Source organism: Saccharopolyspora erythraea, from assembly GCF_018141105.1.
In the GTDB taxonomy this organism is placed as follows: Bacteria; Actinomycetota; Actinomycetes; order Mycobacteriales; family Pseudonocardiaceae; genus Saccharopolyspora_D; species Saccharopolyspora_D erythraea_A.
The window spans coordinates 6,801,766-6,917,108 of the sequence record NZ_CP054839.1 but is presented as its reverse complement, the minus strand read 5'-3'; the positions used below and the strand labels follow the sequence as shown (position 1 = coordinate 6,917,108).

Here is a 115,343-nt window from a genome sequence, read left to right as displayed (position 1 = left end):
CGTCGACCTGCTGACCGAGCTGACGCACCGGGGGATCAACGGCGGAGCCGCCTGACCGCATCCGGCAGGAGTGCTCAGTCCTTGCCCGCCGTGCCACCGGTCGGCGGCTCGATGCGCACCACCCGGTCGTCGCTGGGCACGGGCTGACCGCCCACCTTGTTCGCGGTGCCCGCCCAGAGCAGGCCGTCCGGACCGAGAGCGGTCGCCGAGAACCGGCCGTAGGTGTTCTCCAGGACCTTCGTCGGCTGACCGGTGAACGCGCCCTCCGGCGTCGGGTTGAGGCTGAACATCGCCTTGGCGTCGCTGAGCGCCACGACCACGATCGCAGGCGAGGCGACGCAACCCGCCACGCCAGGTCGGTCCGGCCACGTCCAGGCCGGTGAGCCGAGCGGCCTGCCCGGACTGACCTGGTAGAGCGCGTCCTGCGGGCCGCCGCGGTCGGTCACCCAGTACGTGCCGGTCTGGGCCGCGGCGCACAGCCCGCCCGGCGCGGAGAGCCCGGAGGCCAGCACCGGGGAGGCCGGGTCGGGGTTGCCCGGTGCCGGCTTGCCGAAGCCGTCGATGCGCAGGACCTTCCCGGCCAGCGACGCCGGATCGGCCGCGTTGGCCGGGTTGCCCGCGTTGCCGGTCGCCACCAGCAGCGCGCCCCTGCCGTCGTCGACCAGGGCGCCCCCGTTGCCGCTGCCACCGCGGGGGATGCCGGTGAGCACCGGCTTCGGCCGGTCTCCTGGCGCCACCCGCACGACCTGGTTGTCGCTGCCGGTGGTCACGTAGGCGTAGAAAAGCTCGTCCTCGTGGTAGGTGGGGGAAAGCGCCAGGCCGGTGAGTCCGCCGCCGCCGGCGGTGTTCACCGGGATCCGCGCCAGTTCGACCGGGGGCGCGCCGCGCTGCACGCGCAGCACGCGGCCGGTGGCGCGCTCACCGACCAGCGCGCTCTGGCCGTCCGGGAGCACGACGACCGCGCCGATCGGGTCGAGGCAGGTCGCCACGACGGCGGGATCGGGATCGTGGCAGCCGTTGGCCGGCGGTTGCTGCTGCGGAGGCACGTTCTCGGCGGGCGGTTCCTCGCCCTCGATGGACGGCTGCGGGCCGGTCTGCGGCTCCAGCGACGGCTGTTCCTTCCACGCGCCGGTGTGCTCGTCCGGGAACTGCGCGCAGCCGGTCAGCAGGGCGCCGACCGCCGCGAACGCGCCCACCAGAACCCGACTCCTGCGCATCGAACCTGCCACGACGCCCGAGCCTAATCCGAGCCCCGTGAACGCCCGGTGAGCCGGGTGCGGTGCGTCAGCCGGACCGCACGTCACCACGCAGAAGCTCCCGCAGGGACGGGTCGAGTTCGCACCGCTGGAAGTGCCGCCGTCCAGCGCGGGCGCGAACGCTCAGCGGGGGTAGGGGATGGGGTGGCGCGGGGTGCCGACTTCGGGGACCTTCCAGCGGACGCGCCTGCGGCGCGGGGCGGGTGGGTCGATGCCCAGCCGCGCGCACTCGACGGTCTGCACGCGGTGCAGCAGCAGACCGAGTTCGTCGCGCAGCGCGTCCGGTGCCTCGAACGGCACGAAGTGCGAGGTGTCCAGCACCCGCAGCCGGGCCTGCGGCAGCGGCGCTACCGCCCGGCCCAGCGCGCGCAGGTCCGACAGCACGTCGTAGCGCCCGGCGAGCACGGTCACCGGGCAGTCCAGGCCCTCCAGCGACCACTCCCGAGCCGGGTCCGCCAGCAGTGGCAGGTACCAGCGCCACTCCTGGGCCAGGAACCCGCGAACCGCCTCCGACACCGCGGCGGTCTCGCCGCCGGGCAGCATGAAACCGCTGTGCTGCAACAGGATCGTGGACAGCTCCGGTGTCGGGATGCGGGGTAGCACGGACTCCAGCAGTGGGGCCGACATCCGCAGCGAGCTGGTGCCGGCGAGCTTCGCGAGCCGCCGCAGGACCTCCGGAACACCGAGCGCCGCGGCGAGGGAATCGACGCTGCTGCCGGGAATTCCGCCGACGAGCAGCAGACCGCGCACGCGGTCGGGGTGGCGCCGTGCGAACTCCGCGGCGACGCCCGTCTCGGCGGAGAAGGCCGCGAGCGTGCAGGTCTTGACGCCCAGGGCGTCCAGCACGGCGAGCCCGTCGTCGACGTGGCGTTCGATCGGCGTGCCGAAACCGCCGCGGTGGTGCCAGCTCATGGCGTGGGCGAGGGGACCGGGGCGCAGCAGGTCCTCGCGGATTCCCGGAATCGCGCCGAGTCCGGGGCACAGCAGCAGCGCCGGTTGGTCGTCGGCGGCTTCGGTGTGCCACGCGCGCAGCGGGTCGTCAGCCGCACCGATGCCGAATTCCACGTGGTCGGCCATCGCAGCATTCTGCCGCAACCGCTGATCCGGTGGGAACCCGTTGCACTCCGGGGAATCCGGGGCGGAATCCGAGTGTTGATCACGCTGCGCGTTCGTCCGTCCACTCCAGGGCGCGATCTCCTCCAGTGCCCGGACATCGGGCCAGTTCAGCGACCTGCGGCGGGATCGGCGGTATAAACCCGCGGTCACAATGTTGGACAGGATTGCCTGTCGAGGGTCGCCCAGCGGGGTGACATGCCCTAGCCTTTGCCCGCGTGAGGATCCACGACGATCGCCCCGGTAGCGAGGGCGGCTACCCCGACGATCGCACGCAAGGCACGAACGCCCCGGCCGGGGCCGCGTCCCAGGGTCCCGCGGGAACCCAGGGCCTCGGCGTCCAGAGCTACAACTACTACGACGACGATTACGGCTACAGCGAGGCCGATGCGACGTCGGTCGTCGGCGGCTCCGACGACTACTACGACGACCTCGGCAACGAGCGCAAGCCGTTGCGCTGGCACGCCGGCGCCGACCTCGGCCTGCTCGTCATGCGGCTGGTGCTGGGCGGCATCTTCGCAGCCCACGGTGCCCAGAAGCTCTTCGGCGCGTTCGGGGGCCCCGGTCCCGAAGGGTTCGCGCAGGCGCTGACCGGTATGGGCTTCCAGCAGGCGGCCACGCTGTCGCTCGTCACCGGCGGCACCGAGCTCGGTGCGGGCGCACTGCTGGTTCTCGGGCTGTTCACCCCGCTTGCCGCGGCCGGAATCGTCGGCGTCATGGCCAACGCCGTGGCGCTGAACTTCGGCTCCGGTTTCTTCGCCAGCGGGGGCGGCGTCGAGTTCGAGGTCACCCTCGGCGCGATGGCGCTGGGCCTGATGTTCACCGGCCCGGGACGGGTGGCGCTGGACTACGGGCGCGTGTGGTTCCGCCGCCCGGTCATCTTCGGCTTCATCAGCCTGGTCATCGCGGCGGGCGCGTCGGCGGCGGTCCTGTTGCTGCTGCGCTGACGACCGCGTCGCCGCGGTCCGGCGCCCGCGAGGCGCCGTGACGAGCAAGGCGGACACCAAGCGAAGGGGCCCCGCACTCGCCGAGTGCGGGGCCCCAGTCGTTCCAAGGACCAGCGGTCGTCACGACCTCACTTGCTGACGTCGCGGACGGCGCCGTAGGAGGCGGAGGTCGCCAGCCGCGCGTACGCGCGCAGCGCGGCGGTCACCGGACGCTCGCGTCCGACCGGCTGCCAGGGGTGCTCGCAGGCATCCATCTTCGCCCGCCGTTCGGCCAGGACCTGCTCGTCGACCAGCAGCTCCAGCCTGCGCTCGCGGACGTCGATGCGGATCTGGTCGCCGTTCTCCACCAGCCCGATCGTGCCGCCGTTGGCCGCCTCCGGCGAGATGTGCCCGATCGACAGGCCCGACGACCCGCCCGAGAACCGGCCGTCGGTGATCAGCGCGCACTTCTTGCCCAGCCCGGAACCCTTGAGGAACGCGGTCGGGTGCAGCATCTCCTGCATTCCCGGGCCGCCCGCCGGCCCCTCGTAGCGGATCACCAGCACCTCACCGGGCTGGATCTCGCGGTTGAGGATCGCCGAGACCGCCTGCTCCTGGCTCTCCAGCACGCGGGCGGGACCCTGGAAGGCCCACAGCTCCTCCTCGACCCCGGCGGTCTTGACGACCGCGCCGTCCTCGGCCAGGTTCCCGCGCAGCACCGCCAGACCGCCGTCGGCGGTGTAGGCGTGCGCGACGTCGCGGATGCAGCCGCCCGCGGCGTCGGTGTCCAAAGAGGACCAGCGGTTGTCGGTCGAGAACGCCTTCGTGGTGCGCACCCCGCCCGGCGCGGCGTGGAACAGCTCGATCGCCTCCTGCGACGGCGATGCGCCGCGGATGTCCCACCGGTCCAGCCACTCGGTCAGGTTCGCGCTGTGCACCGAGGGGACGTCGCGGTGCAGCATGCCCGCGCGGTCCAGCTCGCCGAGGATGGCGGTGATCCCGCCCGCGCGGTGCACGTCCTCCATGTGGTAGTCGGAGTTCGGGCTGACCTTCGACAGGCAGGGCACCCGGCGGCTGATGTCCTCGATGTCCTGCAGCGTGAAGTCGATCTCGCCCTCGCGCGCGGCGGCGAGCGTGTGCAGCACCGTGTTCGTCGAGCCGCCCATGGCCATGTCCAGCGCCATGGCGTTCTCGAACGCCTCCTTGCTCGCGACCGACCGCGGCAGCACCGACTCGTCGTCGTCGGCGTACCAGCGCTTGGCGATGCGCACGACGGTGCGGCCGGCCTCCTGGAACAGGGCGCGGCGCGCGGCGTGGGTCGCCAGCGTCGAGCCGTTGCCCGGCAGTGCCAGCCCCAGCGCCTCGGTGAGGCAGTTCATCGAGTTGGCGGTGAACATGCCCGAGCACGACCCGCAGGTCGGGCACGCCGAACGCTCGACCTCGCTGAGCCCGTCGTCGTCGACCGCGGCGTTGGCCGAGGCCGCGATGGTGGTGATCAGGTCGGTCGGGGCCTGGGCGACGCCTTCGACCACGACCGCCTTGCCCGCCTCCATCGGACCACCGGAGACGAACACGGCCGGGACGTTGAGCCGCATCGCGGCGTTGAGCATCCCCGGGGTGATCTTGTCGCAGTTGGAGATGCAGACCAGGGCGTCCGCCTGGTGGGCGTTGACCATGTACTCGACGGAGTCGGCGATCAGCTCGCGCGACGGCAGCGAGTAGAGCATGCCGCCGTGGCCCATGGCGATGCCGTCGTCCACGGCGATGGTGTGGAACTCGCGCGGCACACCGCCCGCCTCGCGGATCGTCTCCGCCACGACGTCGCCGAGGTCCCTGAGGTGGACGTGCCCGGGGACGAACTGGGTGTAGGAGTTGGCGATCGCCACGATCGGCTTGCCGAAGTCGTCGTCGGTCATACCGGTGGCCCGCCACAGCGACCGGGCGCCTGCGGCATTCCGGCCGTGGGTGGTGGTGCGAGAACGCAGCTGGGGCATGGTGAGTCTCTGTTCCTGTCGACAGGCGGCCGCCCGCGGGCGGCGGGGTGGTGCGGCGGATTGCCGACTCGTCGGCGATGGGCCGGGCGGTGCCGGCCCGTGAGTCCTCGCTCCTCGGCCGAGCTGTTCACTCGTGGCGCCGGGCGCAGGGCGAGCCCTGGTCGGCGAGGGAAGTCGCGGTGGACGCGAGATTACTCCGTCTTCTCGCGGGAGGTCGTCCCGGATTCCGATGACGGCCGCTGCTGGCCCGGCTCCGCCGGGGCCTCGCCGCCCTCCGCCTTCGGCTCCGCCGCGGACGCCGGCGCCGCCTGCGGCGACGCCGCGGCCTCCGCGCCCGACGGCGTTCCCGCCTCCCGGCTCGCCTCCGGCTCCCCGGTCGCCTCGGCGGTCTCCGCCTCCGGCGACGCTGCCGCGTCGGCCTGCGGCTCCGCCGCCTCCGGCGACGCCTCGGCGTCGGCGTCCCCGGCCGTCCGCTCCGTGAGATCCGGGATCCGGCCGCCGCTGACCGCGGCGAGCCTGGGCAGGTCGCGCACCCGCACGGCGGGCAGCACGACCTCCTTGCCCGAGTTCAGCACCGCGCGCAGCCACCGGCGCTCGTCGAGCCGGAAGGACGCGATCTCGTCCCAGCCGATCCGGGTGCTGCCCAGCACACGGCGGGCGGTGATGTGCGTCGCGTCGATCGTGGTGCGGGTGCGCAGCACCCAGACGACCAGCGCAAGCGGGATGAGGTAGAGCGACAGCGCCCACGGGCCGGCCGTCCACGCCACCGGAGTCACGCCGATCAGGACGGTCAGCGCGGCCAGCAGGGAGACCGGTGTGATGCGGTAGGTCAACGACGAAGGACCGTCCTGTGACCGAGCTCTCTCGTCTTCGTTCGTGGGGTTCCCGGGCTCCTGCCCGGCTGCGGAATCGCTCACGATCGGATCGTCTCACCTGCGGTTTCGGCCCCGGCCCCGGGACCCGTCAGGAGGAACGCGCGTCCAGGATCTGGGAGAAGTGTCCCGCATGGTTTGACGCGGCTACGTCGTTGCCGTTAACGTCCAGGACATGCAGCGACTGATCGACCTTCTCGTAATTTCCTGGCGCGTCGACGCCTAGGAAGTTCACACCGTCGACGCGCCGACCCTCGTAAGACCAACGTCTGGTCTGCGGGGGTTTTTTCGTGCCCGGCCCCATCTCCGACCCGTCCTGTCGACCAAGAGGCAGATCCGATGACCAGCGCCAACACCAGGCAGAGCCCGGTCCCGGCTCCCCCGCCCGGACAACGTCCCAAACCCGCCCCGCCCAGCGGTGCTCCGGTGAAGCTCACCGGCGCGCAGGCGCTGGTCCGCTCGCTCGAGGCCGTGGGCTGCGAGGTGGTCTTCGGAATTCCCGGCGGCACGATCCTCCCGTCCTACGACCCGCTGCTCGACTCGACCAAGGTCCGCCACGTGCTGGTCCGCCACGAGCAGGGCGCGGGCCACGCCGCCACCGGGTACGCCCAGGCCACCGGCAAGGTCGGCGTCTGCATGGCGACCTCCGGCCCCGGCGCGACCAACCTGGTCACCCCGCTCGCCGACGCGCACATGGACTCGGTCCCGGTCGTGGCGATCACCGGCCAGCAGAGCACCTCGCTGATCGGTACCGACGCCTTCCAGGAAGCCGACATCTGCGGCATCACGCTGCCGATCACCAAGCACAACTTCCTGGTCACCTCGCCCGAGGACATCCCGCGCACCATCGCCGAGGCGTTCTACATCGCCAACAGCGGCCGCCCCGGCCCGGTTCTGGTGGACATCCCCAAGGACGTCCAGCAGAGCACGACGTCGTTCACCTGGCCGCCGGAGATGAAGCTGCCCGGCTACCGCCCGACCAGCAAGCCGCACGGCAAGCAGGTCCGCGAGGCGGCCAAGCTGATCACCGCGGCCCGCAGGCCGGTGCTCTACGTCGGTGGCGGCGTGCTCAAGGCCGAGGCCACCGCCGAGCTGCGCAGCCTCGCCGAGCGCACCGGCATCCCGGTCGTGACCACGCTGATGGCCCGCGGCGCGTTCCCCGACTCGCACCCGCAGCACCTGGGCATGCCGGGCATGCACGGCACGGTCGCCGCCGTGGCCGCGATGCAGCGCGCCGACCTGCTGATCGCGCTCGGCACCCGGTTCGACGACCGGGTCACCGGCCAGCTCTCGTCCTTCGCCCCCGAGGCCAAGGTCGTGCACGCCGACATCGACCCGGCCGAGATCTCCAAGAACCGCAACGCCGACGTGCCGATCGTCGGCGACTGCAAGGACGTCATCACCGAGCTGATCGACGCCGTGGGGGCAGCGACCGAGGAGCACGGCACCGCCGACCTCGACCCGTGGTGGGAGCAGCTGCGGCACTGGCGCGACACCTTCGCGCTGGGTTACGAGGAGCCCGCCGACGGCAGCCTCTCGCCGGAGTACGTCATCGAGCGGCTGGGCAAGATCGCCGGCCCGGAGGCGGTCTACACCGCGGGCGTCGGCCAGCACCAGATGTGGGCGGCGCAGTTCATCGGCTACGAGAACCCGCGCACCTGGCTCAACTCGGGCGGCCTGGGCACCATGGGCTACGCGGTGCCCGCCGCGATGGGCGCCAAGGCGGGCATGCCCGACCGGACGGTCTGGGCCATCGACGGCGACGGCTGCTTCCAGATGACCAACCAGGAGCTGGCGACCTGCGCCATCGAGGACCTGCCCATCAAGGTGGCGGTCATCAACAACGGCAACCTGGGTATGGTCCGTCAGTGGCAGAACCTGTTCTACGCCGAGCGCTACTCACACAGTGACCTCGGCACCCACAAGCACCGCATCCCGGACTTTAAGCTGCTGGCCGAGGCGCTCGGCGGCGCCGGGCTGCGATGCGAGTCCAAAGAGGACGTCGACAGCGTCATCCAGCGGGCGATGGAGATCAACGACCGACCCGTCGTGATCGACTTCGTGGTGGGCAAGGACGCGCAGGTGTGGCCGATGGTGGCGGCCGGAACCGGCAACGACGAGATCATGGCGGCGCGCGGCATCCGCCCGCTGTTCGACGAGGACGAGGGGTGAGGCGCCGATGAGCCGACACACGCTCAGCGTCTTGGTGGAGAACGTCCCCGGCGTGCTGGCCAGGGTCTCCGGGCTGTTCTCCCGGCGCAGCTTCAACATCGAGTCCCTGGCCGTGGGACCGACCGAGCACCCCGACATCTCCCGGATGACGATCGTGGTCTCGGTCGAGGACCAGCCGCTGGAGCAGGTCACCAAGCAGCTCAACAAGCTGATCAACGTGATCAAGATCGTGGAGCTGGAGCCGGGGGCCTCGGTGCAGCGGGAGCTCCTGCTGGTCAAGGTGCGCGCCGACGCGTCGGTGCGCAGCCAGGTCCTGGAGACGGTGCAGCTGTTCCGGGCCAAGGTGGTCGACGTCTCACCGGAGGCGCTGACCATCGAGGCCACCGGGGACGCCGACAAGCTCGACGCGCTGCTGCGCATGCTGGAGCCCTACGGGATCCGGGAGATGGTGCAGTCCGGGTCGATCGCCATCGGCCGCGGTCCGCGCTCCATCACCGCCACCGCCGCGCGCTGAGGCGCGCGCAACTACCTCCTATCCGTACTGTCCGCGTCCGCGCTGCCAGCGCGGACACCCGTGAACGGGCGTTCTTGGCGCCCGAAAGGAACACTGAACCAACATGGCAACTGAGATCTTCTACGACGCCGACGCGGACCTGGGGATCGTCCAGGGCCGCAAGGTCGCGGTCATCGGCTACGGCAGCCAGGGCCACGCCCACGCGCTGAGCCTGCGGGACTCCGGGGTGGACGTGCGGATCGGCCTGCCGGAGGGCTCCAAGTCGCGCGCCAAGGCCGAGGAGGAGGGCCTGCGGGTGCTCACCCCGGCCGAGGCGTCGGCCGAGGCCGACCTGATCATGATCCTGGCGCCCGACACCAAGCAGCGCCAGATCTACGCCGACGACATCGCGCCGAACCTGAAGAGCGGTGACGCGCTGTTCTTCGGCCACGGGTTCAACATCCGCTACGGCCTGATCAAGCCCCCGTCCGATGTGGATGTCGCGATGGTCGCCCCGAAGGGGCCGGGCCACCTGGTGCGCCGCCAGTTCGTCGACGGCAAGGGCGTGCCGTGCCTGATCGCGGTCGAGCAGGACGCCTCGGGCGGCGCCCAGGCGCTGGCGCTCTCCTACGCCGCGGGCATCGGCGGTGCGCGGGCGGGCGTCATCAGGACGACCTTCACCGAGGAGACCGAGACCGACCTGTTCGGTGAGCAGGCGGTGCTCTGCGGCGGTGCCAGCGCCCTGGTGCAGACCGGCTTCGAGGTGCTGGTCGAGGCCGGCTACCAGCCGGAGATCGCCTACTTCGAGGTGCTGCACGAGCTCAAGCTGATCGTGGACCTGATGTGGGAGGGCGGCATCGCGGGCCAGCGCTACTCCATCAGCGACACCGCAGAGTACGGCGACCTCACCCGCGGTCCGCGCGTGATCGACGCCCACGTCAAGGAGTCGATGCGCAAGATCCTCGCCGAGGTCCAGGACGGCACCTTCGCCAAGGAGTGGGTGGCCGAGGACGAGGCGGGCCGCCCGAACTTCAACAAGCTCCAGGACCAGGGCAACGCCCACCAGATCGAAGAGGTCGGCAAGAAGCTGCGGTCCCTGATGTCCTGGACTCAGCAGGGAGCCTGATCCGAGGCGCCAGACGGCGCTTCAGACGGTGCGAAGCACCATCCGGCCTCCGGCCGGATGACGGCTCCGGCACTGCCACATCGGTGCCGACCGAGGTTTCGTGCCGTCCGTCGACGCCGCGCACAGCCCCGCACGAGTCCGCCCGTGCGGGGCTGTTGCCTTCTCCGCGCTCCATACCGTTGAAAGCGCAACCTGTCGCGTCGAATCACGCAAAACTTTCATAAAAATTGCCCCGCAAACGCCCGATCGCGATGCGTTGGGTCAGCGATAGAGTGCGCGCTGTGAACGAACAGAACGAGATCGTCGACGACAAGGCGCACATCAGGCACAAGCTGGACTTCGGCAATGCCGAGTGGATCACCAGCACCGAAGAGGACGACGAGCCCGGCGTCGAGGTTGCCTTCGTGGACGGCTACGTCGGAATGCGCAACGGCGCGGATCCGGAAGGGCCGGTGCTGGTGTTCACTCCCGAGGAGTGGGACGCCTTCGTCGAGGGTGCCAAGGACGGCGAATTCGACGAGCCGTGAGCGATTCACCCGGCGGTGGCGGACAATTCGTGGCAATCTCGGCGAGCGGGCCCGGGCCGGGACGCTTCCGGTCCGGTGATCCGGGCTACACCCTTGTGAACGGATTCTCAAACTCCCGTTAAACTTCCCGACCGTCCGGGCACAACGTCGTGCCCTGCTTCGACCGTGATCTTTTTTTGGAGCGCGCCCGTGACCAACGCAAGCCGTCCTGTCGTCCTGATCGCCGAGAAGCTGGCCCCGTCCGTGCTCGACGCACTGGGAGACGAGGTCGAGATCCGCCACGTCGACGGCACCGACCGTCCGGCGCTGCTCGATGCCGTCCGCGACGCCGACGCGCTCCTGGTCCGCTCGGCCACCAAGGTCGACGCGGAGGTGTTCGCCGCGACCACCCAGCTCAAGGTCGTGGCCCGCGCCGGTGTCGGGCTGGACAACGTCGAGGTGCCCGCCGCGACCGAGCGCGGCGTGATGGTGGTCAACGCCCCCACCTCCAACATCGTCTCCGCCGCCGAGCACGCCGTCGCCCTGCTGCTCGCCGTCGCGCGCAACGTGGCCGCCGCCGACGCGAGCCTGCGCGCCGGCGAGTGGAAGCGCAGCTCCTTCAGCGGCGTCGAGCTCAACGGCAAGACCGTCGGTGTGGTCGGGCTCGGCAAGATCGGCCAGCTCTTCGCCCAGCGGGTCGCCGCCTTCGGCACCGAGCTGATCGCCTACGACCCCTACGTGTCGCCCGCCAGGGCCGCCCAGCTCGGCATCGAGCTGGTCAGCCTGGAGGAGCTGCTGGAGCGCGCCGACGCGATCTCCATCCACCTGCCCAAGACGGCCGAGACGCTCGGCCTGATCGGCGCCGAGGAGCTCAAGCGCGCCAAGAAGGGCATGCTCGTCGTCAACGCCGCGCGCGGCGGCCTGATCGACGAGGAGGCGCTCGCCGACGCCATCCGCAGCGGCCACATCGGCGGCGCGGGCATCGACGTGTACAAGACCGAGCCGACGACCTCCAGCCCGCTGTTCGAGCTGAGCAAGGTCGTGGCCACCCCGCACCTGGGCGCCTCCACGGCCGAGGCGCAGGACCGCGCGGGCACCGACGTCGCCCGCTCGGTGCTGCTGGCGCTGCGCGGCGACTTCGTGCCGGACGCGGTCAACGTCCAGGGCGGTGCCGTCGGCGAGGAGGTGCGCCCGTACCTGCCGCTGACCCAGAAGCTGGGACAGGTGCTGTCGGCGGTGCTGGGCGCCACGCCCAGCTCGGTGACCGTGGAGGCCCGCGGCGAGCTCGCCGACGAGGACGTCTCGGTGCTCCAGCTCGCCGCGCTGCGCGGGGTGTTCTCCGGTGCGGTCGAGAACCAGGTCACCTTCGTCAACGCGCCGCAGCTCGCCGAGGAGCTCGGGGTCAACGTCGAGCTCCAGACCTCGCCGGAGAGCCCGAACCACCGCAGCGTCGTCTCGGTGCGCGCGGGCCTGCCCGACGGCCGCTTCGCGGTCGTCTCCGGCGCGCTGACCGGCCGCAACCTGGTCGAGAAGATCGTCGAGGTCAACGGCAGGCACTTCGACCTGCGCGCCGAGGGCAACCTGCTGCTGCTGGAGTACCCGGACCGCCCGGGCGTGATGGGCAAGGTCGGCACCCTGCTCGGCGAGGTCGGGGTGAACATCGAGGCCGCGACCGTCAGCCAGACCACCGAGCGCTCCGACGCCGTCATGCTGCTGCGCGTGGACCGGCCGGTCGACGCGGGGGTGCTGGAGCCGATCGGCGCCGCCGTCGGCGCTCGCGTGGTCCGCGCCGTCACCTTCGAGTGACCGCCGCACCGGCCGGAGCCGCCGCACCCGCGGCGGCCGGCCGGGCGCCCCGGCGGGGCGGTCGTCCCGGCATCCGGACCCGCCGTCGCGTCCCTTCGGCCGGTGGAAAACGACCCGAAGGGGCCAACGAGGGCTGCGGGGGCCGTCGCATTCGGTGCGGCGGCCCCCCGCTTTTCGCTGGACACGGGCTCGCGCCTGGACGTTGCACCCTTCCGGGTGTCCCGCCAATCGGGAGAGATCAACCACTTGGTGGGTCCGGCGTGCCTGGGGTCGCGATGATGCCGGTAGCCTTCGGCGCAATGGTTAAAGCCCCGCGGGTCGGGGTGGTACTCGGGAGGTGTGTACATGCGGCTCGCTGTGATCCCAGGTGACGGGATCGGGCCGGAGGTGGTGGCCGAGGCGCTCAAGGTCCTCGGTGAGGTCGTCCCCGACACCGAGATCACTCGATACGACCTCGGAGCCGCTCGCTGGCACGCCACCGGGGAACTCCTGCCGGAGTCGGTGCTGGGTGAGCTCCGCCAGCACGACGCGATCCTGCTCGGCGCGGTAGGCGACCCGTCGGTGCCCAGCGGCATCCTGGAGCGCGGCCTGCTGCTGCGCCTGCGCTTCGAGCTGGACCACCACGTCAACCTCCGCCCCGCGCGGCTGTACCCGGGCGTGAAGAGCCCGGTTTCGGACCCGGGTGAGATCGACATGGTCGTGGTCCGCGAGGGCACCGAGGGCCCGTACGCGGGCAACGGCGGCCTGCTGCGCAAGGACACCACGCACGAGATCGCCACCGAGGTCAGCATCAACACCGCCTTCGGCGTGGAGCGCGTCGTGCGGGACGCGTTCGCGCGGGCGGCGTCCCGGCCGCGCAAGCACCTCACGCTGGTGCACAAGACCAACGTGCTGACCCACGCCGGGTCGCTGTGGTCGCGCGTGGTCGAGGAGGTGTCGCTGCAGCACCCGGACGTCACCGTCGCCTACCAGCACGTGGACGCCACCACGATCCACATGGTCACCGACCCGTCGCGGTTCGACGTCATCGTCACCGACAACCTCTTCGGCGACATCATCACCGACCTCGCCGGGGCGGTCACCGGCGGCATCGGGCTGGCGGCCAGCGGCAACATCGACGCCACCCGCCGCAACCCGAGCATGTTCGAGCCGGTGCACGGCAGCGCGCCCGACATCGCGGGCCAGGGCACGGCCGACCCGACCGCCGCGGTGCTGTCGGTCGCGCTGCTGCTGGACCACGTCGGCCAGTCCGAGGCGGCCCGCAGGGTCGAGGCCGCGGTCGCGTTCGACCTCGCGACCCGCGACCACTCGGCTCCGGGCGCGACGTTCGCCATCGGCGACCGGCTCGCGGCGCTGGTCTCCTCCCGCGAGGTCGCTCAGCAGGCGTGAGGCCCGGCGTCCGGCACGCCGAAACGACAGGAGAGCGCCTTCCCCGGCATGGGGGAGGCGCTTTTCTCCGCAACGAGGTGCAACCGGTGGGTTGCGCCACCTCCGGGCACGTGCAACCCTGGGGTTGCGTCTGGAGTCGAGGAGTAAGGAGCCGGCCATGGTCGCCGACAGGATCGAACGCGAGGTCGTGATCGCCGCACCGGTCGAGCGGGTGTGGCAGGAGCTGGTCGAGCCCTCGTTCTGGCTGGGGGAGGCGGACCCGGCGGGCGCCCGGGTGGAGGAGGGCGCGCTGCTGGTGTCCGAGCACCACGAGTACGGCAGCTTCCCGCAGCGCGTCGAGAAGGTCGACCCGCGCCGACGCCTCTCCTACCGGTGGGCCAGCGCCTTCCCGGGTGAGGAGCCGGTGGAGGGCAACTCGACGCTGGTCGAGTTCACCCTGACCGAGGAAGCGCACGGCACCCGGCTGCGGGTGGTGGAGAGCGGCTTCGCCGCGCTCGAGCTGGACGAGCAGAAGCGGCGCGGCGCCTGGGACGACAACACCGGTGGGTGGGCGCAGGTCATCGACGAGGTCAAGCAGAACGCGGAGAAGCGGCGAGGGTGAGCGAGCGCGGCGGCGGGGTCGACGAGGTCCTGGTGGCGCTGTCGGACCGCACCCGGCGGCGGCTGCTGGACCTCCTCGGCGAGCGGGGCGAGGCGAGCGCGACGGAGCTGGCGGCCGAGTTGCCGGTGTCGCGGCAGGCGGTCGTCAAGCACCTCGGCGTGCTGGAGGCGGCCGGGCTGGTGGTCTCCCGCAGGCACGGCAGGGAGGTCCGCTACGCGGTGCGGCCGGAGCCGCTGGACCTCACCGCGCGCTGGATGGCCGCGCTGGCCGCCAGCTGGGACCGGAAGCTGGACGCCGTCAAACGCCGCGCGGAGTCCGATTAGCACGGTTCCGCACGTTCGCCGGGACTATCCGGGAATTCACTGGAGAATCGAAACGGCGAATTCGATCGATTCGTGAACCGAAGTCCATCGCGGCCGTGTGAGCCGTACTCAGAGCCGCGTGCGAGTACCGCAGTCGTTCCACGAAGTGGGATTCCTGGCCCAGGGCTTGGTTCGAATTCCGGATGTGGCAGCATACGGGCGTGGCTTTCCACAGCACGATCATTATCGGCCAGCGCGCCGGGTGACGACTCCGCACCCCCGGCGCGCAGACCTCTCGCATTCGCGGGGGGTCTTTTTTGTGCCTCGAAACGCCTCCACCCCAAGCCGACGGGAGACCCCAGTGACTCGCACGACTCCGGCAGGAACCCCCCTGGGCGACGAGTTCCACGTCTACGACACCAGCCTGCGCGACGGCGCCCAGCGGGAAGGCATCTCCTACTCGGTCACCGACAAGATCGCCGTGGCCAGGCTGCTGGACTCGCTGGGGGTCGGCTTCATCGAAGGCGGGTGGCCCGGTGCCCTGCCGAAGGACACCGAGTTCTTCCAGCGCGCCGCCGCGGGCGAGCTCGAGCTGCGCCACGCCGCGCTCGTGGCCTTCGGCTCGACCCGCCGCGCGGGCGCCCAGGCGCACGAGGACCCGCAGGTGCGCGCGCTGCTCGACTCCCAGGCACCGGTCGTGACGCTGGTCGCCAAGTCCGACCGCAGGCACATCGAGCGGGCGTTGCGCACCGACGTGGCCGAGAACTGCGCGATGGTCGCCGACACCGTCCGCTTCCTGGTCGGCGAGGGGCGCCGGGTCTTCCTCGACGCCGAGCACTTCTTCGACGGCTACGCCTTCGACCCGGACACGTCGCTGCGGGTCCTGGAAGCCGCGGCCGGTGCGGGCGCCGACGTCGTGGTCCTGTGCGACACCAACGGCGGGCAGCTCCCGACGCAGCTCGCGGAGACGGTCACCGAGGTCGTGGCGCGCACCGGTTTCCGGGCCGGCATCCACTGCCAGGACGACACCGGCTGCGCCGTCGCCAACACCGTCGCCGCCGCGCAGGCCGGCGCCACCCACGTGCAATGCACCGCCAACGGCTATGGAGAGCGGGCGGGCAACGCCGACCTGTTCCCGGTGATCGGCAACCTCGCGACCAAGCTCGACATGCCGGTGCTGCCGGAGGGCAGGCTCGCCGAGCTCAGCAGGGTCTCGCACGCGATCGCCGAGATCGCCAACCTCGCGCCGGACACCCATCAGGCCTACGTGGGCACGTCCACGTTCGCGCACAAGGCCGGTCTGCACGCCAGCGCGATCAAGGTGGACCCGGAGCTCTACAACCACATCGACCCCGCCCGGGTGGGCAACGGGATGCGGGTGCTGGTCACCGAGATGGCCGGCCGGGCCAGCCTGGAGCTCAAGGGCGCCGAGTTCGGCATGGACCTCAGCGACTCGCCGGAGGCGGTCACCGGCGCGGTGCGGCGGGTGAAGGAGCTGGAGGCGCGCGGGTGGTCGTTCGAGGCCGCCGACGCCTCACTGGAACTGCTGCTGCGCCGCGAGGTCGCGGCCGCCGAGGGCGAGCAGGCCCCGCCCGACGCGCCGTTCGAGCTGGAGTCCTACCGGGTCCTGCTCGACCACGCCCAGGACGGTTCGGTGGTGTCGGAGGCGACGGTCAAGGTCCACGTCGGGGAGGAACGCGTCATCGCCACCGCTGAGGGCAACGGCCCGGTGAACGCGCTCGACGCCGCTCTGCGCAAGGCGCTGGTGCCGCACCTGCCGTGGGTGGAGTCGGTCGAGCTGGCCGACTACAAGGTCCGCATCCTCACCGACACCCACGGCACCGAGGCCGTGACCCGGGTGCTCATCGAGTCCCGCGACGGCGACCAGGAGTGGACCACGGTCGGCGTGCACGGCAGCATCGTCGAGGCGAGCTGGCTGGCGCTGTGCGACGCGCTGGCGTTCAAGGCCATGCGGCGCGACGCGGTCGCCTCGCACAACTCCTGACCGGGGCAGCGGCTTCCGCCACGGCCCGCCGTCGCGTGGCACGGCTACCGCTCCGCCCCGCGTCAGCGGTGCCAGGACGGGCGGCCGCGTGCGGGGCCGGGAGGTCCACATCGGTCGCATGGGACCCTTGAGGGGTCCGTGCGCCGCGGTTCTACTGACTGACTACGGAGGTCCTGCCTTGCGCCTGGCACGTGTCGCCCACTCCGACGGGGTGTCGTTCGTCGCGCTCGAACCGGATCCGGCCGCCCCGAAGGAGAAGGTGCTCGCCGTCGAGATCGACCAGCACCCGTTCGGCGACCCGACCTTCACCGGGCGCAGGTGGCCGATGGCCGACGTCCGGCTGCTGGCCCCGATCCTGCCGTCGAAGGTGATCTGCGTGGGCAAGAACTACGCCGACCACGCCAAGGAGATGGGCGGTGAGGCGCCGGAGACGCCGGTGATCTTCATGAAGCCCTCCACCTCGGTGATCGGGCCCAACGTCCCGATCAAGCTGCCCGCCAACTCCGAGCGGGTGGACTTCGAGGGCGAGCTGGCGGCCGTGATCGGCCAGCCGTGCAAGGACGTCCCAGAGGCGCGCGGCACCGACGTCGTGCTCGGCTACACGATCGCCAACGACGTGACCGCGCGCGACCAGCAGAAGGCCGACGGGCAGTGGACGCGGGCCAAGGGCTACGACACGTTCTGCCCGCTGGGACCGTGGATCGACACCACCGTCGACCCCGCCGACCTCGCGCTGCGCACCGAGCTCGACGGCGAGGTCAGGCAGGACGCCCGCACCTCGCTGCTGCTGCACGACGTCGGCGCGCTGGTCTCGTGGATCTCCCGGATCATGACGCTGCTGCCCGGTGACGTCATCCTCACCGGCACCCCGGCCGGTGTCGGCCCGATGCAGCCGGGCCAGAAGGTCTCGGTCTCCATCGACGGCCTCGGCACCCTGACCAACCCCGTGCAGCAGGGCTGAACCAGGCGGGCCGCGGCTCCGCATCGGAGCCGCGGCCCGGACTCCGCGTTCTCAGCGCAGCGACGCCCGCGGCGGCCGCTCCCGCATCGCCCCGTACGCGAGCAGGTAGGCGGGCACCCTGCGCAGCCAGGGCAGCCTGTTCGCCACGCGCAGCGGCAGCGGCGGGTGGATGCTGTCGGTGAAGTCGATCTCCCCGCGCAGGGCCGGTTCCACGACGTTGTCGTGGATCGCGCGCTGGAGGCGCTGGACCAGCGCGGTGGTGAGCCAGCGCCTGCGCTGGACGGCCACCACGTGCCCGCGCCGCAGGCGCCGCTCGCGCAGCGGTACGGCGAGGTGGCGGGCCGCCGCGACGGCGTCCTGCACGGCCAGGTTGATGCCGATGCCGCCCACCGGTGACATCGCGTGTGCGGCGTCGCCGATGGCGAGCAGGCCCGGCAGGTGCCACTTGCGCAACCGGTCCAGCGTGACGTGCAGCAGTTTCACGTCGTCCCAGTCGCGCACCAGATCCCGGTCCCCGAGCCACGGGATGTTCGCGCGCAGCCGCTCGTTGAACGCCTCGACCGGCCCGGCCCGGTCCTCGGGGTCGGTGTCCTTGGCGATGATGTTGGCGACCTGGAAGTAGTCGCCGCGGTCGATCATCGCGGTGAACGAGCCCCGGCGGATCATGCCGATCGCCCCCGCGGGGTCGTCGGTGTGGCGCGGGACCCGGAACCACCGCACGTCCATCGGGGTGGGGAAGTCGTGCAGCCCCAGCTCCGGCAGGTCGCGCACGAGCGACCTGCGGCCGTCGCAGGCGACGGTGATGGTGGCGCGCAGCTCCCCGGTCGAGCCGTCGCTGGTGCGGTAGCGCACGCCGTTGACCCGGCCGCCCTCCCGGACCAGGTCGGTGACCTCGGTGTTCATCCGGAGCTGGAAGGTGGGTTCCTGCTTGGCCGCGTCGGCCAGCATGTCCAGGAAGTCCCACTGCGGCACCAGGGCGATGTAGTTGTACTTGATCGGCAGCGTCCGGAAGTCGCCGAGCGTCAGGAACCGTCCCTGGGGGCCGGTGGGCACGCGCACGGTCTGGAGCCTGCGCTGGGGCAGCTCGGCGAACCGCTCGGCGAGCCCGAGGTCGTCCATGAGCTGCAGGGTGGTCGGGTGCACCGTGTCACCGCGGAAGTCGCGCAGGAAGTCGTTGTGCTTCTCCAGGACGGTGACCTCGACGCCCGCCCTGGCCAGCAGCAGTCCGAGGACCATGCCGGCGGGTCCGCCGCCGATGATGCAACACGTCGTTCGCTCCATCGCGATCCTCCAAGATTTCAACGGTTGTTGAATAACCTCAGGGTGCCCTGCCGGGACTCGCCGGTCAAGGGCGGAAGCCGACTGGATACGCTGAACGCGTTATGAGCACGCCAGAAGCCACCGCAGAAGCAGTCTCGGGCCGCGAGCCGAACCGTGCCGTGCGGGCGAGGTTCTGCCCCTCGCCGACGGGTACCCCGCACGTCGGCCTCATCCGCACCGCCCTCTACAACTGGGCCTTCGCCCGGCACAACCAGGGCAAGCTGGTGTTCCGCATCGAGGACACCGACGCGAGCCGGGACAGCGAGGAGTCCTACCAGGCGCTGCTCGACGCGCTGCGCTGGCTCGGGCTCGACTGGGACGAAGGCCCCGAGGTCGGCGGCGAGCACGGCCCCTACCGGCAGAGCGAACGGCGCGACATCTACGCCGACGTCGCGCGGCGGCTGCTGGAGGCGGGCGAGCTCTACGAGTCCTTCTCCACCCCGGACGAGGTCGAGGCCCGGCACAAGGCGGCCGGCCGCGACCCCAAGCTCGGCTACGACAACGCCGATCGCGACCTCACCGGCGAGCAGAAGGACGCCTTCCGCGCCGAGGGCCGCAACGCGGTGCTGCGGCTGCGGATGCCCGAGCACGACATCACCTTCGACGACCTGGTCCGCGGGGAGATCACCTTCCCGGCGGGTTCGGTGCCGGACCCGGTGCTGGTGCGGGGCAACGGCGACGCCCTCTACACCCTGACCAACCCGGTCGACGACGCGCTCATGCGCATCACGCACGTGCTGCGCGGCGAGGACCTGCTCTCCTCCACCCCGCGCCAGATCGCGCTCTACGACGCGCTGCGCCGCATCGGCGTCACCGACTTCACCCCCGAGTTCGGCCACCTGCCGTTCGTCATGGGGGAGGGCAACAAGAAGCTCTCCAAGCGCGACCCGCAGTCCAACCTGTTCCACCACCGGGACCGGGGTTTCCTGCCGGAGGGGCTGCTGAACTACCTCGCGCTGCTCGGCTGGTCGATCTCCGAGGACCGCGACGTCTTCACCCTGGACGAGATGGTCGAGGCCTTCGAGATCGGCCGCGTCAGCTCCAACCCCGCCCGCTTCGACCAGAAGAAGGCCGACGCCATCAACTCCGCGCACCTGCGCGCGCTGGCGCCGGACGACTTCCTCGAGCGCGTGGTGCCCTACCTCGTCTCCGGCGGCGTGCTCCCGGCCGAGCCGACCGAGGAGCAGCTCGCCACGGTCCGCGCCGCGGCACCGCTGGTGCAGGAGCGGCTGATCGTGCTCTCCGACGCGGTGGGCATGATGCGCTTCCTCTTCGACGGCGACGACTTCGCCCCGGACCCGGCCTCGGCCGAGAAGGCCCTGGGCGAGGACGCCAGGCCGGTGCTGGAAGCCGCCGTCTCGGCGCTGGACGCGCTGCCGGAGTGGACCACGGAGGCGATCGAGGCCGCCCTCAAGGAGTCGGTCGTCGACGGCCTCGGCATCAAGCCGCGCAAGGCCTTCGCGCCGGTGCGGGTGGCCGTCACCGGACGCACCGTCTCGCCGCCGCTGTACGAGTCGATGGAGCTGCTGGGGCGCGAGGTGTCGCTACGACGTCTGCGCGCGCCGCTGAGCTGATCAGCCTCGCGGGGGCCTACTTTCGCACTCAACCGAATCAGCGCCTCCACTATCACCGTCTTGGGCGAGTCGAATACGGCATGTGAACGCCTAGCCTCTCGGAGTGACATCCGCGCTTGAGATATCGGCAGCTCGCCCACCCGTACAGACCAAGGTCGGCCGCGTTCGGGCGGTGTGCCTGGACATCGACGACACACTGCTGGACAACGAGTCCTCCTCCCGGCAAGGACTGCACGCTCTGGTCGGCAACGACGGTGCGTGGCCGGTGTGGCGGCGGACGACGGAGGAGCACTACGCGCGGTTCGTCGCCGGCGAGATCGGCTTCGACTCGATGTGCACCGAACGCACCCGCGCGTTCTTCGCCGCATTCGGGGAGGAGCTCAGCAACGCCGAGGCGGCGCGCCGCGAATCGGTGCGCATGGCGGCGATGCAGCGCGCCTGGGCGCTCTTCGACGACGCCGCACCATGCCTGGAGTGGCTGCGCGCCGCCGGTCTGAAGCTGGCGGTCATCACCAACGCGCCCAGCGCGTACCAGCGCAAGAAGATCGCCTCGGTCGGGCTCGCCGACACCTTCGACGCGCTGCTGATCTCCGGCGAGGTCGGCATCGCCAAACCCGAGGCCGGGATCTTCCAGGCCGCGTGCGCGGCGCTGGACATGCGCCCCGAGGAGGTCGTGCACGTCGGCGACCGGCTCGACACCGACGCGCAGGGCGCGTCGGCGGCCGGCATGCACGGCGTCTGGCTCAACCGCGGCCCGCAGCGGGTGGACCCGCCCGCAGGGGTGCGCGTGATCAACAGCCTGAGCGAGCTCCCCGAACTGCTCGTGTGCGACTTGCACCCGGACCTCGTCCAGACGCAGGGCTGGATGCCCGCCCAGGACCACCGCATGCCCTCCCCGGACTGCCGCGAGGTCTTCGGGCCGGCCCGCTGACCGCGCCCGGCTCCCGGGCCGCCACTGCCTTGCTCACCTGCGAAAATCCCTCCAGGAGGGGGGTGTTTTCCGGGGCCTTCCGGCGATGGTCTAATATTCTCTGCAGCAAGGCGGACAGCGGCCCGGGAGCCGGACTTCCCTCCAAGAAGCCCGGAAACGAGTGGCTGGACGCCGAAGCCGATGGGGTATGGTGTAATCGGCAGCACGACTGATTCTGGTTCAGTTAGTCTAGGTTCGAGTCCTGGTACCCCAGCGAGAAGATCCGAAGTCGGCATCGCCAGCCGATATCGACTCGGTGATCTCACGCGGTCCCGTCGTCTAGCGGCCTAGGACGCCGCCCTCTCAAGGCGGTAGCGCGGGTTCAAATCCCGTCGGGACTACACGGATGGGCGGACCCTACTCGCGTAGAGCGCGAGTGGGGTCCGTTTCGTTTTGTTGTCGGGGGGCCGAGCCCCCCGGGACCCCCCACGGTGCGGTGGTTGCTTTTCGTTGGCTCCTTGCTTTATTGGGCGTTCCCGGCCTGGGTTGGGACCAGCGGAACCGAACTTCGCCCCTGGCTTTACTTCGCCCCTGGCTTTGGGGGCGGGGCCCGACTTCACCCTGGCTTTCCGGGCGGCCCCGGCATCACCCTGGCGTTGGAACGGTCCTTGCTTCATCCCTGGCTTTTCCGACGGTCCCGGCATCGCTCTGGCTTTCCGGCGGTTCCGGCTTCGCCGCGGCTTTCCGGCGGTCGCAGCATCACCGCGGCTTTCCGGCGGTCCCGGGTTCGTCGCGGCTTTCCGGGGTCTTTAGTTCGCTCTGGGCTTTGGAGGCGTCGTTACTTCGGCACCGGGCTTTTGGGCGGGTCTTTGCTTCGCTGGTGGGTATTGGGGCCGTCTATTGCTCTGCTTGAGTGCGGTTCGGCTCGGATATAAGGGCGCGAGTCGTCCGATCGTGGTCGTGCAATGGGGGCAGCGGTGGCATCCGTCCAGCGGCGATCCAATGGCTGAGTGCGGTGAGCGTGCTTGGGGTTGTGGGCGCGCTTTCGGTTGGAATGCCGATGCCGCCGTGTGGGTGTGGGCGTTGCTACACCGGGCGTCCAGGGCGTGGCTTCGGCGGGTTTGGGGTGGTGCTTGGGGCGTGTATGGCCTTCTGCCTGCGGTGATGGCTTGGGGGAGGGGGGTGTGCGAGGGACGTGAAAGGGTGTTGTAGTCTTTTACCCGTAGCGCGGTCCCGTCGTCTAGCGGCCTAGGACGCCGCCCTCTCAAGGCGGTAGCGCGGGTTCAAATCCCGTCGGGACTACGGAAGAAGCGGCGGGGCCGGTGTGTCGAGGACATACCGGCCCCGCCGCTTTTGCTTGCCTGGACGTCGGTCCTGGCGTCGGAGGGTGTGCGCTGTGGGTGGGGCGGCAGGAACTGGCGTCACCGTGCTGGCACTGCTTCGGCCGGCTGGCAGAGCGGGCCGCTCTCGGCGGCTGAGACGTTCTCCGCCGCGTCGGGTCGTGGGGCGAGGGCAAGAAGCCGCCACGACCCGTTCGCGGCGCCTCAGAGGCGGTTCTGCAGGCCGTCCGCGGCCGCCAGCAGGTCCGCCGCCCAGCGGGCGCCCGGGCGACGCCCCATCCGGTCGATCGGCCCGGACACCGATATGGCCGCCACCACGCTGCCGCCGGAGTCCCGGACCGGCGCCGACACGCTCGCCACCCCGGACTCGCGCTCGGCGACGCTCTGGGCCCAGCCGCGGCGCTTGACCTCCATCAGGGTCCGCTCGCCGAAGACCGCCTCGGCCAGCACGGCCCGCTGCGTCGCCGGGTCGGCCCACGCGGCGAGCACCTTGGCACCGGAACCCGCGGCCATCGGCAGCGCGCTGCCGACCGGCACCGTGTCGCGCAGGCCGCTCGGCGGCTCCGCCGCCGCGATGCACAGCCGCTGCATCCCGTCCCGGCGGTAGAGCTGCACGCTCTCCCCGGTGACGTCCCGCAGTTTGGGCAGCACCTGGGCGGCCGCCTCCAGCAGCGGGTCGACCGCCCCGCCGGCCAGCTCGGCCAGCGCGGCGCCCGGCCGCCAGCGGCCGTCGGAGCCGCGCCGCAGCAGGCGGTGCACCTCCAGGCCCACGGCCAGCCGGTGCGCGGTCGCTCTGGGCAGCCCGGTCCGGCTGCACAGCTCGGCGAGGCCGCACGGTTCGCTGGCGACGGCCTGCATGACGGCCACCGCCTTGTCCAGTACTCCGATACCGCTATGCTGTCCCACGTACCGATACTAACTTCTCGTCATCTGGGAAGTCCACTTCATGGGATGTGACCCCGGCGGGGTCACCACTGCTCGACGCGGAGGAGCGATGGGCAAGACGCTCGCGGAGAAGGTCTGGGAAGCGCACATCGTGCGCCGCGGCGAGGGCTACGAGCCCGACCTGCTCTACATCGACCTCCACCTCGTGCACGAGGTCACCAGCCCGCAGGCATTCGAGGGGCTGCGCCTGGCGGGGCGGCCGGTGCGCCGTCCCGACCTGACGCTGGCCACCGAGGACCACAACGTGCCCACCACGGGCATCGACCTGCCGATCGCGGACCCGGTTTCGCGGACCCAGGTCGACACCCTGCGGCGCAACTGCGAGGAGTTCGGCATCCGCCTGCACCCGATGGGCGACGCCGAGCAGGGCATCGTGCACGTGGTGGGGCCCCAGCTCGGCCTCACCCAGCCCGGCACGACTGTCGTCTGCGGCGACAGCCACACCTCGACCCACGGCGCGTTCGGCGCGCTGGCCTTCGGCATCGGCACCTCCGAGGTCGAGCACGTGCTGGCGACCCAGACGCTTCCGTTGCGTCCCTTCAAGACCATGGCCATCAACATCGAGGGCACGCTGCGCCCGGGGGTCACGAGCAAGGACGTGATCCTGGCCGTCATCGCCAAGATCGGCACCGGCGGCGGGCAGGGCTACGTGCTGGAGTACCGGGGCAGCGCCGTCGAGAAGATGTCGATGGAAGCCCGCATGACGATGTGCAACATGTCGATCGAGGCGGGCGCGCGGGCCGGCATGATCGCCCCCGACGAGACCACTTTCGCCTACCTGCAGGGCCGTCCGCACGCCCCGGAGGGCGCGGAGTGGGACGCCGCGGTCGAGTACTGGAAGACGCTGCGCACCGACGAGGGCGCCGAGTTCGACGCCGAGGTCACCCTCGACGCGGACGAGCTGACCCCGTTCGTCACGTGGGGCACCAATCCCGGTCAGGGCCTGCCGCTGGGCGAGCGGGTCCCGGATCCCGCCGCCATCGCCGACGAGAGCGAGCGCTTCGCGACCGAGAAGGCGTTGGACTACATGGGCCTGGAAGCGGGCACTCCGCTGCGCGAGGTGGCCGTGGACACGGTGTTCCTCGGGTCCTGCACCAACGGCCGGATCGAAGATCTTCGGGCCGCAGCGGACGTTCTGAAGGGCCGCAAGGTGGCTTCGGACGTGCGCATGCTGGTCGTGCCGGGCTCGATGAAGGTCCGCAAGCAGGCCGAGGCCGAGGGGCTCAACGAGGTTTTCACCGCCGCCGGGGCGGAATGGCGTTCGGCCGGTTGTTCGATGTGCCTGGGCATGAACCCCGACCAGCTCACCCCGGGGGAGCGCAGCGCCTCGACCTCCAACCGCAACTTCGAGGGCAGGCAAGGAAAGGGCGGCCGCACCCACCTGGTCTCGCCGCTGGTGGCCGCCGCGACCGCGGTGCGCGGCACCCTCTCCTCGCCCGAAGACCTCGACTGACCACCCCTACCCACCAGGAGCAGCGACGATGGAACCGTTCAAGACGCACACCGGGGTCGGCGTGCCCCTGCGCCGGTCCAACGTGGACACCGACCAGATCATCCCGGCGGTCTACCTCAAGCGGGTCTCCCGGACCGGGTTCGAGGACGCCCTGTTCGCCGCCTGGCGGGCGGACGAGGACTTCGTGCTCAACAACCCGGACTTCCGCAACGGCAGCGTTCTGGTCGCCGGGCCCGACTTCGGCACCGGCTCCTCCCGGGAGCACGCCGTCTGGGCGCTGAAGGACTACGGCTTCCGGGTGGTCATCTCCTCCCGCTTCGCCGACATCTTCCACGGCAACTCCGGCAAGCAGGGGCTGCTGGCGGCCCGCTGCGAGCAGTCCGATGTGGAACTGCTCTGGAAGCTGCTGGAGACCGAGCCGGGCACCGCGGTGACCGTCGACCTGGAGGCCCGGACGGTGCACGCCAAGGACCTCACGGTGCCCTTCGAGATCGACGACTACACCCGCTGGCGGTTGCTGGAAGGTCTCGACGACATCGGTCTGACCCTCCGGCAGGCCGAGACGATCGACACTTTTGAGAAGACCCGGCCGAGCTTCAAACCGGCCACCCTGCCCGCCCGCGCGGGCTGACCAGAGGGCCTCTCCGGGGCGCGTTTTTCCCCTCGTGAAAGGAAAAACGCGCCACCGGGAACTCAACAGAACAGTCCTCCGGCCAGGCACGGGGACCGCTCCGGACAGACACGATTGCCCATGCGCCAACGAAAAAATGGGGCGTGGCGAATGGCATTTGTTTGTTCGGGGCTTTACCGTGGGCATGAGTCGGCCCGACGGGGCCGTTGTTGTCCTGGGAGGGACTGAAGTGAACAAGGCCCAACTCATTGAGGCTCTGGCGGAACGCCTCGGAGACAAGAAGACCGCGAGCAAGGCGGTGGAGGACGTGGTGGACATCATCGTCCGCCAGGTCAACAAGGGCGAAAAGGTCAACATCACCGGCTTCGGTGTTTTCGAGAAGCGCGCCCGCGCCGCTCGCACCGCTCGCAACCCGCGCACCGGCGAGGCCGTCAAGGTGAAGAAGACCAACGTCCCCGCCTTCCGCGCAGGCACCCAGTTCAAGGAAGTCATCGGCGGCACCCGGAAACTGCCGCGCGCCACCGCGGCCAAGTCGGGCACCCGTGCCTCGACCACCAAGGCCGCTGGCACGCGGGCCGCCGCCGCCAAGACCTCCACGACCCGTGCCGCCGCGCCGAAGTCCGCCGCCACCAAGACGGCGGGCACCCGCGCCACCAAGTCGACCACCGCCAAGGCCGGCACGACCAAGGCGCGGACCACCACCAAGGCCGCCACCACCAGCAGGTCGACCGCCTCCAAGGCGGCGCCGAAGAAGGCGACCACCGCCAAGGCGGCCCCGAAGACCGCGGCCAAGAGCACGGCCAAGTCGACGACCGCCAAGACGACGCGTCCGGCGACCCGCAAGGCGACCACGACGCGCAAGACCACCAAGAAGTGAGAACTCGCTTCCCAGGCGAGTCGATTCTCGGGCCTGAACGGGTGGCGTCCTGACCCCACGCGGGTAGGACGCCGCCCGTTTACGGCGTTCGGGGCGGTGCGGGCGGGCCGCAAGGCCCGCCTCGCGCGTCAGGTGACCGGGTCGTCCAGGTAGTCGGCCGCCGCCAGGCGCAGGTTCGGTCCCGTGCCGTCCGACCCGTCGTGGATGCTCCGGAACGCCAGCGTCCACACGCTGCCCTTGCGGCTGTGCACCTCGCCGAGGGAGAGCCCGCCCCGGTCGGCCAGCCGGCTCACCAGGTCCGGAATCACCCCGCCCTGGCTGCACACCACCGTCATGCCCGGCCGGGCGGCGATCCGCAGCAGGCGCCGCAGACCGGCCTCGGGATCGGCCACGTAGCCCTCTTCGGACAGGAGGGGCTCCGATTCCACCACCACGTCCAGCTCCGCCGCGAGCGGCTCCAGAGTCTGCTCGCAGCGGGTTCGAGGCGCCGAATGAACGCGTTCCGGGCCGAACAACCGCAACAGCGAATGCAATGCGTCGCGCTGGCGGATACCGGGTTCGGTGAGCGGGCGGAGCACGTCGTCACCGGTCCACTCCGAGCGCTTTCCCGCTTTGGCGTGGCGCACCAGAAGCACGGTCGGCGCATCCGGCGGCAGAGCGTCGAATGCGTCGAGCACGCGCGCGTCGTGTGGATAAGTGACCAGTCGCCGCGCGCATTCGGTGCTCGTCCACCGCAGTTCGTCGACTTCACTGTTGGGCGTGAATCGGCCCTTTCCCGCGCGGGCGGCGAAGTAGTCGACGACCTTCTCGTCCTTCCCGCCATCGCGGGCGGGCACCGGATAGCTCACGCGCGTCAGCAACCGCGAGAGCACGCACGGAAAGCCGGTTTCCTCCTCGACCTCCCGCACCGCCGCGTGCGCGGCGAGCTCGCCCGGATCCAGCTTGCCCTTCGGCAGCGACCAGTCGTCGTAGCGGGGCCGGTGCACGACGGCGACCTCGATCCCGCCGTCCGGGCCGGGACGCCACAGCACCGCGCCCGCCGCGCGGACGACCGCTGCCACGGCCGGTCCGGGTTCGACTTCCTCGAATACCGGCTGGTTCTGGATGGCCCCCATCGTCAGGACACCTTCGCGCCGTGCTGGCGCAGCATCTCGTCCTGGTGGTCCTTGACCCGCTCGCCGCTGCGCGGCGACGCCTCCCAGTCGCCCTTGGCGTTGAGGACCCAGCAGCGGGTGTCGGGGTTCAGCGCGGAGTCCATCATGCCGTCGAGCTGGGCGGTGAGCTTGGGATCGGTGACCCGCACCTGGGTCTCGATCCGGCGGTCGAGGTTGCGGTGCATCATGTCGGCGCTGCCGATCCAGTGCTCGTCGATGCCGACGAAGTGGAAGACCCTCGAGTGCTCCAGGAAGCGCCCGAGGATCGAGCGCACCTCGATGTTCTCGCTCAGCCCCGGCACGCCCGCCTTGAGCGCGCAGATCCCGCGCACCACGATGCTGACGGGCACGCCGGCCAGCGACGCGCGGTAGATGGCGTCGATGATCTGCTCGTCGACCAGCGAGTTGACCTTCATCCGGATCCCGCACGGCAGGCCCTGGGCGGCCAGCGCCGCCTCGGCCTCGATGCGCTTCTTGATGCCGTTGCGGATGCCCTGCGGCGACACCAGGATCCGCCGGTACTCGCCGTGGCGGGCGTAGCCGGTGAGGACGTTGAACAGGTCGGTGAGGTCGGCGCCGATCTCGGCGGACGCGGTCAGCAGCCCCAGGTCCTCGTAGATGCGGGCCGTCTTGGGGTTGTAGTTGCCGGTGCCGAGGTGGCAGTAGCGGCGGATGGTGGAACCCTCCTGCCGCACCACGAGCGCGGTCTTGCAGTGCGTCTTGAGCCCCACGAGCCCGTAGACCACGTGCACGCCCGAGCGCTCCAGGGTCCGCGCCCACTGGATGTTGGCCTGCTCGTCGAAGCGGGCCTTGAGCTCCACCAGCGCCACGACCTGTTTGCCGGCCTCCGCGGCGTCGATGAGCGCGTTGACGATCGGCGAGTCACCGGAGGTGCGGTACAGGGTCTGCTTGATGGCCAGCACGTGCGGATCGGCGGCGGCCTGCTCGATGAAGCGCTGGACCGACGTGGAGAACGCGTCGTAGGGGTGGTGCACCAGCACGTCGCCCTCGCGCAGCGTCGAGAAGATGCTCTTGGGCGTCTGCCCCTCGGCGAAGGCCGGGTGGGTCGCCGGGACGAAGGGTGGCTCCTTCAGGTCCGGCCGCTGCAGCTTGTCGAGCTGGAACAGGCACGACAGGTCGAGCAGCCCGGGCACCTCCACCACGTCGTGCTGGTCGACCTCCAGCTCCCGCAGCAGCAGCTCGAGCATGTTCTCGCTCATGGTCTCGGTGACTTCCAGCCGCACCGGCGGCCCGAAGCGCCGCCGCGCGAGCTCCCGCTCCATCGCCTGCAGCAGGTCCTCGTCGCGGTCCTCCTCGACCTCCAGGTCGGCGTTGCGGGTGACCCGGAAGATGTGGTGCTCGGTGACGACCATGCCGGGGAAGAGCTTGTCCAGGTGCGCCGCGATGAGCTCTTCCAGCGGCAGGAAGGTCGCGCGCTCACTCTCCCGGTCGGACTCCACCCGGATCAGCCGCGGGACGTTGTCGGGAACTTTGACCCTGGCGAAGCGCCGGATGCCCGCGTCGGGGTCGGCCACGGTGACCGCGAGGTTGAGCGAGAGCCCCGAGATGTAGGGGAACGGGTGGGCGGGGTCGACCGCCAGCGGAGTCAGCACCGGGAAGATGTGGTCCTCGAAGTAGGTGCTCAGCTTCTGCTGGTCGGGCTCGTCGAGCTTGTCCCACGCGAGGATCCGGATGCCGTTGGCGGCCAGCTCGGGCAGCAGCTCGTCGAGGAAGATGCGGCCCTGCTTCTCGGTGAGGTCCTGGTTGCGGGCCGCGATCCGGGCGAGCTGCTCGTGCGGTGTCAGGCCGTCGGCGCTGCGCACCGAGAGCCCCGTCTCCTCGCGGCGCTTCAGCCCGGCCACCCGGACCATGTAGAACTCGTCCAGGTTGGACGCGAAGATCGCAAGGAACTTGGCCCGCTCCAGCACCGGCTGCGACGAGTCCTCGGCTACCGCCAGCACCCGGGCGTTGAAGTCCAGCCAGGACAGCTCGCGGTTGAGGTAGCGCTCCTCGGGCAGGTCGGTGATGATCGCCGCGCGGGTCGCCGCGGGTGGGGCTGCCGGTACGCGGGAGTCGCGGGGTTCGGCCGTCGCGGGGCCCGTCAGGACGTCCGGCGCGGTGGTGCCGCGCTGGGCCGAACGGGGGGCGCGGCGGCTGGTGGGCGTCCTGCCTTCGGTCGCCGCCCGGGTCCTGCGCGGCGGCTTCGCTTCCCGATCGCTGCTGTCCGTACTCACAGCGCCCATTGTCACTCATCAGGGCGGCTTCGCTCGACCTTTGAGGGCTGCACCACCTCGGGCGGCTCACGGCGATCGCCGTCGGTCACCCAGTGCCGCCCGGACGGTTACCACCGGGCTCGGACGAGGCGGGCGGTGCGGGGGCCGAGGCCGAGCCGGTTCGCGGCGCGGAGGTCGTCGGAGGTGTCGACGTCGCAGCGCAGCGAGTCCCACGGGCCGTGCAGCGTCTTGGCGCCGGAACGCTCGTGGGCGGCCGACGATCCGACGCCGAAGCGGGGCTCCAGCGGGCGGCAGGGTTCGGCGAGCAGCAGCGTCGTGCCGGTGCCCTGGCGGTCCGGGCAGTACGAGCGGTCGTCACCGGCCGCGCCCAGCGCGTCGGCGAGATCTTCCGGCCGCAGCGCGGGCAGGTCGGCCTGCAGCGCGCCGACGCGGCGCACGGCGGCCCTCGCGCGCAGCAGCGCGTCGGCGTGGCGCAGTGCCTCGTTCAGGCCCGCCGAGGGGGTGTCGGGCAGGACCTCCACGCCCATCGCGGCGAACTCGCCGGTCAGCCGCGCGTCGGAGGTCACCACCACGACCTCGGCGACACCACGCGCGGCGCGTGCCGCCTCGACGGTGTCCAACGCCACCGAAGTGACCAGCGCCGCATGCGCGGCTGGTGCGGACCCCGCGGCGCGCAGCCGCGTCTTTGCCAGGTGCAACGGCTTGATCGGGACGATGAGGTGCGAACCGGTGGTCACGACCGACATCTTCCGCCCGGCGGCGCGCGGGCGGCAGGGCCGCCCGCTGTGCGAGCTTCACCCGGCCGGGAAGGTACGTTGACAGCCGCTCGTGACGCGGAAGGAGTCGGGCGTGACCGAACCGAGGAGTCTCCGGCGCAGGCGGAGGGCCACCAACGAGAAAGCACGCGGGCTCGGCAAGTTCTGGCTGGGGCTGGCCCGGTCGGTCTGCTACCCCCTGACCGGCCTGCTGGCCCGGACCAGGGTCACGGGCCTGGAGAACATCCCCGCCGAAGGCCCGGTCCTGCTGGTCTACAACCACGTCTCGCACCTGGACCCGGTCTTCGACGCGGTCACCGTGCACCGGGCGGGGCGCATCCCGCGGTTCCTCGCCAAGAGCTCGCTGTGGAAAGTGCCCGTGCTGCGCAACGTCCTGAACGGGGTCGAGCAGATCCCCGTCTACCGGGGCACCGCCGACGCGCAGAAGAGCCTGCGGGCGGCGCACGAGGCGATGGAGAAGTCCAAGGTCCTCATCATCTACCCCGACGGCACCATCACCAAGGACCCCGAGGGCTGGCCGATGACGCCCAAGTTCGGCGTCGCGCGGCTGGCGCTGGGCCACGAGGTGCCGGTGGTGCCCGTGGCGCGGTGGGGCACCCGCGACGTCTACGACCACTACCGGAAGAAGTTCCGCCCGTTCCCGCGCAAGACCGTCCACGTCCGGCTCGGCGAGCCGCTGGACCTGTCGGCGTACCGCGGGCGGGAACTGGACAACCAGCTGCTGCGCGAGGTCACCGACGTCGCGATGCACCGGGTCCGCGACCTGCTCGGCGAGATCCGCGGCGAGGAGCCGCCCGCGGAGTACTACTCCGCGGCCCGCAAGCGCGGCCGGAGCGAAGATGGCGATGCCTGAGCAGGCGGATCGGGCCGGGCGCGTCCCGGCGAAGATCGCCGTGCTCGGCGCGGGATCGTGGGGCACCACCTTCGCGAAGGTGCTCGCCGACGCGGGGACCGACGTGACGCTGTGGGCGCGGCGGGCCGAGGTCGCGGAGGAGATCAACTCCACCCGGGTCAACACCGGTTACCTGCCGGAGATCGTGCTGCCGCAGCGGCTTCGGGCCACCGACGACGCGGCCGAGGCGATGCACGGCACCGACGCCGTGGTGCTGGCCGTACCGAGCCAGACGCTGCGGGAGAACCTCGCGGGCTGGCAACCGCTGCTGCCTGAGCGCGCGACCCTGGTCAGCCTCGCCAAGGGCGTGGAGCTGAGCACGCTCAAGCGGATGAGCGAGGTCGTCAGCGAGGTGGCCGACGTCGCGATGGACCAGGTCGCCGTGGTGTCCGGGCCGAACCTGGCCCGCGAGATCGCCGCCGAGCAGCCGACCGCGACCGTGGTCGCGTGCAACGACCACGACCGGGCCGTCGCGTTGCAGCAGGCGTGCTCGACGCCGTACTTCCGGCCCTACACCAACACCGACCTGGTCGGCATCGAGCTCGCCGGGGCGTGCAAGAACGTGATCGCGCTGGCCTGCGGGATGGCCGTCGGGCTCGGCTACGGCCACAACACGATGTCGTCGCTGATCACCCGCGGACTCGCCGAGACCACCCGGCTCGGGGTGGCGCTCGGCGCGGAGGCGATGACCTTCGCCGGGCTGGCCGGTCTCGGCGACCTGGTCGCCACCTGCATGTCGCCGTTGTCGCGCAACCGGACCTTCGGCGAGCGCCTCGGCCGTGGTGAGACGCTGGCGCAGGCCCAGGACGCCGCGCACGGTCAGGTCGCCGAGGGCGTGAAGTCGTGCTCGTCGATCCGCCAGCTCGCCGCGCGCACCGGCGTCGAGATGCCGATCACCGATGTGGTGCACCGGGTTTGCCACGAGGGGCTCGAGCCCGGGCCCGCGGCGGCCGAGCTGCTGGGCCGCGAACGCAAGGCGGAATAGGAGGAACGGCTGTGGGAACGCCGATGGCGGACTTCGGGGACGGCACGCGCTGCGTCCATGGTGGCCAGGCCGCGCCGGAACCGGGGGCACCGCTGTCGCACGGGCCGGTGTTCGCCGCGCCGTACCACCTCGGCGGCGGCGACTTCTACGGCCGCGCGGGCAATCCGGGGTGGCGGGCGCTGGAAGAGGCGATCGGGGAGCTCGACGGGGGCCGCTGCGTGCTGCTGCCGTCGGGGATGGCCGCGATCAGCACGCTGCTGCGTTCGGTGCTTCGCGCCGGCGACTCGCTCATCCTGCCGTCGGACGGCTACTACGCAACCAGGCAGCTGGTGCGCGACGAGTTCGCCGAGCTGTCGCTCGACGTGCGCGAGATCCCCACCGCCGGACCGTGGGACGACGGCGTCTTCGACGGAGTGCGGCTGGTGCTGCTGGAAACGCCGTCGAACCCCGGCCTCGACGTCTGCGACATCGCCGCGCTCGCCGAGCGCGCGCACGCGGCGGGCGCGCTGGTGGCGGTCGACAACACCACCGCCACACCGCTCGGGCAGCGTCCGCTGGAGCTCGGCGCCGACATCGTCGTCGCCAGCGACACCAAGGCGCTGGCCGGGCACAGCGACCTGCTGATGGGCCACGTCTCGGTGCGCGACGAGGACCTCGCCGAGCGGCTGGTCCGGGCGCGCACGCTGTCCGGGGCGATCCCGGGGCCGTTCGAGACGTGGCTGGTGCACCGCAGCATGGCGACGCTGGACCTGCGGCTGGCGCGGCAGGCCGAGAACGCGGCGGCGCTGTCGGAGGCCCTGCGCGAGCACCCGGCGGTTTCCGGCCTGCGCTGGCCCGGGATGGCCGCCGACCCCGCGCACGAGCTCGCGCGGCGGCAGATGCGCCGCTGGGGCGGAGTGCTGCGCTTCGAGCTGGCCGGCGCCGGTGCGGTCGAGGAGTTCGTCCGGCGCAGCCGGCTGGTCGTGGCGGCGACGAGCTTCGGCGGCCTGCACACCACGGCGGACCGGCGGTCGCAGTGGGGCGACCCGGTGCCGGAGGGCTTCGTGCGGCTCTCGGCGGGTTGCGAGGACACCGCCGACCTCGTCGCCGACGTCGTGCAGGCCCTCGGCTGAGTCTTCGCTGCGGCGCCCCGAAACACTCACGGGCCTCTGGTCTTCGGTCATGGCCAACGTGGTCGAACCGCCGCCCGAGCCCTCGGTGACGCTGAGCAACCCCGCCGAGCTGCTCGCCGGATACCTGGATTTCTACCGGTACGCCGTGCTGTGCAAGCTCGACGGCCTCTCCGATGACGAGGCCCGCCGCAGCCGCGTGCCCTCCGGCTGGGTGCCGCTGGGGCTGCTCAAACACCTCGCCCACGTCGAGCGCCGGTGGTTGCAGTGGGGGTTCGCGGCCGAGGGTCGACCGGCCGTGGGCCGACCACGAACCCGGCGGCGACGACCGGTGGCTGCTCGAACCGGACGACACCCTGGAGAGCGTCCGCGAGTTCTTCCTCGCCCAGTGCGAACGTTCCCGCGCGATCGTTGCGGGCGCGCGCCTGGAGGACCGCTCGGCCGTCGGCGGCCGCTTCGGGCCCGGCGACGAACCGCCCACCCTGGCGTGGATTCTGTTCCACCTGCTCCAGGAGTACGCCCGCCACGTGGGCCACCTCGACATCGCGCGGGAGCTCGGCGACGGCGTCACCGGCGAGTAGCCGCGCGGCGGGAGCGCTCCACAGTGTGAGATGTGCCTGGTCGGTTTGACGCCGGGACGCCGCTGCTGGTTCAGTGAGCGGCGTGTACATGCGTGCCTTTGGTGAGCGGAGAGGTCACATCGACCTTCGCCGGGTAGCCAGCGCGCTCTGTCCTTCGCGGTGATCCATCCCACCGACCCTGCGGGTTGATGGCACGGCCGCGCGCCGTTCGCGCCGTCCCCGCCTCGCCAAGACGCCGAAGGACACCTCGAACCGTGTTTGCCGTTCCGCCGAACACCGTCGCCGTTCCCGCCAACCGCGCCATCGCGCACCCCGTGCGCATCGCCCGCGAGCTGGCCTCCGCCCGCAGCAGCTGGGCCCACCTCGTGCGCTACGACCCCGAGCAGCGCTGGTTCGGGCTGCTCGAACGCACCGAGGAGCACGAGGCTTGGCTGCTGACGTGGCTGCCGGGCCAGCACACCGAGCTGCACGACCACGGCGGCGCCACCGGCGCCTTCACCCTCGTCTCCGGGGAGCTCTCCGAGCGCGTGATCCAGGACCGCGCCACGGGCCCGGTCGAGACGCTGCACCCGCTGGTCGAGGGCCAGTCGCGGGTCTTCGGGCCCAACTACATCCACCAGGTCAGCAACGAAGGCCAGGACCCGGCGATCAGCATCCACGTCTACCGCCCGGTCCGGGCGCCGATGCGGGTCTACCGGAGCAATCCCTACGAGGGCGTGCGGCGCGTCTCCGAGTAGGTCCGCGGCCCGGCCGGGGTGTCCTCGCGCCGGAACCGGCGGCCGGGCCCGCGCCTGGTCGTCAGGGCATCTTCCGGTTCGCCACGTGGTCGGGCACGGCGAAGTCGCCGGGCAGGTCGTGGTTCGGTTCCGGCTCTCCCCACTGCGCGCGCAGCGGCAGCACGCCGGCCCACGCGGAGTTGGCCTCGATGTCCTCGGCGTCGTCGTTGGCGCCACCGGAGCGGATCTTCACGGCGGCTTCGTCGAGGCTCAGCGCGACCACCGCGGTCTTGGCCAGCTCCTTCTTGTCGGGTTCCCGGCTGTGCTCCCACGACCCGGGCGCCAGGTGCTCGGTGATCGCGCGAAGACCCGCCAGCCGTTCGTCCGGGTCGGTGACCAGCCGGGCGCGTCCGTGGATCACGGCGCTGCGGTAGTTGACCGAGAAGTGGAACACCGAGCGGGAGTAGACCACGCCGTCGACGTGCGTCACCGCCACGCAGACCTCGGCATCCTCGGCCGCCTCCCGCAGGCTGCGCGCGCCCGTCGAACCGTGGAGGTAGAGCGTGTCGCCGATGCGCCCGTAGCCGGTCGGCAGCACCCGCGGTGCGCCGTCGACCACGACACCGAGATGGCACACGAGCCCGGCGTCGAGCACGGCATGCAGTTCGGCGCGGTCGGTCCTGGCGCGGTCGCGGCCGCGCTGGATGCGGCTCCGGTCGGTGGGGGAGAGAGTCGTGGGAGTCACGCTGAACAGGATCTTCCCAGAAGTGGCATTATCGAAGTGCCAATCAGGGAGAACTTTCAAATGCCACATTCGGTGCCCGCGGCGAGTTCGCCGCTCCTGGAACTGGCCATCGACCTGCGCCGCGACGACCAGCGCCCGCTCGCCGTGCAGCTCGCCGACGCGCTGCGGCAGGCGGCCGGCGCCGGCCAGCTCCGCGGCGGCGACCGGCTGCCCTCCACCCGCGCCTTCGCCCGCCACCTGGCGGTGAGCCGCACCGTGACGGCCGCCGCCTACGAGCAGCTGCACGCCGAAGGCTGGATCGTCGGCAAGCACGGCTCGGGGACCTACGTCACCACCACCCCGCCGGGCACCGTCTCGGCGCCTCCGGCAGCGACGCGCCGCGACCGCACCGCCGGCGGCGAGATCGACCTGACGCCGGGAGCGCCGTGGGCAGCCGGCATCGACCGGGCGGCCTGGCGGCGCGCGTGGCGCGCGGCGGCCGACGCGGCACCGGCATCGGGCCCCGAGCGAGCCGGGCTCGACGAGTACCGCTCCGCCGTCGTGGACCACCTGCTGCGCCACCGCGGCCTGGTCGTCGGTGGGTCGCCGGTCGAGACCGTCCTGGCCACCGGGGGAACCAGCGCCGCCCTGGGAGAGCTGGCGTCCACCGTCCTGGGCAGCGGGGAAGCCGTCGCGGTGGAGGAACCCGGGTACCAGCGGGCAGTGGGGGCGCTGGACGCCGCGGGCATCCGGGTCGTCCCGGCCCCGGTCGACCACCAGGGCATCGTCGTCGATGCCGTCCCGCGCGGCGTCCGCGCCGTCTACTGCTCGCCGGCGCACCAGTACCCGATCGGCGGGCGGCTGCCCGCGGACCGCAGGGTGGCGCTGGTGGAGCGGGCCCGCGCCGAGGGCTGGCTGATCATCGAGGACGACTACGACGGCGAGCTACGCTACGACGTCGCACCGCTGCCGGTCCTGGCCTCGATGGCTCCGGACGTCGTGGTGCACCTGGGAACGACCAGCAAGATCCTCACCCCGACCCTCGGCGTCGGCTGGATGCTGGCGCCCAAGCACGTCGCCACCGCGGTCCTCGAACACCGGGCCCGCACCGGCACCCGCCCCGCCCCGGCAGGGCAGCGGGTGCTGGCAGAGTTCGCCCGCCACGGCGACCTGGGCAGGCACCTGCGGCGCCTGCGGCGGGAGCTGTCCCAGCGCCGTGCGCTGATCGTCGAGCGCCTGGCCGAGCACGGCATCGAGGTCTTCGGCGACCAGGCGGGCGCGCACGTGGTGTTGCCGCTGCCCGACGCGGCGACCGAGCGGCGGGTCGTCGACCGCGCCCGTGCGGAGGGCGTGGTCCTCGACGGGCTGCGACGCCACCACTGCGGCCCGCAGCAGTGGTTCGGGCTCGCCCTCGGCTACGCCTCCTGCTCCCGCGCCGAACTGGAGGCCACGCTGCCGGTACTGGCTCATCTGTGCGGTGACACGTGACTGGCTCGCGCTCACCCAGCAGGTAGGGTCCCGCGCATGACACAGCGCAAGACCCGGGTGGCGGTCGTCTTCGGCGGACGCAGCACCGAACACGGCATCTCGTGCGTCTCGGCCGGCAGCGTGCTCGCCCACCTGGACCGCGACCGCTTCGAGGTGGTGCCCGTCGGCATCACCAAGGAGGGCGCCTGGGTGCTGGCCGGCGACGACCCGGAGGCCCTGGAGATCCAGGACCGCAGGACGCCGGAGATCACCTCGGGCAAGGCGGTCGCGCTGCCAGGCGACCCGACGCGGGACCTGATGTACCTGGAGCCGGGTCGCGGCGGCGAGGTGCTGTCGTCGGTCGACGTGGTGTTCCCGGTGCTGCACGGCGCCTTCGGCGAGGACGGCACCATCCAGGGCCTGCTGGAGATGGCCGGGGTGCCCTACGCCGGTCCCGGCGTGCTCTCCAGCGCGGTGGCGATGGACAAGGAGTACACCAAGAAGCTGCTCGCCGCCGAGGGACTGGCGGTCGGCACCTACGAGGTCCTGCGCCGCGACCAGTCCACTCTGGACCAGCGGCAGCGCGAGCGCCTCGGGCTGCCGGTGTTCGTCAAGCCCGCCCGCGCAGGGTCGTCGCTGGGCATCACCAAGGTCACCGACCACGCCGACCTCGACGACGCCATCGCCGAGGCCCGCCGCACCGACCCGAAGGTCATCATCGAGTCCGCGGTGACCGGGCGCGAGGTCGAGTGCGGTGTCCTGGAGTTCCCCGACGGCCGGGTCGAGGCGTCGCTGCCCGCCGAGCTGCGCGTGACGGGCGACTCCACCTGGTACGACTACGAGTCGAAGTACCTCGACGACGTCACCGAGTTCGACATCCCCGCCAAGATCGGCGACGACGCCATCGAGCGCATGCGCGAGTCGGCGGTGACCGCGTTCCGCGCGCTGGAGTGCCAGGGCCTCGCGCGGGTGGACTTCTTCGTCGCCGACGACGGCGAGCTGATCGTCAACGAGGTCAACACCATGCCGGGCTTCACCGCGATCTCGCTCTACCCGCGGATGTGGGCCCAGACCGGCGTGGACTACCCGACGCTGCTGAGCACCCTGATCGACACCGCCATCGCGCGCGGCACCGGCCTGCGCTGAGCCGCCCACTGGCCCCGGACGAGGGCTCGGGGATGCACTCGGGATGAGCGAAGCTCGTGGTCTTGGGTGACCACCCGGGCAACGCGATCCGAAAGCACTTCTCAGGGGAAGACGGGCTGCTTGGGCAGCGTGTCGCGGAGGATCCGCGAGAGGTCCTGGACCGGGCCGCTGCCCGAGTCCGCCGAGACGGTGAGCGCCACGTAGACCGGGCGGTCCACCGCGAGCCACGAGCTCCGGCCGCCCTCGCTGATCTCCAGCCAGCTCACCCCGGAGATGTCGACCAGCTTCGACGTCGGGGTCAGCTCGGCGGGGGCGTCGATGCCGCAGCGCACGGTGACCGGGTCGTGCTCGGCGTCGCCCCACGCGACGGTCGCGGGCGGCACCGGCTCGGCCAGCGCCCGGCGCGGCACCGGTGCCTCGCCCAGGCGCAGGTCCCGCGGCAGCGCGGCGATCACCTTCGCGCATTCCGGGGTTCCCGCCTCGGCGGCGGGGATCGGCGGGAGCGCCAGCGGTCCGGTGCGGCGAGCCTTCTGCGCGGCTTCCCGGGCCTGCTGCTCCTGGTCACCGACGTACTGGACGTAGAGTCCGAGCGCGGCGACCGACACGGCCAGCAGGGCGCCAAGTGCGATGGCGACGACCAACACCGGTCGGGGCAGGCCGGGGGTTGGCTCTTCGCGACTCACGCGGACCACTACAGCACGGCCGGCAGGGCACGACCGCACCGGCCCGCTGCCGGCGCCGTCGTGCCCTGCCGCCCGTCGACTACAGGTGCACCACCGGACACGTCAGGGTCCGGGTGATCCCCTCGACGTTCTGGATGTTGGCCACGACCATCTTGCCGAGCAGGTCGACGTTCTCCGCCTCCGCGCGCACGATCACGTCATACGGACCGGTGACGTCCTCGGCGCTGACGACGCCGGTGGAACCGGCGATCTCGGCGGCCACCGCGGCTGCCTTGCCGACTTCCGTCTGGATGAGGATGTATGCCTGAACCACGGCGTGCCCCTTCGTCTCGACCATGTGCGGGGTAGGAAACTTGCAGCAAGCTACCCCATTAGACCGAGCTGACGCTCAAGGAAGGAAGGTCTCAGTTGGGTCCGGATTCGTCGCAGGACGCACAGACCGTTTCCCAGGTGGGTGAGTTCGGTCTCATTGATCGGGTTACGTCCGGCAGGCAGCAGTCACCGGGCACGCTCATCGGACCGGGGGACGACGCGGCCGTCCTGGCGGCCCCGGACGGCCGTGTCGTGGCGACCACCGACGTGCTCGTGGAGCAGGTGCACTTCCGTTTCGACTGGTCCACGCCGCGCCAGGTCGGGCGCAAGGCCGTCGCGGTCAACCTCTCCGACATCGCCGCGATGGGAGCGGTGCCCACCGGTCTGCTGGTCGGTCTCGGCTGCTCCCAGGACACGCCGACCGAGGTGGTCGACGAGCTTTCGGCGGGCATGTGGGAAGAAGCACAGCAGGTCGGGATCGGTCTGGTGGGCGGCGACATGGTGTCGGCAACGGCACTGGTGATCTCGGTTACCGCGCTGGGCGACCTGCAGGGCAGGCCGCCGGTCACCCGCTCCGGCGCGCGTCCGGGCGACGTCGTCGCGGTGGCGGGCAGGCTCGGGTGGGCGGCGGCCGGGCTCGCGGTGCTCGGCCGCGGTTTCCGATCCCCGGTGGCGGTCGTCGGCGCGCAGCGGGTGCCGGAGCCGCCGTACGCGGCCGGGCCGCTGGCGGCCGAGGCCGGTGCGACGTCCATGGTGGACATCTCCGACGGGCTGGTGGCCGACCTCGGGCACGTCGCCACCGCGTCGGGCGTGGCCGTCGACATCCGCAACGAGCTGCTGGTGGTCCCGCAGCGCCTCAGCGAGGTCGCCTCCGCGCTCGGCGCCGACGCCCGGCACTGGGTGCTCACCGGGGGAGAGGACCAGGCGCTCGCGGCGACGTTCCCGCCGGACGTGGCGCTGCCGGAGGGCTGGCGCGCCGTCGGCGTCACCGCCGAGGGCCAGGGCGTGACCGTCGACGGAGCGGCCTACGAGGGCACCTCCGGCTGGGAGCACTGGCGCTGACGTCGCTCCGTACCGCACGAGCGAAAGGGCCCGGTCGCAAAGATTGCGGCCGGGCCCTTTCGTGCCGTGAGGATCAGGTCGTGGCGGGGGCGGACTTGGCGACGCCCTCGTCCTCCATCAGCGGCTTGCCCGCCGTCTCCTTCATCAGCAGGATCGGGACCAACGCGATCGCCGCGGCACCCATCAGGTAGTAGGCCGGGAAGAAGGTGTTCCCGGTCGACTGGACCACCGCGTCGTTGATGAACGGGGCGGTGCCGCCGAACGCGGCCGTCGACACGTTGTACCCGACGCAGAAGGCCGCGTAGCGCACCTTGGTCGGGAACATCGCGGGCAGCGTCGCCGCCAGCGGCCCGATCGTCTGGATGTGGGCCAGGCCCAGCAGCGCCAGCCCGGCGAGCGTGGTCGGCAGGGTCCCCTGCGAGATCAGCATGAACGCCGGGATCGGCAGCACGATGAAGCAGATCGCCGCCGACAGGAAGACCGGCTTGCGCCCCACCTTGTCCGAGAGCGCACCGACCGGCGTGATGAACACCAGCATCACCGCGACCGTGATCAGCAGCGGGATGAGCACCTGGTACTCCTCCCCCGGCGCGTCGAGGTGGAGCGTCTGCTTGAGGTAGGTCTCCATGTAGGTGAGCAACGTGTAGTTGGCCACGTTGATCAGCACCACGATGCCCATCAGGATCAGCAGCCTGCGCCAGTGCTCGGCGATCAGCGCCTTCAGCGGCGAGTTGGCGACCTGGTGGGTCTCCTGCAGGTTCTTGAACGCAGGCGTGTCCTCCAGCTTGCTCCGCAGGTAGAGACCCACGGCGCCGAGCGGACCGGCGATCAGGAACGGGACCCGCCAGCCCCAGGATTCCATCGAGGCCTGGTCGAGGTTGAGGATCAGGATGGTCGGCACCAGCGCGCCGAGGCCGAATCCGACCAGGGTGCCGAACTCCAGCCAGCTGCCGTAGAAACCGCGCCGCTTGTCCGGTGCGAACTCGGCGATGTAGGTCGCCGCGCCGCCGTACTCACCACCGGTCGAGAAGCCCTGCAGCATCCGGCACAGCAACAGCAGGATGGGGGCGAGCACGCCGATCGCGCCGTAAGTCGGCAGCAGGCCGATCAGCAGTGTCGAACCGGACATCAGCAGGATCGTCAGGGCCAGGACCTTCTGCCGTCCGATGCGGTCTCCGAGAGGTCCGAAGAACAGGCTGCCGAACGGCCGGATCAGGAAGGAGATGGCGAAGACCCCGAAAGCCGAGACGGTCTCCCACGGCCCGGGGAAGAACTGGTGGCCGACATAACTGGCCACATAAGCGTAGACACCGAAGTCGTACCACTCCGTGGTGTTCCCGATCGCCGCCGCTCCGACCGCACGCCGCAGCAGTGACCGCTGTTCTGGGGTTGTCCCGTCTTTCTCCTGAGAAGTCATGGGGCTGAGCGCCACCTCCGGGGTTGAGCCTCCACGGCGTGTGCGTTTAGGTGGTCTAGGAACCTAGCCCAGGGTGCAGGGCATAGCCACCAATACGCCGGAATGTGTCCATTTCGATGATCGCGCGCTTATGCAAGTCGTCACCGCGGACTCGGCGTCGCGGTTGGCGCGCCGATCGCCGAATGGGGTCGCCAATTGCGGGCGTGACAGGCGGAAATGGCGAATCGGGAGCTGCTCGCGCGCACTTGCGGACCGGCCCGGTGTGACAGGCATCCAAATGGGTGTGATGCCAGTCACGTTGACGTGTTTGTGACCCAGCGTTGTCGCCCGGGGCGGCGCCCTGTGGATCTCCCCGCCTCGCTAGGCTGTTCTGCCATGACGCGTCCCCTCACAGACGTGGTCGAGGCCGGGTGGGCCGAGGCCCTGGAACCGGTGGCCGACCGCATCAGCGCGATGGGTGGCTTCCTGCGCGACGAGGTCGCCGCGGGGCGCCGGTACCTGCCGGCCCCGGAGAACGTCCTGCGCGCGTTCAAGCAGCCCTTCCGCGAGGTGCGGGTGCTCATCGTCGGCCAGGACCCGTACCCGACGCCGGGGCACGCCGTCGGTCTCAGCTTCTCGGTCGCCGCCGACGTCCGGCCGCTGCCGAAGAGCCTGGTCAACATCTTCCGCGAGTACACCGAGGATCTCGGCTACCCGATGCCCTCCAACGGCGACCTGACGCCGTGGACCGAGCGCGGGGTGCTGCTGCTCAACAGGGCGCTCACGGTCGAACCCCGCAAGCCCGCCGCGCACCGGGGCAAGGGCTGGGAGGAGGTCACCGCGCAGGCGATCCGCGCGCTGGCCGCCCGGGAGGAGCCACTGGTGGCGATCCTGTGGGGCCGCGACGCCCGCGACCTGCGGCCGCTGATGCCCGGCGTCGAGTGCGTCGAGTCGCCGCACCCGAGCCCGATGTCGGCTGACCGCGGCTTCTTCGGCTCGCGGCCGTTCAGCCGGGTCAACCAGATCCTGGAGAGCCGCGGCGAGGAGCCGATCGACTGGAAGCTGCCGTAGCGCGGCTCCTTTCCGCTGGGCCGTCGTCGGCTCCGCGTTCGCGCGGCCGTCGTAGGCTTCGCTTCCCCCTGGCCGTCGCCGTTCGGCCGTGACGTCGCACACGGCGTCCGTCGCGCGGCTGTCGTTGCACCGCTGCGTGTCGCCTAGGCGCAGGTCAGCGGGCATGTGCGGGTAGCTTTCGCCCACGCCCGGTCGTACATTGGCGAGTGCCGGATACCAGCGTTCGTGTCGGAAGAAGGCTCGTCATGGGGGCCGGCCGGAACACCAGCCTGCGGCGCCTCGCCCGCCGGGTGTGGCCAGGTGCCAACCCGCTGCGCCGGCGCACCGACTGGTTCGAGCCGGTCGCGTTGCTCGTGTTGATGCTCGCGGCCGTCATGGTGGTGACGCTGGCCTTGATGACCTCCCAGTCCGTGCTGCGAGACCGCTTGGCGGCGGTGCAGGACGAGGAGGCGTCGCGGCACCCGGTCGTAGCGACGGTGGTGGCCGAAATCCGGGACCAGGGCTCGGCGAACCGGTCGCTGGCCGTGCGCTGGGGGCAGCCGCCCGACGAGCACTTCGCCGTCGTCCAGGTGCCCGCCTACGTTCGCGCCGAGAAGACCGTCCCGGTGTGGCTCGACCGCGACGGGCAGGTCACCTCCGCGCCGTCGACGCGCGCCGAGGCCACCCAGGCAGCCGGAACCCTCGGCGCGGCGGTGCTGCTCGGAGGGCTGATGGCGCTCTCGATCGGTTACGGCCTCGCCCGCTGGGTCGTGGTCCGGGGCAGGCTGTCCGCCTGGGGCGCGGAGTGGGAGTGGGTCGAGCCGCGCTGGCGCAACCACATGAGCTGACCGCCCGGCCGGAGGCCGGGTGAGACACCGCCGACCGCACGAAAAACCCCGGGACGGCGGGACCGTCCCGGGGTTCGGCGAAGCCGGAGTGCGGTCAGCCCCGCACGACCTTGCCCGCCTTGAGGCACGAGGTGCACACGTTCATGCGCTTGCGCTGCGAAAGACCGATCTTCGCGTGCACGGTCTGGATGTTCGGGTTCCACCGGCGCCTGGTCTTCCGGTGGGAGTGCGAGACCGAGTTGCCGAAGCCTGGTCCCTTACTGCAGACGTCGCAGACGGCAGCCACGTCAGACACCCCTTACTTTGGTTCACGGTTCCAGCGATGAGCGTCACGCAAGCGACTCCCACTTGCGTGAGGTCTCGCCACCCGCAGGTGACTGCGCTTGCCTTTACCGCCGACCGGCGGTGTGGTCCGGGCAGGCCGGGCCCGCTGGGCCGCAACCGCCGGAATGGATCCCGGTGTGGGAACGTCCAGGGTCATCGCAACCCTGGACCGGATCAGTGTAGCTCACCCCGCCTGACCTCCTCGCGAGGGTCGCCTTGCCGCCGAGCTGGGCGGACCGGCCCACGAGCGTCGGCTCGGCCCGCTACGGAGAGCGAAACCGGGAACACTCCCTCTAGGCTCTGCGGAGCCGTTCGTAGGCTACCTGCCGTGGAGGTCGCGAAAGTGCTGGACGCGGTGACCGCCCGCCGCTGGGCGGACCTGGCGGTGGCGGCGCTGGCCGAGGACCGGGCGGCCATCGACCGGATCAACGTCTACCCGGTCGCGGACGCCGACACCGGGACGAACCTGCTGCTCACCATGCGCTCGGCGGTCGCCGAACTGTCCGCCTGCACCGCCGGCGGGCTCGGCGAGGTGCTCGCCGCGCTGGCCAAGGGCGCGCTGGGCGGGGCGCGGGGCAACTCGGGGGTGCTGCTCTCCCAGGTGCTGCGCGGTCTGGCCGACGAGCTGCGGGACGCCGAGTCCGCCGACGGTGCCGCGCTGACGCGCGCGCTGCTGCGGGCCGACGGGCTGGCCCGCGACGCGGTCGCCGAGCCGGTGGACGGCACGCTGCTGTCGGTGCTGCACGCCGCCGCGCAGGCCGCCGACAGCGGCTCCCGCGACCTGCACGTCGTGCTGCGCGCCGCGACGCGCGCGGCGGTCAGCGCGCTCGACGAGACGCCCGCGCAGCTTCCCGTGCTGGCCGAGGCGGGCGTGGTCGACGCGGGCGGACGCGGCCTGGTGATCCTGCTCGACACCCTGCACGCGGTGGTCCACGACGGTGTGCGCCTGGCGCCCGATCCGCCCGCCGGCCGCATCCCGCCGAAGTCGCCGCACCACGAGTCCGGTTACGCCTACGAGGTCATGTACCTGCTGGGCGGGGCCACCGACGAGGCGACGACGTGGTTGCGCGACACCCTGTGCGGTATCGGCGACTGCGTGTCGGTGGTCGGCGACGGCGCGGACGCGTGGGCGGTGCACGTGCACTGCGACGACATCGGCGCGGCGATCGAGTCGGGCATCGAGGCCGGTCGCGTGCACCGGATCCAGGTCACCCGCTTCGCCGACCAGCACCGCGGCTACGAGCGGGATGCCGCCGTGCTGGCGTGCGTGCGGGGCGGTGCGCTGGCCGAGCTCTTCGAGGCCGAAGGCGCCGACGTGCTGCGGCTGGCGGACCTGCCGGAGCCCGCGGGTGCCGACGAGCTCTCCGCGGCCGTCGCGGGCACCCGCGCCGCGCACGTCGTCCTGCTGCCCAACGACGAGGCCGCGACCGCCATCGCCGAGGAGGCCGCCGGGCGTGCGGTCGTGGCGGGCCAGGACGTCGTGGTTGTGCCGACGGTGTCGCCGGTGCAGGGGCTGGCCGCGCTGGCGGTGCACGACCCGTCCCGGCGGCGCGCCGACGACGCGGTCGCGATGACCGAGGCCGCGGCGGCGACCCGCAGGGGCGAGCTGCGCATCGCCGACTCCGAGGCGCTCACCTGGGCGGGGCGTTGCCAGCCGGGCGACGTCCTGGGCCTGGTCGACGGCGAGGTGGTGCTGCTCGGCTCGGATGTGGGCGAGGTCGCCCGCGTGCTGGCCGACCGGATTCTCACCGCGGGAGGCGAGCTGGTCACCGCGCTGGCCGACACGGGTGCGCCGGAGTCGCTGCCGGAGGTGCTCGCCGAACACCTGCGTCGGACGCATCCGGAGGTCGAGCTGAACTGCTATCCGGGCGGAGAGCTCGGGGCGGTGCTCCTGCTGGGCGTCGAGTAGTCGCAGCGAAGGAAGTCGGGTCTCGGAGGATCACATCGAACGTGAATGGTGCTAATGTTGATAGCACCATGTTGCTCACCGTGGATCTCAACGACAAGCGGCCGCTGCACGAGCAGGCGGCCGATGCGATCCGGCGTGCCATCGCCGAGGGAGAGGTCGCCCCCGGCGACCGCCTCCCGCCCGCGCGCGACCTCGCCGCGGCGCTGCAGATCAACGCCAACACCGTGCTGCGGGCGCTGCGGCAGCTGCGCGACGAGGGACTGCTGGAGTTCCGCAGGGGCCGCGGCGTCTCGGTGCTGCGGCGGCCGGACCCCCGGGTCGCGCTGCGCGAGAGGTTGGACCGCCTGCTGGAGGAGGCCGAGCGCCACGGGTACGGGCGGGACGCGGTCATCGCGTGGATCGAGGAGGGCACGTGAGGGAGCGGACGTGCCGCGAAGGACTGGAGGAGATGCGATGACTTTCCGAGCGATGTTCGCCCTCGGGGGCGTGGTCTGGGCGGCGCTGGTGACGGGGGCGCTGCTCGCCGGGGTGCTGCTCCTCGGCGGCCGGTTACCCGACCCGATGGCCACGCACTGGGGTCCGTCGGGCGTGCCCGACGGATCGATGACGCGGACCGGCTTCCTGGCCTTCGTCGTCGGGCTGTGGGTGGTGATCGCGGTCGGGACGCTGGTGTTCGCCGTGCGCGGCGGACTCGGCCGCCGCGCGAGCCGGGTGCTCCTGTGCGGGACCCTCGCCGGTGGCGGGCTCTTCGTGCTCGGCCTGCTCGGCCTGACGGTGTGGGCCAACGAAGGAGCGGCGCACTGGCAGCAGGCGCGGAGCCTGAGCTGGCAGGCGTTCCTGGCGGTCGGCGGGGCGGTGCTGGTGGGTGCGCTGGCCGGCTGGCTCGCCAACCGCGGGCCGGACGACACCCCGCCGCCGGTGGCGGGCGAGTCGCGGATGCGCATCGAGGCCGGGCAGCGGGTGGTGTGGATGGCGACGATGTCCAGCAGTCTCCTGCGGGGACTCGGCCTGGCGATACTGGTGCCCGCCGTGGTGCTGACCGCGGTGCCGCTGTTCGCCGAGGCGCCCCCGCTGTGGCCGGTCGCGCTGGTCTTCGGGGTGTGCTCGCTGCTGGTGCTGGCCCTGTCTTCGATCCTGGTCCACGTCGGGGAGTCGGGCGTGCGGATCGCGTTCGGACCGCTGCGGTGGCCGGTGCGCAAGCTCCCGCTGGAGCGCATCACCGGAGCCGAGGCCGCCGACAAGCGGGCGGTGGAGGTCGGCGGCTGGGGCTACCGCGTCCTTCCCGGGCAGACGGCGGTCATGATGCGCGGCGGGGAATGCCTGGTGCTGCACCTGGAGTCCGGCAGGCGGTTCGTCATCAGCGTCGACGGTGCCGAGCGCGGAGCGGAGCTGCTCAACGCGCTGGTCGCGGAGCGCTCCGCCGTCGACGGCCGCTGAGTCGTGAGGTGTGGTCGTTCCGCCGCGGCAACGGCCGGTGCGATCACGGTGGACGTTGCCGGGCCGGCGCGCGGGATGCCGCCGAACCCGGCTCCCGGCGGCATCATGGAGGGCTGGGCGGTGCCGTCACCGGTGCGGCGGCTGCGGCCGTTGCCGCCGGTGTCGGCTCCGTCCGATAACTTGCTGGCGGAAGCGACCGATCGGAGCCGGTGGGGCGATGGCGACTGGAGACTCGACGAGGGCGGAGACGTCGCTGGAGCGCGTGCTCGGAGCCAAGACCGCCAAGGCGCTGGAGTCCGCGCTCGATCTGTCCACGGTGGGCGACCTGCTGCGCCACTACCCCCGCCGCTACGCCGAACGGGGCGAGCTGACCGCCATCGCCGGGCTGGAGATCGACGAGCACGCCACCGTGCTCGCCCAGGTCGAGCGGGTTTCCAAGCGCAGCATGAAGTCGCGGCGCGGCACCATCGTGGAGGCCCGCATCACCGACGGTCACCGGTCGCTGATCTGCACCTTCTTCAACCAGGCGTGGCGCGAGCGGGAGCTGCTGCCCGGCAGGCGCGGCATGTTCGCGGGCAAGGTGACCGCCTACCGCAACCAGCTCCAGCTCGCCCACCCCGAGTACCAGCTGTTCACCGGGGAGGACGAGGACGTCAGCGAGGCGGCCGAGGAGTTCGCGGGGGCGCTGATCCCCGTCTACCCCTCGGCGCAGGGACTGCCGTCGTGGTCGATCGCGCGCTGCGTGAGCCAGGTCCTCGACACCTGGGACGGCGAGGACGACCCGCTGCCCGGCGAGCTTCGCACGCGGCTGGGACTCACCGGTCTGGAGGCCGCGCTGCGCAAGATCCACCGGCCGCGCGACTTCGGTGAGGTCACCGCCGCGCAGGAGCGGCTGAAGTGGGACGAGGCGCTGGCGGTGCAGCTCGCGCTGGCTCGGCTGCGGGGCGCGGCGCAGTCCCATCCGGCGCCGGTCTGCCTGCGGCGCGACGACGGCATCCTCGCCGCGTTCGACAAGCGGTTGCCGTTCGAGCTCACCGGAGGCCAGCGCGAGATCGGCGAGGACATCGCCGCCGACCTCGCCGTCGAGCACCCGATGAACCGGCTGGTGCAGGGCGAGGTCGGTTCGGGCAAGACGGTGGTCGCGCTGCGCGCGATGCTCCAGGTCGTCGACTCGGGCAGGCAGGCCGCGATGCTCGCCCCGACCGAGGTGCTGGCCGCCCAGCACGCCCGCTCGCTGGCCGAGCTGCTCGGTGAGCTCGGCATGGCGGGCGAGCTCGGCGGAGCCGAGCAGGCCACCCGCGTCACGCTGCTGACCGGCACGATGCCCGCCGCCCAGCGCAGGAAGGCGTTGCTGGAGGCCGCCTCCGGCGAGGCGGGCATCGTCGTCGGAACGCACGCGATCATCCAGGACCGGGTGTCCTTCGCCGATCTCGGCCTGGTCGTGGTCGACGAGCAGCACCGCTTCGGCGTCGAGCAGCGCGACGCGCTGCGGGCGCGCGGCGGCGACGAGGTGTCCCCGCACGTGCTGGTCATGACGGCCACGCCGATCCCGCGCACGGTCGCGATGACCGTCTACGGCGACCTGGAGACATCGGCGCTGCGCGAGCTGCCCAGCGGGCGCTCGCCGATCAGCACGAACGTGGTGCCGGTGGCGGAGAAGCCGAGCTGGCTGGACCGGGTGTGGCAGCGCATCCACGAGGAGGTCGGCGCCGGGCACCAGGTCTACGTCGTCTGCCCGCGCATCGGCGACGACGAGGAGACCGACGGCAAGAAGCGGAAGTCGTCGCGATCGTCCGCAGTGGACGACAGCGACGGCGCCGACGAGCCGCCGCCGGAGGACTCCGGCGGTCAGCGCCGGCCGCCGGTGGCGGTGCTCGACGTCGCCGAGCAGCTCGCCGCCGGACCGCTGGCGAGCCTGCGGCTCGGCGTCCTGCACGGCAGGCTGCCCGCCGACGACAAGGACGCCGTGATGCGCGGCTTCGCCGCGGGCGACATCGACGTCCTGGTCGCCACGACCGTCGTCGAGGTCGGGGTGAACGTCCCCAACGCCACCGTCATGGTGATCATGGACGCCGACCGCTTCGGCGTGAGCCAGCTCCACCAGCTGCGCGGCCGGGTCGGCCGGGGCAGCGCGCCTGGGCTGTGCCTGCTGGTCAGCGAGGCGATGGGCGGCACCACCACCCGCGAGCGGCTCGACGCCGTCGCCTCGACCACCGACGGCTTCGAGCTGGCGCGGCTGGACCTGGAGCTGCGCCGCGAGGGCGACATCCTCGGCGCGGCCCAGTCGGGTCGCAAGTCCGGGCTGAAGATGCTGTCGCTGCTGCGCGACGAGGACGTGATCGCCCAGGCGCGGCAGGAGGCCGAGTCCTTCGTCGCCGCGGACCCGGAACTGCGCGCGCACCCGGGGCTGGCGCGGATGGTCGCCGAGGTCGTCGACGACGAACGCGCGGAGTACCTGGAGAAGAGCTGAGGCCCTGCCTCTCGGCGGGTGCGGCGCTGGCGGCGTCGGCCCCCGCCTGTCGGGGGTGGGGCGAAGTCGCCTTGGCCCGCGCGTCGCGGGGGTGCGTATTGGCGACGGAGGTGGGGCGAAGTCGCCTTGGCCCGCGCGTCGCGGGGGTGCGTATTGGCGACGGAGGTGGGGCGAAGTCGCCTTGGCCCGCGCGTCGCGGGGGTGCGTATTGGCGACGGAGGTGGGGCGAAGTCGCCTTGGCCCGCGCGTCGCAGGGGTGCGCATTCGCGACGGAGGCGGGCGTAGCTGCCTCGGCCCGCCCGCGGAAGGCGCGAGGCGCCGCGCCGGTCGCAACCGCTCGCAACCACCGGTCCCGACTGACGGCGGCCGCGACGCCCGGCGAGTCGGTACAGCACCCGGCCGGAGGCCGTCTGCACACCGGCCGGACGCCACTGCATCCCCGCCGGATGCCACCTGCCCGCCGACCGCCGGCCCGCACGTCCCGCGCCGCCCCGCCGCCCGTGTGCCGCAAGGGTCGCGCCGCCGCGCGAGGGGTGTTCCACTGGTCACCGAGTGTGGAACCTTGACGCCCGCGATGTGACAAGATCACTGTCTTCCACGAGACGAAATTCCTTGATCGAGAACTTCTGCGGAATTTCTTCCCATTTTGGCCTTGTGTGGAGTAGCGATATGAGCAGGTCACGACGCTTTTGATGAGTTCCATCACTCGGGAGGTTCTCCCGGATGGGGGAAATTTCGCGGTAGTGTTCGTGCACCGACCGACGCCTGTACAGGAGGTAGCCGGCATGTTCCGCAAGGTCCTCGTCGCCAACCGGGGCGAGATCGCGATCCGCGCATTCCGCGCCGGGTATGAGCTCGGTGCGGGGACGGTCGCGGTGTTCCCACACGAAGACCGCAACTCGCTGCACCGGTTGAAGGCCGACGAGTCCTACGAGATCGGCGAGCCGGGTCATCCCGTGCGCGCCTACCTCTCCGTCGAGGAGATCATCAAGGCCGCCAAGAAGGCCGGTGCGGACGCCGTCTACCCGGGCTACGGGTTCCTCTCCGAGAACCCCGAACTGGCCAAGGCGTGTCACGAGGCCGGCATCACCTTCGTCGGCCCGAGCCACGAGATCCTGCAGATGACCGGCAACAAGGCCACCGCGGTGGCGGCCGCCCGCGAGGCGGGCGTGCCGGTGCTGGACTCGTCGGCTCCCTCGAGCGACATCGACGCGCTGATGTCCGCCGCCGACAACATGGAGTTCCCGGTGTTCGTCAAGGCCGTCGCCGGTGGCGGCGGCCGGGGCATGCGCCGGGTCAACGAGCTCGGCGCGCTGCGCGAGGCGCTGGAAGCCGCGATGCGCGAGGCCGAGTCCGCCTTCGGCGACCCGACGGTGTTCCTCGAGCAGGCCGTGGTGAACCCGCGCCACATCGAGGTGCAGATCCTCGCCGACGCCGCGGGCAACGTGATCCACCTCTTCGAGCGCGACTGCTCGGTGCAGCGCCGCCACCAGAAGGTCATCGAGATCGCGCCCGCGCCCAACCTGGACCCGCAGCTGCGGGAGCGGATCTGCAACGACGCGGTCGCCTTCGCCCGCAAGATCGGCTACGTCAACGCCGGGACCGTGGAGTTCCTGGTCGACGAGCAGGGCAGGCACGTGTTCATCGAGATGAACCCGCGCATCCAGGTCGAGCACACCGTCACCGAGGAGGTGACCGACGCCGACCTGGTGCAGTCCCAGATCCGCATCGCCGCCGGGGAGACGCTGGAAGACCTGGGCATGACCCAGGACTCGGTGCGGCTGCGCGGCGCGGCGCTGCAGTGCCGGATCACCACCGAGGACCCGGCCAACGGTTTCCGCCCGGACACCGGCATGATCAGCGCCTACCGCTCGCCCGGCGGCGCGGGCATCCGGCTCGACGGCGGTACCGCCTTCGCGGGTACCAGCGTCAGCGCGCACTTCGACTCGATGCTGGTGAAGCTGTCCTGCCGCGGCCGCGACTTCGCCACCGCGGTGGCCCGGGCGCGGCGCGCGGTCGCCGAGTTCCGCATTCGCGGCCTGGCCACGAACATCCCGTTCCTGCAGGCGGTGCTGGAGGACCCGGACTTCGCCGCGGGCAAGGTCACCACCTCGTTCATCGAGGAGCGCCCGCACCTGCTCACCGCCCGGCACTCCGCCGACCGCGGTACCCGGCTGCTGAACTACCTCGCCGACGTCACGGTCAACCGCCCCAACGGCGAGCGGCCGACCGTGCCGGACCCGATGTTCAAGCTGCCCGCGGCGGACCTGTCCGCCGAGCCCCCGGCGGGCTCGAAGCAGAAGCTCACCGAGCTCGGCCCGGAGGGCTTCGCCTCCTGGCTGCGCGACCGCGACGCGGTCGGCGTCACCGACACCACCTTCCGCGACGCCCACCAGTCGCTGCTGGCGACCCGGGTGCGAACCAAGGACCTGCTCGCGGTCGCCCCGCACGTGGCGCGGCTGACCCCGGAGCTGCTGTCGCTGGAGTGCTGGGGCGGCGCGACCTACGACGTGGCGCTGCGGTTCCTGGCAGAGGACCCGTGGGAGCGGCTGGCCAAGCTGCGCGAGGCCGTGCCCAACATCTGCCTCCAGATGCTGCTGCGCGGGCGCAACACCGTCGGCTACACGCCTTACCCGACCGAGGTGACCGAGCACTTCGTGCAGGAGGCCACCGACACCGGCATCGACATCTTCCGGATCTTCGACGCGCTCAACGACGTCGAGCAGATGCGCCCGGCGATCCACGCCGTGCGCGAGACCGGGAAGTCGGTCGCAGAGGTCGCGCTGTGCTACACCGCCGACCTGTCGAACCCGGACGAGAAGGTCTACACGCTCGACTACTACCTGCGGCTGGCCGAGCAGATCGTCGACGCCGGTGCGCACGTGCTGGCGATCAAGGACATGGCGGGCCTGCTGCGGGCGCCCGCGGCGACCAAGCTGGTCACCGCGCTGCGCGAGGAGTTCGGCCTGCCGGTGCACCTGCACACCCACGACACTCCCGGCGGACAGCTGGCCACCTACCTGGCGGCCATCCAGTCCGGTGTGGACGCCGTGGACGGCGCGACCGCGTCGCTGGCGGGCACCACCTCGCAGCCCGCGCTGTCGTCGGTGGTCGCGGCCACCGACCACACCGAGCGCGCCACCGGGCTCGACCTGGAGGCGATCTGCGACCTGGAGCCGTACTGGGAGTCGGTGCGCAAGATCTACCAGCCGTTCGAGGCCGGGCTGGCCTCGCCGACCGGCCGGGTCTACAAGCACGAGATCCCCGGTGGGCAGCTGTCCAACCTGCGCACCCAGGCGGTCGCGCTGGGGCTGGGCAACAAGTTCGAGGAGATCGAGGCGATGTACGCCGCCGCCGACCGGATCCTCGGCAGGCTGGTGAAGGTGACCCCGTCCTCGAAGGTCGTCGGCGACCTCGCGCTGCACCTGGTCGGCGCGGGCGTGGACCCGGCCGACTTCGAGGCCGAGCCGCGCAAGTTCGACATCCCGGACTCGGTCATCGGGTTCCTGCAGGGCGAGCTTGGCGACCCGCCGGCGGGCTGGCCGGAGCCGTTCCGGACCCGCGCGCTGGAGGGCCGCACCGGTGAGCGCAAGCTCGCCGAGCTGTCCGAAGAGGACCGCAAGGGCCTGGCCGAGGACCGGCGCACCACGCTGAACCGGCTGATGTTCCCCAAGCCCACCAAGGAGTTCACCGAGCACCGCGAGGCCTACGGTGACACTTCGGTGCTGCGCAGCAAGGACTTCTTCTACGGGCTGCGCCCCGGGGAGGAGTTCCCGGTGGACCTGGAGCCCGGGGTGCGGCTGCTCATCGGCCTGGAGGCGATCAGCGAGCCCGACGACCGCGGCATCCGGACCGTGATGGCGATCCTGAACGGCCAGCTGCGCCCGATCCAGGTGCGCGACCGCTCGGTGGCCACCGACCTGCCGGTGGCCGAGAAGGCCGACCGGTCCAACCCGGGCCACGTTCCGGCGCCGTTCGCGGGCGTGGTCACGCTGTCGGCGGCCGAGGGCGACTCGGTGGAGGCGGGCCAGACGGTCGCGACCATCGAGGCGATGAAGATGGAGGCCGCGATCACCGCGCCGCAGGCGGGCACCGTCAAGCGGCTGGCCATCGGCTCGGTCCAGCAGGTCGAGGGCGGTGACCTGATCATCGAGCTCGGCTGACGCCGAGCAGGCGGACGAGGCGCCGGGAACCGGTTGGCTCCCGGCGCCTCGTCCGCGTCAGCCTGTCAGTAACCTCGGAGTCTCGGTGACGAGGAAGGGCAGGCTGGCGTGATCCGGAGGACTTGGCGCCGGTTGCCGGGACTCGCACAGGACGGCGTGGTCGCGCTGCTCGCGGCGGTCGCGATGCTGTCGATGCCGTTGCTCGACTCGTTGAGCTTCCCCCCGACGCAGCCGCGCAGCGGTTTCGGCCCGCTGTGGGGAGTTCTGGTCGTGTGCGCGTGCGCTCCGCTCGCGGTGCGCCGCCGGTGGCCCCTGGCCGCCGCTGGAGCGTCGATGGGCGTGGTCGCCCTCGGTGGCCTGTTCGTCTCCCGCGACCCGGGGGTGCTTGCCGGGGTGGCGGCGATCGCTTCGGCCGCCTACCACCGCGACCGGGGGCGCACCGGTCTGGCGGTGGCCTCCGCGGCCTGGATGTTCTTCCTGGTTTGGAATACGAGTCGGGTGCTGCGCCTGTCGGACGTCGCTTTCGCGGCGGCTTACGGCGTCACTCCGGTCGTCGTCGGTTACGCGTTGCGCGCGAAGGTCGAACGGGCCGGGCAGCTCGCGCGGTTGCACCGGGCCGAGGCGTTGCGGGCGCGTTCGGAAGAGCGGACCCGCATCGCGCGTGACGTGCACGACGTCGTCGGCCACCACCTCAGCTCGGTGCGGCTCCAGGCGGTCGGCGGCCGTCGGGCGCTGAGCACGTCGCACGCCGACGCAGAGCGGGCTTTCGACGGCATCGCGGAGGTTTCGGGGCAGGCGCTCTCGGAGATCCGGGCGCTGCTCGACCTGCTCCGGGCCGACACCCAACCGCGGATCAGCGAGCTGCGCGAACTGGCAGGCGGATTGGCCGACGCCGGTCTGAACGTGACGACCACCGGCGACGGCCCGGCCGCGCGGGAACTTCCCGACGATGTCCAGGAATGCGTCTACCGGGTGGTGCAGGAGTCGCTCACCAACGTCGTCCGGCATGCGCGAGCTGGCAAGGCCGCGGTGCGGATCCACGTCGATGCCGGGGAAGTCTCGGTCACGGTCGACGACGACGGCTCGGGTGCCCCGGCCGCCGACGCCGGCCACGGCCTGCGGGGGATGCGGGAGCGGGTCGCGGGGCTGGGTGGCACGTTCTCCGCCGGACCGAGCGACGCGGGCGGGTGGCGGGTCCGCGCGGTACTGCCGTCGGGGAGGGACGCCCGGTGCTTCGCCTGATCATCGCCGACGACCAGCCCGCCACGCGGGACGGCCTGCGCATGCTGCTCGCCGGGGAACCGGGGATCGACCTGCTCGGGGCGGCGGTGGACGGCCGAGACCTGGTCGCGATGGCGCGGCACCGACGGCCCGACGTGGTGCTGACCGACATCCGGATGCCCGGGATGGACGGGCTCGCGGCCATCCGCGAGCTGACCGCGCTGGACCCGGCACCGTCCGTCGTCGCGCTCACCACCTTCGACGTAGACGAGTACCTCTTCGGTGCGTTGCAGGCGGGGGCGGTGGGCTTCCTGCTGAAGGACAGCGATCCGGCGCTGTTCGTGGAAGGGCTGCGCGCCGCGCACCAGGGCCAGGGGCTGATCGACCCGCAGGTGACGCGCAGGCTGGTGCGCAGGTTCGCCGACACCTCCCCGCGTCCGGCGACCCCGGCGCTCGGCGCGCTGACCCCGCGTGAGACGGAGGTGCTGCGCCTTCTCGCGCAGGGGCTGACCAACAGCGACATCGCGGGCACGCTGTTCATCGCGCTGGGTACCGTCAAGCTCCACGTGGCGCGGATCCTCGACAAGCTCGAGGTGCGCACGAGGGTCCAGGCGGCCATCTACGCGCACCGGCACGGCCTCGTCACATGGGCGGACGAGACGGAGTCCGGCCACGGGCCGGCATCGTGATGCGGCGCGAAGGTCGGGATATGCCTTTGGGCAGATGTGGCGCGGAAGTGGTCCTTGCAGGCTGGTCGCGTTGCTGAACCGGCTTTCGAGGAGTGCGTGTTGCGGAGGAGAGTTTCAGGTTCTGTTTCACAAGCGGCGGAGCCGCTTGCGGTGTGCGACTCAGCTGAACCACCGGCGGCTGAGGTTCCGCCGAGCGCCCCACTACGCAAGCCACATCTGAAACACGTTCTGGGAGTGATGCTGGCGCTCGCGGGTGTGCTGGGAACCTCAGCGGCCGGCGTCGCCGAGGCCGCGCCGCCACTGGAGTGGAAGTCCTGCGGGGGTGCGCTCCCGGTCGAGATGGAGTGCGCGACGCTCGACGTCCCGGTCGACTGGGAAGGGCCGCAGGGCAGGAAGATCGCCCTGGAGCTGGCTCGTGCGAAGGCGACCGGTGCCCGCGCGGGCGCGGTCGTCCTCAATCCTGGTGGCCCCGGGAACTCGGGCACCGGCGCACTGTCGCGCTCGCTGGCGCACTTCACCGAGCTGCGTCGTCAGTTCGACGTCGTGACGTGGAATCCGCGCGGCGGCGGGGCGACGCGGGACCTGCCCGAGGTGTGCTACCGGACCGGGCCCCGGTTCGAGACCCCGCGAACCAGGGACGAGTTCGACCGGGTGGTGCGGGAGGGCCGCGCGGCGGTGGACAGGTGCCGCGCGGCCGATCGCGAGCTCGTGGACCACGTCGACTCGCGAACCAACGCGCGCGACCTGGACGCGATCCGGGCGGCGTTGGGGGAGCCGGAGCTGAACTACCTCGGCAACTCCTACGGTGGGGTCATCGGTGCTTCTTACGCGCGGGTCTTCCCGGGCCGGGTGCGCACGATGTTCCTCGACAGCATCGTCGACCACGTCAGCGACTTCGAGGTGGTCGAGCGCCAGCAGTACCAGCAGTCCGAGCGGGCCTTCGCGGGCCTCGCGGACTGGTGCGCGACGACACCGAGCTGCAAGCAGCACGGCCAGGACCTCGGCGCTGCTTGGCGGGCGCTCCTCGCAGCCGCCGACCTGTCTCCGATCCCGGCGCGCGGCTCCGTTCCGCAGGCGACTTACGACGGTGACCGGTTGGTGTTCGCGGGGAGCGTCCTCGCGCTCAACCCCGAGCTCTGGCAGAAGTTCTCCGACGCCCTCGAACAGGCCCGAAACGGAGATGCGGCGTTGTTCCACGAGTACGCGGGTGGCCGGCAGCCCATGGCGCCGAGCGCCGGTGTCGCGATGGAGTGCGCGGACGGCGTCGCGTTCCGGGACTACGAGGACTACGAGGCGGCACTGGCTCGCGGGGCGGAGCTGTCGCCGAACTTCCCGGGTCTGTACGCGACGCGTGAGCTGATGTGCACCAGCTGGACGGGCCCGGTGGCCAACCCGCGCGGACCGCTGCCGCCCGGCCTGCCGCCGATGTTCGGCACGGGCGGGTGGCGGGAGTTCGAGAGCGTCCAGAACGTGCTCTCCCAGGTTCCTGGATCGGTGGGCGTGAAGTTCGACGGGCCGCAGCACGGCTTGTACCTCAACGAGGCCGACAAGTGCGTGATCGGCCACGCCGACCGGTACTTCACCGACCGGGCGCTGCCCCCGGCCGGCACCGCCTGCCCGGGCTGACGGCCGGCGCCCTGACGCCGGACCCGTGACGTGCGTCCGTTCGCCGCCTGTACAGGGGTGTCGGGTCGTGCCAATGTCTTACGCACGCTGGGTGATCACCTCGGTGCGGAGGTCGATGTGCTGCGACGACTCGGGATACCGCTGGCCTTGGCCGCCATGACGACCGCCGTGCTGGTGCCCGGCGCGGCGGTCGCCGCCCGCGACCGCGAGTGGCTGGCGGAGCGGATGGCGACCGGTGGCAGCGACGGTGCGGTGGCGCACCTGGCGGCGTTCGATCGGATCGCCGCCGGGAACGGCGGGAACCGGGGCGTCGGTTCGCCCGGGTTCGAGCAGTCGCTGGGCTACGTCGCCGACCGGCTCACCGGCGCCGGGTACGAGGTCACCTACCAGGACGTCCCGTACCGCGGTTTCCACGTCGACGCCGAGCGGGCGACCGCGCCGGACGGCACCGGCGTTCGGGTCCTGATGTCGCAGTACGGGCCCTCGACCGCGGAAGGCGGTCTCACCACGCCGCTGTTCGCGCTGCCCGCGGGGCAGGAGGACCCGGCGCCCGGCTGCGAGGCGGCGGACTACCCGGCGCACGCGCGGGGGACGATCGCCCTCGTCCGCACCGGCGGCTGCACCACGCCCGGCAAGGCCGAGGCCGCGGGGGAGGCGGGCGTCGCCGCGCTGCTGCTCTACGAGGTCTCGCCCGCGCCGTGGACGGTCCTGCGCCTGCGGGCACCCGACTCGCTGATCCCCGTCGGCCACCTCACCCAGCTCGACGCCGAGGCCCTGGCCGCGCAGGCCGGGGCGCCCATGACGGTCGAGCTGCGCGGCCGCGACGAGTACGCGACGACGGTGAACCTGTTCGCCGAGACGGCGGGCGGGCAGGCCGACGACGTCGTGATGGCGGGCGCGCACCTGGACAGCTCCTCCGACGGACCGGGCGTCAACGACAACGGCTCCAGCGTCGCCGCGGTGCTGGAGGCCGCGCTGCGGCTCGCGCCGTACCAGGACGTCGTGCCGAACAAGGTGCGGTTCGCCTTCTGGGGCGCCGAGGAACTGGTCAACATCGGGTCGCACCACTACGTCGAGTCGCTGACGCCGGAGCAGGTCGAGGCGATCGCGCTCTACCTCAACTACGAGATGCTCGCCTCGTCGAACTACGTGAACTTCGTGATGGACGGCGACGACAGCGACCACCCCGACACCGGCGGTCCGGCCGCTCCGCCCGGTTCGGGGCAGGTGGAGGCCGTGATGGCACAGGGCTACCGCATCCAGCGGGAGCCGTTGAAGACCGCGGACTTCGCGTCGATGCGCTCCGACAGCGAGGCGTTCATCGCGGCCGGGATTCCCTCCGGCGGCGCGCACGGCGGCATCCGGGGCCTCAAGACACCGGAGGAGGCGGCCGTTTTCGGCGGCACGGCGGGACAGTTCTACGACCCGTGCTACCACCAGAGCTGCGACGACCTGGCACACGCCAACCTAGCGGCGATGCGGGCGAGTGCCAAGGCCGTCGCGTGGGCGGTGGGCCGCTTCGCCGTCTACGACGAGGACGTGCGCGCGGCCTCCCGTCGCTGAGCGCGCACGGCGCCAGCCGCGCGCAACACCCGGCTCGCGGCGGAAGTTCGGCCACGCGAGGCCACATGCGCGCAGCGCCGACCATTACGCCTGGCAGTCCAAGGACCTCCGGTCCTGAAAGGACTTCCGGCCGTCAGGACAGCCGGATCGGGAGGTAATCGAGTCCGCGCTGCGTCGCGGTCGGGCGTTGCCGGTGCGGACCCGCCGGCTCGATGCGCTCGAAGCCCTCGGCGAGGGCGTGCAGCAGTGCCAGAGCGATCCGGCCCGCGACGTGTCCGCCCAGGCATGAGTGGACACCGCGGCCGAACACCAGGTGCGGGCCGGATTCCCTGCTGAAGTCCGCCCGGCGGGGGTCGGGGAACACCTTCGGGTCGTGGTTGGCCGCGGCGAGCATGACGATCACGACGTCTCCGCGCCGCAGCGCGCGGCCGCCTATCTCCACGTCGGCAAGGCAGTGCCTGCTCACGGCCTGCACCACGCCCTCGACCCGGCCCAGCTCCTCGACCGCGCGCGAGTCCAGTCCGCCCAGTGGCGCCGTGTCGCGCACGCCACCGGGGCCGAGCAGCCACTTCACGATGTTGCCCAGGAGGTTCCCGGTCGTGGAGTACCCGGCGTCGAAAACCGCTCGCGCCGAGTTGACCAGATAGCCGCGTTCGATGCCGGAGACCTCGTCCAGGCCGGAGATCAGGCTCTCGCGCGGGGCGCGGGCGATCCAGTCCTCGATGATCTCGTTCAGGACTCCGCGGGCCGCCAGCGCGGGTTCGCGGCGAGCCGGTTCCAGACCGGCGTCCATGCCGAGCACCATTGTTCTGGAGGCGGTCCGAAAGCGTTCGTCGTCATCCGGGAAAGGCACGCCGCACAGCAGGCACATCGAGTGCAGGGCGAGCGGTTCGGCGACTCCGGCGACGAGGTCGAAAGAATCCGGTCCGGCGTTCGCCAGCAGTTCTCCGGCTATTCGGCGCACGCGCGCCGACCACGCGTCGAGGTCCTGCCTGCGCAGCTTCGCGAGGAAATGGTGGCGTACCGCCGAATGCTCCGGTGGATCCATCGTCTGCAGGCTGATGACGGATTCCGGAATCGGTTTTGCGAGCTTGCGCGGATCGGAGCCGAAAACCTCGGGCCTGCGCAGCACCCCGGCGCAGTCCTCGTGCCGGGTGAGCACCCAGGCCCGCAGGTGCTCGTGCCAGTGCACCGGGTCCTCGGTGCGAAGCCGCTCGTAGACCAGGTACGGGTCGGCCAGCATGCTCGGCGAGAGCGGGTCGAACACCTCGCCGGGGCAGGCGGCGCCCACCGCGGTCGGCACGGACATCGCAGCGTCTCCCTTTCGCCGGGCGGACTCGCCGGCGACCTCTCCGGCGAAAAGAAAGAGGGTGCCTCCCGGGTGAGTCGGGAGGCACCCGGTCGAGGATCAGGAACCGGCTGCAATTCAGTGCGGGTAGTCCATGGCGAACCTCCGTGTCATTGGACGAAGTGCCGGCCGCGGCCGAATTCCGAAATGGCCGGCACCCTACTCTGCGAACATCGGACCGGGTGTTTCTCCGGGTTGGCAAAGCCTGCCTGCTGGTGGTCGGCCAATCGGTGCGCGCCCGCGAGGAGTAGCGCATCAATTCGTCGCATCCGCATCGGAGAAACCCGCTCCGGCCGTTCTGGGCACACGCTACACACGAATTGTGGCGCATTCCACAAAGTCGCTCGTTCGGCGTATCCGGTTCCGCGGGGCAACCGGTCGCCGAGGTGGGGCGTGTAGACCGCAAGCGGGCGACGACGGGTCTACCGCGTCAGAACGGAGGTTGGGGGAGCGATGAGGAGAGCGTTGTTCGGTGCGTTGGCCGCGAGCCTGCTCGCGGCCGGTGTGGTCGCGGGGTCCGCGACGGCTCAGGCGTCGCCTTCGGGGGTCCGCGACGTCGACTGGCACAACCTGGAGTTCACGGTGCCGCCGGTGGGATCGTGCCCCTGGCAGTCGGTGCGGTTCACCGACGGCGCGGGAGAAGCCGGGGACCGGGTCTACCGGTACCAGCCGGGCAAGGACGTCGTCTTCGCCGACGTCACGGGCGAGGGCGTGGAGGACGCGCTGATCCTGATGCAGTGCGGCCCGCGCGACTCCGAGTACTCCACCGCCCTGATCGCCATGACCACCAGTGCCGACGGTGCTGCCGTGCTCGCGCTGGGAACCGTCTCGAACCCGGGCGTGTGGACGCAGCAGCCGTCCGACTTCACCGTCTGGTACGGCGACATCGCGGTCGCGGTGACCGACTTCGACACCGAGCAGGTGTGGACGGAGTACTACCGGTGGGCCTCCTCGGCGAAGGCGTTCGTGCGCGTCGACGGCTCATGACGACCCGCTCCGGCGCCTGAGCCGGCCACGCGTTCAGGTCCTCACCGCCATCGAGGCGGCGGCCTGACCGAGGCTTCCGTCGATCCCGAACCAAGTGCCGCGCCCGTCAGCCGACGGGTGCGGCACTGCTGTTTTCGCCCCACACCGGTGCCGTCTATGCGTCGGCTACCTGCACAAACAACAATCTGTCCACTTGACCTGGCCGACCGTGCTAATCTTTGGCCATGCGGTCAGATTCTGAGCCAGCCGGGCAAGAAGGATTCTCGTTCATCGCCGAGGCCAGGCGCGAGCAGATCAAGAAGGCGGCGATCGACACGATCGTCGAGCTCGGCTACGCCAAGGCTTCGCTGGCCCAGATCGCCAAGCGCGCCGGGATCAGCAAGGGGGTGATCTCCTACCACTTCGCGGGCAAGGACGAGCTGATGGAGAAGCTGGTCGTCGAGTTCTACGTCGCCGGCGCCCATTTCATGCTGCCGCACCTGGAAGTGGAGACCACGGCGCGCGGCGTGCTGCTCCGCTACATCGAGAAGAACATCTCCTACATCGGCGACAACCGGCACGCCATCGTCGCCATCAGCGACATCCTCCTCAACTTCCGCGATGCCGACGGCACGCTGCACTTCGGCCACGACGGCCACAACGAGCTGGTCGAGGCGGTCGCCCAGATCCTGCGGGAAGGCCAGGAGAAGGGCGAGTTCGGAGACTTCGATCCGGTCGTGATGGGCAGCTCGATCCGCGCCTCCATCGACATGGTCTCGGCCGCGCTGCACGCCGACCCGGACGCCGACACCGCGCACTACGCACGCGAGCTCATGACTCTCTTCGACCGGGCCACCAGGAAGGACCCGTCATGACGACCACGGTCACCACCATCGCGCCGGAGCAGCAGCGGCGCGACTTACCCCTGCCCTTCGCGAAACTGCCCGTCCTGCTCGTCTCCGCGCTCACCGCCGTCGTGCTGCTCGCGGTCAGCGGCCGCTACGGCTACTTCGGCGACGAGCTGTACTTCGTCTCCGCCGGTCGCCAACTGTCCTGGGGCTATGCCGACCAGCCGCCGCTGGTCCCGCTGATCGCGCTGGTGATGGACACCATCGCGCCCGGATCGCTGGTGGCGCTGCGGATCCCGGCGATCCTGGCCACCGCCGCCGGGACGGTGGTCGCGGCGCTGATCGCCCGCGAGCTCGGCGGAGACCGCCGGGCGCAGGTGATGACCGCCGGTGCGCACGCGCTGGCCTTCGCCACGATGACCACCACTCTGGCCACACCGGTCTTCGACGTCTTCTGCTGGACCGTGCTCGGCTGGCTGCTGGTGCGCTGGGTCCGCACCCGCGCCGATGGCCTGCTGCTGTGGGCGGGCGTGGTCACCGCCCTCGCGATCCAGGTGAAGTTCCAGGTCGGCGTCTACTGGCTGGTGGTGCTCGTCGCGGTGCTGGTCTTCGGCCCGCGCGACCTGCTGCGGCGGCCCAAGCTGTGGCTGGGCGCGCTGATCGCCGTCGCCACGGCCGTGCCGACCCTGCTGTGGCAGGCGGCCAACGGCTGGCCGCAGCTCGAGATGAGCGAAGCGGTCGCCGCCGAGGTCGCGTTCATCGGACGGCCGCTGAACTTCGCCCTCATGCTGGCCGGGCTCGGCATCGGCGTTGGCGCCGTGCTGGCCTTCTACGGCTGGTGGCGGCTGCTGGCGGCGCCGGAGCTGCGCCCGTACCGGTTCCTGGGCTGGGTGGCGATCGGGGTGATCGTCGTCTTCGTCGCGGTCAGCGGGCGTTCCTACTACGTCAGCGGCGCCTTCCCGGTGCTGTGGGCGGCGGGCGCGGTCGGGTTCCAGCGGCGGCGGGAGCTCAAGCACGCATCCGGGAGGCGAACCTGGGGCTGGGTCGCCTGGCCCGCCTTCGCCGTCTCCGCGCTGGCCTCGGTCAACGGGCTGCCGATCCAGCCCGTGGAGTCCTTCGCCGGAAAGCCGTTCAGCCTGGCCGACTTCCTCTACACCGGCCAGATCGGCTGGCCGCAGACGGTCGACTCGATCGCCGAGGTCTACCGGTCGCTGCCACCGGAGCAGCAGCGGTCCACTGTGATCACGAGCTACGACTACTGGACCGCGAGCGCGGTCGACTTCTACGGCCCGGAGCGGGGACTTCCCGGCGCCTACAGCGGCGCGCGCGGCTACTACTTCTTCGGGGCGCCGCCGGAGGAGGCCACGACGGTCATCAACATCGGACCGCCGGGACCGCAGCTGCAACGGCACTTCACCGACTTCCGGCAGGCCGGAGTGCTCGACAACGGCATGAACATCCAGACCATGCACCAGGGGATGCCGATCTTCGTCGTCAGCGGGCGCAACGCCCCCTGGTCGCAGATCTGGCCGGAATTCCGCCAGATCAACCTGGTCCCGGGCGCGAGCTGACGAACGCGGGCGAGGGCTCGCGGCGCTGCCGCGGGCCCCGTCAGCACATGTCGTCGAACTCCCCGGCCTTCACGCCCCGGACCCAGGCGTCCATCTCGGCGCGGCTGAACACCACGACCCCGGCCTCGGGCGCCTTGCTGTTGCGGACCGCGATCCGCCCGTCCTCCAGCGCGGCCACCTCAACGCACTGCCCGCCACCGTTGGCGCCACCGCTGAAGCTGCTCTTGCGCCAGCGGGTGTTGAACAGATCCGGGCCGGGCATCGTGGGTCTCCTCAAGCACTGCTCATCGATACTCCTCAAGGGTAGAGGAAATCAGCTCTTCCGAGGCCGTTGGGGACAGCGCCATCGAACTCAACGCGGCGAAGCGCATGGTGCAACGCCGCACGTCATCCTGGGTTTCCAAGTAGACGGCCCCGACGATGCCCTCCACGTATCCGACGTCGTTGGACAGCTCCGGCAGCGTCATGATGGAGAAGGCGCCCTCCATCCCCGGATTGGGTCCGACGGCCAGTGGCAGGACCTGGACCGTGACGTCGAGTTCGTGCGACACCTCGATCAGGTGCTCCAACTGGCCTCGCATCACCCATTTCGCGCCGACAGGGCAACGGATGACGGACTCGCTCAACACAACCTGGAGCTTGACCCGGTGCGGTGCTTTGAGCGTCTGCTGGCGGACCATCCGCGCTGCTACCAGGTTCTCCAGCATCTCCGGTGGGGTGGCGGGCTCGATCGCCGAGATCAACGCACGCGCGTACTCGGACGTCTGGAGAAGTCCCCGCACCAGCGCCAGTTCGAACTGCCGGATCGTGGTCGCGGCCTGCTCCAGGCCGACGAAGGTGTACAGGTGCTTCGGCATCGCGCTGGACTGCCACCAGCCCTTCTGGCGGGCTTCGCCCGCCATGCGGACCAGCGCCTCGGCGTTCTCCGGCGGCACGTCGTAGAACTCCGCGAGTTGCTCGACCTCGTGCGGCTTCGGCACGTACAGCCGGGTCTCGATGCGTTGCAGCTTGGACTTCGACCAGCGCGGTGAACGCGTCCGCAGTTCGCCCGCCGCCGCTTCGATCGTCAGCTCCTTCTGCTCCCGGTAGTTGCGAAGCGACTCCGCGAGCTGCCAGACGCGCAGCGTCGGGCTGACACCTTGCTCCAAGGCCATCTCCCACGATCCGTTCGAGTGAAAACTGGGCAGATAGTTGAAGAAACTGGGATTCCCACTCGATCTTATGACTGGCCCGACCATAGCGGTCCGTGATCAGCCACCATCGAACGACATGCCGGGAGATCCACATGATCAACAGGGAAATCGACACGTTCGGCCCAGTGGAAGACGCGCTCCCCGACGAGACGGGCGACTGGAGTGAGTTCGAACCGCTCGGTGACCAGACCGAATTCGCCGCGATGATGGAGGATCTCGTCGCCGTCAGCGCGCCGGGGCTGTTCGCGATCGTGCGGGAGGTGGGGGAGCGCGCCGACGGCTGGGTTCTGGCGTGGGGCCTGGAAATGGAGCCGGGACACGTCGAGATCGTCGAGATCGACGGGACGCGCGGCTCGGCCGTGTCACCGGAGGCGGCGCTGCGCAGGTACGACCGCGATTACAAGGCGCACGTCGTCCACTACACGCGCGACGCCGCTCCCGGCACCGTCGAATGACCGTGGCAGAGCGACGATCGCGAGCCCCGGCTTGGAACTTCCTACGCCGCCCTGAGCACCGTCAGGCGCTGGGTCGCGCGGCTCAGCGCCACGTAGAGGGCGCGGCGCCCGGTGGAGGACTCGGCGGCCAGCTCGTCCGGGTCGACGAGCAGCACCGCGTCGTACTCCATGCCCTTGGCCTCCAGGCTGCCCACGACGCGGAGCCGGTCCGGGCCGACCCCGGCGAGCCATTCGCCGACCTCGCCCCGCATCCGCATCGCCGTGATCACGCCGACGGTGCCCTCCGACGCCTCCAGCAGTTCCTCCGCGGCCGTGCGAACCTCCTGCGGCCACTGCGAAACCTCCCGCACGACCGGCTCGACCCCGGTGGTGCGCACGGCGTTGGGCAGCTCGTCGGCGGGCACCAGGTCGCGCACCGCGTCGGCGGCGACGGCGAAGATCTCCGCCGAGTTGCGGTAGTTGGTGCGCAGCGTGAAGCGCCGGTGGCTGCGCGCCGAGCTCAGCGCCTCCTGCCGCGCCCGCGACGCCTCCGCCGGGTCCGGCCACGACGACTGCACCGGGTCGCCGACGATCGTCCAGCTCGCGTGCCTGCCGCGCCTGCCGACCATCCGCCACTGCATCGGCGAGAGGTCCTGCGACTCGTCGACGACCACGTGGGAGTACTCGTCGTAGTTGTCCGGCCGCTGGTAGGGCTGGTCGGCGGTGCGCTCGGCCCAGGTGCTCAGCTCGCGGGAGTCGGCCTGCTGCGCCCGCCGCCGCTTCGGCGGCGCACCGGCCAGCACCCGCAGCTCGTCGATCAGCGCGACGTCGGCGACCGTCCACTCCTGCACGTCGGCCCACGACTTGGCGAGCAGGTCGATCTCCTCGGCCGACAGCAGCCGCCGCGACGCCCTGGCCAGCCTGCCGGGATCGGAGAGCCAGCGCAGCACCTGCATCGGGTAGAGCGGCGGCCACCAGCTCACCAGGAAGCGGTGGAACTCGATGCGCTCACCGATCTCGGTGATCAGCCGTTCGCGGTCGGGCTTGAAGTCCTCGTCGGCGCACTGCTTCGCCTTGTGCCACAACGCCTCCAGCAGCGCGTCGGCGGCGCGCATGCGGGAGCGGTTCGGCGGCGCCCCCTTGGAGTGCAGCCTGCGACGGATGCGCTTGAGGTCTTCGTGCTGCAGCTTCAGCACCACGCCGCGGTAGAACATGCGCAGCTCGTCCGGCGCGTCCGGCGGTTCCAGCCGCAACGCGCGGCGCAGCACCTGCACCATCCGCGACGAGCCCTTGACCTCGGCGGTCCGGGGGTCGTCGATGGTGCCGGCCGACAGCCCGTCCAGGACCTCGCCGAGCGCCCGCAGCTCCACGTTGTGCTCGCCCATCGACGGCAGCACCCGGGAGATGTAGGACATGAACACCGGAGACGGGCCGACGACCAGCACCCCGGCGCCACCGAGCTTGCGCTGGTCGCGGTAGAGCAGGTAGGCGGCGCGGTGCAGCGCGACCGCCGTCTTGCCGGTGCCGGGGCCGCCGGTGATCTCGGTGACGCCGCCCTCCGGCGCCCGGATCGCGTCGTCCTGCTCCTTCTGAATGGTGGCCACGATGTTGCGCATCGAGTCGCTGCGCGCCCGGCTCAGCGACGCCATCAGCGCGCCGTCGCCGACGACCCGCATGTCCCGCGGCGCCCGCTCCGGGTCGAGCAGGTCGTCGGAGAGGTCGACCACGGTCTCCCGCGACGAGCGGATGACCCTGCGCCGGACCACGCCGAGCGGGTTCTCCGGCGTCGCCTGGTAGAACGCCGACGCCAGCGGCGCCCGCCAGTCGACCAGCAGGTTGTCGAACTCGGGGTCGCGGATGCCGAGCCTGCCGATGTGCACGGAGTCGCCGTCGGCCATGTCCAGCCTGCCGAACACCAGCCCCTCGGCCTCGGCGTCCAGCGCCTGCAACGTGCGGTTGGCGTGGTGCACCATCACGTCGCGCTCGTAGAGCGCCTCCGGCGTGGCCTCCCTGCCGTGCTCGTAGCTCTTGTCGCGCATCCGCGCGGCCTCGGCGCGCAGTTCGCCGAGCCTGACGTACACCCGGTCCACTTGCCGCTGCTCGATCGCGATCTCGGCTTGCCTGACCGACGTTTCCGACACCTGATTCGCTCCCCGTCTCCCGCCTGGGCAGACCTACGAGAATACGGCCCCGCGCCGGAGCGGGCAGGCGCTCCCCGGGGCCTCGGCGTGATCGGCTCGGCAGCCTAATCCGCCGGGCGGCCGAGGCGCCCGCGCGGCATGCGCGACGATTGTCCGCGTGACACGGATCGTGGCGGGCAGCGCCGGAGGACGCCGCATCGAGGTGCCGCCCCGCGGCACCCGGCCGACCTCCGAGCGGGTGCGGGAGGCGCTGTTCAGCGCGCTGGAGTCGGCGACCGAGCTGGCGGGCGCCAGGGTGCTCGACCTCTACGGCGGTTCCGGTGCCCTCGGGCTCGAGGCCCTCTCGCGCGGAGCCGCGCACGCCACCTTCGTCGAGTCCGACCGCCGTGCCGCCCAGCTGCTCAGGCGCAACGCGAGCGCGCTGGGCTTCCGCGACGTGAGTGTGGCGCAGGGCAAGGTCGAGACGGTGCTCGCCTCGGCGGCAGGCGAACCCTTCGACGTGGTGCTGGCCGACCCGCCCTACGACGTCGACTCCGCGCGGCTCGACCAGGTGCTGCGGTCGCTGGTGGCCAACGGCTGGACGGCGCCGGACAGCCTGGTCGTGGTCGAGCGCTCCACGCGCAGCGGCGATCCGGACTGGCCCGACCCGCTGCACGCGCTGCGCACCAAGCGCTACGGCGACACCGCCGTGCACTGGGCTGTTCACGAGGCGGACACGGCCGAGAACCAGGAGGACTGAGGCCGTCGGACGCACGGAGTGCGGCGATCGGCGGTGACCCGTTTCGCACCGTTACCGCATGCCGGTGATCGACGCCACGTCACGGCGGGCGGCCCGTCACGATGCTGCTACCGTCCGGCTCATGAGGCGTGCCGTGTGTCCAGGTTCCTACGATCCGGTAACCAACGGTCATCTGGACATCATCGGGCGGGCTGCCGGCCTGTTCGACGAGGTCGTCGTCGCCGTGCTGGTGAACAAGAGCAAGAAGAGCCTGTTCACCGTCGACGAGCGGCTGGAGATGCTGCGCGAGGTCACCTCGCACTGGCCGAACGTGCGCATCGACTCCTGGCACGGCCTGCTGGTGGACTACTGCCGCGAGCACCACATCGGCGCGATCGTCAAGGGCCTTCGAGCGGTCAGCGACTTCGACTACGAGCTGCAGATGGCGCAGATGAACCAGCGCCTCTCGGGCGTCGAAACCCTGTTCATGTCGACCAACCCGCTCTACAGCTTCCTGGCCAGCTCGCTGGTCAAGGAGGTCGCCACCTACGGCGGCGACGTCTCCAACCTGCTCCCGCCGAAGATTGAGCAGCGGCTGCTCGAACGCCTCTCCGAGCAGTCCTGACCTCGCATTCCCCGGCTGGGTGAAACTTTCACCGCTCGCGCCTGGGCGACGTTTCCAGTTCACGCCAACTTCAGTGCGTGATCACGTGGTCACGTTAGCGTCGTCGACTATGAGGCGGATCACGAAGTCGAACGCAGTCAGGACCCTGCTGGCCGGTCTGATCGCCGTGGTGGGTCTGCTCGGGTTCCAGGCCGGGGCCGTGCAGGCCCTGCCGGTCGCCCCGCAGGCGCCCGCCGCCGCGCAGGCACCGTGTGGCGACACCTCCGGATTCGAGCAGGTCAGGCTGGCCGACCTGCCCCCGGAGGCCACCGACACCTACGAGCTGATCCAGAAGGGCGGCCCGTACCCCTACCCGCAGGACGGCACGGTCTTCCAGAACCGCGAGGGCATCCTGCCGGACTGCGCCGAGGGCTACTACCACGAGTACACGGTCAAGACTCCCGGCAGCGACGACCGCGGCGCGCGCCGCTTCGTCGTCGGTGACGGCGGCGAGTACTTCTACACCGAGGACCACTACGAGTCCTTCCGCCTGACCATCGTCAACTGACGTCCGCGAACGCCTGGGCCCCCGGTGCCGTCCGGTACCGGGGGCCCAGGCGTTGACACGCGGGCACGGGGGGAGATGCCGCGGCGGCGAGGAGCGGCGGGGCAGACTGGACGGACCGCGGATCTGGCAACCTGTGATCATCGGTTCCGGAACCGGTGCGCACCGGTTCGGGGTTTCTCCGGGATGCTTTGTTCCGGGCGGCTACGACGGCAGGGAGATCGAGGTGTACCGGGTGTTCGAGGCGCTCGACGAGCTGGTCACGATCGTCGAGGAGGCGCGAGGCGTGCCGATGACCTCGGGGTGCGTGGTGCCCCGGGGCGATGTCCTGGAGCTGCTCGACGACGTCCGGGACGCGATCCCGGGCGAGCTCGACGACGCCCAGGACGTGCTGGACCACCGCGACGACGTCATCCGCAAGGCGGAGTCGGAGTCCGAGCGCACGCTCGGCGAGGCCCGGACCGAGGCGGAGCGGACCGTGTCCTCGGCCAGGGCCGAGGCCGAGCAGCTGCTGGCCGAGGCGCGCGAGCGCGCCGAGCAGCTGGTGGCGGAGGCGCAGGCCGAGGCCGAGCAGACGGTCACCAACGGCCGCCGCGAGTACGAGGACTACGTGGGCCGCGCCCAGTCCGAGGCCGACCGCATGGTGCAGGCCGGACGCGCCGCCTACGACCAGTCGATCCACGAGGGCAAGGCCGAGCAGGCCAGGCTGGTTTCGGACACCGAGGTCGTGCAGACCGCCAACGGCGAGGCCAAGCGGATCGTCGCCGAGGCCAACGAGGACGCCGAGCGGCTGCGCGGCGAGTGCGACGCCTACGTGGACTCCCGGCTGGCCGACTTCGAGGACCTGCTGAGCAAGACGCTGCGCACCGTCGGCAAGGGCCGCCAGCAGCTGCGCAGCCCGGTCGGCGCACCGTTCGACTACGAGGAGTGGAAGCCCGGCCGGTCCGGCACCTCCACCAGCGGCAACGGCGGAAGTCACTAGTACGTGTTTCAGGTGTGGTCTGCGTAGGCGGGCGCTTGGCGGACTCAGCCGCCTTCTCGCTCCGAGCTCCCCGTCGCCGCGCACCGGACGCCACTGCGCCCCTCGGCTGCCGTCGCCGAGGGGCGCAGTGCGCTGTCGGGTGAGTGCTCAGAGCTTGCGGCCGACCGCCGCCCAGATCTTCGTCCGCTCCGGCGGTTCCACCATCTCGTACGGCTCGGACTGCCACTGCGAGGTGTAGACGACCCCCGGCGGGACCAGCTCGAACCCCTCGAACAGCTTCGCCGCCTCCGAGCGCGGCCGGTACACCACCGGTTCGGTCGTCTCGGCGAAGACGTCCTCCACCTCGCCCATCTGCTCCGGCAGGTGCTCGGAGGTCAGGTGGCTGATCGCCAGGTAGCTGCCGGGGGCGAGCACCTCCCGGTAGCGCGACAGCAGGCCCGCGACGTCGGCGCTGGGCACCCAGTGCAGCACGGCGACCATCATCAGCCCGACCGGCTTGGACAGGTCGAGCAGCCGCTGCGTCTCCGGAGCGCGGAGGATCGCTTCGGGGTCGCGCAGGTCGGCCTGCACGATCTCGGCGTTGTCGTTCTCGCGCAGGAGCCTGCGGGTGTGGGCTACGGCGATCGGCTCGTTGTCGACGTAGACCACGCGCGCCCGCGGGTTCAGCTGGTGCGCCGCCTCGTGCACGTTGCCCACCGTCGGGATCCCCGAGCCGAGGTCGAGAAACTGGGTGATGCCCTGGCGCAGGCAGTAGCGCACCGCCCGCCGCAGGAACGCCCGGTTCGCCGAGACCACCAGCCTGGCGTCCGGGTCGACCTCCAGCAGCTTCTCGAACTGGTCGCGGTCGGCGGCGAAGTTGTGGTGGCCGCCGAGGCCGTAGTCGTAGATGCGGGCCGGGTTCGGCCTGGTGTGGTCGACCTCGGTCGGGAAGGAGTTCTGTTCCGGCATGAGACCCTCGCGGTTGTCGTGACCGGCTTCTGCGGCCGTGCTGCTTGAGATCATGGAGGTTCCGCCGCCGGAATTCGACGACGTCCTTCCCCGGAAAGCGAAACCGCAGGTCAGCAGCCATGCTGTGGGTGCGTCGCGGGTGTCGCCGCGTCCGCCGGGAGGTGCCCGGCGGGGCGAGCCGGGGTGATTTCGGCAGCCGCGGTGGTGTCGCGTACCCTGGAAAAGCTGGCTGTGGACGATTCGTCACCCAGCCCGGCCGGTCGTGGTCGTTCGACGCCGCTCAGCAGACCCGCGTTCGAACAGGCCGCTGCCCGGTGGGCGGGCGCCGACGTCGCACGCCGTCGCTGGCAGGTGGCGAGCGGACCGCTCGTGCCGAGTCCGGTGCACCCGTGCTCGGCCGGTCGGCCGCCCGGTGCGGGCCAGCGCAACAACCCCAGTCGGAAACCAGTCGAAACCTGTGATGTCTCAGAAACACGATTCCGGGCACTCCGCCCGAGCGGAGCGGGCCGTCCAGGCCGGACCCTGGGTGATCGACACCCGGGAGATCGGCCACCGGGCGGGGCAGAGTCGTGCCTACACGCGCCAGGCGCCGGCCCCCGTCGGCTTCGGCCTCGACATGATCAGGGTGCCGGAGGGCGAGCCGGTCGAGCTCGACCTGCTGGCCGAGTCGGTGGTGGAGGGCGTGCTGGTTTCCGGCACCGCCGCCGCCACGCTGACCGGGGAGTGCGTGCGCTGCCTGGACCCGATCTCGGAGGAGATCGAGGTCGAGGTGCGCGAGCTGTTCGCCTACCCGGACAGCGCCACCGACGCCAGCACCGATGAAGACGAGGTCGAACGGGTCGTCGACGACCTGATCGACCTGGAGCCGGTGGTGCGGGACGCGATGCTGCTGTCGCTTCCGTCCGCGCCGCTGTGCTCGCCGGACTGCCAGGGGCTGTGCTCCGGGTGCGGCACCAAGTGGGCCGAACTCGCCCCCGATCACACGCATGAGACGATTGATCCCCGCTGGGCCGCGCTCCGTGAGCGGTTCGGCGGGACCGAGGAGGAGAACTAGTCGTGGCCGTCCCGAAGCGCAAGATGTCCCGGGCCAACACCCGTCACCGCCGTTCGCAGTGGAAGGCGTCGGCGCCGACGCTGGTGCAGTGCTCGAACCGCGCCTGCCGCGAGCCGAAGCTGCCGCACGTGGCCTGCCCGTCCTGCGGCCAGTACGACGGTCGCCAGATCCACGAGCCTGCCTGATCGGCGGTAAGGGCGTGGGGGGAAAGCAGCCACGGGCCCGCACTGTCGACCGGGCTCCGCTGATGGAGGCGCTCGGCGTCGAACTCGACGCCGAGCTGCTCACCCTTGCTCTCACGCATCGCTCGTACGCCTACGAGAACGGTGGCCTGCCGCCGAACGAGCGGCTGGAGTTCCTCGGCGACTCGGTGCTGGGACTGGTGATCACCGACCGGCTGTACAACTCGCACCCGGACCTGCCCGAGGGCCAGCTCGCGAAGCTGCGCGCCAGCGTGGTCAACATGCACGCGCTGGCGGGGGTCGCGCGGGGGCTCGGCGAGGGCGGTCTCGGCGAGTACCTGCTGCTCGGCCGCGGTGAGGAGCTGACCGGTGGCCGGGACAAGGCGAGCATCCTCGCCGACGGTCTGGAGGCCGTGCTCGGCGCGGTGTACCTCCAGGACGGCATCGACGTCGCCCGCAACGTCATCCACCGGCTGTTCGAGCCGCTGCTGACCGAGGCCCCGCAGCGGGGCGCCGGGCTTGACTGGAAGACCAGCCTGCAGGAGCTGACCGCGGCGGCCGCGCTCGGCGTCCCGGAGTACCGGGTCGAGGAGCAGGGCCCGGACCACCGCAAGGAGTTCAGCGCGTTCGTCTCGGTCGCGGGCGACACCCTCGGACAGGGCGGTGGCCGCACCAAGAAGGAAGCCGAGCAGAAGGCCGCCGAGGCGGCCTGGCGGACGCTGTCCGAGCAGGTCAAGCAGGTCGCGGAGAGCGGCGACGAGGAATCGGCCTCGTAGCCGGCCGTGCCCGAGCTTCCCGAAGTCGAGGTCGTCCGGCGCGGCGTCGCCGCGCACGTGGTCGGCCGCACCGTTTCCGGCGTCGACGTCCTGCACCCGCGATCCGTGCGCAGGCACGTGCCCGGTCCCGAGGACTTCGCCACCAGGCTCGTCGGCCGCTGCCTGACCGCCGCGCGTCGTCGCGGCAAGTACATGTGGCTCGAGCTGGGCGGCGGCCCCGAAGAGGTCGACGCGGGCGAGGCGGTGCTTGCCCACCTGGGCATGAGCGGCCAACTGCTGGTGCAGCCCGACGAAGCCCCGGACGAGACCCACCTGCGGGTGCGGTTCCGGTTCGACGACGGCGGACCGCAGCTGCGCTTCGTCGACCAGCGGACCTTCGGCGGCCTGAGCCTGACCGAACTGGTGTCGGTCGACGGTGTCGCGGTGCCGGAGCCGGTCGCGCACATCGCGCCCGACCCGCTTGAACCGGTGTTCGACCTCGAAGCGGCCGTCGCGCGGATGCGCAAGCGCCGCACCGGCGTCAAGCGCGCACTGCTCGACCAGACCCTCGTGTCGGGCATCGGCAACATCTACGCCGACGAAGCCCTCTGGCGGGCGAAACTGCACTGGGCCCGCCCCACGGCGAACCTGACCCGTCCCCAGGCCCGCAGCCTCCTCGGCGCGGCGGTCGAGGTCATGCAGGCCGCGCTGACCGCGGGCGGCACCTCCTTCGACGACCTCTACGTCAACGTCAACGGCGAGTCGGGTTACTTCGACCGCTCCCTGGCCGTCTACGGGCAGGCGGGCCTGCCCTGCCCCCGCTGCGGCACTGCGGTCCGCCGCGACGCGTTCATGAACCGCTCGTCGTACAGCTGCCCCCGCTGCCAGCCCACCCCGCGCAACCCGCACTACTGAGCCGGGCGCGGTCACCGCGGGCAGTAAGAAGGGCCGTGTGGACCAGCTGGTTCCTGCCTGACCACACCAGCGTCCTGGACGAGATCCGGTGAACTGGACGGCCTGACACGGTTTCCTGGGAACTTCGTGTGAGGTCGCTGGGGATGTCCGGCATCGGGCGCGGTGTGTGGCGCCTGGCCTGGGGTGTTCGCTCTGAAGCTCCCAGGGTTCTCCCACCTGGCTTGAACGTTCCTCGTACTCCGGTGCGGCTTGATGGGTGTCGAGCCGACAACGGCCGATGCCGGATACGAGGTGGTCAGCAATGGAAGTCCTGCCGAGGGGCGCCGCGCGACGCGGAGCAGGTGCGACGGCGACGGCGACAGCGACAGCTACCGCTGTCGCGACCGCGGGTGCCACGGCGAGAACGAGTGCGACGGCGACCGTCGACGTCGTGATCCCCGTGCACAACGAGGAGCGGTCGCTGCCCGGGTGCCTGCGCGTGTTGCGCGAACACCTGCGCGCGCACTTCCCGTTCGAGTGGTCGATCACCGTCGTCGACAACGCCAGCACGGACGGCACGTTGCGCGTCGCCCACGAGCTGGCGCGGTCGCTCGACCACGTCCGGGTGCTGCACCTGGACCGCAAGGGCCGGGGCCTGGCGTTGCGCACGGCGTGGGCCTACAGCGACGCCGAAGTGGTCGTTTACATGGACGTCGACCTGTCGACCGGGCTGGACGCGCTGCTGCCGCTGGTCGCGCCGCTGGTGAACGGCCATTCCGACATCGCCGTCGGGTCGCGGCTGGCGCCCGGGTCGCGGACCGTCCGCGGCGGACGGCGGGAGCTGATCTCCCGCTGCTACAACAAGCTGATCCGGTGGTCGCACGGTGCGCGCTTCTCCGACGCGCAGTGCGGTTTCAAGGCCGCCCGGACGGCCGTGGTGCGGCCGCTGCTGCCGCACATCCGCGATGACGGGTGGTTCTTCGACACCGAACTGCTGCTGCTCGCCGAGTACAACGGCCTTCGGGTGCACGAGGTCCCGGTCGACTGGGTCGAGGACGTCGACACCCGCGTGAACGTCGTCCGCACCGCCCGCGACGACATCGCGGGGCTGGTCCGCGTCGCCCGCGCCAAGCTCACCGGTTCGGCGAACGTGACCGGCCTGCCCGAACGGCCGGCGCCCCGCGCCGAACACCCGCAGGCCGTGCTGGCCGAGCCGCGCAACGGCCTGCTGTGGCAGCTCGTCTCGTTCGGGCTGATCGGTGCGGTCTCCACCGCGGTCACCGCCGTGCTCTACGCGGTTCTGCGCACGTGGTGGCCCCCGCTGCTGGCGAACCTGGTCGCGCTCGTCGCGACGACGATGTGGAACACCGAGGCCAACCGCCGGCTGACTTTCCTCGGACGCACCGGCTCGCACCGGCGGATCCAGTTGCAGGGCCTGCTCGTCTTCGGCGTCTACTACCTGATCACCTCGGGGGCGCTGCTCGTCCTGCACGCCGGGTGGCCGGATCCGCCGGGGTGGGTGGAGATCGCGGTGCTGGTCGCCTCGTCCGCGGTCGGGACCGCACTGCGCTTCGCACTGCTGCGCTCCTGGGTTTTCCGCCCTGGCAACGAAAAGGGAAGGTCATGACAGGCATGGACACGGCCATCGCGCCAGGACGGCCGGCCAAAGCGCCCGAACCGGTGCGGACGAGGACCGCTCGATGGCAGCGGGCGGCGCTCGCCGCGATCTGCGGGCTCGCCGCGGTGCTCTACTGCTGGGCCATCGGCGGCTCGTGGGGCAACTCCTACTACACGGCCGCGGTCGAGTCGATGTCGCAGAGCTTCGAGAACTTCCTCTTCGGCGCCTTCGACCCGGCCGGAGTGGTCACGGTGGACAAGCCGCCGATGGCGCTGTGGGCGCAGGTGATCTCGGTGAAGCTGCTCGGCTACAACCAGGTCGCCGTGCTGCTGCCGCAGGCCGTCGCGGGCGTGGCCGCCGTGTTCGTGCTGCACCGGGCGGTTCGCAGGTGGGCGGGGGAGAACGCCGCGCTGCTGGCCGCGCTCGTGCTCGCCACGACCCCGATCACCGTGGTGATCAACCGGGACAACAACCCGGACACCCTGCTGGTGCTGCTGGTCGTCACCGCGGCGTGGGCGCTGGGCAGGGCGGTCGAGGCGGAGCGCGCGACCAGGTGGCTGGTGCTGGCGGCGGCTCTCGTCGGATGCGGGTTCCTGACGAAGATGCTTCAGGCGTGGATGGTGCTGCCGGCGTTCGCGGCGGCCTACCTCGTCGGGCGGCGGGAGTCCTGGGTCCGCAGGCTCGCCGGGCTCGCCGTCGCCGCGGTGACGCTGGTCGTGAGCTCGTTCTGGTGGGTGGTCGTGACCGCCCTCTGGCCGTCGCCGAAGCCCTACATCGGTGGCAGCACCGACGGGTCGGCGTGGGACCTGGTCTTCGGCTACAACGGCTTCGGCCGCATCCTCGGTGGCGAGGGCAACGGCGGTTCTGGTGGAGGCGGCGGCCCCGGTGGAGGCGGCGGGTTCTCCGGCGAGGCGGGTCCGCTGCGGCTGTTCAACGACCAGCTCGGCGGCCAGATCAGCTGGCTGCTGCCGCTGTGCCTGCTCGTGCTCGCGTCGGTCGCGGTGCGGGCGTGGCGCGGGCGGCCGGTCGACCGGGTCCGCGCCTCGGGCTGGGTCCTGTGGGGCGGCTGGTTGCTGGTCGTGGGCGTCATGTTCAGCTTCGCCCAGGGCACGATGCACCCGTACTACACGACGATGCTCGCGCCGGCGGTCGGCGCGGTCGCCGGTGCCGGACTGGTGCGCATGTGGCGCTGGTACCGCGAGCCCGGCGGCTTCGGCTGGCTGCTGCTCCCGGTGGCGGTGGCCGTGACGGCGACGTGGGCGGTGCTGCTGGTGGCCCGCGACCAGAGCTGGCACCCGTGGGTCGGCTGGGTCGCCGCGGTCCTGGGCGCCGTCGCGGTGTCGGCTCTGCTGCTCGGGCGCCGGCGCGTCGCAGCGCTGGTGCGTCCGGGACTGGCGTTGGCGTTGGCCGCGATCCTGGCCGCGCCGAGCGCGTGGGCGGTCATCGGCGCCGTGTCCGGGCAGAGCGGTATGGGCGGGGCGAACCCGACCGCCGGACCGACGTCGATGGGCGGCCCGCCAGGTGGTCCGGGCCGCGGCGGTGGGCCGATGGGCGGACAGCCGCCCGGAGACGCGGAGCAACCCGCCGATGACGGAGGACAGCGGAGGCGAGGTTTCCCGGGCGGCGGCCCCGGCGGTGGCGACTCGCTGAGCGAGGAACAGCGCAGGCTGCTCGACTACGTCGTGGCCAACGCCGGTGGGCTGCCGGTTCCCCTGGCGGTGGAGGGTGGTTCGCACGGTGCGGCGTCGTACCTGATCAACTCCGACGTGGCGGTGGTCGGCATGGGCGGCTTCATGGGCAGCGACGACGCGCCCTCGACCGCGCTGCTGAGCCAGTGGAAGCAGGCCGGGCAGCTCGGCTTCGTACAGCTCGGCGGTGGGCCGGGCGACCCCGGCGCCGGACCGGGCACGCCAGCGGGCGACGGCGTCCAGGCGCAAGGCGTCGGAGACCAGGCGCAAGGCCGTGCCGACCAGGACGGGCCGCGAGGCGCGGGGGACCGCGACGGTGCGCGTGCCCAGCGGCAGGAGTGGGTCACCCGCAACTGCACGCCGGTCGACCCCGCCGCCTACGGCGGTACGGCCGACAGTGGCTCTGATCTCTACGACTGCCGCTGAGAGACCGCCGATCCGGCGCGGCCGGAGAACGCCCAGCGGTGCCGCTCGGAGCCGCTGAGCGGCACCGCACCGGCGGGCGCACGTCCCCGACCCCGATGGGAGATCCTGGTCAAGTGGCTGACTCCGACACCTCCGCCGCCCGCGTGCTCGTCGTCGACGACGAGCCGAACATCCTCGAACTGCTCACCGCCGCGCTGCGGCTGAGCGGCTTCGAGGTGCGCGGTGCCGCCACCGGAGCCGACGCGCTGCGCGCCGCGTCCGAGTTCGGCCCCGACATCGTGGTGCTGGACGTGATGCTGCCGGACCAGGACGGGTTCTCGGTGGCCAGGCGGCTGCGCGAGGGCGGTGACCTGGTGCCGGTGCTGTTCCTGACCGCCCGCGACGCGGTCGAGGACCGCATCGCGGGCCTCACGGCCGGTGGCGACGACTACGTCACCAAGCCGTTCAGCCTGGACGAGGTCGTGCTGCGCCTGCGGGCGATCCTGCGCCGGGTGCGCCCCGCGCACCTCGACGAGCCCGACTCGCGGTTGCGCTACCACGATCTGGAGCTGGACGAGGAGGCCTACGAGGTCCGGCGCGGCGGCAGGCCGGTCGCGCTGTCGCCGACCGAGTTCAAGCTGCTGCGCTACCTGATGGTCAACGCCGAGAAGGTGGTCAGCAGGAGCCAGATCCTGGACCGGGTCTGGAACTACGAGTTCGGCGGGGACAGCCGCGTCGTCGAGTCCTACATCAGCTACCTGCGCCGCAAGATCGACTCGACCTCCCCGCCGCTGATACACACCATCCGGGGCGTCGGATACGTGCTACGGCTCCCGCCGGACGAGCAGGGCCGCCGATGAGGCCCCCGGTGCTGCCGCGGACGCTTCGCGGACGGTTGCTCGCAGTCCTGCTCGTGGCGGCGGCGGCCGGACTGGTCGTCATGGGCTTCAGCAGCGTCGCGCTGCTCGAACGCTCGCTGGTCAACCGCACCGACGACCGCCTCGCCGAGATGTCGAGGCCGTGGGTGGAGGGGCGCAAACCACCGCCGGAGCCCTTGGGGCCGCTGGAACACCTCGGCCCGCCGCTCGGGCGCGGAGAGCTGCCGACGGACTTCCGCGTGCTGTTCTTCGACTTCGCGGGCCGACCGACGGGCGACATGCTGGGCAGGGCCGAGGGTGACACCGGCGGGCCGCTGCTGCTCAATCCGTCGGCGGGACCTGCCATCGGCACCGTGCCGGACCGCGCGGGCGGAGCGGACTGGCGCGTCCGCACCCTGCACCTGCCCGACGGGCGGACCATCGCGCTCGCGCTCTCGCTCGGCGGCGCCGACGCCACCGTGCACCAGCTGGTCGTCATCGAACTGGTCGCCGGGGCGGTGGTGCTGTTGGCGCTGGTGGCAACCGCGGCCGTCACGGTGCGGCTGGGCCTGCGCCCGCTCACCAGGATCGAGCACACCGCCGACGCCATCGCGGCCGGTGAGCTCGACCGCCGGGTGCCCGACCAGGACGTGCGGACCGAGACCGGCAGGCTCGGGGCGGCGCTGAACACGATGCTGGGCAGGCTGGCCGCGGCGATGCGCGAGCGGGAGCGCTCCGAACAGCGGATGCGCCGCTTCGTGGCCGACGCCTCGCACGAGCTGCGCACCCCGCTGACCTCCATCCGGGGGTTCGCCGAGCTGTACCGGCGCAGCGACTCCCACCGCGAGGAGGACGTCCGGCGGATCATGTCGCGCATCGAGGGTGAGGCGGTGCGCATGGGCGCGATGGTCGAGGACCTGCTGCTGCTCGCCCGGCTGGACCGCGAGCGGTCGATGGACCTGACCGACTGCGACCTGCTGCCACTGGCGGCCGACGTGGTGCACGACGCCGCGGCCCGGGACCCGGACCGCGAGATCGCGTTGCACGCGCCGGAGACCCCGGTCCGCGTGCTGGCCGACGCGGCGCGACTGCGCCAGGTTCTCACGAACCTCGTCGGCAACGCCCTCGTGCACACGCCGGCCGGCACGCCGGTGCAGGTCGTAGTGGACCACGGCACCGCGGGCGAGGACGTCCTGGCGGCGGCGGGCACGGACGTGCCTTCCGGTGCGCTGATGGGTGTCGTGGAGGTGTCCGACCGCGGTCCGGGCATCGCGCCCGAGCACGCCCAGCGGATCTTCGACCGCTTCTACCGCGTGGACGACGGCCGGAACCGCTCCGGCGGCGGTACCGGACTCGGCCTGGCCATCACGGCGGCCCTCGCCGAGGCGCACGGCGGCAGGGTCGAACTGGCGCGCAACTGCGCCGGAGGCTGCACCTTCCGCGTGCTGGTTCCCCTGGCGTGACGGCCGTCGGCCGGTTTGCGCCCTCGTTCGTCGGGTAACTCCTGCGACGAGTTCTCGCTCGCTGGCACGGGTTTCCACGCTGATCGGGGGTTTCCGCGTGAACGACGAGGAGTTCATGGCCGAGGCGGTGCGGTTGGCGACGGAGTCGGTGGTGAACGGCTGGGGAGGTCCGTTCGGCGCGGTGATCACCGACGGGGAGCGGATCGTCGCCCGCGGCCAGAACCGCGTGCTGCTGACCGGTGATCCGACGGCGCACGGCGAGGTCGAGGCGATCCGCAAGGCGGTGCAGGTGCTCAACCCGGACGCGCCGTCGATCGCCGAGGAGCGGCAGAACGGGTCCACTCTCGCCCTGGTACCGCGGCCGGAGGGCTCGTCCGACCCGATGCCCGCCCGCGCGAGGATGCTCAAGGGCCACTCGATGTACACCAGCGGTGCGCCGTGCCCGATGTGCATGAGCGCGATCTACTGGTCCCGGTTGGACGCCGTCCACTACAGCAGCGACCTGGAGTCGACGCGGGCGATCGGGTTCGACGACGCCTTCCAGTACGAGGACCTCCGGAAACCCCTGGCGCAGCGAAGCATTCCGATGCGCCAGACCTACCCCGAGCTGGGCGCCGCGGCGTACCGGGCGTGGGCCGACAAGCCGGACAAGCACCCGTACTGACTGCGAATGTCCATACGCTGCTTGGGAAAGCAGACCCTAGCCGTGTCCCAGGTAGGTGTGGAAAACGCCGTCGGGGTCCACACGCGCCCGCAACTCCTCGATCCGGCGCCAGCTCGGTTCGCTGAACGACCTCGCGGCGCGGGAGGGCGCAGCGGGAAGGTCGGCCTCGGCGACGTAGTGGCCGGTGGTGACCGGTTCGAGCTCGGCCATGGCGGCCCGCAGCCAGGCGTTGTTGGACTTGTCCCCGACGGCGCCCTGCCAGATCGCGTAGCAGCTGACGAGGACGCGGTCGCGCATGGAGAAGGCCATGTCCGGCGCCGTCGCGGCGTCGTCGGGGAGCGGGTCCGGCGTCACCAGCACCAGGGATCCGCTCGACGGAGCGGTGGAAACGGCCTTGTGGCACCGGGAGAGCACCTCGCGCAGGTCGGCACCGCTCCACGCCGTGTCGGCCGCGTAGCGGCGGCCTGGCGGCCACAGGCCGCTGGAGACGCCGTAGAGGGAGGCGAAAGAGGTGGGCGTCCCACTGCGCCGCAGCAGAGCCCGGCCGGCGGCCGGGCAGCTCTCGAGGGGTGCCAGGGCGGCTGCCGCATCCCCTGCGGTGTCGGTGAAAGCCGTCGCGGAGAGGATGACGACGCGTCCTTCCGGTTGCGGCGCCACGCCTTCCGGCGACGGCGCTAGCAGCAGGCCGGGCTCGGCCTGGGCGGGCAGGCGGGGGCAGAGCTCGGCTGCGAACTCCGCGACCGCGTCCAGGTCGGCGAGTGCGTACACGTGCGTGCTCGCCGTCATCGCGGCGGGAAGCGGGTGCAGATCGATCTCGAACCGGGTCACCGCACCGGGAAAACCCGGCCCCGCGCCGCGCGCCGCCCAGAACAGCTCCGGGTTCTCCCGCGAGTTCGCGCGCACGACCTCGCCATCGGCCGTCACGACCTCCACCTCCCGCACGCTGCGGCAGGCCGGACCGAGCACCCGCGAGTTCCAGCCGATCCCGCCCGCCAGCAGGTACCCGCTCGCGGGCACGTCGCCGCCGTGGCCGACCGGGAAGGACAGGCCGTGCGCGGTCAGTGTCGCGGCCAGCTCCCGGTTGCTGGTGGCCGGTCGTATCGAGGCGGTGCGGGCGGAGGCGTCGACCGCGATCCCTCCGAGACCGGAGAGGTCCAGCAGCATGCCGTCGCGCACCGGTGAGCCGCACCAGCTGTGGCCGCCGCCGCGCACGGCCACCCGCAGCCCGCTGCGGACGGCGAAGCGGACGGCCCGCACGACGTCGTCGGTCGAGGTCGCGCGGGCGATCAGTTCCGGGTACCGGTCGGGTTTCCAGCCGTTCCACAGCATGGCCCGCCGGGTGCGCTCGTAGGTGTCCTCGCCACGCCACACCACGGTTCCGCGGAACCCCGCGAGGTTCCTCACGCCCATCTGCGGCCCCCTCTGGCACGGGCACCCGTCAGGGCGGCGGAGTGCCCGTCAGCCAGGAGGGTCACACGCGGCGGTTGCCCGCGCACGGCGGAGGGCCTTGTCCGGGCCCGGACGGCGCTCGCGGCACCGCCCGGGCCCGGGAATGTTTCAGAAGTGGTCGAACAGACCTAGACCTTGACCGTCGGCTGGTGCAGTTCGAACCAGACCGACAGGTCGAGCACCCGTTCGAGGAAGAACCGCGTCGGGGTGTCGACCGCGTCCGGTCCGGCGGCCACGATCTGGCGCACGGTCTGCTCGTCGACGATCGACAGCGCCGGGTCCTGCCTGCGGACCACCTCGCAAACCTGACCGAACAGCTCCGCGCCGTACTTCGGGTCCTGCGTGGACGGATACGGGCTCTTGGTCCGTTCGACCACCGATCGCGGCAGGGTGTCGGCGGTCGCCTGCCGCAGCAGGCTTTTCTCCCTGCCGTCGAAGGTCTTCAGCGACCAGGGCGCGTTGAAGACGTACTCGACGAGCCGGTGGTCGCAGAACGGCACCCGCACCTCCAGGCCGACCGCCATGCTCATCCGGTCCTTGCGGTCGAGCAGGATGCGCACGAACCGCGTCAGGTGCAGGTAGCACATCACGCGCATCCGGCGCTCGAACTCGCTTTCCCCTTGCAGCACGGGGGCTTCGCCGACCGCGGAGCGGTAGCTGTCGGCGATGAAGGCATCCAGGTCCAGCTTGTCGCGCAGCTCCGGCGCGAGCATCCGGCCCGCGCTGCCGGGAGCGCCCGCGAGCCACGGGAAGGTGTCGGCCTGCTGCACCTGCGGGTCGTGGAACCAGCGGTAGCCGCCGAACACCTCGTCGGCCGACTCGCCCGACAGCGCCACCGTGGAGTGCCCGCGGATCGCCTTGAACAGCAGGTACAGCGACTGGTCGAGGTCGCCAAGGCCCATCGGCATGTCGCGGGCTGCCACCGCGGCGCGGCGCACGGCGGGGTCGGCCAGCGTCGCCGGGTCGAGCACGATGTCCTGGTGCAGCGAGTCAACGTGCCCGGCGACGTCGTGCACGAACGGCCCGTCGGGGGTGTCGCGCATCGGGTCGGGCACGAAGTTCTCGGTCTGGCCGAGGAAGTCCACCGCGAAGCTGCGGACCTGCTCGTCCTGCCCGCGCAGCTGCCGGGCGGCCAGCGCGGTGATTGCGCTGGAGTCCAGGCCGCCGGAGAGCAGTACGCAGCGCGGCACGTCGGAGATGAGCTGGCGGGCCACGATGTCGTCGAGCAGTTCGCGCACGCGTGCGACGCTGGCGTCGCGGTCGTCGGTGTGCTCGAGCGCGGTGAGCCGCCAGTAGGTGTGCTCGTGCAGGCCGCTCCGGTCGACGGTCACCACGGTGCCGGGCCGGACCTCGCGCATGCCCGCCCAGACCGCCTGGCCCGGAGTCTTGGTCATGCTGAACAGCTCACGCATGCCGTCGGCGTCGACGACCTTCTCGGCGAGCGGGTTGGCCAGGATCGCCTTGGGCTCGGAGCCGAACAGCACACCGTGCTCGGTTGGGTAGTAGTAGAGGGGCTTGACCCCCATCCGGTCGCGGATGAGCAGCAGCTTCTCGGTCCGCGAGTCCCAGATGGCGAAGGCGTACATGCCGTTGAGGTGCTCGGCGACCTCCGCGCCCCACTCCAGGTAGCCCCGCAGCACGACCTCGGTGTCGCTGTCGGTGGTGAAGCGGTGGCCCCTGCGGCGCAGCTCGTCGCGCAGCTCGGTGAAGTTGTAGGCCTCGCCGCTGTAGACCATGGCGACCGGCCCGTCAGGGGTGCCGGCCTCCATCGGCTGCGCGCCGCCGGGCAGGTCGATGATCGCCAGCCTGCGGTGGCCCAGGGAGGCGTGCGGACGCACCCAGGTTCCCGCGGCGTCCGGACCGCGGCAGGCCATGGTCTGGCACATCGCGTCGATGACGGGTTGTTCGCGGGTCAGATCGCGTTGGTAGTCGATCCAGCCGGAGATACCGCACATTTCGGTTCCCTCCAGGGTCGGTCGTCTCGCAGGCGGAGGCCGATCGTGGCGGTCAGTGTTGCGCACCGGCGCCGGTCCGGCCCGGCCTGCCCATTCCTTTAGCAACGTTAACGAGATCGTTGCATCGACGAAACCTGATAGCGGAGTGAAGTCACCCACTCACAAACCGTGCGCAGGAGGAGAAGGGTGACATTTCCGGCCCGGCTGTGACTTGAGTCCCCGGCCCGTAAGGAAGTCATCAAGGCGCTGGGAGGCCGCATAAAGGAGCTGTCATACGCCTTGGTGGTCGCTGGGCGCGGACCAACACTCGACTCCGGTCGTCGAGAACGGCGACCCGAGTGGTTCGAGTTGGGGGTGCACCTCGGTGGCTGATCTGGCCTACGTCGTTCTGCTGATCGGCGTCTTCCTGGGTCTCGCGCTCGTGTTGCGCGGTTTGGAGCGGTTGTGAGCACTGTGCTTGCCAACGCCGCGGGTGGCGTGTTGGCACTGCTGTTGATCGGTTACCTGTTCGTCGCGCTGATCCGGCCGGAGAAGTTCTGATGAGTTCCCTTCCGGTCGGCCTGGTCCAGGTCGGCCTCCTCGTGCTGGCCCTCGTCGCGGTCCACCGGCCGTTCGGCGACTACATGGCCCGCGTCTACACCAGTGACGAGCACTGGCGCGTCGAACGCGCGTTGTACCGGGTGGTGCGCATCGACGGGGACTCCCCGCAGCGCTGGACCACCTACGCGGCGGGCGTCCTCGGCTTCTCGTTCGTCTCGATCGTGTTGCTGTACCTCCTGCAACGCCTGCAACACCTGTTGCCGCTGAGCTTCGGCCGAGGCCCGGTCGAGCCCGCGACGGCGTTCAACACCGCGGTCAGCTTCGCGACCAACACCAACTGGCAGTCCTACGTCCCCGAATCGGTCCTCGGGCACACCGTGCAGATGACCGGGCTGACCGTGCAGAACTTCGTGTCGGCGGCGGTCGGCATGGCGGTGGCGGTCGCGCTGGTGCGCGGCTTCACCGGCACCGCGACCGACCGCATCGGAAACGTCTGGGTGGACATCACCCGCGGCGTCACGCGCATCCTGCTGCCCATCTCGCTGGTCGCCGCGGTCGTGCTGGTCGCGCTGGGCGGTGCGATGTCGCTGGCCTCGGGCATCGAGGTGACCGGTGTGGACGGACACACCTACACCATCGCCACCGCGCCCATCGCCAGCCAGGAGGCGATCAAGGAGCTCGGCACCAACGGCGGCGGGATCCTCAACGCCAACTCGGCGCACCCGTTCTCCAACCCCGGCGGGTGGTCGAACTTCCTGCAGCTGTTCCTGATCCTGGTCATCCCGCTGTGCCTGACGCGCACCTTCGGGACCATGGCCGGCGACCGCAGGCAGGGCTACGTCCTGCTGTCGGTGATGGTCTCGATCCTGCTGCTGATGACCGGAGCCGCCTGGTGGGCCGAGACCCACCCGAACGGTCCGGCGACCCTCGCCGCGGGCGGAGCCATGGAGGGCAAGGAAGCCCGCTTCGGGATCTTCCTCTCCGCGCTGTACGCGGTGGTCACCACCGGTACCTCGACCGGTGCGGTCAACTCGATGCACGACAGCTTCACCGGTCTGGGCGGTGCGGTGCCGCTGCTGAACATGCTGCTCGGCGAGGTCGCGCCCGGCGGTGTCGGCGCCGGTCTCTACGGGATGCTGATGCTCGCGGTGATCGCGGTGTTCCTGGCCGGGCTGATGGTCGGCCGGACCCCGGAGTACCTCGGCAAGAAGCTGGGCCGACGGGAGATCACCGCCGCCGCGGTCTCGATCCTGGCGATGCCCACCGTCGTCCTGCTCGGCGCGGGCACCGCGCTGGCGCTGCCGGGCACGCTGGATGCCCTCAACAACAGCGGCGCGCACGGTCTTTCCGAAGTGCTCTACGCCTACGCGTCCACGGGCAACAACAACGGGAGCGCGTTCGCCGGTCTGACGGTGACCAGCGACTTCTTCCAGAGCACGCTCGGCGTGGCGATGCTCGTCGGCCGCTTCGTGCCGATCCTGGCGGTGCTCGCGCTGGCCGGTGCGCTGGCGCGGCAGCAGAGGGTGCCCGCGACCGCCGGAACCCTGCCCACGACCGGTCCGCTGTTCGCCGGACTGCTCGGCGGCACCGTCGTCCTCGTCGCCGCGCTGACCTTCCTGCCGGCGCTCGCCCTCGGTCCGATCGCGGAGGCCCTCGCATGACCACCACGTTGGAGAAACCCCCGCAGCGGCGGGAGGTTCCGGCCGCCCGCAGGCTGACGGCGGGGGCGTTCAGCCCGAGGCAGCTGCTGACCTCGATGCCCGACGCACTGCGCAAGCTCAACCCCAGGCACCAGCTCGCCAACCCGGTCATGTTCGTGGTCTGGGTCGGCTCGGCGCTGGTGACCGTGCTGACGCTGCTGGAACCGAACGGGTTCAGCATCGCCGTCGCGCTGTGGCTGTGGTTCACGGTGCTGTTCGCCAACCTCGCCGAGGCCGTCGCCGAGGGCAGGGGCCGGGCGCAGGCGGAGTCGTTGCGGCGCACCAAGACCGAGGCGGTCGCGCGGCGGCTGGCCGAGGACGGCACCGAGGAAGATGTTCCAGGCAACGAGCTGCGGGTCGGGGACCGGGTCGTGGTCGAGGCGGGACAGGTGATCCCGGGTGACGGCGACGTCATCGAGGGCATCGCGACCGTGGACGAGTCGGCGATCACCGGCGAGTCCGCCCCGGTGATCCGGGAGTCCGGCGGCGACCGCTCGGCGGTGACCGCCGGCACCACCGTGCTGTCGGACCGGATTGTCGTGCGGATCACGACCAAACCCGGCGAGACCTTCGTGGACCGAATGATCGCGCTCGTCGAGGGCGCGCAGCGGCAGAAGACGCCCAACGAGATCGCGCTGACGATCCTGCTGTCGACGCTGACGATCATCTTCGTGCTCGCCGTGCTGGCGTTGCAGCCGATGGCCGGATACTCCGGCGGCCTGCTGTCGGTGGTGGTGCTGACCGCGCTGCTGGTCTGCCTCATCCCGACCACGATCGGCGCGCTGCTCTCGGCCATCGGCATCGCCGGCATGGACCGGCTGGTGCAGCGCAACGTGCTGGCCAAGTCCGGGCGCGCCGTCGAGGCCGCGGGCGACGTCAACACCCTGCTGCTGGACAAGACCGGCACCATCACCTTCGGCAACCGCCAAGCCACCGAGCTGATCCCCGTCGGCGAGGTGACGAAGGGCGAGCTCGCCGCGGCCGCACGGCTCTCCAGCCTGGCCGACGAGACACCGGAAGGCGTCAGCATCGTCACCTACTGCGCGGAGAACTTCGGGCTGCCCGGCGAGGCGCAGGCCGAGGAACTGGCCGCCGACGCGGTGGCCTTCACCGCGCAGACGCGGATGAGCGGCATCGACATCGGCGGTCGCCAGATCCGCAAGGGCGCGGCGAGCGCGGTGCGCCGCTGGGCGAGCGGCTCGGTGACCTCCGAAGTGGACACCGTCGTCGACGAGATCTCCGAGCAGGGCGGCACTCCGCTGGTCGTCGCCGAGTGCAGCGGTGGCACGACCAGGGTGCTCGGCGTCGTCCGGTTGTCCGATGTGGTCAAGCCCGGCATGAAGGAGCGGTTCGCCGAGCTGCGCGCGATGGGCATCCGCACGGTCATGGTCACCGGCGACAACCCGCTGACCGCCAAGGCCATCGCCGCCGAAGCCGGCGTGGACGACTTCCTGGCCGAGGCCAAGCCGGAGGACAAGATGGAGCTGATCCGCCGCGAGCAGGAAGGTGGCCGGCTGGTCGCGATGACCGGCGACGGCACCAACGATGCCCCGGCGCTCGCGCAGGCCGACGTCGGTGTCGCGATGAACACCGGCACCGCCGCGGCCAAGGAAGCCGGCAACATGGTCGACCTCGACTCCGACCCGACCAAGCTGATCGAGATCGTCGAGATCGGCAAGCAGATGCTGATCACCCGCGGCGCCCTGACCACCTTCAGCATCGCCAACGACCTGGCCAAGTACTTCGCGATCCTGCCCGCGATGTTCGTGGCGATCTACCCGCAGCTCGACACCCTCAACATCATGCGCCTGGCCACCCCCACCTCGGCGATCCTGTCCGCGGTCGTGTTCAACGCGCTGATCATCGTCGCGCTGATCCCCCTGGCACTGCGCGGCGTGCGCTACCAGCCGATGAGCGCGGCGTCGCTGCTGCGGCGCAACCTGCTCGTCTACGGGCTCGGCGGCATCGCCACGCCGTTCGCCGGCATCTGGCTGATCGACCTGCTGGTCCGTTTCGTTCCCGGAATCGGGTGAGGAGCTGATGAAGAGCACACTGGTGCGCCAGTCACTCGCGGGGCTGCGGCTGCTGCTGGTGATGACCGCGATCCTGGGCGTCCTGTACCCGCTGGCGGTGTGGGGAGTGTCCCGGCTGCCCGGTCTGCGGGCCGGCGCCGAGGGCTCGCAGGTCGTGGTGGACGGCCGGGTCGTGGGCTCGTCGCTGATCGGCGTCGACCCCGTGCCCGCCGACCCGGCCCGCGACCCCTACTTCCACCTGCGGCCCGCCGCGTCGGCGCAGACCGCGACCGGCCCCGGCGACCCCTCGGCCACCGGCGGGTCCAACCTCGCGGGTGACAACCCGGAGCTGCTCGCCGCGGTCGGCGAGCGGCGGGCGGTGATCGCCGCGCGGGAGGGCGTGGCGCCCGAGCGCGTCCCGGTCGACGCGGTGACGGCGTCGGCCAGCGGCGTGGACCCGCACATCAGCCCCGCCTACGCCGACCTCCAGGTCCCGCGGGTCGCCCGCGTCACGGGCCTGCCGGAGGCCGAGGTCCGACGGCTGGTCGCCGAGCACACCTCGGGCGGGGTCGTCGAGGAGCGGGTGGTCAACGCGACCGAGCTGAACCTGGCGGTCGAAGCCGCCTCATGAGCCCCGCGGGGCGCCGCGTACCCCGGACGGCGCCCCGCGGGCCCGCGCTCGGCGCCTCCGCCTGGGCCCGTAGGTGGAAAATGGCCGGTGAGGCGGCCGGTCGCACGATCATCGGAGGGCAACGAGCACTACTGTCGGATGTTATTAGGCAGTGATGGAACCGACTCTCGGGTAGGAGACTGGAGAGCGTGGCAGGCAAGAGCGCCAGACGTGGCGAGCTGCGGATCTACCTCGGCGCCGCGCCGGGCGTCGGCAAGACCTACGCGATGCTCGGCGAGGCGCACCGCCGGGCCGCCCGCGGCACCGACGTCGTGGTCGGCCTGGTGGAGACCCACGCCCGGGAGAAGACCGCCGCGCTGCTCGACGGCCTGGAGGCCGTGCCGCGCCGCCGCATCGCGCACCGCGGTGTCGAGGTCACCGAGATGGACCTCGACGCGGTGCTGGCGCGGCGCCCGGAGGTCGCGGTCGTCGACGAGCTCGCCCACACCAACGCGCCCGGCTCCCGCAACGAGAAGCGCTGGCAGGACATCGACGAGCTGCTGGACGCGGGCATCAACGTGCTGTCCACGGTCAACGTCCAGCACCTGGAGAGCCTCAACGACGTCGTCGAGGCCATCACCGGCGTCCGCCAGCAGGAGACGGTGCCCGACGAGGTGGTGCGGCGCGCCGGGCAGATCGAGCTGGCCGACATCACCCCCGAGGCCCTGCGCAGGCGGATGGCCCACGGCAACGTCTACTCGGCCGACCGGGTCGACGCCGCGCTCGGCAACTACTTCCGCACCGGCAATCTCACCGCGCTGCGCGAGCTGGCGCTGCTGTGGCTGGCCGACCAGGTCGACGTGGCGCTGCGCCGCTACCGGGCCGAGCGCAAGATCACCGACACCTGGGAGGCCCGGGAGCGGGTCGTGGTGGCGATCACCGGGGGCCCGGAGAGCGAGACCCTCATCCGCCGCGCCCGCCGCATCGCCGCCCGCGCGGGCGCCGAGCTGCAGGTCGTGCACGTGCTGCGCGGCGACGGCCTGGCCGGGGCCTCGCCGGGCAACCTCGCCCGGGCCCGCCGCCTGGCCGACGGCGTCGGCGCCAGCTTCCACACCGTCGTCGGCGACGACGTGCCCGAGGCCCTGCTGGAGTTCGCCCGCGGTGCCGACGCCACCCAGCTCGTGGTCGGCACGTCCCGCCGGTCGCGGTGGGCGCGGCTGCTCGACGAGGGGATCGGAGCCGCGGTCGTGCAGAAGTCCGGCTCGATCGACGTGCACATGGTCACCCACCCCGAGGCGGGCGGGCGGCGGCTGCTCAAGAAGATCGCGCGCAACCCGCTGTCGTCGGCCCGCCAGCTGTGGGGCTGGGTGCTGGCGCTGGCGCTGCCCAGCGCGGTCACGGCGATCGCCTACTCCTCCGGGGCGCTGGCGCTGTCGGCCGACGTGGTCGGCTACTTCCTGGCCACCGTCGTCGTGGCCCTGGTCGGCGGGATGGCGCCGGCGATCACGGCGGCGCTGCTGTCGGGCGGACTGCTCAACTTCTTCCTGACCCCGCCGCTGTACTCGCTGACGGTCTCCGAGCCGCAGAACCTGGTGACCCTGCTGGCGATGCTGTTCGTCGGGCTGCTGGTGGCGATCCTGGTCGACCGCGCCGCCCGGCTGGCCGAGCGCGCCGCGCACGCCCGCACCGAGGCCGCCCTGCTGGCCTCCTACGCCCGCACCGTGCTCACCCACCCCGATCCGCTGCCGCGCCTGCTGGAGAAGGTGGTGGAGAACTTCGGGCTGACCTCGGCGGCGCTGCTGGAGCGCCAGGACGGCGACTGGCACGTCGCCGCGTCGACCGGCCCGCAACCCTGCACCAGCCCGGGCAAGTCCGATGTGGACATCGAGGTGAACCCGGACGTGCACCTGGTGCTGAAGGGCCCCGGCGACCGGGCGCTGCCCGCCGCCGACCGCACGGTGCTCGAAGGCGCGGCCGGGCAGGCGCTGGTGGCGCTGCGCCAGCAGCGGATGGCCACCGAGGCGCGGGAAGCGCAGCGCCGCGCCGACGCGACGGAGCTGCGCACGGCCCTGCTGTCGGCGGTCGGCCACGACCTGCGGACCCCGCTGGCCTCGATCAAGGCGTCGGTGAGCAGCCTGCGCGCACCGGACCTGACGCTTTCGGAGGAGGACACCACCGAGCTGCTGGCCGGGGTGGAGGAGTCGGCGGACCGGCTGACCGCGCTGGTGGACAACCTGCTGGACTCCTCGCGGCTTGCCACCGGGGCGATCGTGCCCCGGCTCGACCCGGTCGGCTACGACGAGATCGTCTTCCGCGCGCTGGCCGGGCTGGACGGCTGGCAGCACGTCGACATCGACACCGACGAGTCGCTGCCGGACGTGCTCGCCGACGCCGGACTGCTGGAGCGCGTGGTCGCCAACGTCGTGCAGAACGCGTTGAAGTACGGGCGCCCGGACGGCGGCCGCGTCAGCGTGCGCGCGAGCGAACACGCGTCGTGGGTGGAGCTGCGGGTGGTCGACCACGGGCCGGGGCTGCCCGAAGATGCCGCCGAGACCGTGTTCGCGCCCTTCGAGCGCCTCGGCGACCGGGGCGACCGCGGGGACCAGGGCGAGACGGGCGTGGGCCTCGGCCTCAGCGTCGCGAAGGGGTTCATGGAGGCCATGCAGGGCTCGATCCGGGCCGAGGACACCCCGGGCGGTGGCCTGACGGTCGTGCTGTCGCTGCCCGCCGCCCGCCCGGTCGCGGGCGGTGGCGTCGGCGCGGTTGGCGACGGCGCGGTTGGTGTCGGTTCGGTTGACGGCGTCGCGGACGGTGGCGGCCCGGTTGCTCACGGCGGTGGCGCGGTGCCGGGTGTGGCGGCGCCGGCCGACGTGGAGGAACAGGGGAGACGATGACGAGGGTCCTGGTGGTCGACGACGAGCCGCAGCTCCTGCGCGCGCTGCGGATCAACCTCACCGCGCGCGGGTACGAGGTGCTGACCGCCGTCGACGGCAAGGCCGCGCTCCGCGCCGCCGGGGACGGCAAACCGGACGCGGTGGTGCTCGACCTCGGGCTGCCGGACATGGACGGCAGCGAGGTCATCGCCGGGCTGCGCGGCTGGACGACGGTGCCGATCATCGTGCTGTCGGCGCGCACCGACTCGGCCGACAAGGTCCACGCGCTGGACGCGGGCGCCGACGACTACGTCACCAAGCCCTTCGGCATGGACGAACTGCTCGCCCGGCTGCGCGCGGCCGTCCGCCGCGCGAACACGACGGACCGGGAGGACCAGCCGGTGGTCGAGACCGCGACCTTCAGCGTGGACCTGGCGGCGAAGAAGGTGCTGCGCCAGGGCGCGGAGGTCCACCTGACGCCGACGGAGTGGGGCATGCTGGAGGTCCTGGTGCGCAACAAGGGGCGGCTGGTCGGCCAGAAGCAGCTGCTCAAGGACGTCTGGGGCCCGGCGTACGCCAACGAGACCCACTACCTGCGCGTCTACCTCGCGCAACTGCGCCGCAAGCTCGAAGCCGACCCGAGCCGCCCCCGGCACCTGATCACCGAGGCCGGCATGGGCTACCGCTTCGAGGTTTGAGGCCCCGCGCGGCCCCGCACTTCTCAGCATCGTGGGGTTCGCGTGAAGTTTCCCCGACTTGCTGCCCAGCGGGAACCGGCGCTGCTAGGGTCTGCGTCGCACTGGGTGATCAGACGCCGTGAACTGGGGGTTCCCCGCGATGACAACACCGCCGCCACCGCCCGGTCCCAACGGCCCCGGTCAGACCATCACGGTGAACAAGGACAACGTCCTGGAGGTCCGCCGGGTCATCCTGGCGGCCGCCGAGGACGCGTACGACAAGCTCGACAAGTTGCGAGGAGAACTCGCGATCTCCAGTCCTGCCAAGGACAAGATCAGCAGCGCGGCGGCGGCAACCTGGAACGCCAACCTGCTCACGAATGCGGACTCGCACTTCAACCGCCTGCGTCAGTACGTGCAGAACGTTGCTGACCTGGGCAGGCAGATCGAAGACGCCGCGAAGCAGTACGGGTACACCGAAGAAGAGATCGCTGCTTCGTTCCAGATCAACAAGGACCACGGCTGATGGGATATCGGGTGGCGGCACGCATTCGCAACGGCTTGGTCGGCATGGCCGCGATCGGACTCGTGGCCGGTGGCTGCACGGTCAACGGCCCAGAGTCGCCGACTCCGGCGACAAGCACGTCTGCGGAGTCCTCCCGGTCGAAGGATCTCGCGGTCGTGGGCAAGCCCGATGCTGATCTGTGCGACTTGCTCACCCCTGAACAGCAGACGGCGCTCGGCGTCGGTGGCGCGAGGCCGAACGCCGAGACGGACGAGCTGACCGAGACCGACTATCCCGGGTGCGCTTGGCGCAGGCCTCTCGGTGAGGAACCCGCGTACGGGATCAGGGTCTACGCGGTTCCCGAGGGCATCAAGGACTTCATGGGCAAGATCAGCCCGGCCTTCCCCGAGACGGAGGCGTCCTACACCGTCGGCAACGGATTCCCCGCGATGCAGGCCCAGCGTGGGGAGAGCCTGGAGCAACTCGGCTGCATGGTGGGCGTCGACGTCGCTGACGGGCAAACCCTCGGCGTCTTCGCCTCGCCCGGTGTATCGCAGGTGATGAGCAACCAGGACATCTGCGCCAAGGCCAAGGCGGCTGCGGAGGCGGCCGTGACGACGTTGCAGAGCCAGGGGTAGGGGGAGACCGATGGCGGGCATCGATCCGATTCGCGATATCCGGTTCGAGGGGATGGACATCCCCCAGCTCCAGCAGTGGATCGCGCAGATCAAGCACGGGCGCGGGACGGAGTCGATGAACGGCGCGGTCCGGGGGCTCGAGCAGTGCGTGCAGGTCGTCGTCGACCTCGACAACACGCTGCGCACGGAGCTGGCCAAGCTCCAGATCCACTGGGAGGGCAACGCCGGGAGCATGGCGCAGGCCGCGACCCGCGCGCAGACCGCCGTCATGCAGGAGTCGCAGGATCCGCTGGCCGTGTCGGCGGCGAGCGTCGACGCGCAGGGCCGCGGCTACGAGTCGGCGAAGCACACCCTGCCCGAGGCGGGCGACCTGCAGGCGCAGCAGTCCGAGAACTTCCTCGAGTGGTCGGGTGGCGCGTTCGGCTACGAGAGCGACTACGACGCGGAAGCCAAGCAGATCCAGAACCGCCAGTTGGCGGCGCAGTCGGCGCTCGGCTCCTACCGCGACACCAGCGTGCAGCAGGCCGACGCCTACCAGCCCCTGCCGGAGATGGCGCCGGCGTCGGTGAGTGCGCAGTCGGCGACGGTCGGTGGCTCCGGTGTCGGTGGCGGCGGGTTCGCCTTCTCCGGTGTCGGTGGTGGCGGCGTCGGCGGTGGGGCCGTCGGCGGTGGTGGAACCGGCGGTGGCTTTGGTGGCCACTCCGGTGTCCTGCCCGGTGGTGGGGATTACAGCGGTGGTGACGGCAGCCGTGAGGGTGGCGGTCGCAGCGGAGCCGGTGGCTTGCGGGAGAGCAGCGGCACCGGGGGCTACGCGGACCGGAACACGACCGGGCCGACCAACCGCCCGGGGCTCGGTCTCGGGCCCGCGCTCGGGCTCGGTGCAGGCGGGGCCGCCGTCGCGGGGCTCGGCGCCGCCGCGGCGGGCAAGATGCTCGGCGGCGGCAAGGGTGGCGCGGGCTCGGTGCGCGGCGGTGACGTCAAGGGCGGCATCGCCCGGGGCGGTTCGTCGGGCGTCGGTGGTGGGCCGGGCGACACGACCGCGGGCCGCACGGCCGGTTCGTCGGCGACCAGCAGGCCCGGTCCCGGCTCGATGATGGGTCCCGCCGCGACGCGTGGCGAGAAGAAGGACGACGACGTCGAGCACGACAACCAGTACGTGGTCGAGGAGACCCCGTTCGACGACAACCGCCTGGTCGCGCCCGCCGTGCTCGGCGAGGACCGCGAGCACGACGAGGCCGGCGAGGCCGGTGAGGCCGACCAGCCGAAGAAGCAGGACTGACGTGCGCCCTGGAGCCGAAGCCGACCCCATCGTGCTGTCCGCGCTCGAGTTCGACGTGGTGTGCGAGGCCGAGAAGCTGACCGAGCACCGCCACATCGCGCTCAACGTGCCCAGCCCGGGCGCGACCTACACCGAGCGCGCCGAGCTCGTCGCGGGCACCTGGGCCGGGCTGCGGCAGCGCGGGCTCGCCGAGGACCACCGCGACCGGGTCGACGTCGACCTCGGCGACCTGCTGGTGCTGCTCGACCGTCCGCAGCGCAGCATCGACGTGCGGATCTGGGCCGACCGCCCGGTCCGGGCGCTGGCCTCGGCCAACGGGCCCAACGGCCTGCTGACGATCGTGGACGGCGATGTCGTCGAGCTGACGCCGGTGCGGGCCGGTTCGCTGGCCGAGGCCGCGGTGTCAGTCGCGGGGGACGCCGAGCCGGGTGCCGGGCGCCCGGTGAGCCTGCCCAACGACGTGCTGCGCGAGGCCAGCGACTACGCGGGCGCGGACAACCCGCAGGTGTTCGTCGACGAGCTGCGTTCGCTGGGCGTCGGCGCCGACGACGCCGCCGAGGTGGCGCGGATGGCCGACGGCATGGGCATGCGCGGCCAGTTCGGCGCCGAGAGCTCCCCGCAGCGCGGTGCGAAACCCGAACGCGCGAACCGCGTCGTGGCCTTCCACGACACGTCGCAGGGCCGGTACCTGCACGTCGTGCGCGCCAGCGGGGACGGCCGCAGGTGGAGCACCATCGCACCGGCCAACAACCACCGCATCGCCGAGTACGTCCGCGAACTGCTCAGCGAGGTTTTCGAGGACTGAGCGGCGCTTCTCAGGAGTCGGGTGCGTCCAGGCGGTTCAGCAGGTGTCCGCGATACCACTTGCCCCATTCGTCGAGGTCGCTGATCAATGCGCGGAGGCTGTCACCGATCTCGGTGAGCCGGTATTCGGTGCGCGGCGGCACTTCGGCGTGGACGGTGCGCGAGACGATTCCGTCGTTCTCCAGTTCCCGCAGTTGCCGGGTGAGCATCCGCTGGGTGATCCCGGGAAGCGCGCGGCGTAGTTCGCCGAACCGCTGCGGGCCGTCGACCAGGTACTTCAGGATGAGCAGCTTCCACTTGCCGCCGACGACGACCAGCGCGACCTCGACGTCGCAGTAGTCGGACATCTCCTCGATGCGTTCGCGGATCCGCACCTTTTTCACCCGCCCAGTGTAGTCCGGGGAAATGCGGCACCCCGCGGCTCCGCGAACTGCGACGGTATACCGAATGTGCCTAACGCACGGGAAACTGCCTACTTGTCGCGGGCGTTCACCTGGTCTGGGCTGAGGTGCGTGACGACGAGATGCCCGGACGCCGAAGAGCAGAACCCAGCCATCGCGCCGATCGAATCGCCGACGCTGCCCGGAAGCGAACCGCCGGTGCCGCCCGGACCGGCCGTGCCGAGTGTGCGGCCCAGGACCGCACGGCGGTGGCTCGTGCTCGCGGTGCTCTGCACCAGCCTGCTGCTGACCGGCCTCGACCTCACGGTCCTGCACGTGGCCGCGCCGAGCCTCGCGCGCGACCTGAGCCCGAGCGCCCCGGCGCTGCTCTGGATCGTCGACGTGTATTCGCTGGCGGTCGCCGCGCTGCTGGTGACGTGCGGGACGCTGGCCGACCGCGTCGGGCGCAGGCGGGTCGTGATCGCCGGGTTCGCGGTGTTCGGACTCGCGTCCCTCGCGGCGGCCTTCGCCGACAGCACACCGCAGCTGATCGCCGCGCGGGCAGTCCTCGGCGCCGGGACCGCGCTCATCATGGCGGCGACCGTGGCCATCATCCGCAACGTGTTCGACGACCCCCGGGAACGGACGATCGCGATCGGGCTCTGGACCGCCGCGCACAGCGTCGGGACCACGCTCGGCCCGCTCGTCGGCGGGGTTCTCGTCGAGAACTTCCACTGGGGCTCGGTGTTCCTGGTCAACGTGCCGATCGTGGCCGTGGTGCTGGTCGTCGGCGTCCGCGTCATCCCGGAGTCCCGCGATCCCGTTCCGCGCCGATGGGACCTGCCGAGCGCCCTGCTGTCGATGTCCGGCCTGGGCGGGCTCGTCTACGGGCTGAAGCAGATCGCCGACCCGTCCGGACTCACGCCCGCGTCGGCCGGCATCGGGCTCGCCGGACTGGCTCTCCTGGTCTGGTTCGGGGTGCGGCAGCGGCGGCTCCGGCATCCGTTGCTCGATCTCGGTCTGTTCCGGGAACGCCGGTTCAGCGCGGGAGCGCTGGCGATCTTCGGCTGCTTCGGCACCTACGTCGCGACGTTGTTCCTGCTGACGCAGTGGCTCCAGCAGGCGGGAGGGCACAGCCCGTTGCAGGCCGGTGCGGCCGTGGTGCCGCTGGCCGCCGCGAACGCGCTCGGCGCCGCACTGGCGCCGTGGGGCTCCAACCGCTTGGGGTACCGGCGGGCCATGGCCGCCGCGCTGGTCGCCTTCGCCTCGGCCCTGGTCGTGTTCGCCGTCGCCGGGCAGGCCGCCGGATACCCGTTGATCGCGGCGATGCTGGTCGTCGCGGGCTTCGGCGCGGGAGTCGTCATGACCGCCGGATCGGACCTGACCACCGGGACGGTGAGCCCCCACCGGGCGGGAGAGGCCGCCGCCGTCCAGGAGACGTCGTTCGAGCTCTCGGCGGGCGTCACCGTGGCGGTTCTGGGCTCCGTGCTGGCGATCTCGTACCGCTTCGCCGTGCCGCCGCTGCCCTACCTCGGGTCCGCGGACGCGGCGTCGGTCGGTGAGTCCATCGGTGCCGTCCCGGACGTGCGACGGCACCTGCGCCCGGAGGACGCAGTCGATCTCCAGGCGCTCACCGCGGAGGCTTTCGACCACGCCGTCCGCGTGGCTTGCGCCGCAGGTGCCGTGGTCCTGCTGGTGACGGCGATCGCGACCGCGGTGCTGCTCAGGAACTCCCGGACGAGCGGGTGATCAGCCGTTGCAGCCGCAGGAATCGCGGTGCACGAGCCGGGACCGCAGGCGGTGCGTCTCGGGTGCGGCGTCGGGGTCGGCGATGCGGCGCAGCAGCAGGCGCGTCGCCTCGGTGCCGATGTCGTTGCAGGGCTGCGCTATGACGGTCAGCCGCGGCGAGAACCACTCCGCCCACGGGAAGTCGTCGAAGCCGACCAGCGCGATGTCGCGGGGCACCGAGAGTCCCGCCTCGCCGAGCGCCTGCATCGCGCCGATGGTCATGCCGTTGTTCGCGGTGATCAGCGCCGTCGGCCGGTGCGCGAGCAGCCGCCGGGTCGCCGCCACGGCGGTGTCGGTGACCGAGCGGCCTTCCACCAGCAGCTCCGGTTCGGGCTCGATGCCGTTGCGGCGCAGGCCCTCGCGGTAGCCGCGGACGCGCTCCTCCGTGGTGGACAGTCCGCGCCGCCCGGCGACGAAGCCGATGCGGCGGTGGCCCGCCGCGGCGAGGTGGTCGACGAGTTCGGCCATCGGCGCGGTGTTCTCCGGGCCGACCTGGTCGTAGCGGTCGTCGATGACCCGGTCGGCCAGCACGACGGGAAGCCGTTGCGCGGCGACGTAGTCCAGGGTCTGGCGGGGCAGCGCCGACGGAGCCAGGATCACGCCGTCGACGCGGCGCTCGTGCATCCCCCGCACCACGTGCAGCTCGTGGTCGGGGTCGTCGCGCGACTCGGCGAGCAGCAGCGTGTACCCGCGGCGGACCGCCTCGGCCTCGATGCCCTGCAGCACCTGGCCGAAGTAGGGGTTGGTGATCGCCGACATGACCACCGCGATCGAGCGGCTGCTGGCCGTGGCCAGCGACCGGGCCAGGGTGTTGGGGCTGTAGCCGGTGCTCTCGATCGCGTCCTGCACGACCCTGCGGGTCTCCTCGCGCACGGTCCGGGTGCCGTTGATGACGTGCGAAACCGTCGCGGTGGACACGCCCGCCATGCGGGCGACATCGGCCATCGTCGCCATCGCCTGCTCCCCTTCGAGTCCCGGCTGTGCCGCGAAGAGTATCAGGCAAGCGCTTGCGCAAGCGCTTAACTTCGTTTTACGGTTCCGCTCACTCGCAGACCAAGGCGCTTGACGTCCCGCCCCGCGGCGACGGCGCCGACCGACAACGGGCGATGCCGCCCGGGCCAGGAAGGCACCCCAGATGAGCACCGCACAGCTCAGCCCCTCCAGACCTGAACAGCGCGGTCGCGCCACGGTCGTCGGCGCCTCCGCCATCGCCGCCCTCGGCGGCCTGCTCTTCGGCTACGACACCGGCGTCATCTCCGCCGCGCTGCTCTACATCGCTCCTGCCTTCCAGCTCAGCGAGGGCATGCAGCAGATCGTGGTCGCGTCCCTGCTGCTCGGCGCCATCGCCGGCTCCGTCGGCGGCGGCCCCGTGGTCGACCGCGCCGGCCGCAAGCGCACCCTGCTGATGGTGTCGGCGGTGTTCACCGTCGGCGCGCTGCTCTCCGCGCTGGCCACCGGCACCGCGGTCCTGATCGTGGCCCGGGTGCTGCTCGGTCTGGCCATCGGCACCAGCTCGCTGGTGGTGCCGACCTACATCGCCGAGATCGCGCCGCCCGCGACCCGCGGCAGGCTGGTGTCGCTGAACCAGCTCATGATCACCATCGGCATCTTCGTGTCGTACCTGGTCGGCTACGCCTTCGCCGAGAGCGGCGGCTGGCGCTGGATGCTGGGGCTGGCCGTGGTGCCGTCGGTGGCGATGCTGGTCGGGCTGTCGATGCTCAGCGAGAGCCCACGCTGGCTGCTCGCCAAGGGCCGCACCGAGGAGGCGAAGCAGGTGCTGCTGCGCACCCGCGGCCCCGAGGAGGCCGAAGCCGAGCTGGCCGAGATGTCGGCGACGATGCGCGAGGAGAGCCGCTTCTCCTACCGCGACCTGTTCCGGCCCCGGCTGCGCCCGGCCGTGCTGCTCGGCGTCGCCGTCGCGGCCACCAACCAACTCGTCGGCGTCAACGCCGTCATCTACTACGCGCCGACCATCCTCAAGCAGGCCGGGCTCGGCGACTCGGCGGCGATCCTGTCCTCGGTCGGCATCGGCGCGACCAACATGGTCTTCACCGCGATCGCGCTGCTGCTCATCGACAAGGTCGGCCGCCGCCCGCTGCTCATCGGCGGTACCGGCGTGGTCATCGCGGTGCTGTTCGGCCTCGGCGCGCTCTACCTGCTGCCCAGCGTCCAGGGGCTCGGCACGCTGCTGACGATCGGCCTGATGGTCTACGAGGCGGCCTTCGCCGCCAGCCTCGGCCTGGCGATCTGGCTGATCAACAGCGAGGTCTTCCCGACCGCGGTCCGCGGCAAGGCCGCGGGCGTGGGCACCGTGACCCACTGGGGCCTGGACTTCCTCATCTCGATCTCGGTGCTCACCCTCATCCAGGCGTTCACCGCCACCGGCCTGTTCTGGCTCTACGGCGTGCTCGGCCTGGCGGGCATGATCTACCTCTACCGCAAGCTGCCCGAGACCAAGGGCCGTAGCCTGGAGGACATCGAGATGTCGCTTCGCGGCGGGCGGAAGGGCGAGTAGATGATCCGGCTCGACGATCTGGTGAAGCGGGCGCGAGCCCTGGCCGAAACCGGACAGCGGCGCGTGCTCGGCATCACCGGACCGCCGGGCTCGGGCAAGGGGACGGTCGCCGAGGCGGTGCTGCGCGAGCTCGGCCCGGCGGCCGTGCTGGTGCCCATGGACGGCTTCCACCTCGCGGAGGCCGAACTGCGGCGCCTCGGTCGCCGCGACCGCAAGGGTGCGCCCGACACCTTCGACGCGGCGGGCTACGTCGCGCTGCTGCGACGGCTGCGCGAACCCGGCGGCGACGCCGTCTACGCGCCGGAGTTCCACCGCGAGGTGGAGGAGTCCTATGCCGGGGCGATCGCCATCGGGCCGGAGGTTCCGCTGGTGATCACCGAGGGCAACTACCTGCTGCTGGACCGCGGGCCGTGGGCGGCGGTGCGGGACCTGCTCGACGAGGCGTGGTTCCTCGCCCCCGACGACCAGGTCCGCGTCGACCGGCTGGTCGCCCGCCACGTCCGCTACGGCAAGTCGCCCGCGCAGGCGCGGGAATGGGTGCACCGCAGCGACGAGCACAACGCCGAGCTGGTCTCGCCGACCCGCGTCCGCGCCGACCTGGTCGTCGACGGGGACCCGGAGTAGGCGGAGTCCTCAGCCGACCGCTCTTCGGGAGCGAAAACCGCCTGCGGCGGGTTCGCGCCCTCCGATAGCCTCCGGCCCCGCGCCCGGAGGCTTCGTCCTCCGGTACGTCGAGTGCGGGGGTGCTTTCGTTGCGGAACAAGCGTTTTCTCCGTCCCGGCCACCTCGTGCCGCTGGACGGCCTGCTGGGGGTGCTCGACGAGTTCCAGCCGGTCGCCGCACTGATGGCTCCGGACACCGCGGCGGTGCGCGCCGTCGTGGACTGGCGCGAGCTGCCGCCGCCCGCGCCGGGGACCGCCACCCGGGTCGTCACCGACCACCACCGCCTGTGGGTCCAGCAGGGTCCGGGTGGTCCGATCGGCCGCGTCGACGAGGGCGGTCTGCGCCAGGTCGCCGATCCGGACGGGGCCGACCTGGTCGCGGTCGGCCGCGGAGCGGCCTGGTGCGTGGACTCGCGCTCTCCGGACCCGGGCAGGCCCGGAGGGCCGGGCGTGGCGCCGGTACCGCCGCCGATGCCCGAAGGCCGGCTCGTCGTCGTGGCGGAGGACGGCGGCACTCGCACTATCGCGGTCGACCGCCCCACCGAGTCCGTGACGCTCCGGACCGACGGGATGTACCTGCGGGTGCACGGAAAGCCGCCCACGGCCGCACCGATGGGCGACCCGCGCACGGCCACCGGCTGGACTTGCGACTACCACGTCGAAGACCTGCGTCTTACCGAACCGTTGCCGGACCGCATCGAGTACGAGCAGCACGAGAAGCGCGAACCGGACCTGGAACCACCGCCCTGGAGCCACGGTGGTGCGGGCCAGTGGCTGGCCTGGCACGACACGGACTCGGTCTCCAGCGACGGGCTGCCCGCAGGCGGGCTGCGCTGGGCCGTCGGGCGAGTCCTGGAACAGCCGGAAGGCGGCAGCTACCCGATCGTGGCGACCGGCCACGATCCGGAGTCCGGCGCCGAACGCCTCCGTGTCGACCTGGGTGCCGGGCTGTTGCACGCCGCGGTCGAGTGCGGCGGGTTCCTGTGGGTGGTGGTCCAGCGAAACCGGCTTCGAGAACTGCTGCGCATCGATCCGGTGACCGGACAGGTCAACGCCGTATCCCAGGTCGGAAGCATCGACATCGCGGACCGCTGCTGGCCGCTCGTCGGCTTCGACGCCGGCGAGGCCGCGGCGCACGCCGAGACGGAACGCGCCCGGTTCGAAGACGCCGGGAGATACCTGCACCTGTCCGATGCCCGCAGCGAACTCGAAGGTGAGTGGCCCGACCTGCGGGTCCGGCTGACCTTCCGGCACCCGCACCTGCCCGGCGGCTGGTTGCGCCGCCGCTGGCGGGTCTTCGACGAAGTCGGCCGTCGGGTCTCGGAGATGCACGCCGACGTGCACCTCATGGAGGACCTGGAAACCGGGCAACTACCGCCACCGCAAAATGCAGTGGACTGCGTCCTGGACATCTGAGGCGCTACCGCTTGGCGGCCTCTTCGCGGACCTCGTCGGGAATCCGTCCGGTGTGGTCGATCGGCGTCCACAGCTCGCTGCGCACCCACTGCGAGCCGCATCCCCGGCACGCCAGCAGCGGCAGCCCGTCCAGGGTCGCGGGCGTGCGGTGCCAGGAGCACAGCGACCGGCAGGCGTGGATCGCGAGTCCCATCAGCCGGTCGCGCTGCTCGGCCCGGTGTTAGTGGTGTTCGGGCCGGTGTGCGAGCTGGTGGTCGGCTCGTGGGAAGTCGTTGGCGGCGGCGGGTCGTTCGAGGTCGTGGTGGTCGGCGGCGGGTCGTTCGAGGTGGGCGTCGTCGTCGGAATGGTCTCGGTCGGACGCGTTCCCGGAGGCGGTGGCACCGGATCGCCGGGACTGCTCGGCAGGCCGGGAGCGTCCGGGGAGGTCGACGACGTCGTTGACGAGGTCGGGTCTTCGCTGCCGGAGGTGCTCGACACGACGTCCGAACTGGTCAGCGGCGGCGGGAGCATCGGCGGCGGCGTGGTCCAGGTGAGCGAGGGAGCGCGCGACGACGTCGGGTCGAGCACGATGTCCGGTGTCGCGTCGGTGTGGCGCTGACTGCCGAAGGCCATCGCCGCGATCGTGGCGAAGCCGGTGGCGATCACCATCCCGGAGGTCGCCAGCACCACCAGGCGTTTCGGGCGGGCGTCCGGGTCTTCCAGCGGTATCGGGTCCATCGCCTGTCCTGCTCTCCTCGGATCTGCGCAAAACCCCGCGTTGGCAACGGATACCGTACTGATCGCCGCAACCCCGTCCCCGCCCGACCGCCGGGTGCGGGCGTTTCCGCAGGTCCGTACCACCCTGGCAGGTAGAGCGGCGGGCCGGTGCGGCATCATGGTCGGCCGTGACGGACGCACAGCAGGCACGGCTGACGGCATGGGTGCACGGCAGGGTGCAGGGCGTCGGGTTCCGCTGGTGGACCCGGGCCAGGGCGCTGGAGCTGGGACTCGCCGGCAGCGCGACCAACCTGCCGGGCAACCGGGTGGAAGTGGTCGCCGAAGGACCGCGCGAGTCGTGCGAACGGCTGCTGGAGGCTCTGCGCTCGCCGGACACCCCCGGCGACGTCGACCACGTCGCGGAGCAGTGGTCGGAGCCGAAAGGCGGCTTGACCGGATTCGTGGAGCGCTGAGAACACGAGCGGTTCTGCGGGGTCGAGAGCGCGTTCGCGGGTAGGCTCCTCCGGACGTGGTAGCGCCGAACGGGCGCCTGACATGCGGGAAGGTCGATCGAAGCCGTGCACCTGAAGAGCCTGACCCTCAAGGGTTTCAAGTCCTTCGCATCGGCCACCACGCTGCGCTTCGAACCCGGCATCACCTGCGTCGTCGGCCCGAACGGCTCCGGCAAGTCCAACGTGCTCGACGCGCTGCGCTGGGTGATGGGAGAGCAGGGGGCCAAGGACCTGCGCGGCGGCAAGATGGAGGACGTCATCTTCGCCGGTACCGCGGGCCGCGCCCCGCTGGGCCGCGCCGAGGTCACGCTGACCATCGACAACTCCGACGGCGCGCTGCCGATCGAGTACACCGAGGTCTCCATCACCCGCCGGATGTTCCGCGACGGCGCCAGCGAGTACGAGATCAACGGCAACTCGTGCCGGCTGATGGACGTGCAGGAACTGCTGTCGGACTCCGGTATCGGCCGCGAGATGCACGTCATCGTCGGTCAGGGCCAGCTCGCGAACATCCTGCAGGCAAAGCCCGACGAGCACCGCAGGCTGATCGAGGAGGCCGCGGGCGTCCTGAAGCACCGCAAGCGCAAGGAAAAGGCGCTGCGCAAGCTCGACGCGATGCAGGCCAACCTCACCCGCCTGACCGACCTGACCAGCGAGCTGCGCAGGCAGCTCAAACCGCTGGGCAAGCAGGCCGAGATCGCCCGAAAGGCGCAGACGGTGCAGGCCGACCTGCGCGACGCGCGGCTGCGTCTCATCGCCGACGACCTGGTCAACGCGCGCGCCGAACTGGCGCGCGACGAGGCCGACCAGGAGACCGCGAAGGCCAAGCGCGCCGAGGTCGAGCGCGCTCTGCAGTTCGCGCAGTCGGAGGAGAAGACGCTGGAGGAGAACCTCGCCGCGGACGCGCCGAGGCTCACCCGCGCCCAGGAGACCTGGTACCGGCTGTCGGCGCTGGAGGAGCGGCTGCACGGCACGCTGCGGCTGGCCGCCGAACGCCACCGCCACCTGACCGCGCAGACCGCCGAGCAGCGCACCGGCCGCGACCCGGAGCAGCTGGAGGCCGAGGCGGAGGAGGCCGCCGAGCAGGAGATCGAGCTGCGCGAGGAGATGGAGCGGGCCCGCGAGGTGCTGTCGGAGGTCGTGCGGCGCCGCTCGGAGCTGGAGTCCTCGCTCAAGGCCGCCGAGCAGGCGCACATGGCGGCGGTCCGGGCCATCGCCGACCGCAGGGAGGGCGCGGCGCGGCTGGCCGGTCAGGTCGAGTCGATGCGCAGCAAGGCCGGCGCCACCGCCGACGAGATAGAGCGGCTGTCCACCTCGCTGGCCGAGGCGGAGGAGCGCGCCGAGGTCGCCGAGCGCGCCGTTGCCGACGCGGAGGAGGAGAGCGACGGCTACGACTCCGACGACGCGGGTCTGGAGGACCGGCGCGCGACCGCCGCGGAGGCGCGCGACGCGGCGCGGGCGCGCGTCGAGGAGCTGGTGCGCGCCGAGCGCGCCACCGAGCGCGAGATCGCGTCGTGGAAGGCGCGCGTGGAGGCGCTGTCGATGGGGCTGCGCCGCAAGGACGGCGCGGGCGCGCTGCTTGCCGCGGGGGACCGGGTGCCGGGCCTGCTCGGCTCCGTCGCTGCGCTGCTGACCGTGGAGCCAGGTGCGGAGGCCGCGCTGGCGGCGGCGCTCGGCGCGGTGGCCGACGCGGTCGCGGTGAGCGGCGTCGGCGACGCGGTGGCCGCCCTGGAGCTGCTGCGCTCCGACGACGCGGGCCAGGCGGGCGTCCTGGTCGGAGGCTCCACTGTGGAGGGTGACCGGTCGGCGTGGCCTGCGCTGGACGGCTCCGCGCGCTGGGCGGTCGACCTGGTGCGGGCCCCTGACGGCCTGCAACCCGCGGTCACCGCTGTGCTCGACCGGATGGCCGTGGTCGACGACCTGGCCACCGCGCGCGAGCTGGTCGGCAGGCATCCCGAGGTCCGCGCGGTCACCAGCACCGGCGACGTGCTCGGCGGGCACTGGGCGACCGGCGGATCCGCCGACGGCCAGAGCGTCATCGAGGTGCAGGCCGCGGTCGACGAGGCGGAGAGCGAGCTGGCCGCCGCCGAGCGCAGGCTCGAACAGCACGCCGCCGCGCTGGAAGGCGCGCGAGCCGAGGAGGAGGCCCGGCGCGACGAGGTCCGGGCCATCAAGGACCAGATAAACGAGGCCAAGGTCCGCCGCGCGCGCAGCACCGAACGCCTCTCCAGCCTGCAGAAGGCCGCTCGCTCCGCCACCGGCGAGGTCGAGCGCGTGCGCGTCCAGCGCACCAACGTCGAGCGCTCCCGCGAGGACGCCCTGGTCAAGCTCGCCGACCTGGAGGAGCGGCTGGCCGCGGTCAAGTCCGAGCAGGAGGAGCAGGCCGAGCCCGACACCGGCGAGCGCGACCGGCTCAACGCCGAGCTGACCGCCGTCCGCCAGGAGGAGATGGACGCCCGGCTCGGGCAGCGCACCGCCGAGGAGCGGGCCCGCGCCGTGCAGGGCCGCGCCGACCAGCTCCGCCGCGCGGCGCGGCACGAGCGCGAGGCGCGGGCGCGCGCCGAAGCCGCGCGCCGGGCGCGGGAGCGCGGCGCGCGGGTGGCCAAGGCTGTCGTCGAGGGCAGCGAGACGGCGCTCGAGCGCATCGCCGCGTCGCTGCGGAGCGCGACGCAGGAGCGCGACACCGCGCAGGCGCAGCAGAGCGAGCACGAGCAGGCGCTCGGTGCGGTGCGGGCGCGGGTGCGGGAGCTCTCCGGAGAGCTGGAGAAACTCGTCGACGCGGTGCACCGCGACGAGGTGGTGCGGGCCGAGCAGCGGCTGCGCATCGAGCAGCTCGAGGTCAAGATCATCGAGGACTTCGGCATCGGTCTCGACGACTTGGTGGACGAGTACGGGCCGACCGTTCCGGTCCCGCCGAGCCCGGCCGAGATCGCCGAGTACGAGGCGGCCAAGGAGCGCGGCGAGCAGGTCAGTGAGCCGCCACCGGTGCCCTTCGACCGGTCCACCCAGGAGCGGCGGGCCAAGCGCGCCGAGAAGGACCTCTCGCTGCTGGGCAAGGTGAACCCGCTGGCGCTCGAGGAGTTCGCGGCGCTGGAGGAGCGCTACAAGTTCCTGTCCACCCAGCTGGAGGACCTCAAGGCGACCCGGCGCGACCTGCTCGACGTGGTCAAGGAGGTCGACGAGAAGATCCTGGAGGTCTTCAGCTCGGCGTTCCACGACGTGGCCGCGGAGTTCGAGAAGGTCTTCACCGTGCTGTTCCCCGGCGGTGCCGGGAAGCTGGTGCTCACCGAGCCCGACGACCTGCTCACCACCGGCGTCGAGGTCGAGGCCCGCCCGCCGGGCAAGAAGGTCAAGCGGCTGTCGCTGCTCTCCGGTGGCGAGAAGTCGCTGACGGCGGTGGCCATGCTGGTCTCGATCTTCCGCGCCCGGCCCTCGCCGTTCTACGTGCTCGACGAGGTCGAGGCGGCACTGGACGACACCAACCTGCGCAGGCTGATCACGCTGCTGGACCTGCTGCGCGAGACCTCGCAGCTGATCATCATCACCCACCAGAAGCCGACGATGGAGATCGCCGACGCCCTCTACGGCGTCACCATGCGCGGCGACGGCATCACCACCGTGATCTCGCAGCGGCTGCGGGCTGGCAAGGCGGGCAAGTCGTCGGCGCCTGCGGGCGGGGAGAGCGATGATGCCGCCGAAGCGGCTCCCGCGACGGCGGTGGAGTCGCCGTCGGCCGACGCCGAGGAATCCGACAGCGCTGCGGAGGAATCCGACGTCACCGCCGCGGAGTCCGATGGGACGGCCGACGTGGCTGCGGCGGAGTCCGACGGGCCTGCGGATGTCGCTGCGGTGGAATCCGATGGGACGGCCGCCGAATCCGACGCTGGTCCCGCGGAATCATCCGAGCCGGGCGAACTCGGCGCCGCTCCGGCCGATCCCCTGCGATGACGGTCAGAAGGGCTGGGTCGCGCCGTAGGTGATGACCCCGGCGACCAGCGCGGCCAGGAAAAGCACAGCCCAGTGCGGCAGGTTGCGCAGCGCGGTCGCCGCGCCCCGCTCCGGACGCCCCGCCACGTGCACGACGCCGGCGGGCAGGATGCGCTGCGGCGACGCGCGGTTCCAGACCACCGGGCGGGCCAGCTCCGACCGGCACAGCTCGCACTCGGCGACGTGGGTCCGCACGGTCAGCCACTCGACGCCGTCGAGCATTCCCGCGGAGTAGGCCGCCAGCCGCCCGCGGACGTCCTCGTGCTCTCCGGGGTCGCTGACCTCGGCCGGTTCGCCGGGTTGCCAGACCGAGCCGATCGCGCCGCGCTCCTCGAGTTCACCGCGCTGATTGCTGTTCACTCCGACCCCGTCCCGACGACGCCAACCGACCTGGCGATCATTGTTCACCGACGTCGGGAAGAATCCGCCGAAGTGCGGGCCCCTCAGCCGAGTGACTCACACTGCGCAACCAGCTCCCGTCGATCGAGCGTCCCACTGAGGCATTAGTGTGTGCGCCGCGTTCGTGTTCATGCAGGAGGCCCCACCATGACCAACCCGTACGGCCCGCCTCCGGGCAACCAGCCGTATCCGCCGCCAGGACAGCCCTACCCGCAGCCCGGCCAGCCGGCGCCGCAGCCGGGCGGCTACGCGCCGCAGTCCGGCCCGCAGCCGATGCCCCCCGCGCCGCAGCAGGGCGGTTACCCGCAGCAGCCCGGCATGCCGCCGGGACAGCCGATGGGACAGCAGCCGATGGGCAACCCGCCGATGGGGCCGCAGATGGCTCCGCCGCCGCCCGGCATGGGCAGGGTCGTGCTCGACTCGTCCTACTTCGTGCTGGCGTTCATCCTGGCGCTGTTCAAGCCGGGCATCACCATCAACGGCCAGCCCGGGCCGGTCGCGACCTGGGGCAAGACCGTCATCGACCTGCCGCCCGGCCAGTACCAGATCCAGGTGCACGTCAACTACCTGTGGAAGTTCGGCCATGCGGTCGCGGTCGTGCCGGTCAACGCGGGCCAGCAGGTCGACGTCTACTACAAGGCTCCCGCGATCGCCTTCGGCGAGGGCAACATCGGCCCGGTCCCGCAGGAGGTCCCCAACCTCGCGCTGACGCTGGTGCTCGCCATCGGCGTCCCGGTGCTCATCCTGCTGCTGGGCTTCCTGCCGCTGCTGATGATGTGAGACGCCGAGGCGCACGGATCACGTGCGCCTCGGCCGGATTCGCGGTCGCGCCGCCGGTCAGGCGGGCTCTTCCTCCACGACGGGTTGTTCCGGAGGCGCGACCGGACGCCGGTGCCGCAGCGACAGCAGGCCGCCCACGAGCAGCGTCACGACGACGCCGACCGGCGTGTACCAGGGGAAGGCCAGCGACGCCTGGCCGCCTTCGCCGTCGGGGAAGGTCACGCCCAGGATCACCACGCCCATCACCGCGACCGTGACCACGAACGCGATCACGCCGTCGGACTGGCGCGCCCGCTTCACCAGCAGCCCCAGGAAGAAGGCGCCCAGCAGCGCGCCGTAGGTGTAGCCGGTGACGCTCAGACCGAGCTCGATCACCGGATTCTCGGTGTCGGTGAACATCGAGGCGAACGCGAACAGCGCCACGCCCCAGATCAGCACCCAGATCTTGGCCTGCCGCAGCACCGCGGCGTCGTCGAGCACGCGGGTTGTGAGCCGCTGGTAGATGTCGGTGACCGTGGAGGTCGCCAGCGAGTTCAGCGACGAGCTCATGGCCGCGGCGAGGATGCCGGCGATGAGCAGTCCGGCGATGCCGGGCGGCATCTCGGTGACGATGAAGGTCGGGAACAGGTCGTCGTTGGTGGCCATTCCCATCTCCTTGGGCGCCACCCCGTTGTAGAACGACCACAGCATGGTGCCGATCAGCAGGAACAGGCCGAACTGGAAGAACACCAGCACGCCGCTGCCGATCAGCGCGGTGCGGCTGGCTCGCAGCGTCCTGGTGGCCAGCAGCCGCTGCACGATGAGCTGGTCGGCGCCGTGCGAGGCCATCGACAGCATCGCGCCGCCGACCACCGCGGTGATGAAGGCGTAGGGCTCGGTCAGCACCGAACCGGAGAAGTCGAACAGCTGGAACTTGCCCTCGTTGATCGCGGTCTCGAACCAGTCGCCGGGCAGCCGTCCGGCCAGCAGGTAGACCGCGATCAGCCCGCCCGCGACGTAGAGGACCATCTGGAACGCGTCGACCCACACCACGGCCCGGGTGCCGCCCAGGTAGGTGTAGAGCACCGTGATGATCGTGATCACCAGGATGATCTGCCAGAACGCCACGTCGAAGCCCGCCGCCGAGAGCATCACCTTCACCGGGATCGCGGTGGCGAACAGCCGCACGCCGTCGGCCAGCAGCCGGGTCACCAGGAACGTCGCCGACGCGGTGCCCTGCACGCCGGGCCCGAACCGCTTGCCCAGGTAGGCGTAGGCGGTGACCAGTTCACCCTCGTAGTAGCGGGGCAGCAGGACGAACGCCACCACGATCCGGCCCAGCAGGTAGCCGATCGCGATCTGCAGGAACGTGAAGGAGCCGAGGTAGGCCACGGTGGGCGTGCTGATCACCGTCAGCGTGGAGGTCTCGGTGGCCACGATCGCGAAGCAGACCGCCCACGAGGGCATGTTGCGGTCGCTGACGAAGAAGTCCTTGGAGGTTCGCTGCTTGCCCGCGAGCAGCACGCCGATGATCGGGACCAGGATCAGGTACCCGACGATGATGGTGACGTCAACGGGATGCACAGGGCCTCCACTCTTGCTGTGGGCGAAGGATTCGCAGGCGCCGTGGTCGAGTCGCGGCGGGTTCGGGGAGCGCGAGCGGGCCGCGGCCCGGCGTGATGCTGCCGAGCAGGCGCGGGCCGTGTGCGCCGGTGGTGCCCGGCACGTTGCCCGGCAATCCGTGCATGGTGAGGAAACCGAGCAGCGCGGTCAAGTAGGCCTCCTTGCCGCCGGCCGGGAACCCGAGCCGGTCGCTCGTGCCCAGTGTGACGTCCCGCTCGGCGAGGTGGTTGCGCAATGCCGACATCAGCGCCGGGTTCGCGGTGCCGCCGCCGGCCGCGACGACCCGCCGCGCGCCGTGGGCGTGGCAGGCGCGGGCGACGGTGACGGCGGTGAGCTCGGTCAGCGTCGCGAGCAGGTCGGCGTCCCCGACCTGCGCGAAGTCGTCGAGCACGCGGGCGAGGTAGGCGGCGTTGAAGTGCTCCTTGCCGGTGGACTTGGGTGCCGGCCGGGCGTAGTAGGGATCGTCCAGCAGGGCCTTGAGCAGGTCGGAGCGCACCGATCCGGCGGCGGCCATCCGGCCGTCGGTGTCGTGGGCCTGGCGGCCTGCCGTGACCAGGTCCGCCGCGGCGTCGATGAGCGCGTTGCCCGGCCCGGTGTCGTAGGACAGCGGCTCCGGACCTCCGACGACGGCGATGTTGGCGATGCCGCCGATGTTGAGCGCGACGCTCACGCCCGGCTCGTCGGCCAGCCACAGCGCGTCGAGCACGCCGGCCAGCGGAGCGCCGTGGCCGCCCGCGGCGACGTCGCGGGCGCGCAGGTCGGAGACGACGGGCAGGCCGGTGCGTTCGGCGATCCAGGCGGGCTGGCCGAGCTGGAGCGTGCCGCGGGCGCGGCCGTCGTCGACCCAGTGGTAGAGCGTCTGCCCGAGGGAGGCGACCAGGTCGGCCCGGCCCCCGGCGAGGTCGGCGATCCCGGCGTCGGCGGCCTCGGCGAAGCAGCGCCCGACCTCGGTGTCGAGTGCGCAGACCTCCGCGGCGGTCGTGCTCGCGGGCGGCAGCGCGGCGAGCAGGCGGGCGCGCAGCTCGGCGGGGTACGGCGACTCGGTGCAGCCCAGCGGGTGCAGCTCGACGGCGTCGCCGGAGAGCGCCAGCTCGCAGGCGGCCACGTCGATGCCGTCCATCGACGTGCCCGAGATGACCCCTACTACCCGCATCAGTGTGGTGTATGCCACCGGCGCGTGAGGCGCAAGCGCCACACGGAGATATTCCGTGAATTCCTCACCGCCGAGTCGCGACGTACTGGTGTTCCGGCCCGCCCCGGCTCCGCGGCGCCGCTACCGCGCGACCGCCGACTCGCCGCCGAGGGACCCGTTCGTCCCGCGCCCTGCTCCCGTGCGGCCTCTCCGCCAGATCGCCTTGAGCAGGTGCGAGGATGGTCGGGTGTCCACCTCGAACGTGATTCTGATCGTCGTCGCCGTACTGGTGGTGCTCGCGATCGCCGTGGTCGCCGGTGTCGTCCTGAGCCGCAGGCGTCGCATCAGCCTGAGCCAGAAGGACGAGGCCGCCGAGGCCCCGGCGAAGGGCGGCGGGTACCGCACGGGTAGCGGTATCAGCCTGTCCAGCGGCGGTGGCGGCGGCACGGCCGCGCCGCCCGCGCACCCCGTGGAGGAGCGCACCGAGGTCGAGGGCCAGCCCGGCGTGGGCGACGACGCCGCGGTGCCCCGGGACACCGAGCGGCGCGGCATCGTCGACGTGCCGTTGCCCGACGGCCCGCCGGCCGCGGACTCCGCGACGGCGGTGGAGGTCCCGGAGCAGGCCGGAACCGCACCCGCGGAGCCGGTCGCCCCGGCCGAGCCGCCGGCGGCCCCGCCCGAGCCGGCCAAGCCCGAGGAGCGAGCGGAGCCCGAGGCTCTGGCTGAGCCCGAGGCGCCCGCCGAGCCGGTCGCTCCAGTCGAGCCCGTCGCGCCGAAGCCCGCCGGGCCCACGGCCGAGGAGCTGGCCGAGGAGATCGAGCCGACCACCGGACGGCTGGAGCGCCTGCGCGGCAGGCTGTCGCGCTCCCGCTCGACGCTGGGCCAGGGCCTGCTCGGCCTGCTCGGCGCCGGTGACCTCGACGAGGACTCCTGGGAGGAGATCGAGGACACCCTCCTGATGGCCGACCTGGGCGCGGCCACGACGACCGAGATCACCGACCGGCTGCGCTCGGAGCTCGCCTCGCGCGGTCTGCGCACGTCGGAACAGGTCCGCGCGCTGCTGCGCGAGGTGCTCGTCGACGCGCTCGGCCCGGACATGCAGCGTTCGGTGCAGGCGCTGCCGCACGGCGAACCTGCCGACGGCGGCAAGCCCGCGGTGGTCCTGGTCGTCGGGGTGAACGGCACCGGCAAGACCACCACCACCGGCAAGCTCGCCCGCGTGCTGGTCGCCGACGGGCGCACCGTGCTGCTCGGTGCGGCCGACACCTTCCGCGCGGCCGCCGTGGAGCAGCTCGCGACGTGGGGCGAGCGCGTCGGTGCCGAGGTCGTGCGCGGCAACGAGGGCGCCGACCCGGCCAGCGTCGCCTTCGAGGCGGTGAGCCGGGGCTCGGACACCGCGGTCGACACCGTCCTGATCGACACCGCGGGCCGCCTGCACACCAAGACCGGCCTGATGGACGAGCTGGGCAAGGTCAAGCGCGTGGTGGAGAAGCGCGCGCAGGTCGACGAGGTGCTGCTGGTCCTCGACGCGACCACCGGCCAGAACGGCCTGACCCAGGCCCGGGTGTTCTCCGACGTCGTCGACGTCACCGGCATCGTGCTGACCAAGCTCGACGGCACCGCCAAGGGCGGCATCGTCTTCCAGGTCCAGCGCGAGCTCGGCGTCCCGGTCAAGCTCGTCGGTCTGGGCGAGGGCCCGGACGATCTGGCCCCGTTCGAGCCCGGGGCCTTCGTGGACGCACTGCTGGGCTGACGCGACCTCCGCACACCGGCCCCCGCGCTCCGACCGAGCGCGGGGGCCGGGTCTTTTCGCTGGGCGCCCTCCGTCCGGTGCGAACATCCGGTGAGCATCACGCGACAAATCTCCCCATTCCGGTGAATTTCGGACATGATCTCCGTGCCCTGATGCCGATCAGGAAGGGGATGTTCATGTCCACAACGCCGGTGAGACTGCTCGCCGCGCTGGCGATGGCCGTGCTCGTGTTCTCCGGGCTGTCGACGGCCACCGCTCCGGAGGCCGCCGCCTACGACTGGAGTCGCGAGCTGCGCGAGGGCCACAGCGGTGCAGACGTCAAGGAGCTGCAGATCAGGGTCGCCGGTTGGGCGGCCGACAGCGCGCAGAAGACCCACGTGGCGGTCGACGGCCAGTTCGGGCCGGGGACGAAGGCGGCGGTCGTGCGCTTCCAGAGGGCCTACGGCCTCGCGGGCAGCGGGGTGGTCGACAGCGCCACGCAGCAGAAGCTGAACGCGCTGGAGGACTCCGACGGCTCGACCGCGCACTTCGAGTTCGCCGAGTTCCACTCCAAGGACGGTGCCGGCTTCAACGGCGGAAACGTCGGCGCGGCCACCGTCAAGGAGAACGTGCGGCGGCTGATGTACAAGCTGGAGGCCATCCGCAAGAAGGCGGGCGACGCCCCGATCACCGTCAACTCCGGCTTCCGCAGCAAGGCGCACAACCAGAGCGTCGGCGGCGCGCCCAACAGCCAGCACACCTACGGCATCGCCGCCGACATCGTGGTCAGCGGCAGGACGGTCAGCCAGACCATCGGCTACGCCCAGACCTCCGGTCTGTCCGGCATCATCCGCTACAGCAGCTTCACCCACGTCGACAGCCGCGTCGAGTACAGCTACGGCGCGAACTCCTGGTACTGGGCCGTGTGATCGCCCGCCGGGCGATGTGATCGTGCGGGTCCAGGGCACTGGCGCCCTGGACCCGACCGCAACCACCTCGACCAAGATTTGTCTGACGACTGATGTCTGACCTATGATCCGGCCGGTAGCCGGGAGGTGAGGCAGATGCGGTCCGTGGGCAGGCGCTCGTCGGTGGACGAGGTGATCTCGCAGTTCAACGAGCAGCTGACCAGTGGCGAGTGGAAGCCTGGTGAGCGCATTCCGACCGAGCAGGAGCTCGGCGCCGAGCTGGGCGTCAGCCGCGCCGTCGTGCGCGAGGCGGTCCGCGCGCTCGCGCACCTCGGGGTGCTGGAGAGCAGGCAGGGTGCCGGCACGTTCGTCGTGAGCGCCGCCGACCCGACGCCGATGCTGCGGCAGCTGCGGCTGGCCGAGGTCCGCGACGTCTTCGAGGTGCAGCTCGCCTACGACGTGCAGGCCGCGCGGCTGGCCGCGATGCGCCGCGACGACGCCGACGTCCGGCGGCTGCGCGAGCTGCTGGAGCACCGCGACCGCGCGGAGACGCCGGACGAGTTCGGTGCGGCCGATGCCGACTTCCACTGCGCCGTCGTGGAGGTCGCGCAAAACCCGCTGCTCCTGGAGATGTACCGGTACCTGCTCGGGCGCCTCCAGGAAGGGCTGCAGACCCTGCGCTTGCACGCCGACCTGGCCGAGGCGGGCCCGCACCCGCACCACGCGCTGCTCGACGCCATCGAGGCGGGCGACCCGGTTGCCGCCGCCGAGGCCGCGCAGGCGGT

At 71.6% G+C, this 115,343-nt stretch carries 100 protein-coding genes, 3 tRNA genes and 1 pseudogene (2 of these 104 only partly in view); 77 read left to right on the top strand and 27 right to left on the bottom strand.

Annotated elements, in window-relative coordinates; all coding sequences use genetic code 11:
- Window positions 1-55 carry the end of a TetR/AcrR family transcriptional regulator gene (locus HUO13_RS30905; RefSeq protein WP_211898453.1) on the top strand. 593 nt of this gene lie to the left of the window's left edge, so 55 of the gene's 648 nt are visible here — the last part of the coding sequence; its start codon lies off the left edge, out of view; the stop codon is at window positions 53-55.
- A gap of 19 nt (window positions 56-74) precedes the next feature.
- Here HUO13_RS30905 and HUO13_RS30900 read toward each other — a convergent pair whose 3' ends face one another.
- Both HUO13_RS30900 and HUO13_RS30895 read right to left on the bottom strand, forming a co-directional pair.
- The gene (locus tag HUO13_RS30900; RefSeq protein ID WP_211903282.1) at window positions 75-1,196 is read right to left on the bottom strand and encodes a PQQ-dependent sugar dehydrogenase; all 1,122 of its coding nucleotides are present in this window, start codon (window positions 1,194-1,196) and stop codon (window positions 75-77) included.
- A 183-nt stretch (window positions 1,197-1,379) separates the two neighbouring features.
- Window positions 1,380-2,333 carry an alpha/beta fold hydrolase gene (locus HUO13_RS30895; protein WP_211898452.1) on the bottom strand — a complete coding sequence of 318 codons (954 nt, stop codon included), beginning with the start codon at window positions 2,331-2,333 and terminating at the stop codon, window positions 1,380-1,382.
- A gap of 254 nt (window positions 2,334-2,587) precedes the next feature.
- Here HUO13_RS30895 and HUO13_RS30890 point away from each other — a divergent pair, with 254 nt between their 5' ends.
- A complete protein-coding gene (locus tag HUO13_RS30890) occupies window positions 2,588-3,316 on the top strand; it encodes a DoxX family protein (RefSeq protein ID WP_211898451.1) in 729 nt (242 codons plus the stop codon).
- A gap of 128 nt (window positions 3,317-3,444) precedes the next feature.
- Here the strand turns inward: HUO13_RS30890 and ilvD are convergent, their stop codons facing one another.
- Window positions 3,445-5,289: a dihydroxy-acid dehydratase gene (gene ilvD / locus HUO13_RS30885; RefSeq protein ID WP_211898450.1), complete on the bottom strand. Its 1,845-nt coding sequence runs from the start codon at window positions 5,287-5,289 to the stop codon at window positions 3,445-3,447.
- A 191-nt stretch (window positions 5,290-5,480) separates the two neighbouring features.
- The gene (locus tag HUO13_RS30880) at window positions 5,481-6,122 is read right to left on the bottom strand and encodes a PH domain-containing protein (RefSeq protein ID WP_211898449.1); all 642 of its coding nucleotides are present in this window, start codon (window positions 6,120-6,122) and stop codon (window positions 5,481-5,483) included.
- Window positions 6,123-6,500: 378 nt separating this feature from the next.
- On the opposite strand from HUO13_RS30880, the gene HUO13_RS30875 reads away from it, so the two are divergent.
- The 10 genes from HUO13_RS30875 to HUO13_RS30830 all read left to right on the top strand — a co-directional run bounded on the left by HUO13_RS30875 (window position 6,501) and on the right by HUO13_RS30830 (window position 17,522).
- Window positions 6,501-8,333, top strand: a complete 1,833-nt coding sequence (locus HUO13_RS30875) for an acetolactate synthase large subunit (RefSeq protein WP_211898448.1) — start codon at window positions 6,501-6,503, stop codon at window positions 8,331-8,333.
- A gap of 7 nt (window positions 8,334-8,340) precedes the next feature.
- Window positions 8,341-8,847 carry an acetolactate synthase small subunit gene (gene ilvN / locus HUO13_RS30870; protein WP_211898447.1) on the top strand — a complete coding sequence of 169 codons (507 nt, stop codon included), beginning with the start codon at window positions 8,341-8,343 and terminating at the stop codon, window positions 8,845-8,847.
- Window positions 8,848-8,950: 103 nt separating this feature from the next.
- Window positions 8,951-9,952, top strand: coding sequence for a ketol-acid reductoisomerase (gene ilvC / locus HUO13_RS30865; RefSeq protein ID WP_211898446.1), 1,002 nt, complete (start codon window positions 8,951-8,953; stop codon window positions 9,950-9,952).
- A gap of 281 nt (window positions 9,953-10,233) precedes the next feature.
- Entirely contained in the window at window positions 10,234-10,479 is a 246-nt protein-coding gene (locus HUO13_RS30860; protein WP_211898445.1) for a DUF397 domain-containing protein, read from the top strand.
- A gap of 189 nt (window positions 10,480-10,668) precedes the next feature.
- Window positions 10,669-12,264 (top strand): phosphoglycerate dehydrogenase, encoded by a 1,596-nt coding sequence (serA, locus tag HUO13_RS30855; RefSeq protein ID WP_211898444.1) that lies wholly within the window; start codon window positions 10,669-10,671, stop codon window positions 12,262-12,264.
- Window positions 12,265-12,609: 345 nt separating this feature from the next.
- Complete coding sequence (locus tag HUO13_RS30850; protein WP_211898443.1) at window positions 12,610-13,653, top strand: 3-isopropylmalate dehydrogenase; 1,044 nt, start codon at window positions 12,610-12,612, stop codon at window positions 13,651-13,653.
- Window positions 13,654-13,810: 157 nt separating this feature from the next.
- On the top strand, window positions 13,811-14,254 hold the full coding sequence (locus HUO13_RS30845) for an SRPBCC domain-containing protein (protein WP_211898442.1): 444 nt from the start codon (window positions 13,811-13,813) through the stop codon (window positions 14,252-14,254).
- Window positions 14,251-14,577: an ArsR/SmtB family transcription factor gene (locus tag HUO13_RS30840; RefSeq protein ID WP_211898441.1), complete on the top strand. Its 327-nt coding sequence runs from the start codon at window positions 14,251-14,253 to the stop codon at window positions 14,575-14,577. The genes HUO13_RS30845 and HUO13_RS30840 overlap by 4 nt, the downstream gene beginning before the upstream one ends.
- A gap of 340 nt (window positions 14,578-14,917) precedes the next feature.
- Entirely contained in the window at window positions 14,918-16,561 is a 1,644-nt protein-coding gene (gene cimA, locus HUO13_RS30835; protein ID WP_211898440.1) for a citramalate synthase, read from the top strand.
- 178 nt (window positions 16,562-16,739) lie between these two features.
- Window positions 16,740-17,522 (top strand): fumarylacetoacetate hydrolase family protein, encoded by a 783-nt coding sequence (locus tag HUO13_RS30830; protein ID WP_211898439.1) that lies wholly within the window; start codon window positions 16,740-16,742, stop codon window positions 17,520-17,522.
- Window positions 17,523-17,573: 51 nt separating this feature from the next.
- On the opposite strand, the gene HUO13_RS30825 is transcribed toward HUO13_RS30830, so the two are convergent.
- Complete coding sequence (locus HUO13_RS30825; protein WP_211898438.1) at window positions 17,574-18,803, bottom strand: FAD-dependent oxidoreductase; 1,230 nt, start codon at window positions 18,801-18,803, stop codon at window positions 17,574-17,576.
- A 101-nt stretch (window positions 18,804-18,904) separates the two neighbouring features.
- On the opposite strand from HUO13_RS30825, the gene gltX reads away from it, so the two are divergent.
- The 5 genes from gltX (at window position 18,905) to HUO13_RS30800 (ending at window position 22,628) form a co-directional block, all read left to right on the top strand.
- A complete protein-coding gene (gene gltX, locus HUO13_RS30820) occupies window positions 18,905-20,416 on the top strand; it encodes a glutamate--tRNA ligase (RefSeq protein WP_211898437.1) in 1,512 nt (503 codons plus the stop codon).
- A 172-nt stretch (window positions 20,417-20,588) separates the two neighbouring features.
- Window positions 20,589-21,347: an HAD family hydrolase gene (locus tag HUO13_RS30815; RefSeq protein ID WP_211903281.1), complete on the top strand. Its 759-nt coding sequence runs from the start codon at window positions 20,589-20,591 to the stop codon at window positions 21,345-21,347.
- A gap of 181 nt (window positions 21,348-21,528) precedes the next feature.
- Window positions 21,529-21,600 (top strand) — tRNA-Gln (locus HUO13_RS30810).
- A 54-nt stretch (window positions 21,601-21,654) separates the two neighbouring features.
- Window positions 21,655-21,727: transfer RNA gene (locus HUO13_RS30805), tRNA-Glu, on the top strand.
- 828 nt (window positions 21,728-22,555) lie between these two features.
- Window positions 22,556-22,628, top strand: a tRNA-Glu gene (locus tag HUO13_RS30800).
- Window positions 22,629-22,870: 242 nt separating this feature from the next.
- Here the strand turns inward: HUO13_RS30800 and HUO13_RS30795 are convergent.
- Window positions 22,871-23,572 (bottom strand): IclR family transcriptional regulator, encoded by a 702-nt coding sequence (locus HUO13_RS30795; RefSeq protein ID WP_211898436.1) that lies wholly within the window; start codon window positions 23,570-23,572, stop codon window positions 22,871-22,873.
- A gap of 88 nt (window positions 23,573-23,660) precedes the next feature.
- Between HUO13_RS30795 and leuC the strand changes: the two genes are divergently transcribed.
- From leuC to HUO13_RS30780, 3 genes are all read left to right on the top strand, one after another.
- Window positions 23,661-25,064 (top strand): 3-isopropylmalate dehydratase large subunit, encoded by a 1,404-nt coding sequence (leuC, locus tag HUO13_RS30790; protein ID WP_211898435.1) that lies wholly within the window; start codon window positions 23,661-23,663, stop codon window positions 25,062-25,064.
- Between the two features lie 28 nt (window positions 25,065-25,092).
- On the top strand, window positions 25,093-25,695 hold the full coding sequence (leuD, locus tag HUO13_RS30785; protein WP_211898434.1) for a 3-isopropylmalate dehydratase small subunit: 603 nt from the start codon (window positions 25,093-25,095) through the stop codon (window positions 25,693-25,695).
- A 229-nt stretch (window positions 25,696-25,924) separates the two neighbouring features.
- Entirely contained in the window at window positions 25,925-26,572 is a 648-nt protein-coding gene (locus HUO13_RS30780; protein ID WP_211903280.1) for an HU family DNA-binding protein, read from the top strand.
- Between the two features lie 128 nt (window positions 26,573-26,700).
- On the opposite strand, the gene HUO13_RS30775 is transcribed toward HUO13_RS30780, so the two are convergent.
- The 3 genes from HUO13_RS30775 to cofC form a co-directional block, all read right to left on the bottom strand.
- Entirely contained in the window at window positions 26,701-27,687 is a 987-nt protein-coding gene (locus HUO13_RS30775; protein ID WP_211898433.1) for an NUDIX hydrolase, read from the bottom strand.
- A gap of 2 nt (window positions 27,688-27,689) precedes the next feature.
- Complete coding sequence (locus HUO13_RS30770; RefSeq protein WP_211898432.1) at window positions 27,690-29,969, bottom strand: RNA degradosome polyphosphate kinase; 2,280 nt, start codon at window positions 29,967-29,969, stop codon at window positions 27,690-27,692.
- Between the two features lie 98 nt (window positions 29,970-30,067).
- Complete coding sequence (gene cofC / locus HUO13_RS30765; RefSeq protein WP_211898431.1) at window positions 30,068-30,697, bottom strand: 2-phospho-L-lactate guanylyltransferase; 630 nt, start codon at window positions 30,695-30,697, stop codon at window positions 30,068-30,070.
- A 112-nt stretch (window positions 30,698-30,809) separates the two neighbouring features.
- On the opposite strand from cofC, the gene HUO13_RS30760 reads away from it, so the two are divergent.
- The 5 genes and pseudogenes from HUO13_RS30760 (at window position 30,810) to HUO13_RS30740 (ending at window position 35,040) form a co-directional block, all read left to right on the top strand.
- The gene (locus HUO13_RS30760) at window positions 30,810-31,589 is read left to right on the top strand and encodes a lysophospholipid acyltransferase family protein (protein WP_211898430.1); all 780 of its coding nucleotides are present in this window, start codon (window positions 30,810-30,812) and stop codon (window positions 31,587-31,589) included.
- Window positions 31,582-32,613, top strand: a complete 1,032-nt coding sequence (locus tag HUO13_RS30755) for an NAD(P)H-dependent glycerol-3-phosphate dehydrogenase (RefSeq protein ID WP_211903279.1) — start codon at window positions 31,582-31,584, stop codon at window positions 32,611-32,613. Before HUO13_RS30760 ends, HUO13_RS30755 begins: the two co-directional genes overlap by 8 nt.
- A gap of 23 nt (window positions 32,614-32,636) precedes the next feature.
- Window positions 32,637-33,725 (top strand): cystathionine gamma-lyase, encoded by a 1,089-nt coding sequence (locus HUO13_RS30750; protein WP_211903278.1) that lies wholly within the window; start codon window positions 32,637-32,639, stop codon window positions 33,723-33,725.
- Window positions 33,726-33,774: 49 nt separating this feature from the next.
- Window positions 33,775-34,303 (top strand): annotated as a pseudogene (locus HUO13_RS30745) (DinB family protein).
- 254 nt (window positions 34,304-34,557) lie between these two features.
- Window positions 34,558-35,040 (top strand): cysteine dioxygenase, encoded by a 483-nt coding sequence (locus HUO13_RS30740; RefSeq protein WP_211898429.1) that lies wholly within the window; start codon window positions 34,558-34,560, stop codon window positions 35,038-35,040.
- A gap of 61 nt (window positions 35,041-35,101) precedes the next feature.
- Here the strand turns inward: HUO13_RS30740 and HUO13_RS30735 are convergent, their stop codons facing one another.
- Entirely contained in the window at window positions 35,102-35,674 is a 573-nt protein-coding gene (locus HUO13_RS30735) for a pyridoxamine 5'-phosphate oxidase family protein (RefSeq protein ID WP_432757869.1), read from the bottom strand.
- 150 nt (window positions 35,675-35,824) lie between these two features.
- Here HUO13_RS30735 and HUO13_RS30730 point away from each other — a divergent pair, with 150 nt between their 5' ends.
- Together HUO13_RS30730 and HUO13_RS30725 are read left to right on the top strand one after the other, a co-directional pair.
- Window positions 35,825-37,231, top strand: a complete 1,407-nt coding sequence (locus tag HUO13_RS30730) for a PLP-dependent aminotransferase family protein (RefSeq protein WP_211898428.1) — start codon at window positions 35,825-35,827, stop codon at window positions 37,229-37,231.
- Between the two features lie 36 nt (window positions 37,232-37,267).
- Window positions 37,268-38,356, top strand: a complete 1,089-nt coding sequence (locus tag HUO13_RS30725) for a D-alanine--D-alanine ligase family protein (protein ID WP_211898427.1) — start codon at window positions 37,268-37,270, stop codon at window positions 38,354-38,356.
- 101 nt (window positions 38,357-38,457) lie between these two features.
- Here the strand turns inward: HUO13_RS30725 and HUO13_RS30720 are convergent, their stop codons facing one another.
- Together HUO13_RS30720 and HUO13_RS30715 are read right to left on the bottom strand one after the other, a co-directional pair.
- Window positions 38,458-39,039 (bottom strand): DUF3515 domain-containing protein, encoded by a 582-nt coding sequence (locus HUO13_RS30720; protein WP_249124196.1) that lies wholly within the window; start codon window positions 39,037-39,039, stop codon window positions 38,458-38,460.
- Between the two features lie 79 nt (window positions 39,040-39,118).
- A complete protein-coding gene (locus HUO13_RS30715) occupies window positions 39,119-39,352 on the bottom strand; it encodes an Lrp/AsnC ligand binding domain-containing protein (RefSeq protein ID WP_211903275.1) in 234 nt (77 codons plus the stop codon).
- A 95-nt stretch (window positions 39,353-39,447) separates the two neighbouring features.
- On the opposite strand from HUO13_RS30715, the gene HUO13_RS30710 reads away from it, so the two are divergent.
- Complete coding sequence (locus tag HUO13_RS30710) at window positions 39,448-40,413, top strand: thiamine-phosphate kinase (protein WP_211898426.1); 966 nt, start codon at window positions 39,448-39,450, stop codon at window positions 40,411-40,413.
- 73 nt (window positions 40,414-40,486) lie between these two features.
- Here HUO13_RS30710 and HUO13_RS30705 read toward each other — a convergent pair whose 3' ends face one another.
- Window positions 40,487-41,830, bottom strand: coding sequence for an MFS transporter (locus tag HUO13_RS30705; protein ID WP_211898425.1), 1,344 nt, complete (start codon window positions 41,828-41,830; stop codon window positions 40,487-40,489).
- A gap of 375 nt (window positions 41,831-42,205) precedes the next feature.
- Here HUO13_RS30705 and HUO13_RS30700 point away from each other — a divergent pair, with 375 nt between their 5' ends.
- Both HUO13_RS30700 and HUO13_RS30695 read left to right on the top strand, forming a co-directional pair.
- Window positions 42,206-42,880, top strand: a complete 675-nt coding sequence (locus HUO13_RS30700) for a uracil-DNA glycosylase (protein WP_211898424.1) — start codon at window positions 42,206-42,208, stop codon at window positions 42,878-42,880.
- A gap of 245 nt (window positions 42,881-43,125) precedes the next feature.
- Window positions 43,126-43,707, top strand: coding sequence for an Rv1733c family protein (locus tag HUO13_RS30695; RefSeq protein WP_211898423.1), 582 nt, complete (start codon window positions 43,126-43,128; stop codon window positions 43,705-43,707).
- Window positions 43,708-43,801: 94 nt separating this feature from the next.
- Here the strand turns inward: HUO13_RS30695 and rpmB are convergent, their stop codons facing one another.
- Complete coding sequence (rpmB, locus tag HUO13_RS30690; RefSeq protein WP_009947524.1) at window positions 43,802-43,993, bottom strand: 50S ribosomal protein L28; 192 nt, start codon at window positions 43,991-43,993, stop codon at window positions 43,802-43,804.
- A gap of 366 nt (window positions 43,994-44,359) precedes the next feature.
- Between rpmB and HUO13_RS30685 the strand changes: the two genes are divergently transcribed.
- The 9 genes from HUO13_RS30685 (at window position 44,360) to HUO13_RS30650 (ending at window position 59,109) form a co-directional block, all read left to right on the top strand.
- Window positions 44,360-45,940 carry a DAK2 domain-containing protein gene (locus tag HUO13_RS30685; protein WP_211898422.1) on the top strand — a complete coding sequence of 527 codons (1,581 nt, stop codon included), beginning with the start codon at window positions 44,360-44,362 and terminating at the stop codon, window positions 45,938-45,940.
- A 68-nt stretch (window positions 45,941-46,008) separates the two neighbouring features.
- Window positions 46,009-46,356: a GntR family transcriptional regulator gene (locus tag HUO13_RS30680; RefSeq protein WP_211898421.1), complete on the top strand. Its 348-nt coding sequence runs from the start codon at window positions 46,009-46,011 to the stop codon at window positions 46,354-46,356.
- A gap of 37 nt (window positions 46,357-46,393) precedes the next feature.
- On the top strand, window positions 46,394-47,377 hold the full coding sequence (locus tag HUO13_RS30675) for a DUF1648 domain-containing protein (RefSeq protein WP_231849829.1): 984 nt from the start codon (window positions 46,394-46,396) through the stop codon (window positions 47,375-47,377).
- 217 nt (window positions 47,378-47,594) lie between these two features.
- A complete protein-coding gene (gene recG / locus HUO13_RS30670; protein WP_211898420.1) occupies window positions 47,595-49,847 on the top strand; it encodes an ATP-dependent DNA helicase RecG in 2,253 nt (750 codons plus the stop codon).
- Between the two features lie 785 nt (window positions 49,848-50,632).
- Window positions 50,633-54,010, top strand: a complete 3,378-nt coding sequence (locus HUO13_RS30665; RefSeq protein WP_211898419.1) for a pyruvate carboxylase — start codon at window positions 50,633-50,635, stop codon at window positions 54,008-54,010.
- A 108-nt stretch (window positions 54,011-54,118) separates the two neighbouring features.
- Complete coding sequence (locus tag HUO13_RS37870; RefSeq protein ID WP_249124195.1) at window positions 54,119-55,252, top strand: sensor histidine kinase; 1,134 nt, start codon at window positions 54,119-54,121, stop codon at window positions 55,250-55,252.
- Entirely contained in the window at window positions 55,240-55,920 is a 681-nt protein-coding gene (locus tag HUO13_RS30660) for a response regulator (RefSeq protein ID WP_249124194.1), read from the top strand. Before HUO13_RS37870 ends, HUO13_RS30660 begins: the two co-directional genes overlap by 13 nt.
- A 237-nt stretch (window positions 55,921-56,157) precedes the next feature.
- A complete protein-coding gene (locus tag HUO13_RS30655) occupies window positions 56,158-57,546 on the top strand; it encodes an alpha/beta fold hydrolase (protein ID WP_249125194.1) in 1,389 nt (462 codons plus the stop codon).
- 117 nt (window positions 57,547-57,663) lie between these two features.
- Window positions 57,664-59,109 carry a M20/M25/M40 family metallo-hydrolase gene (locus HUO13_RS30650; RefSeq protein WP_211898416.1) on the top strand — a complete coding sequence of 482 codons (1,446 nt, stop codon included), beginning with the start codon at window positions 57,664-57,666 and terminating at the stop codon, window positions 59,107-59,109.
- 133 nt (window positions 59,110-59,242) lie between these two features.
- Here the strand turns inward: HUO13_RS30650 and HUO13_RS30645 are convergent, their stop codons facing one another.
- Window positions 59,243-60,418, bottom strand: a complete 1,176-nt coding sequence (locus HUO13_RS30645) for a cytochrome P450 (protein WP_211898415.1) — start codon at window positions 60,416-60,418, stop codon at window positions 59,243-59,245.
- A gap of 492 nt (window positions 60,419-60,910) precedes the next feature.
- On the opposite strand from HUO13_RS30645, the gene HUO13_RS30640 reads away from it, so the two are divergent.
- The 3 genes from HUO13_RS30640 (at window position 60,911) to HUO13_RS30630 (ending at window position 63,842) form a co-directional block, all read left to right on the top strand.
- The gene (locus HUO13_RS30640) at window positions 60,911-61,444 is read left to right on the top strand and encodes a hypothetical protein (RefSeq protein ID WP_211898414.1); all 534 of its coding nucleotides are present in this window, start codon (window positions 60,911-60,913) and stop codon (window positions 61,442-61,444) included.
- Between the two features lie 224 nt (window positions 61,445-61,668).
- Window positions 61,669-62,298, top strand: coding sequence for a TetR/AcrR family transcriptional regulator (locus HUO13_RS30635; protein ID WP_211898413.1), 630 nt, complete (start codon window positions 61,669-61,671; stop codon window positions 62,296-62,298).
- Window positions 62,295-63,842, top strand: coding sequence for a glycosyltransferase family 39 protein (locus HUO13_RS30630; protein WP_211898412.1), 1,548 nt, complete (start codon window positions 62,295-62,297; stop codon window positions 63,840-63,842). The genes HUO13_RS30635 and HUO13_RS30630 overlap by 4 nt, the downstream gene beginning before the upstream one ends.
- A gap of 40 nt (window positions 63,843-63,882) precedes the next feature.
- On the opposite strand, the gene HUO13_RS30625 is transcribed toward HUO13_RS30630, so the two are convergent.
- Together HUO13_RS30625 and HUO13_RS30620 are read right to left on the bottom strand one after the other, a co-directional pair.
- A complete protein-coding gene (locus HUO13_RS30625) occupies window positions 63,883-64,104 on the bottom strand; it encodes a DUF397 domain-containing protein (protein ID WP_211898411.1) in 222 nt (73 codons plus the stop codon).
- A gap of 22 nt (window positions 64,105-64,126) precedes the next feature.
- Window positions 64,127-65,080 carry a helix-turn-helix domain-containing protein gene (locus HUO13_RS30620; RefSeq protein WP_211898410.1) on the bottom strand — a complete coding sequence of 318 codons (954 nt, stop codon included), beginning with the start codon at window positions 65,078-65,080 and terminating at the stop codon, window positions 64,127-64,129.
- Window positions 65,081-65,127: 47 nt separating this feature from the next.
- Here HUO13_RS30620 and HUO13_RS30615 point away from each other — a divergent pair, with 47 nt between their 5' ends.
- On the top strand, window positions 65,128-65,490 hold the full coding sequence (locus HUO13_RS30615) for a hypothetical protein (RefSeq protein WP_211898409.1): 363 nt from the start codon (window positions 65,128-65,130) through the stop codon (window positions 65,488-65,490).
- A 41-nt stretch (window positions 65,491-65,531) separates the two neighbouring features.
- On the opposite strand, the gene HUO13_RS30610 is transcribed toward HUO13_RS30615, so the two are convergent.
- Window positions 65,532-67,610 carry a HelD family protein gene (locus tag HUO13_RS30610; protein WP_211898408.1) on the bottom strand — a complete coding sequence of 693 codons (2,079 nt, stop codon included), beginning with the start codon at window positions 67,608-67,610 and terminating at the stop codon, window positions 65,532-65,534.
- 157 nt (window positions 67,611-67,767) lie between these two features.
- On the opposite strand from HUO13_RS30610, the gene rsmD reads away from it, so the two are divergent.
- From rsmD to HUO13_RS30590, 4 genes are all read left to right on the top strand, one after another.
- Window positions 67,768-68,349 carry a 16S rRNA (guanine(966)-N(2))-methyltransferase RsmD gene (gene rsmD / locus HUO13_RS30605; RefSeq protein ID WP_211898407.1) on the top strand — a complete coding sequence of 194 codons (582 nt, stop codon included), beginning with the start codon at window positions 67,768-67,770 and terminating at the stop codon, window positions 68,347-68,349.
- A 121-nt stretch (window positions 68,350-68,470) separates the two neighbouring features.
- On the top strand, window positions 68,471-68,953 hold the full coding sequence (gene coaD, locus HUO13_RS30600; protein ID WP_211898406.1) for a pantetheine-phosphate adenylyltransferase: 483 nt from the start codon (window positions 68,471-68,473) through the stop codon (window positions 68,951-68,953).
- A gap of 109 nt (window positions 68,954-69,062) precedes the next feature.
- Window positions 69,063-69,500 carry a ribonuclease domain-containing protein gene (locus HUO13_RS30595; protein WP_009947553.1) on the top strand — a complete coding sequence of 146 codons (438 nt, stop codon included), beginning with the start codon at window positions 69,063-69,065 and terminating at the stop codon, window positions 69,498-69,500.
- A 223-nt stretch (window positions 69,501-69,723) separates the two neighbouring features.
- A complete protein-coding gene (locus tag HUO13_RS30590; protein ID WP_211898405.1) occupies window positions 69,724-70,479 on the top strand; it encodes a DivIVA domain-containing protein in 756 nt (251 codons plus the stop codon).
- Window positions 70,480-70,626: 147 nt separating this feature from the next.
- Here HUO13_RS30590 and HUO13_RS30585 read toward each other — a convergent pair whose 3' ends face one another.
- Window positions 70,627-71,481 (bottom strand): SAM-dependent methyltransferase, encoded by an 855-nt coding sequence (locus HUO13_RS30585; protein WP_349253346.1) that lies wholly within the window; start codon window positions 71,479-71,481, stop codon window positions 70,627-70,629.
- A gap of 472 nt (window positions 71,482-71,953) precedes the next feature.
- Between HUO13_RS30585 and HUO13_RS30580 the strand changes: the two genes are divergently transcribed.
- The 9 genes from HUO13_RS30580 to HUO13_RS30540 all read left to right on the top strand — a co-directional run bounded on the left by HUO13_RS30580 (window position 71,954) and on the right by HUO13_RS30540 (window position 81,007).
- Complete coding sequence (locus HUO13_RS30580) at window positions 71,954-72,481, top strand: YceD family protein (RefSeq protein WP_249124193.1); 528 nt, start codon at window positions 71,954-71,956, stop codon at window positions 72,479-72,481.
- 2 nt (window positions 72,482-72,483) lie between these two features.
- Complete coding sequence (gene rpmF, locus HUO13_RS30575; RefSeq protein WP_009947558.1) at window positions 72,484-72,666, top strand: 50S ribosomal protein L32; 183 nt, start codon at window positions 72,484-72,486, stop codon at window positions 72,664-72,666.
- 14 nt (window positions 72,667-72,680) lie between these two features.
- Entirely contained in the window at window positions 72,681-73,439 is a 759-nt protein-coding gene (gene rnc, locus HUO13_RS30570) for a ribonuclease III (protein ID WP_211898403.1), read from the top strand.
- 6 nt (window positions 73,440-73,445) lie between these two features.
- Window positions 73,446-74,333 carry a bifunctional DNA-formamidopyrimidine glycosylase/DNA-(apurinic or apyrimidinic site) lyase gene (gene mutM / locus HUO13_RS30565; RefSeq protein WP_211898402.1) on the top strand — a complete coding sequence of 296 codons (888 nt, stop codon included), beginning with the start codon at window positions 73,446-73,448 and terminating at the stop codon, window positions 74,331-74,333.
- A gap of 430 nt (window positions 74,334-74,763) precedes the next feature.
- A complete protein-coding gene (locus HUO13_RS30560; RefSeq protein ID WP_211898401.1) occupies window positions 74,764-75,939 on the top strand; it encodes a bifunctional glycosyltransferase family 2/GtrA family protein in 1,176 nt (391 codons plus the stop codon).
- A complete protein-coding gene (locus HUO13_RS30555) occupies window positions 75,936-78,044 on the top strand; it encodes an ArnT family glycosyltransferase (protein WP_211898400.1) in 2,109 nt (702 codons plus the stop codon). The genes HUO13_RS30560 and HUO13_RS30555 overlap by 4 nt, the downstream gene beginning before the upstream one ends.
- A 95-nt stretch (window positions 78,045-78,139) precedes the next feature.
- Complete coding sequence (locus HUO13_RS30550) at window positions 78,140-78,883, top strand: response regulator transcription factor (protein WP_211898399.1); 744 nt, start codon at window positions 78,140-78,142, stop codon at window positions 78,881-78,883.
- The gene (locus tag HUO13_RS30545) at window positions 78,880-80,343 is read left to right on the top strand and encodes a sensor histidine kinase (protein WP_249124192.1); all 1,464 of its coding nucleotides are present in this window, start codon (window positions 78,880-78,882) and stop codon (window positions 80,341-80,343) included. Before HUO13_RS30550 ends, HUO13_RS30545 begins: the two co-directional genes overlap by 4 nt.
- Before the next feature lie 97 nt (window positions 80,344-80,440).
- Window positions 80,441-81,007, top strand: coding sequence for a nucleoside deaminase (locus HUO13_RS30540; protein ID WP_211898398.1), 567 nt, complete (start codon window positions 80,441-80,443; stop codon window positions 81,005-81,007).
- A 36-nt stretch (window positions 81,008-81,043) separates the two neighbouring features.
- On the opposite strand, the gene HUO13_RS30535 is transcribed toward HUO13_RS30540, so the two are convergent.
- Both HUO13_RS30535 and asnB read right to left on the bottom strand, forming a co-directional pair.
- Window positions 81,044-82,417: an FAD-binding oxidoreductase gene (locus tag HUO13_RS30535; RefSeq protein ID WP_211898397.1), complete on the bottom strand. Its 1,374-nt coding sequence runs from the start codon at window positions 82,415-82,417 to the stop codon at window positions 81,044-81,046.
- A 167-nt stretch (window positions 82,418-82,584) separates the two neighbouring features.
- Window positions 82,585-84,411: an asparagine synthase (glutamine-hydrolyzing) gene (gene asnB / locus HUO13_RS30530; RefSeq protein ID WP_211898396.1), complete on the bottom strand. Its 1,827-nt coding sequence runs from the start codon at window positions 84,409-84,411 to the stop codon at window positions 82,585-82,587.
- Between the two features lie 444 nt (window positions 84,412-84,855).
- Between asnB and kdpF the strand changes: the two genes are divergently transcribed.
- The 10 genes from kdpF (at window position 84,856) to HUO13_RS30480 (ending at window position 96,050) form a co-directional block, all read left to right on the top strand.
- Complete coding sequence (kdpF, locus tag HUO13_RS30525; RefSeq protein ID WP_011874942.1) at window positions 84,856-84,951, top strand: K(+)-transporting ATPase subunit F; 96 nt, start codon at window positions 84,856-84,858, stop codon at window positions 84,949-84,951.
- Entirely contained in the window at window positions 84,951-86,612 is a 1,662-nt protein-coding gene (kdpA, locus tag HUO13_RS30520) for a potassium-transporting ATPase subunit KdpA (protein WP_211898395.1), read from the top strand. The genes kdpF and kdpA overlap by 1 nt, the downstream gene beginning before the upstream one ends.
- Window positions 86,609-88,684 carry a potassium-transporting ATPase subunit KdpB gene (gene kdpB, locus HUO13_RS30515; RefSeq protein WP_211898394.1) on the top strand — a complete coding sequence of 692 codons (2,076 nt, stop codon included), beginning with the start codon at window positions 86,609-86,611 and terminating at the stop codon, window positions 88,682-88,684. The genes kdpA and kdpB overlap by 4 nt, the downstream gene beginning before the upstream one ends.
- A 7-nt stretch (window positions 88,685-88,691) precedes the next feature.
- On the top strand, window positions 88,692-89,294 hold the full coding sequence (locus HUO13_RS30510; protein WP_211898393.1) for a potassium-transporting ATPase subunit C: 603 nt from the start codon (window positions 88,692-88,694) through the stop codon (window positions 89,292-89,294).
- A gap of 188 nt (window positions 89,295-89,482) precedes the next feature.
- Window positions 89,483-92,167, top strand: a complete 2,685-nt coding sequence (locus HUO13_RS30505; RefSeq protein WP_211898392.1) for a sensor histidine kinase — start codon at window positions 89,483-89,485, stop codon at window positions 92,165-92,167.
- On the top strand, window positions 92,164-92,844 hold the full coding sequence (locus HUO13_RS30500; protein WP_211898391.1) for a response regulator: 681 nt from the start codon (window positions 92,164-92,166) through the stop codon (window positions 92,842-92,844). The genes HUO13_RS30505 and HUO13_RS30500 overlap by 4 nt, the downstream gene beginning before the upstream one ends.
- A gap of 193 nt (window positions 92,845-93,037) precedes the next feature.
- Complete coding sequence (locus HUO13_RS30495; protein ID WP_249124191.1) at window positions 93,038-93,349, top strand: hypothetical protein; 312 nt, start codon at window positions 93,038-93,040, stop codon at window positions 93,347-93,349.
- An 11-nt stretch (window positions 93,350-93,360) separates the two neighbouring features.
- Entirely contained in the window at window positions 93,361-93,966 is a 606-nt protein-coding gene (locus HUO13_RS30490; protein WP_249124190.1) for a DUF3558 family protein, read from the top strand.
- 10 nt (window positions 93,967-93,976) lie between these two features.
- Complete coding sequence (locus HUO13_RS38210) at window positions 93,977-95,245, top strand: hypothetical protein (protein WP_211898388.1); 1,269 nt, start codon at window positions 93,977-93,979, stop codon at window positions 95,243-95,245.
- Between the two features lies 1 nt (window position 95,246).
- Complete coding sequence (locus tag HUO13_RS30480; RefSeq protein WP_211898387.1) at window positions 95,247-96,050, top strand: ESX secretion-associated protein EspG; 804 nt, start codon at window positions 95,247-95,249, stop codon at window positions 96,048-96,050.
- A gap of 10 nt (window positions 96,051-96,060) precedes the next feature.
- Here HUO13_RS30480 and HUO13_RS30475 read toward each other — a convergent pair whose 3' ends face one another.
- Entirely contained in the window at window positions 96,061-96,432 is a 372-nt protein-coding gene (locus HUO13_RS30475) for a winged helix-turn-helix transcriptional regulator (RefSeq protein ID WP_249124188.1), read from the bottom strand.
- Between the two features lie 129 nt (window positions 96,433-96,561).
- On the opposite strand from HUO13_RS30475, the gene HUO13_RS30470 reads away from it, so the two are divergent.
- Window positions 96,562-98,178 carry an MFS transporter gene (locus HUO13_RS30470; RefSeq protein WP_249124187.1) on the top strand — a complete coding sequence of 539 codons (1,617 nt, stop codon included), beginning with the start codon at window positions 96,562-96,564 and terminating at the stop codon, window positions 98,176-98,178.
- Here HUO13_RS30470 and HUO13_RS30465 read toward each other — a convergent pair whose 3' ends face one another.
- Window positions 98,179-99,171: a LacI family DNA-binding transcriptional regulator gene (locus HUO13_RS30465; RefSeq protein ID WP_211898386.1), complete on the bottom strand. Its 993-nt coding sequence runs from the start codon at window positions 99,169-99,171 to the stop codon at window positions 98,179-98,181. It abuts the gene before it with no gap.
- Window positions 99,172-99,352: 181 nt separating this feature from the next.
- Here HUO13_RS30465 and HUO13_RS30460 point away from each other — a divergent pair, with 181 nt between their 5' ends.
- The 3 genes from HUO13_RS30460 (at window position 99,353) to HUO13_RS30450 (ending at window position 102,810) form a co-directional block, all read left to right on the top strand.
- The gene (locus HUO13_RS30460) at window positions 99,353-100,732 is read left to right on the top strand and encodes a sugar porter family MFS transporter (RefSeq protein ID WP_211898385.1); all 1,380 of its coding nucleotides are present in this window, start codon (window positions 99,353-99,355) and stop codon (window positions 100,730-100,732) included.
- Window positions 100,733-101,356: a nucleoside/nucleotide kinase family protein gene (locus HUO13_RS30455; protein WP_211898384.1), complete on the top strand. Its 624-nt coding sequence runs from the start codon at window positions 100,733-100,735 to the stop codon at window positions 101,354-101,356.
- A gap of 128 nt (window positions 101,357-101,484) precedes the next feature.
- A complete protein-coding gene (locus HUO13_RS30450) occupies window positions 101,485-102,810 on the top strand; it encodes a hypothetical protein (protein WP_249124186.1) in 1,326 nt (441 codons plus the stop codon).
- A 4-nt stretch (window positions 102,811-102,814) separates the two neighbouring features.
- Here HUO13_RS30450 and HUO13_RS30445 read toward each other — a convergent pair whose 3' ends face one another.
- The gene (locus HUO13_RS30445) at window positions 102,815-103,003 is read right to left on the bottom strand and encodes a hypothetical protein (protein ID WP_211898383.1); all 189 of its coding nucleotides are present in this window, start codon (window positions 103,001-103,003) and stop codon (window positions 102,815-102,817) included.
- A 24-nt stretch (window positions 103,004-103,027) separates the two neighbouring features.
- Between HUO13_RS30445 and HUO13_RS30440 the strand changes: the two genes are divergently transcribed.
- The 3 genes from HUO13_RS30440 (at window position 103,028) to smc (ending at window position 107,966) form a co-directional block, all read left to right on the top strand.
- Window positions 103,028-103,408 carry a hypothetical protein gene (locus tag HUO13_RS30440; RefSeq protein ID WP_211898382.1) on the top strand — a complete coding sequence of 127 codons (381 nt, stop codon included), beginning with the start codon at window positions 103,028-103,030 and terminating at the stop codon, window positions 103,406-103,408.
- Window positions 103,409-103,694: 286 nt separating this feature from the next.
- The gene (locus HUO13_RS30435) at window positions 103,695-103,979 is read left to right on the top strand and encodes an acylphosphatase (protein ID WP_009947591.1); all 285 of its coding nucleotides are present in this window, start codon (window positions 103,695-103,697) and stop codon (window positions 103,977-103,979) included.
- 105 nt (window positions 103,980-104,084) lie between these two features.
- Window positions 104,085-107,966 (top strand): chromosome segregation protein SMC, encoded by a 3,882-nt coding sequence (gene smc, locus HUO13_RS30430; protein WP_211898381.1) that lies wholly within the window; start codon window positions 104,085-104,087, stop codon window positions 107,964-107,966.
- A gap of 3 nt (window positions 107,967-107,969) precedes the next feature.
- Here smc and HUO13_RS30425 read toward each other — a convergent pair whose 3' ends face one another.
- Window positions 107,970-108,365 carry a hypothetical protein gene (locus tag HUO13_RS30425; RefSeq protein WP_211898380.1) on the bottom strand — a complete coding sequence of 132 codons (396 nt, stop codon included), beginning with the start codon at window positions 108,363-108,365 and terminating at the stop codon, window positions 107,970-107,972.
- Window positions 108,366-108,551: 186 nt separating this feature from the next.
- On the opposite strand from HUO13_RS30425, the gene HUO13_RS30420 reads away from it, so the two are divergent.
- A complete protein-coding gene (locus HUO13_RS30420; RefSeq protein WP_211898379.1) occupies window positions 108,552-109,184 on the top strand; it encodes a hypothetical protein in 633 nt (210 codons plus the stop codon).
- Window positions 109,185-109,241: 57 nt separating this feature from the next.
- Here HUO13_RS30420 and HUO13_RS30415 read toward each other — a convergent pair whose 3' ends face one another.
- Window positions 109,242-110,747 carry a sodium:solute symporter gene (locus HUO13_RS30415; protein WP_211898378.1) on the bottom strand — a complete coding sequence of 502 codons (1,506 nt, stop codon included), beginning with the start codon at window positions 110,745-110,747 and terminating at the stop codon, window positions 109,242-109,244.
- A complete protein-coding gene (locus HUO13_RS30410; protein WP_211898377.1) occupies window positions 110,734-111,939 on the bottom strand; it encodes an anhydro-N-acetylmuramic acid kinase in 1,206 nt (401 codons plus the stop codon). The genes HUO13_RS30415 and HUO13_RS30410 overlap by 14 nt, the downstream gene beginning before the upstream one ends.
- Window positions 111,940-112,165: 226 nt before the next feature.
- Here HUO13_RS30410 and ftsY point away from each other — a divergent pair, with 226 nt between their 5' ends.
- The 3 genes from ftsY to HUO13_RS30395 form a co-directional block, all read left to right on the top strand.
- Window positions 112,166-113,671: a signal recognition particle-docking protein FtsY gene (ftsY, locus tag HUO13_RS30405; protein ID WP_211898376.1), complete on the top strand. Its 1,506-nt coding sequence runs from the start codon at window positions 112,166-112,168 to the stop codon at window positions 113,669-113,671.
- 152 nt (window positions 113,672-113,823) lie between these two features.
- Entirely contained in the window at window positions 113,824-114,579 is a 756-nt protein-coding gene (locus HUO13_RS30400) for a D-Ala-D-Ala carboxypeptidase family metallohydrolase (RefSeq protein WP_249124185.1), read from the top strand.
- 135 nt (window positions 114,580-114,714) lie between these two features.
- Window positions 114,715-115,343 carry the 5' portion of a FadR/GntR family transcriptional regulator gene (locus tag HUO13_RS30395; RefSeq protein WP_211898375.1) on the top strand. 94 nt of this gene lie beyond the right edge of the window, so the window shows 629 of its 723 coding nt (coding positions 1-629); it begins with the start codon at window positions 114,715-114,717; the stop codon falls past the right edge of the window.

Coding starts and splice junctions, on each gene's coding strand:
- HUO13_RS30895 (WP_211898452.1), bottom strand. CDS start 2,333: ATGGCCGACCACGTGGAATTCGGCATCGGTGCGGCTGACGACCCGCTG.
- ilvD (WP_211898450.1), bottom strand. CDS start 5,289: ATGCCCCAGCTGCGTTCTCGCACCACCACCCACGGCCGGAATGCCGCA.
- HUO13_RS30875 (WP_211898448.1), top strand. CDS start 6,501: ATGACCAGCGCCAACACCAGGCAGAGCCCGGTCCCGGCTCCCCCGCCC.
- ilvN (WP_211898447.1), top strand. CDS start 8,341: ATGAGCCGACACACGCTCAGCGTCTTGGTGGAGAACGTCCCCGGCGTG.
- ilvC (WP_211898446.1), top strand. CDS start 8,951: ATGGCAACTGAGATCTTCTACGACGCCGACGCGGACCTGGGGATCGTC.
- HUO13_RS30850 (WP_211898443.1), top strand. CDS start 12,610: ATGCGGCTCGCTGTGATCCCAGGTGACGGGATCGGGCCGGAGGTGGTG.
- HUO13_RS30845 (WP_211898442.1), top strand. CDS start 13,811: ATGGTCGCCGACAGGATCGAACGCGAGGTCGTGATCGCCGCACCGGTC.
- HUO13_RS30825 (WP_211898438.1), bottom strand. CDS start 18,803: ATGGAGCGAACGACGTGTTGCATCATCGGCGGCGGACCCGCCGGCATG.
- gltX (WP_211898437.1), top strand. CDS start 18,905: ATGAGCACGCCAGAAGCCACCGCAGAAGCAGTCTCGGGCCGCGAGCCG.
- leuC (WP_211898435.1), top strand. CDS start 23,661: ATGGGCAAGACGCTCGCGGAGAAGGTCTGGGAAGCGCACATCGTGCGC.
- leuD (WP_211898434.1), top strand. CDS start 25,093: ATGGAACCGTTCAAGACGCACACCGGGGTCGGCGTGCCCCTGCGCCGG.
- HUO13_RS30775 (WP_211898433.1), bottom strand. CDS start 27,687: ATGGGGGCCATCCAGAACCAGCCGGTATTCGAGGAAGTCGAACCCGGA.
- HUO13_RS30770 (WP_211898432.1), bottom strand. CDS start 29,969: ATGGGCGCTGTGAGTACGGACAGCAGCGATCGGGAAGCGAAGCCGCCG.
- HUO13_RS30755 (WP_211903279.1), top strand. CDS start 31,582: ATGCCTGAGCAGGCGGATCGGGCCGGGCGCGTCCCGGCGAAGATCGCC.
- HUO13_RS30750 (WP_211903278.1), top strand. CDS start 32,637: ATGGCGGACTTCGGGGACGGCACGCGCTGCGTCCATGGTGGCCAGGCC.
- HUO13_RS30730 (WP_211898428.1), top strand. CDS start 35,825: ATGCCACATTCGGTGCCCGCGGCGAGTTCGCCGCTCCTGGAACTGGCC.
- HUO13_RS30725 (WP_211898427.1), top strand. CDS start 37,268: ATGACACAGCGCAAGACCCGGGTGGCGGTCGTCTTCGGCGGACGCAGC.
- HUO13_RS30705 (WP_211898425.1), bottom strand. CDS start 41,830: ATGACTTCTCAGGAGAAAGACGGGACAACCCCAGAACAGCGGTCACTG.
- HUO13_RS30700 (WP_211898424.1), top strand. CDS start 42,206: ATGACGCGTCCCCTCACAGACGTGGTCGAGGCCGGGTGGGCCGAGGCC.
- HUO13_RS30695 (WP_211898423.1), top strand. CDS start 43,126: ATGGGGGCCGGCCGGAACACCAGCCTGCGGCGCCTCGCCCGCCGGGTG.
- HUO13_RS30680 (WP_211898421.1), top strand. CDS start 46,009: ATGTTGCTCACCGTGGATCTCAACGACAAGCGGCCGCTGCACGAGCAG.
- HUO13_RS30675 (WP_231849829.1), top strand. CDS start 46,394: ATGACTTTCCGAGCGATGTTCGCCCTCGGGGGCGTGGTCTGGGCGGCG.
- recG (WP_211898420.1), top strand. CDS start 47,595: ATGGCGACTGGAGACTCGACGAGGGCGGAGACGTCGCTGGAGCGCGTG.
- HUO13_RS30665 (WP_211898419.1), top strand. CDS start 50,633: ATGTTCCGCAAGGTCCTCGTCGCCAACCGGGGCGAGATCGCGATCCGC.
- HUO13_RS30655 (WP_249125194.1), top strand. CDS start 56,158: ATGCTGGCGCTCGCGGGTGTGCTGGGAACCTCAGCGGCCGGCGTCGCC.
- HUO13_RS30645 (WP_211898415.1), bottom strand. CDS start 60,418: ATGTCCGTGCCGACCGCGGTGGGCGCCGCCTGCCCCGGCGAGGTGTTC.
- HUO13_RS30640 (WP_211898414.1), top strand. CDS start 60,911: ATGAGGAGAGCGTTGTTCGGTGCGTTGGCCGCGAGCCTGCTCGCGGCC.
- HUO13_RS30635 (WP_211898413.1), top strand. CDS start 61,669: ATGCGGTCAGATTCTGAGCCAGCCGGGCAAGAAGGATTCTCGTTCATC.
- HUO13_RS30630 (WP_211898412.1), top strand. CDS start 62,295: ATGACGACCACGGTCACCACCATCGCGCCGGAGCAGCAGCGGCGCGAC.
- HUO13_RS30625 (WP_211898411.1), bottom strand. CDS start 64,104: ATGCCCGGCCCGGATCTGTTCAACACCCGCTGGCGCAAGAGCAGCTTC.
- HUO13_RS30620 (WP_211898410.1), bottom strand. CDS start 65,080: ATGGTCGGGCCAGTCATAAGATCGAGTGGGAATCCCAGTTTCTTCAAC.
- HUO13_RS30615 (WP_211898409.1), top strand. CDS start 65,128: ATGATCAACAGGGAAATCGACACGTTCGGCCCAGTGGAAGACGCGCTC.
- coaD (WP_211898406.1), top strand. CDS start 68,471: ATGAGGCGTGCCGTGTGTCCAGGTTCCTACGATCCGGTAACCAACGGT.
- HUO13_RS30595 (WP_009947553.1), top strand. CDS start 69,063: ATGAGGCGGATCACGAAGTCGAACGCAGTCAGGACCCTGCTGGCCGGT.
- HUO13_RS30585 (WP_349253346.1), bottom strand. CDS start 71,481: ATGATCTCAAGCAGCACGGCCGCAGAAGCCGGTCACGACAACCGCGAG.
- HUO13_RS30555 (WP_211898400.1), top strand. CDS start 75,936: ATGACAGGCATGGACACGGCCATCGCGCCAGGACGGCCGGCCAAAGCG.
- HUO13_RS30550 (WP_211898399.1), top strand. CDS start 78,140: ATGGGAGATCCTGGTCAAGTGGCTGACTCCGACACCTCCGCCGCCCGC.
- HUO13_RS30545 (WP_249124192.1), top strand. CDS start 78,880: ATGAGGCCCCCGGTGCTGCCGCGGACGCTTCGCGGACGGTTGCTCGCA.
- HUO13_RS30535 (WP_211898397.1), bottom strand. CDS start 82,417: ATGGGCGTGAGGAACCTCGCGGGGTTCCGCGGAACCGTGGTGTGGCGT.
- asnB (WP_211898396.1), bottom strand. CDS start 84,411: ATGTGCGGTATCTCCGGCTGGATCGACTACCAACGCGATCTGACCCGC.
- kdpA (WP_211898395.1), top strand. CDS start 84,951: ATGAGTTCCCTTCCGGTCGGCCTGGTCCAGGTCGGCCTCCTCGTGCTG.
- kdpB (WP_211898394.1), top strand. CDS start 86,609: ATGACCACCACGTTGGAGAAACCCCCGCAGCGGCGGGAGGTTCCGGCC.
- HUO13_RS30510 (WP_211898393.1), top strand. CDS start 88,692: ATGAAGAGCACACTGGTGCGCCAGTCACTCGCGGGGCTGCGGCTGCTG.
- HUO13_RS30500 (WP_211898391.1), top strand. CDS start 92,164: ATGACGAGGGTCCTGGTGGTCGACGACGAGCCGCAGCTCCTGCGCGCG.
- HUO13_RS38210 (WP_211898388.1), top strand. CDS start 93,977: ATGGCGGGCATCGATCCGATTCGCGATATCCGGTTCGAGGGGATGGAC.
- HUO13_RS30465 (WP_211898386.1), bottom strand. CDS start 99,171: ATGGCGACGATGGCCGATGTCGCCCGCATGGCGGGCGTGTCCACCGCG.
- HUO13_RS30460 (WP_211898385.1), top strand. CDS start 99,353: ATGAGCACCGCACAGCTCAGCCCCTCCAGACCTGAACAGCGCGGTCGC.
- HUO13_RS30455 (WP_211898384.1), top strand. CDS start 100,733: ATGATCCGGCTCGACGATCTGGTGAAGCGGGCGCGAGCCCTGGCCGAA.
- HUO13_RS30445 (WP_211898383.1), bottom strand. CDS start 103,003: ATGGGACTCGCGATCCACGCCTGCCGGTCGCTGTGCTCCTGGCACCGC.
- HUO13_RS30420 (WP_211898379.1), top strand. CDS start 108,552: ATGACCAACCCGTACGGCCCGCCTCCGGGCAACCAGCCGTATCCGCCG.
- HUO13_RS30410 (WP_211898377.1), bottom strand. CDS start 111,939: ATGCGGGTAGTAGGGGTCATCTCGGGCACGTCGATGGACGGCATCGAC.
- HUO13_RS30400 (WP_249124185.1), top strand. CDS start 113,824: ATGCCGATCAGGAAGGGGATGTTCATGTCCACAACGCCGGTGAGACTG.